This window comes from Paludibacterium purpuratum (assembly GCF_004363805.1).
Classification (GTDB): Bacteria; Pseudomonadota; Gammaproteobacteria; order Burkholderiales; family Chromobacteriaceae; genus Paludibacterium; species Paludibacterium purpuratum.
In genome coordinates, this window is record NZ_SNZP01000008.1 from 56,838 (window position 1) to 170,612 (window position 113,775).

Below are 113,775 nucleotides of genomic sequence, written 5' to 3' on the forward strand. Positions count from 1 at the left end.
AAGCCGAAGTGCTCGCGGCGCAGACGGGCCAACTCATCGGCGTCCAGCGTCGAAACGTCGATGCCATCCACGCGGTAGCAGCCTTCGCTCGGCCGATCCAGGCAGCCAAGCAGGTTCATCAACGTCGACTTGCCGGAACCGGAAGCACCGACGATGGCCACCATTTCGCCGGCCTGGATGTCCAAGCTGACGTCGTCGAGCACCGTCACGCCCCCCTCGCCCGACGCGAAGCGGCGCGATACCCGCTCGAGCACCAGCAATGGCTCAGCCATGCCCGTTATCCTCCTGATCCGGCGCCGCCAGCACCACCTTGTCGCCCTCGGCCAAGCCCGCCAGCACCTGGGCATGTGTGCGACCACGGAGTCCGATACGCACCTGCCGCTCGACCGTCGTACCATCCGGCAGTAGCAACCGTACCGACGTTCCACGCTCGTCGCCGACATCCAATGCCACCAACGGTACGGCCAGTACCTGGCGCGCCTCGGCCAGCACAACGGTCACCTGGGCAGTCATATCGCCACGTAATCGATGCTCTGGATTGGCCACACTGAACTGCACGCTGAAAAACATGGCGTTGTTGAGTTTTTCCGGCGTCGGCAGAATCTCTTCCACCTTGCCGTCATAGCGCGTCTCGGGCGACCCCAAAAGCGAGAACCAGGCCTTCTGCCCCACCCTGACTCGCATGATGTCGGCTTCGGAGACATGGGCACGCACCTTGATGCGCGACAAATCGCCCAATTTGAGGATGGTAGGCGCCTGCTGCACCGCGTTGACGGTTTGACCCTCGCCGTTATCGATCGACAGCACCTGACCGTCCATCGGCGCCACGATACGGGTATAGGCAAGCTTAGTGCGCTCCTGATCGACCACATGGCGCGCGCGCCGGATACGGGCGCGCAGCCCGGCCAGATCCGCGTCGAGCCGCGAACGCTCGGTATCCGCCTGCTCGCGCTCGCGCTGCGAAGAGACGCCGCCATCTTGTAGCGCACGCTGCCGCAGAGCCTCGCGTACAGCCTGGCGCCAGCGCACCGCCATACCGCGCGCCTCGGCGTCGAGTGCCGCCAGGTCCGCTTGGGCGATCAGCAAGTTGTCCATGGCCAGTTTCGGATCGATTTCGGCCAGCAATTGCCCCCGCCGCACCATCTGCCCGGGTGTCACATGCATATGCTTGATCTGCCCGCTGACCTGTGCGCCCACCGCCACCGTCAGCACCGGCTGCAACACTCCGCTGGCCAACACGAAGCTGGCGAGATCCTGCCGTACGATCGTTGCCGTCAACAGAGGCGGCGCCATGCGCTCCGAGCGACGCTCCAGCCCGTACCACAGGGCCACCGCGACCGCTGCGACGAGAAGAAAAAAGACGATCAAGCGGCGTTTTCCGACCCACAAATTGCGCATGGTAAAATTTACAATTTTAATGAACATGGCATGAGCCAAAGAAATCGCAACGGGACTCAGACCTGACAGAAGGATGGATAGTTCTATTACGATAAATCGCAGTAACCGACACGCTTTCGCACATTGATGCCGTGCAGAGCGATCGTGCAGCGCACGATGCGTTCTTATTGCTTTTCACCCTGCTTTCGACCACTATTTATTAAAAATAGATATGCTTGCATCACAAAAGCGACTGAGGGGATATTGTGTTCACCTGGTTGAAAACGCATTGGCACCGTACAGGCCTGACCGCCTACGTGACCCATCCGGATTGTCTGCAGCACAACATGGGGGTTGGCCACCCCGAATGCCCGGAACGACTGATCGCCATACGGGATCAGTTGATGGCTTCACAGATTTTCGATTCGCTCCAGGAGGTGGAAGCACCGGAAGTCACCGAGCAGCAATTGGCTCGCATTCACCCTCCTCGTTATGTCGAATACATCGAATCCAGCGTGCCATCGGTCGGCACCTTCCGTGTCGACCCGGATACCGCCATGTCGCCGGGCACGCTCAAAGCGGCGCGCCGAGCCGCCGGCGCTGTCATCAAGGCGGTCGAGCTGGTCTGCGAGGACAAAGTACCCAACGCCTTTTGCGCCGTCCGGCCACCCGGCCATCACGCCGAAAGCGCCAAATCGATGGGCTTCTGCTTTTTCAACAATGTCGCCATCGGTGTGGCGCATGCTCTGTCGAACTACAAGCTTGCGCGCGTTGCCGTGGTCGACTTCGATGTCCATCACGGCAACGGCACCGAGGAAATCTTTCATGACGACCCGCGCGTGATGATGGTGTCGATCTTCCAGCACCCGTTCTACCCTTATTGCGGCGATCATCCGCTCGGGCAGAACATGCACAATGTGCCACTGCGCGCCGGCAGCGGCGGCGCCGAGTTCCGCGAAGCGGTGGAACAGCACTGGTTGCCGCAGTTGCACGCGTTCCAACCGGAAATGATCTTTGTCTCGGCAGGTTTCGATGCGCATCGGGAAGATGATATGGGCTCGCTCGGACTGGTGGAGGCAGATTACGAATGGGTAACGCGCCACTTGGTGCAAATCGCCGATCTGTACTGCCAGGGACGCATTGTCTCGGTGCTAGAGGGGGGGTATGACCTGTCCGCGCTCGGCCGCAGCGTCACCGCGCATATCCGCGTACTGTCAGACGGCTAATCGACCGAACTGAGCGCCTGTTGCAGCAGCGCTGCGGCTCGCTCCAACTGCCGCCGGCTCACGGCGGCACCGAGTGCCAACCGTATCGCCGACACCGTCGGACGGCCCACCGCCAGATCGTCCCCATTTACCGCCTGCAGTCCGGCGCGGTGCAAACGCGCCACCATTGCGGCAGGCGACGTTCCTTCGCCCAGTCGAAGCCAGCGATGCGGGCAAGCAGAATGTTGCCCGCCATCCACGCCCAGCGCCCTATCCAGCAAACGGTTGCGCGCCAGCATTTCCTTCCGCTGCCAGGCAAGTCGGCGTTGCGCCTCGCCACTGCGAATCATGCGGCACCCTAGTGCCAGCATCAGTGGGCTCATGTGCCAACCGGTGTGGTGGATCGCATCGTCAGGCGGCGGCGCCAATGCTGGCGGCACCGCCAGCAAGCCAAAGCGCAGTCCCGGCGCCACGGTTTTCGACAAGGAGGTCACATACAGTGTCCGGGCGGGTAACAACGCCGCCAGAGGCGGCAACCGTTCTGCCGCCAGCAAACCGTAGACATCCTCTTCGATCAGCAGCAGATCGTGGCGCGCGGCCACCTCGGCCAGTGCCTGGCGGCGCGCTAGCCCCATGCACGCCCCCGTCGGATTCTGCAGATTCGGCGACACGACCGCCACGCGCACACCGCGTTGGGCCACGGCAGTCAGGCTGGCCGGCAGGACGCCCTCGCCATCCATCTGCAGACTGTGCAATTGTAGGCCGCGCAATGTCGCCAGCGCCTTGACGCCAGGGTAGGTATAGCATTCCACGGCCACATCGCGCCCGGCATGAGATAAGGCCAGTGCTTGATCCAGCGCGTGCTGCGCACCGGCGCACAACAACACGGAAAAGCGATCGGGAGCCAGACCGCAAAGCGTCAACCAATCGGCGCCATCGGCCAGAGCGGCCTGCCACTGAGCCGAGGAACGATAGCGCATCCAGGTCTCGACGCCCTGCTCTTGCAACATGGAGCCAAGCAAAACATCGAGCGCGCGATCGCGGGGATTCTGCGCCGGCACATTAGTCGACAGATCGATCAAATCCTCCTGCGGCTCGGGGGCGAACAGCCGAGCTGCATGCACTCGATCAAGTACCACCGTGCCGCAGCGGCGCTGACCGGCGATCAACCCATGCCTTTCGACCAGGCCATAGGCGCGCGTCACGGTACTCAGATGGACGCCCAACAGATCCGCTAGCAATCGCTGCGGCGGTAGGACGTCTCCCGGGCGCAATATCCCGGCGCGAACATCATGGATCATCGCCTCGGCGATTTGCTGGAACCAGGGCCCCTGCCCTGGCCGCAGCGTTGGCATCCAATTTGTCATGCAGACAATCCATACAAAAAAGAAGACATACTACGGGATCGGAACGAATGAAAGATAGACATGAAAACCATCGGACTGATTGGCGGTATGAGTTGGGAATCGTCGGCGCACTATTATCGGCTGATCAACCAGGCGGTCAGACAACGGCTAGGAGGTCAGCATAATGCGCGTAGCTTGCTGCTGAGCGTCGATTTTGCCGAGGTTGAAGCCTGGCAGGTACAAGGCGACTGGCACCGTCTTGCCGAATGTATGGCTCGGGCGGCGCAGCAACTGGAAGCCGCCGGTGCCGGCTGCATAGTGCTGTGCACGAACACCATGCACAAGGTCGCCGATACGCTGGGCGCCGCCAGCTCACTCCCCTTGCTGCATATCGCCGATGCCACGGGCGACGCCCTCCGCGCTGCCGGCCACCAGCGCATCGGCCTGTTGGGCACGCGCTACACCATGGAGCAGGATTTCTATCGCGGCAGACTGGAACAGCGGCATGGTCTACAAGTCCTGACGCCGGATGCCGCCGCACGCGTGCAATTGCACGACATCATCTATCGGGAGTTGTGCCAGGGCATCATCCGGGCGGCGTCGCGCAAAACCTTGCAGATAATGATCGACGAACTGCAACGAGAGGGGGCACAAGCGGTGGTGCTGGGCTGTACGGAAATCGGCCTGCTGATTGGGCAGGCCGACGTGGCATTACCGGTGTTCGATACCACGGCGCTGCACGCCGAGGCGGCAGTACGCTGGTACCTGGACGGCGCTTACTGAGTCGGGTCGGCCGGCGCCCGTGCTTTTTCGCCGATCTTCTTTTCCTGGCGGGTCAGCAATTTAATCAGGTTGTCGCGATGGCGGTAGAACACCAACAGACCGATCACCAGGGTAATACCCAACTGTGGTGTGCCGCGCGGCAGCAGGAAAGCGCCGAACAGCGGCGATAGACCGAGCGACAGCATGGCGGCCAGCGACGAATAGCGCCAAATAAAGGCCACCAGCAGCCACGTCAGCACGACGGCGAATCCCAGTAGCAGATTCAGTCCGAACATCACGCCCATCGCGGTGGCCACGCCCTTGCCGCCTTTGAAGTTGAAGAATATCGGCCACATATGGCCGGCGACCACCGCCAATGCCACCCAGGCAACCCCGGCGGCGTCGACGCCGAACTGCGGGCCGAACATCTTGGCGATCAATACCGCGGCCAAGCCCTTGAGGGCGTCGCCCAGCAGGGTCAGCACGGCGGCCGCCTTGTTGCCGCTACGCAGCACATTGGTCGCTCCCGGGTTCTTCGAACCGTAACTGCGCGGATCTTCGATCCCCATCAGCTTGCTGACAATGACGGCGAAGGACAGCGAGCCCAGCACATAGGCGGCACAGGTAAAGAAAAAATCGGGGGGGGTCATCAGGGCATGGGCTGTCGTAGACATCTTATATCCACTAGAATGCAAAGTCTCAGATTCTACGGTATCAGGCGGCATTCCCCAACAGCCGCAATCGGATGGACATCATTTTTTTGCGCGAAATGCGCGCCGAAACCATTATCGGCATCTACGAGTGGGAAAAAACCACGCCGCAAACCATTGAAATCGACATGGAAATCGGCATTCCCAGCGAGGCACCCTGCCACAGCGACGATATTCGCGACACCATCCATTACGGTGCGGTGGTCGAACGATTGCGCACCGCGCTGGCCGAACGCCACTTTCTGCTGATCGAAGCACTGGCCGAGTACATCGCCAAAGTCATCCGCGACGACTTCGGCTCCCCTTGGGTCATGGTCTCGGTCAGCAAGCTCGGCATACTTCCGGGCGTCAAGCGTGTCGGTGTTTCGATCGAGCGTGGCCACCGGCCACGCTGAGCGTCAACGACAGAAATCGAACTCGAACGGCAGCGTTCGGCCGGAGATCAACTCGGCCAACGCGCGCCCCGAGCCCGGCCCTTCGGTGAAACCCAGCGTACCATGCCCGGTATTCAAGTACAGGTTGGCTAAACGCGTGCGGCCGATCAGTGGCACGTTGCCTGGCGTACTGGGACGCAAACCGGTCCAGAAACTCGCCTGCGCCCAGTCGGCGCACGCTTCGTCCAGCAAGAGCCTGGTACGACTGAGCAACGCCTGACAGCGCGCTGCGTTCAAATGAGAAGAATAGCCGGCGAGCTCGGCAGTACCGGCGATCCGAATCGTCTCTCCCAGGCGGGTCACCACGATCTTGCAATCTTCGTCGGTAATGCTGACCTGCGGTGCCAGCCGAGCTTCACGCACCGGCACCGTGGCCGAATAACCTTTGGTCGGATAGACCGGTAACGTCAGACCGACCGTGCGCGCCAACAGCGGCGAAAAACTGCCCAATGCCAACACAAAGGCATCCGCCGCCACCGTTCGGTATTGACCATCGGCATCGGTCACCGAAACGCCATAGACTTTTCCGCCTGCGCTTTCCAGCGCATTCACCCGAGTATTGAAGCGAAAACGGACACCGCGCTGCGCCGCATGCTGCGCCAATTGCACGGTGAACTGGTGCACATCGCCCGACTCGTCGTCCGGACAGAAGGTCGCGCCGGCCAGTCGCGGCGCGACCGGCGCCAGCGCAGGCTCCAGTTCGAGCAGCTCGCTGCGCGAAATCACCCGCTTAGCCACACCGTAATCCTGCATCACCCGGCAGGTAGCCGCCGCCTCGTCGAGCTCCCTTTGCGTACCAACCAACGTCACGATCCCGCGCGACAGTTGGTCATAGCTCAGACCGAGCGACTGGCGCAATTCGGCAAAAGTATCGCGGCTGTATTTGCCCAGGGCCAACATCTGACGCATATTGCGGTCGAAGCGTCCGGGCAGGCATTCGCGCAGGAATCCCATGATCCAGCGCCACTGCGCGGGATCCAGCCCCGGTCTGAATAGCAAAGGCGAATCGTCCCGCCCCAACCAGCGCAGGATCTGCCATGGCGCGCCTGGATGCGCCCATGGCGTCGACTGACTGACCGATATCTGCCCGCCATTGGCAAAACTGGTTTCGCGCGCAGGTCCGCTGGCACGCTCGATCACTTCGACCTCATGACCGTCGCAAGCTAGAAACCAGGCTGTGCTGACCCCGACGACACCCGCGCCCAATACGACGACCTTCATCCGCGTCCCTTGGCTAATTCACTCGGTTTGTGTGCCGCGCCGTCTCGGGGCGCATGCTCGTACACGGTCTTGCCGCGCAGGCGAAAATAATCGGCCGCAAAATAGAAATTTTCCGAATGACCGACGAACAACAGACCATCCGGGCGCAGCAAGGGGGCAAAACGCTTGAGAATGGCGTACTGGGTATCGCGATCGAAATAGATCATCACGTTACGACAGAAAATGGCATCGAACTGCTTGTGCACCGACCATTGCGGTTCGATCAGATTCAAGCGCGAGAAGGTGATCATATTGCGCAATTGCGCCTTGGCCTGGTACATGCCGTCCGGCAGCTTGTCGAAATACTTAGCGGCATGCCCGGCAGGTAGGCGCGCAACCTTGTCCGCCGGATAAATGCCCTTGCGACCGGTTTCCAGCACCAGGGTATCCAGATCGGTAGCGACAATGCTGACCTTGGGACCCACGCCGTGGAACGTCTCCAACGCCGTCATGGCAAGCGAATACGGTTCCTCGCCAGTGGACGAGGCCGAGCACCAGATATGGAGTTCGGTCGCGCCAGCCGCCGCGCGCTTTTTCAAATGCTCCGCCAGCAACGGAAAATGATGTTCCTCGCGGAAGAAAAAAGTCAGATTGGTGGTCAGTGCATTGACGAACTGTTCGAACTCGCGCTTCCCCTGCACAGACCCCAGCAAATCGACATACTGGGAGAAACTCGCCAGCTTCAAATCGCGAATGCGGCGCACCAACCGCCCGTAAACCATGTCTTTCTTGGAGGCATTCAAGGAAATGCCGGCCTCCTTGTAAATCAGCTTGCGGATCCGTTCGAAGTCGGCATCGCTGAAATCAAATTCGCGGTTGAACTCAACCTTGGGCAACGTCAAAGGTGGCAGCTTGTCCATGTCATCCAGAATAAAAAAAAGCCTGGGATATCCCAGGCTTTTATCTTATCGCAAAAAAGCTTACACCGAGAACGAAGATCCGCAACCGCAGGTCGTCGTGGCGTTCGGGTTCTTGATGACGAACTGCGAGCCTTCCAGGCCTTCCTGATAGTCGATTTCCGCACCGACCAGGTATTGGTAGCTCATAGGATCGACCAGGAAGGTCACACCTTCGCGGGCGATCTGCGTATCGTCTTCATTCACCAGTTCGTCGAAGGTGAACCCATATTGGAAACCGGAACAGCCGCCGCCGGTAACGAATACCCGCAGCTTAAGATCAGGATTACCTTCTTCCGCGATCAGCTCACGCACCTTGCTGCAGGCGCTGTCGGTAAAGTTGATCGGGGACAGCATTTCAGTCGTTTCAGTCATGATAGGCCTCTAAAGCGTGGAGCCGGAGCGGCTTTCCTACTATTTTAGTAGGATATGGTGACCTCTGGCGAGAAAATCAAGGTCACGGCAACAGCGGCACCCCATCCAGCCCGGTCGACTCGGCCAGGCCGAACATCAGGTTCATATTTTGCACCGCCTGCCCCGCCGCGCCCTTGACCAGGTTGTCGATCACCGACAGCACCACCACCGTATCGCCCCCCTGTGGACGATACACTGCCAAACGACACAAATTGGCGCCGCGCACCGAGCGAGTCTCCGGCTGGCTGCCGGCCGGCATCACATCGACGAACGATTCGTCGCGGTAGTGTCTTTCGAACAGCGCTTGCAAATCGACCTCGGCGGTCAAGCGTGCATAGAGCGTGGCGTGAATGCCACGGATCATCGGGGTGAGATGCGGCACGAAGGTCAGACCGACCGGTGCCGAGCACATGCGCGCCAAGCCCTGGCTAATTTCCGGCAGATGGCGATGTCCACCCACGCCATACGCCTTGAACGAATCCCCCGCCTCGGCCAGCAAAGCGCCGACCTCGGCCTTACGACCGGCGCCGGACACACCGGACTTGCAATCGGCGATCAGCGTGGCGCTATCGACCACCCCCGCCGCCAGCAGCGGCTGAAACCCGAGCTGAACGGCTGTCGGATAACAGCCGGGGTTCGCGATCAACCGCGCACCGGCGATCTGTGCACGATTCATCTCCGGCAAACCATAGACGGCCTCTGCCACCAATTCAGGACTGGCGTGCGTCATGCCATACCATTTCTCCCATTCGGCCACGTCGCGAATGCGAAAATCGGCCGACAGATCGATCACGCGAACACCCGCATCCAGCAAGCGACGCGCGTCATGCATGGCAACACCGTTGGGGGTAGCGAAAAACACCACATCGCAGTCGGTCAGCGAGGCATCGTCGGGCGATGAAAAAGCCAAGTCGACACGGCCGCGCAAGCTTTGGAACATCTGATCGATGCGCATGCCCGCTTCTTTACGCGACGTCACGCTGACCACGCGTGCCGACGGATGCGCCGCCAGCAACCGCAACAACTCCACACCGGTATAACCGGTCCCGCCAACGATGCCAACCTTGATCATGCCGTCACCCAAACGAAAAAAAATGTCGCAAAAGCGACATTATCTCGTTCAAACACAGTGCGGCGCAATATAAAAACCGATGTCGGACAAAGAAAAAGCCGCCCGAGGGCGGCTTTCCATAAAACAGATATTCCGAGCGGATTAACGCTTGGAGAACTGCTTAGCGCGACGGGCCTTGCGCAGACCGACCTTCTTACGTTCCACTTCACGGGCATCGCGGGTAACGAAGCCAGCGTTGGACAGGGCGGACTTTAGATCGGCGTTGTAGTCGATCAAAGCGCGGGTGATGCCGTGACGGATAGCGCCGGCTTGGCCGGTTTCGCCGCCACCGACAACATTGACCTTGATGTCGAAGGATTCGAGGTTCTCGGTCAGCGCCAGCGGCTGACGGATCACCATGCGGCCGGTTTCACGGGCAAAGTATTCGTCAACCGGCTTGCCGTTGACGATGATTTGACCGTTGCCCTTTTGCATGAACACGCGCGCAACCGAACTCTTGCGACGGCCGGTACCGTAGTAGTATTTACCGTTCATCTCTTAGCCTCAAAAACTGATTTCCAGCACTTTCGGCTGTTGTGCCGTGTGCGGGTGCTCGCTACCAGCGTATACCTTGAGCTTCTTGATCATCGCGTAGCCCAGCGGACCCTTCGGCAGCATACCCTTGACGGCTTTCTCCAGAACGCGCTCCGGGAACTGATTTTGCAGTTCGGTGAAGGTACGCTCACGGATACCGCCCGGGTAGGTGGTATGACGGTAGTAAATCTTATCCTGTGCCTTGGCACCGGTAACGCGGAGTTTGTCGACGTTGACGACGACGATGTAATCGCCGGTATCTACGTGCGGGGTGTATTCCGGCTTATGCTTGCCACGCAGAAGATGCGCGATTTCGGCAGCCAGACGACCCAGCACCTTGTCGGAGGCGTCGACCACGAACCACTCGCGCTTTACCTCATGCGGCTTGGCAGAAAAGGTCTTCATGGAACTCTTCTCATCGTAATTCTTGAAAGTTACGGATTCTATTACATGCACGATTACCCTGTCAAACCATTGTGAGACAAGAAGAAATCAGACGGGAGGAAAGCCTGTTTTTGCGCACAAAAAAAAGCGCAACCAGGTTGCGATCGCGCCAAGTTCCACCTTGAAAGGAGGATGGAGGAGACAACACCAAAACGCACGGAAAGCGCCTGATGTGAAACCATTATTGGCAGACGAAAATCAATTTGCAAGATTTTTTTGTGCACTGCACTATGCGCTGTGCATGAATGCCACAAACAAAAACGCCCGGCAACGGCCGGGCGTCCGTCAAACAGGTAGTTTACAGTGCCAGCGCGGTTTCCAGAGCGATTTCCACCATATCGCCGAAGCTCTTCTGACGCTCGTCGGAGGTGGTTGCCTCGCCGGTGGGAATCACATCCGACACGGTAAGAATACCCAGCGCACGCGCGCCGTATTGCGCCGCAACACCGTAAATGCCGGCCAGTTCCATCTCGATGGCCTGGACGTTCATCGCGGCCAGGCGCGACAGCATATCCGGTTGCACCGAATAGAACAGATCGGCCGAGAACACGTTACCGACGTGTACCGGCTTATTGAGGCGCTTGGCGGTATCCACGGCCGTGCGCAGCACGTCGTAGTCGGCGATGGCGGCGTAGTCGTGATCCATCAGCCGCATACGGTTGACCTTGCTGTCGGTCGACGCGCCCATGGCGATCACCAGGTCGCGCAACTTCAGCTTATCGGTCGTGGCGCCGCAAGAACCGACGCGGATAATGGTTTTGACGCCGTAATCCTTGATCAATTCGGTGGCATAGATGCTGCACGACGGAATGCCCATACCGTGCGCCATCACCGACAACCGGCGGCCCTTGTAGGTACCGGTATAGCCGTACATGTTGCGCACCGCGGTCACTTGGCGGGCATTTTCGAGATAAGTTTCGGCAATCATCTGGGCGCGCAGCGGATCGCCCGGCATCAAAACGATGTCGGCGAAATCACCGGCCTGGGCGCTGATATGCGGAGTTGGCATGACAGTCCTTAAGCGAACGGGTTAAGCAAGAAAAGAGGTACCGTAATCCATCGGCGGCAGGCCGAGATGGCTCGCCACCGACTGACCGATGTCGGCGAAAGTGTCGCGGCCGCCGAGCGAACCCGCGGGCACCTTCTTACCGTAGCACAGCACGGGAATGTGCTCGCGAGTATGGTCGGTGCCGGTCCAGGTCGGATCGCAACCATGGTCGGCCGACAGAATCAGAATGTCGTCATCCGACAATAAGGCCAGGATCTCCGGAATGCGGCGGTCGAAGGCCTCCAGCGCGGCGGCATAACCGGCGGTGTCGCGGCGATGGCCGTAGCTGGAGTCGAAATCGACGAAATTGGTCATGACGATGCTGCGATCCGGCGCCTGACGAACTTCGTCCAGCGTGACATCCCACAACTGATCCAGTCCGGTCGCCTTGACCGCGCGGGTAATGCCGACATGGGCGTAGATGTCGGCGATCTTGCCGACGGACACCACGGCACCGCCTGCGTCGGCCAGCTTCTTCAGCACGGTTGGCGCCGGCGGCTCCACCGCCAGATCCTTGCGGTTGCCGGTGCGGGCGAACTGGCCGCGACCGGTGCCGACGAATGGCCGGGCAATCACCCGGCCGATGTTGTACGGTTCGAGCAGTTCGCGGGTGATCTTGCACAGCTGATACAGCCGTTCAAGCCCGAAAGTCTCTTCATGGCAGGCGATCTGGAACACCGAATCGGCCGAGGTATAGAAGATCGGTTTGCCGGTCTTCATGTGCTCCTCGCCCAGGCGGTCGAGAATCTCGGTGCCCGAGGCATGGCAATTGCCCAGGAAACCCGGCAGACCGGCGCGTTCTACGATGGCATCCAGTAGTTCGGCCGGAAACGAGTTGTCTCGGTCGGTGAAATATCCCCAATCGAACAACACCGGTACGCCGGCGATCTCCCAGTGGCCCGACGGCGTGTCCTTGCCGGAAGACAGCTCCTTGGCATAGCCGTAGGCGCCGATCGGTTCCAGTCGCGTGACACCGGCGGGAAACTCGCCGCACGACAACTCGCAGGCATGGGCCAGGCCCAACCGGGTCAGATTCGGCAACTGCAATGGACCGCTGCGCCCGCCGCGATCCAGCAAACCGGCGGCGGCATCGCGCGCGATGTGCCCCAGCGTATTGCTGCCGACATCGCCAAAATGCTCGGCGTCGGCGGCGGCGCCAATGCCCAGCGAATCCAGAATCAAAATAATGGCACGTTTCATCACGCTCTCCTGGCTCAGTTCTTCAGGTCGCCTTCGCGCAGAATGCAATGCACCTGCGTAGGCCGGGCAACCGGCGCCGCACCGATGCCGACGGCTTGCAGTACGCGGCGGCGCGCCTCTTCGAAGCCGTCTTCAGTGGCGGCATGCACCACCGCCAGCGGTGTCTGGCTGTCGACCTTCTGCCCCAACTCGACCAGCTCGGTCAGACCAACGCGGTAATCCAGCACATCGGCAGCCTGACGACGACCGCCGCCCAAGGCGCATACGGCCATACCCAGGCCGCGCGTGTCGGTGCCGGTCACGAAGCCGGCCTGCGGCGCGAACACCGGGCGTACCAGCGGCGCCGGTTCGAAGTATTTGCCATAGTGCTCGATGAAGTCGCTCGGCCCGCCCATGGTGGCCACCATCCGGCCGAAAATCTCGGCGGCACGGCCGCTATCGAGCGCCTGTTGCAGGCGCGCCTCGGCATCGGCCGTATCGCTGGCCAAGCCGCCGGCGATCAGCATCTCGGCGCACAGCGCCATGGTGACCTCGTGCAAACGGTCCGAACGCACTTCGCCGGTCAGATAACGCACCGCCTCGGCGGTCTCGATGGCATTGCCGGCACACGTCGCCAGCGATTGATTCATGTCGGTGACCAGCGCACTGGTCTTGACGCCGGCGCCATTGCCGACACGGACGATGCGCTCGGCCAACGCCTTGGACAACTCAAAGGTCGGCATGAACGCGCCGGAGCCGGTCTTGACGTCCATGACCAGCACATCGAGGCCTGCGGCCAACTTTTTCGACAGGATCGACGCGGTAATCAGCGCAATCGACTCGACGGTGCCGGTCACGTCGCGCGTGGCATAGAAACGGCGGTCGGCCGGCGCCAGATCGTTGGTTTGCCCAATGATCGAAACGCCCACTTCCTTGACGATACGACGGAAATTGTCGGCGGTCGGGAAGGGATCGTAGCCGGGAATGGCCGACAATTTGTCCAACGTGCCGCCGGTGTGCCCCAGGCCACGGCCGGAAATCATCGGCACAAACCCGCCGCAGGCGGCGATCATCGGCCCGAGCATCAGCGACACCACGTCGCCCACGCCACCGGTGGAGTGCTTATCCAGCACCGGGCCCGGCAATTGCAGATCGTCCCAACGCATACGCCGACCGGAGTCGCGCATGGCCATGGTCAATCCCACGTTCTCATCCAGCGTCAGATCGTTGAAAAACACCGCCATGGCAAAGGCCGAAATCTGGCTATCGGCCACCGAGCCATCGGTGATGCCCTGAACGAACTGCTGAATCTCGTCGATCGTAAGCGCTTGCTTGTCGCGCTTTTTGACAATGAATTCCTGCGGCAGAAACATTCCCTGCTCCTTACAAGCCAAAAACGCCCCGCGAGGGGCGCTTGTCATCAATATGCTGCGTTGTTGTTTTGTTGCGCGCTACCGAAGCCTAGCGTGGCTTCCAGGCTGGCGAGCAGGCTGGAGGCACCGAAGCGGAAGCGCGTCGAATTCACCCAATCGGCCCCCATGATGCTTTCGGCCAGCTTCAGGTATTCTTCGGCTTCGGCTGCGGTTCTGACGCCGCCGGCGGCCTTGAAGCCACACGGACGGCCGCTGTCCTTGATCGCCTGCAGCATGATCTTCGCGGCTTCCAGCGTGGCGTTGACCGGCACCTTGCCGGTCGAGGTTTTGATGAAGTCGGCGCCGGCCTCGATCGAAATCAGGCTGGCCTGGCGGATCAGCGCCGGATCTTTCAGCTCGCCGCTTTCGATAATCACCTTCAATTGCGCCTTGTCGCCGCAAGCCTGCTTGCAGGCCGCCACCAAGCGTGCGCCCAATTCGGTATTACCTTCCATCAGCGCGCGGTACGGAAACACGACATCGACCTCGTCGGCCCCGAAGGACACCGCCTCGCGGGTCTCATCCACCGCCACAGCCACGTCGGGGTTGCCATGCGGGAAATTGGTCACCGTGGCGACCAGCACCTCCGGCGTACCTTGGTCGCGCAAGGTCTTCTTGGCGACATGCACGAAACGCGGGAACACGCACACCGCCGCGACCTTACCTGCCGGGCCGGCCGCCTTGCGGCACAGATCGGCGACTTTGGCATCGGTATCGTCGTCGTTCAGGGTCGTCAAATCCATCAGAGACAAGGCGCGCTCGGCGGCCAAAACCAAATCGGACATTTCGTCCCTCTCTTTTCTAAGCGGAAAATGGATACTTGCTATGAGTAAAGCAGGAAGAAGAAATTATGGACTTTATCTTCACGTAAAATCAATTGCTATTTGAATAACGGGGACGCCCCGCGTCCCCGCCGCCGAATCAGCGTCGTCGCGCCTCGATCACGCCCTGCACATCCATGACATGCGACAACACCCGGCTGATCTCGCTCACCTGACGCACCTCGACGGTGAACAACATGCGCGCGCGCAAATCGCGCGACTGCGTGTGCACGCCGATCACATTGAGCTTTTCGCGCGACAGCACGTCCGAGATATCGCGCAACAGTCCGTGGCGATCCTGTGCCAACACTTCGATATCGATCGGAAAAATGCTGTTCTTCTGTTCACCCCAGTCCGCGGCGATCAAACGCTCCGGTGCCGCCTCGGACAAACGCTTGAGTGTCTGGCAGCCGGCGCGATGAATCGAAATGCCGCGCCCCTTGGTGACGAAACCCATGACAGGATCGGGCGGCGCCGGCTTGCAGCACCCGGCCAACACCGTCATCAGGTTGTCGACGCCCTCGATCAGGATGCCGCCGGCGTCGTGGCCGCCCTTGCTGGCCTTGACCAGATCCTCCGGCGCCACTTCGCGCGGCGGAGCCGGTGGCGCAAAACTCTCCAGTGCTTGCGACACCAGCCGCAACGTCAATTCGCCATGCCCCAGCGCGGCATAAAGTTCGTCAAGCTTCTCGAAGCCAAGCTTCTCGGCCAACGCCGCCAAATTCGGCCGCGCATGCGCATGGCGCGCCAACTCCTTTTCGAACAACTGGCGGCCTGTTTCGCGCACGACGTCGGCGTTCTGCAAGCGGATGTACTGGCGGATCTTGGCAATGGCGCGGTGACTCTTGACCCAGCCTTCGTGCAACCAGTTGACGCTCGGCCCGCCCTCTTTCGCCGTCAGGATCTCGACGCGCTGGCCATTGGCCAGCGGCGTCGACAGCGGCACGATCTGGCCATCGACCTTGGCACCCCGGCAACGGTCGCCGACATTACTATGCACGGCGTAAGCGAAATCGATCGGCGTCGCACCGGTCGGCAGCGCCAACACGCGGCCAGCCGGCGTCAATACGTAGATCGTGTCCGCGAACAATTCGGTCTTGAAGGCGTCGGCCAGGCCGGAGCGGTCGGAAATCTCTTCGCGCCAGTCGAGCAGTTGGCGCAGCCAGGAGATCTTCTCCTCGTACTGCGCATCGCCCTTGCCGCCCTCCTTGTAGCGCCAGTGCGCCGCCACGCCGAACTCGGCGTGCTCGTGCATCTCGAAGGTGCGGATCTGTACCTCGATCCCGCGGTCGTCCGGGCCGATGACCGCCGTATGCAGGCTGCGGTAATCGTTGGCTTTGGGGTGCGAGATATAGTCGTCGAACTCGCCGGGGATCGGCTGCCACATGCTGTGAATCAGCCCCAACACGGTGTAGCAGTCCTGCACGGTATCCACCAGCACGCGCACCGCGCGGATATCGTACAGCTCGTTGAAGTCCAGGCTCTTTTTGCGCATCTTGCGCCAGATGCTATAGATATGCTTCGGCCGCCCCGCCACGTCGCCGTGGATACCGGCCTTCTTCAATTCATCGCGCAGCGTCTCCAGCACACGCTCGATATAGTCGATGCGCTCCAGACGACGCTCGTCCAGCAAACGGGCGATTTTTTTATAGTTTTCCGGATCTTGATGACGGAAGCCCAGATCCTCCAGCTCCCACTTGATCTGCCAAACGCCGAGGCGATTGGCCAGCGGCGCGAAGACGTCCATGGTCTCCAGCGCAATGCGCCGACGCACCGGCTCGTCGCAATGCACCAGGTAGTGCATGGTCTGCGTTCGCCAGGCCAGTTTGATCAGCACCACGCGGATATCGGCCACCATCGCCAGCAGCATCTTGCGCATGGTCTCGGCCTGCCGAGCCCGCTCTTCCGGCGTGTCCAGGTGATCGATGTGGGCCAGCTCGGTCAGGCGGCGCACCCGGCTCGCCCCATCGACCAACATCGTCACGGTCGGGTTGAAATGCTGATCCATCCAGGCTGCCCAGTCGGGCAGGATGTCCGGCACGCAAAACAGCAGCGTGGCGACGATCGCGTCCGGCAGCAGATTCAGATCGGCCACGATGGCGGCCGCGGACACGGCATGGCTGAACATGTCCTCCCCGGTGGCGGGCAGGCGCCGGTCGGCGTACAGCTCGCGCGCTTCGGCGAAAGCCCGCGCCAGCATCTCCCGGTCGGCATCGGTCAGAGAAGAAGACAACTGAGCCAACCACCGCTCTGGATTGGCGGCATCGGCTAGCGTATCGGCGACAGAACGGACGACGGATACCATAGACTTTTTACTTTCAGTTCACCCCGGCCAACCACTGCCCGAGCAGTTTGCCGACCGGCGTCGGCACGCCCGCCGCGATGGCCTGGTCGATCGGCAGCCAGTTGGCATCGGCTTGCTGGGAAACCGCCGGCGAAAGACGCGACAACAAAATCGGTTGCGGCGTGATCACCAGGCGAAAATGGGTAAAAACATGCGTGAGCTCCGGCCAGGACGGCAGCAGGTCACCCTCCCCGTGGCGCATGAGCCACGCTTCGGCCTCCTGGCTATCGGCACACTCGGGCAACGACAGCAACCCGCCCCAGATACCGTGGTTCGGCCGGCGTTGCAGCAACACTTGGCCCCGCCACACCGCCAATAGCATCATCACGTGGCGCACCGGTTGCGCCTTCTTCGGCTTACGTGTCGGCAGTTCGGCCTGACGCTCCTCGAGGCGTGCAACGCACTCTACGGTCATCGGGCAGTCGGCGCATTTCGGTTTGGCACGCAAGCACACCGTCGCGCCGAGATCCATCAGCCCCTGGGTATAAGCCGTCATATCGGCCGGCGGCAGGAGGCTCTCGGCCAGCGTCCACAGGCGGTTCTCGACCGGTTTATCGCCTGGGTGGCCCTCGATGCCGAATACCCGCGTCAACACGCGTTTGACGTTACCGTCCAGAATCGCCTCGCGCTGTCCGAAGGCAAACGCGGCAATCGCCGCGGCGGTCGAGCGGCCGACACCCGGCAAGCGCTCGATCTCGCTGCGCGTGGTCGGGAAAACGCCATTGAAATCGTCCACCACCATCCGTGCCGCGCGATGCAAATTACGCGCGCGACTGTAATAGCCTAAGCCGCTCCACAGCGCCAACACCTCGTCTTGGCTGGCCGCGGCCAAGGCGGCGACCGTGGGGAACGACTGCAGGAAGCGAGCGTAATACGCCAGTACCGATGCGACTTGCGTTTGTTGCAGCATGATTTCGGACAACCAGACCCGGTAGGGGTCGCGCACTTGCCAAGGCAAGTCGTGGCGCCCGTGAATCCGCTGCCAGGCAATCAGTCGCTCGGCAAACGCCGTTTCTCTCATCCCTCTTCTGCCTATTCAAAATCGCTTATCGAGCATCGCATTTTAACGCAAAGCCCTATTGGCTCCAAAAAATGAATGACCGGGCACACGACTGCGCTTTAGGAAATTCCCCATTACCACACGGCCGCCAGACGCATAAATTGACTTCCCGTCAGCCAAGCAACCTCGCACGTTGCATGGGATATGGCAATTAATTTCAACAACGGCAAACCACTATGGCGCTCATCGACATCGACCGGCTACTCGCCCCCTGCAGCGATACGGCCCCTTGCGGCGACGATCTGGAATACAGCTCCGGGTTCATCGAACTGATGCAGTTGGCTGCCGGCACGCCCGAAGTGCAATACGGCGCGATGCGCCAAGATGCCGCCGAGCCGGATTGGCAGAACATCATCGCGCAAGCAGAAGCGCTGATGACACAGAGCCACGATCTGCGCCTGGCACTGCTGTTGACACGCGCTCTGCTGGCGCGGCACGGCTTGGACGGATTGGCCGACGGGATGCGGCTCATCCTGGGGCTCCTCGCGCAGAATTGGGCGCGGCTCTATCCACGCCTCGACCCGGACGACGATCACGACCCGACCGAGCGCAACAATATCCTCTTGGCGCTATGCGACACCGAGCCCTACGGCATCCTCGGCCGCCTGCGGACGCTGCCGTTCATCGAGGCGCCTGGTCTCGATCCGATCACGCTGCGCATGCTGGAGCTCGCCAGCGACCCCATGCAGGCACAGCACTACGACGGCCCGGCGCTCGATGGTATCGCCGCCGCGTGCCGGGACAACAAACTCGCCGCACTCGAATACACCGCCGACCGCCTCGGCCGCTGTCTCGAGGCCGCCGCGAGCATCGAACAGCGCGTTGGCGCGGAAGTCGGCACCGAGCTCGGCGTGGATCTGGCACCACTGACCAGGCTCATGCAGCTCGGCCTGCGCTTCCTTGAACAACAACTGCCGCACCACCCGGAGCAAGGCCGAAGCAGCGAAGCCCCCAGCGACGCCAGCGCATGGTGCGATCCGGCACCCTCCGCGCCCGATCGAGGCGGTGGCGGCATCGACGGCGAAATCCACAACAGCGGAGACGTGGCCCGGCTACTCGAACAACTGTGCCAGTACTACGCGCGCGCCGAGCCATCGAGTCCTATCCCGATTTTATTGACGCGGGCACGCAAGCTCGTCGACCTGAATTTCATGGACATCATGAATGAGCTCTCGCCCAGTGGCGTAGCGGAGATCCAGTACCTGAGCGGCATCCGGCCGGACATATCGGCGGCCGACGGCAACGGATATCAGTAACCTCAACCAAGGAGAAGGCTCCATGGCCAAGCAAAGCAGCCAAAAATTCATCGGGCGCAATCGCCCGCCACGCGTACAGATCGAGTACGACGTCGAAGTGTACGGCGCCGACAAGAAAGTCCAACTACCGTTCGTCACCGGGGTCATGGCCGATCTGTCCGGTCAACCGACCGACGAGCCTCCGCCGGTGGCCGAACGCGAATTTCTCGAATTCGACGTCGACAACTTCGACGACCGCATGAAGGCCATCAAACCCCGCGTCGCTACCCGAGTGAAAAACACGCTATCCGGCGACGGCCGCCTCGGTGTCGAGCTGACCTTCGGGTCGATGGACGACTTCGCACCCGATGCCATCGCGCGCCAAGTGGAGCCGCTACGCAAGCTGCTGGAAGCGCGCCAGCAATTGAACAACCTGTTGAGCTACATCGACGGCAAGACCGGCGCCGAGGAGTTGATCGCCCAGTTGCTGAACGATCCGACGCTGTTGAAAAGCCTAAGCCAACTGCCGGCGACCGCCGAAGAACCCGCTGCCTCGGCACAGGAGAACGACCATGAGTGAACAAGCCTTGCAGACGGCCGATAGCGCCGTCGTCGAAGCCAGCCTGACCGGCGACGATTTTCAGCGCTTATTGCAGCAGCAGATCAAACCCGCCAACGATCTCGCACAACAAGCGGTAGACAGTGCGGTTCAGGCGCTGGCCGAGCAGGCGTTGGCGCAGGCGGTGCTGGTCTCCGACGACGTGCTTTCCACCATCGAGGCGATGATCGCCGCCATCGACGGCAAATTGACCGAGCAGATCAACGAGATCCTGCACGACGACGCGTTCCAGCAAGTGGAAAGCGCCTGGCGCGGTCTGCACTTCCTGGTCAGCCAAGCCGAAACCGACGAAATGCAAAAGGTCCGCGTGCTCAACATTAAAAAGGACGAATTGCGCAAATCGCTGAAGAAATACAAGGGCACCGCATGGGATCAAAGCCCGCTCTTCAAAAAGATTTACGAACAAGAATATGGTCAGTTCGGCGGCGAACCGTTCGGCCTGTTGGTCGGCGACTATTACTTCGACCATAGCGGCCCGGACGTCGAGCTTTTGACGCAATTGGCGCAAATCGGCGCCGCCGCGCACACGCCGTTCATCGCCGCCGCGGCGCCGTCGGTGATGCTGATGGATTCTTGGCGCGAGCTGGCCAACCCGCGCGATCTCTCCAAACTGTTCCAAACGCCGGAACACGGCGCCTGGCGCAAGCTGCGCGAATCGGAAGATGCACGCTACCTGGCGCTGGCCATGCCGCGTTTTCTGGCGCGCGCCCCTTATGGCGCCAACACCAATCCGGTGGACGGCTTCGCCTTCGAGGAAGACACCCAGGGCAACAGCGCCAACTATTGCTGGAGCAACGCCGCCTATGCCATGGCCCTCAATATGAACCGATCGTTCTCGCTCTACGGCTGGTGCTCGCGTATCCGCGGCATCGAGTCCGGCGGCGCGCTCGAAGGACTGCCGACCCACAGCTTTCCGTCCGACGACGGCGGCTTCGACAACCAATGCCCGACCGAGGTGGCCATCAGCGATAGGCGCGAGGCAGAGCTGTCGAAAAACGGCTTCCTACCGCTGGTGCACCAGAAAAATACCGACTTTGCCGCCTTCATCGGTGCCCAATCGCTACACAAGCCGGTGGAATACGACGACGCCGATGCCACCGCCAACGCCAACTTGGCGGCACGGTTGCCCTACATGATGGCCTGCAATCGCTTCGCCCATTATTTGAAGTGCATCGTGCGCGACAAAATCGGCGCGTTCAAAACGCGGGATGCCATGAAGCTCTGGTTGCATAACTGGCTGATGAATTATGTGGATTCCACTCCGGAAATCTCATCGGACACCATGAAGGCGCGAGCGCCGCTTGCCGCCGCGGAAATTATCGTGGAAGAAAATGAATTCAATCCAGGCTATTACGACGCAAAGTTTTTCCTTCAACCGCACTTTCAACTCGAAGGATTAACGGTATCGCTGCGTTTGGTTGCCAAACTGCCATCGGCAAAAAAATAAAAACATCAATTATAAATCTTGAAATTAATGTGGTTTTCATGACCACACTTTCGAAGCGGAAGCTTCTTTATTACTCACTAAGCCAAGGAGCAACACATGAGTGACGGTGTTCTGATTTATTTGAAGTGCAATGGCCTCAACGGCCAATGTGGCCATGACAATCACAGCAATGAATTTTTGCTGGACTGGCATGACGCGGACGCCATTGGCACCGTGATGAATAGCGCGCGCGAAGCCTCTGGCCATTACAAGGCATTCCCGTTTAGCGTCGTTCTATCTACCGTCGCGGGCAAAGACGCCGCCAATGTCGAATCCGAAACGCTTAAATCCGCTGGGGCAATGAGAAAAATCATTGATGAAGCAACGATTAAGCATTTCGAAATTGTAAATGGGGCGCAAGCGCTCACCCATACTTACACGCTGAACAACGTGACTTTTTCTCCGACAGGTAATCCATATGAATTCCAGGTGAATTTCACCAAATACAAATCGAAGAAACAAGGCTACAACTCGGATGGCACCGTCATCCCCAGCAATGAAGTATGGTATGACACGAAAACCAATACCTCTAGCTTTATTTCCTAAAAAGGCAACGCCTCAAAAACAGAGCGCATATTAAATTACGTAAGCAAACGCAAATAAAACCGATATTTGCGGCGCCTGTTTTGGGTAAGAAAGTTGCGCGCACTCGCGCGCAACTTTTCCGACCTTCCCGATAAACAGATTGCATTGGCCCGTTCGTGTAAGGAGGCCTTCCAATGCCCGAACTCACCCCTCAGGATCGCCTGCAGCCGGCGCTGCTCGACCGCTTGACCGATCTTGCGCCGCACATCCAGCGCGAAGCGCGTAGTGCCCGCGTGGTCTCGCGTGCGCAATTGCGCCAAAGCGTCTTGCGCGATTTGGGCTGGCTGCTCAATAGCGTGCGTCCCCGAGGGTTTATCGATGCCGCGCGTTATCCTTTCGCGGCCGATTCGGTACTCAACTATGGCCTGCCGAGTCTGACCGGTCAGGCGATCATGGGCCTGCCGCCGGCAGCGCTGGCCGAAGACATCGCCCTGAATATCCTCCGCTTCGAGCCGCGCATTCTGGCCGACACCTTGCGGGTAACGCCATTAAAGGATGCCAGACCAAGCCCGCACCCGACGCTGTCGTTTCACATTGAAGGCGTGTTGTGGGCGCAACCCTATCCGGAACAGCTCTTCTATCGCGCCGACCTCGACCTGGAAGACAGCATCTTCTACCTGCGCGAAACCACGAAGGAGTGAGCGCATGCACCCTCGGTTACTCGACTATTACAACCGCGAGCTACAGCATTTGCGCGAGATGGGCGGCGAGTTCGCCGCGGATCACCCAAAAATCGCCGCGCGGCTGGGACTGGAACAGTTCGAGTGCGCCGACCCGTATGTCGAGCGCCTGCTCGAAGGCTTCGCTTTTCTTACCGCGCGCATTCAACTGCAGCACGACGGTCAATTTCCGCAATTCAGCCAGCAAATGCTGGACATGCTCTATCCGCACTATCTGGCGCCGACACCGTCGATGGCTGTGTTGCAGTTGCAGCCCGATCTGACGCATCCGCGTCTTGCCGCCGGCGTCACCGTGCCGCGCGACAGCGTGTTCCATAGCGGCCTTGGCCCGCACGGCGACACACGCTGCACCTATCGCAACGCACACGAGGTCACCCTATGGCCACTCGCACTGGTCGAAGCGCAATACCTGCGCTACAGCACCTTGGCAAGCGACATGCCAGCGCCGCGCGCCGAGCGTCCGGCGCGCGCATTTCTGCGCCTGCGCTTTCAGGTTCAAGGCGGGCTCGCGGCCAGTGCACTCGCGCTCGACAAGCTGCCGCTGTATTTACAAGGCGCCGACAGCATGCCGTTCCAGCTCTACGAACATCTCTTGGGCGCGCAATGCGGCGCGAGTCTACGTTGGGGCACGCGCGCCGACGAACACGCCGTATTGCCGCCGCTCGCCGCGCTAGGCTACGACGAACGCGAAGCGTTGCTGCCGGTGCCAACGCGGGCATTGCCGGGCTTCCGCCTACTGCAGGAATACTTTGCCTTTCCCCAGCGCTACCTGTTCGTCGAGCAAACCGGGCTCGCCGCGGCACTGAGCGCCTGCCGGCGCGACCAATTCGAATTACTGTGGTTCTTCGAGCGCCATGAACCGTCGTTCGAGCAGATGATCGATCGCAACCATTTCGCACTGTTCGCCACGCCGGCCATCAATCTGTTCCCGTTGCGCGCGGCGCGCATCGAACTGACCGACACGCGTTTCGAGCATCGCATTGTGCCCGACCCGACCCGACCGTTGGATTACGAAGTCTGCCAAGTCACCGGCGTACAGGGCTACAACAGGGACAACGTCAAACTTCAGCGCTTTCAACCGTTCTATCACGCCTGCGATCTACCCGCCGCCGTGCCCACGCGCGCCTACTATCAGTTGCGGCGCGAAACATGCCAACCTTCGACGCGGCAACTACGCGAAGGCACGCGCACGCGCTACCCGGGCAGCGAAACCTATATCGCGCTAGTCGACGGCGAGCAGGCGCCGTACCGTTCGGATCTGCAGCACCTCGGGCTGGAGCTGCTATGCAGCAACCGTGATCTCCCCCTGGCGATGCCGCTCTCCGGCGCCAGCGATTTCGTCGCAGAAGATGCGCTGCCGCTGAAGGCCATCCGGTGCCTCTCCGGGCCCTGCCCGCCGCGGCCGATGTTGGCCGACAGTCATATCGCCTGGCGCGCTTTGAACCATCTGACCATCAACCATCTGTCGTTGGCGATGAGCGAGCCGGCCAACGGACTGACTTCACTGCAAAATCTGCTCGCCTTGTATTGTCCGCGTCACGACCTTGCCGGACGACAGCGGATCGAAGGCATTCGGGCCATCTCGGCACGTACCGTCACCCGGCGCCTGAGCCAAGCCGGCCCCATCGCTTTCGGCCGCGGCGTGGAACTCACATTGACGTTCGACGACATGGCGTTCGCCGATGGCGGCGCGTTTCTGCTTGCCAGTGTGCTGCGGCACTTTTTCAGTCACGGCGCCAGCATCAACAGCTTCGTCGAGACGGTGGCGCGCGCGCCCTCGCGCGGCGAGTTCATGCGCTGGCGCGCGGAGGCGGGATCATGCTGGACGATCTAGATCTGGCACGCCGTGCGCCGCACTACCAGCTCCGGGCCTTGCTGCGCGCCATCGAATGCCGGGCGGCTGGCCTGCCTCGGCTGGGGACGGCGCGGCGGCTGCGCGACGAGGCCATCCGTTTGGGCCAAGACCCGGACATGGCTTTCACCGCGTCGCCCCTGGCACGCATGACGCCAGGCAAAAACGGCCGCCCGGCGCGACTCGCGATCAATCTTTTGGGGCTCGCCGGGCCGCAGGGACCGTTGCCGCTCGCCATCAGCGAATACGTGAGCAATCGCGTGACGCAAGCAGGGGATACCGGCTGGCGCGCCTTTCTCGATCTGTTCCACCACCGGCTGCATACCTTGCACTACCGCGCCTGGGCCGCGGCGCAACCGGCGGTGGCCGCCGAGCGCCCGGACGACGACGCCTTCGCCGACCATCTGGCCAGCGTCGCCGGTCTTGTGCGGCCGGCGCTGGTCGCGGGGCCCGTTCCCTGGGCGGCGCAACTCCACTTCGCCGCGCTGTTGGCCGACCGACGCCGTCCGGCCAGCGGCCTGGCGCGTCTGTTGCACAGCTATTTTCAACTGCCGGTGCGCATCGAACCGTTCGCTGGCGAATATCTGTCGCTCGCGTCGCATGAGTGCACGCGCTTGGGCAGTTCGCGCACGCCACTCGGTTTCGGGCTCGCACTCGGTACCCGGGTGTGGAGCGTTCAACACCGTTTCCGCGTGATATTCGGGCCGCTGACAAGTACCGATTGCATGCGCCTCGCACCGGGGGGCGCGAGCTTCGACGCGCTCCAGTACTGGGTGAGGCGCTACAGCACAGGTCATGACTGGCAGCTTGAGCTCCAACTCTCACCGGAGGCTTGGCAAGCGGCGCGGCTGGGCCAAACCCGTCTGGCGCGCGCCGCCTGGCTCGGTCGACCGCGCTCTCCGCACCTGCGCTTCAATCCATCCCATTATCAGCACCAGGAGGCTCCTCATGGCTGAAATCACTCGTGCTTCTCTGTTTGGCAAACTCACGCCATTGGGCTTTCGTACGCTGGAAAGCGCCACGGTATTTTGCAAACTGCGCGGCAATCCGCGCGTGGAAATCACGCACTGGCTGCACCAAATTCTGCAAGAGACGGATTCCGATCTACTGCGCATCGTGCGCCACTTCGCACTCGACCCGGCGCTGCTCGCCGCGGATTTGACCCAGGCGCTGGAGAAGTTGCCGCGCGGTAACGGCGGCAGCGTCGAACTGGCGTCCGAGCTCGACTTGGCCATGGAGCGCGCCTGGCTCTATACCTCGCTGCTGTTCGGCTCCCCCCAAGTGCGCAGCGGATATCTGCTCGTCGGCTTGCTCAAAACCCCCGAGCTTCGACGCCGCTTGGCCACGCTATCGCGCCAATTCGAACGCATCGCGCCGGATACGCTGGCCGAAGTCCTGGCCGACATCGGCAAGGGTTCGCCTGAGGACTCGGGCGAGCCGCTGCCCGGTAGCGAGGCACAGCCGGGCGAGGCCAGCAATGCGCTCGGCATGGCGCCGCAAGCGCATCAGGCGCTCGCCCGCTACACCGTCGACCTGACCGAGGAGGCCCGCCAGGGCAAGCTCGACCCGGTCACGGGCCGCGATGCCGAAATCCGCCAAGTGATCGACATCCTGATGCGCAGAAGGCAGAACAACCCCATCCTGACCGGCGAGGCCGGCGTCGGCAAAACCGCGGTGGTCGAGGGCTTCGCACTGCGCATCGCCCAGGGCGACGTGCCGCCTGCGCTCGCCCGCGTCCGCGTGCGCGTGCTGGATATCGGGCTGTTGACGGCAGGTGCCAGCATGAAGGGGGAATTCGAGCAGCGCTTGCGTCAGGTAATCGACGAGGTGCATAACGCCCATGAGCCCATCATCCTATTCATCGACGAAGCTCACACGCTGATGGGCGCCGGCGGCAACGCCGGCACCGGGGACGCCGCCAATCTGCTCAAACCCGCGCTCGCGCGCGGCAAGCTGCGCACCATCGCCGCCACCACCTGGGCCGAATACAAAAAGTACATCGAGAAAGATCCGGCACTGACACGACGTTTTCAACCCGTGGCGGTGGCCGAACCGGCCGAACAGCAAGCGATCCGCATGCTGCGCGGCTTGGCGCCGCATCTCGAACGCCATCACGGCGTGCGGATCCTGGAAGAAGCACTCGCCGCCGCGGTGCAGTTAAGCCAGCGCTATATTCCGGATCGCCAACTACCGGATAAAGCGATCAGCCTGCTCGACACCGTCTGCGCACGCGTGGCGGTCAGCCAGCACGCCACGCCCTCCGCGTTGGAAGATCAGCGCAGCTTGATCGAGGCACTCGAAGCCGAACAGACGGCACTCGCGCGCGAGGCCGAGACGGCCAGCGCCGAACACGCGCAGAGGCTGACACAACGCATCGACGACGCTCGCACCGCGTGCCGGACGCTGGATGCGCGTTGGCAAGAAGAACGCGCACTGGTCGAGGACATTCGCCGGCAGTGCGCCGCGCTCGACAATGCCGAATCGGCGGATGGCGCGCGCGAAACCATCGTGCGTCAGCGCCAGACCTTGTCCGCCCTGCAAGGCGAAGCGCCGCTGGTGCTAGACCAGGTCGATGCCGCGACCGTGGCGCGCGTGGTGCAAGACTGGACTGGCATCCCGGTCGGGCGCATGGTCAAGCGTGAAATCGACCTGCTGCTCAGCCTCGACACGGCGCTTAGCGCGCGTATTGTCGGCCAGGATCACGCGCTCGCGGCGATCGCGCGCCGCATTCAGACCGCGCGCGCCGGTATCGACCTGCCCAACCGCCCCGTCGGCGTCTTTTTGCTGGCGGGACCATCCGGCGTCGGCAAAACCGAAACGGCCAAGGCCCTTGCCGACATCCTCTATGGCGGCGAGCGCAACCTGATCACCGTCAACCTGAGCGAATACCAGGAAGCGCACACGGTCTCGACACTCAAAGGCGCCCCGCCAGGCTATGTCGGTTACGGCCAGGGCGGCGTACTGACCGAAGCGGTGCGGCGCCGCCCCTACAGCGTGCTACTGCTCGACGAAGTTGAAAAAGCCCACCCCGACGTGCACGAAATCTTCTACCAAGTCTTCGATCAAGGCTGGATGGAGGATGGCGAAGGCCGTGTCATCGATTTCAAAAACACCTTGATCTTGCTCACCAGCAACGTCGGCGCGGAGGCCATCGCCGCCGTAGCGCCCGACCCCGCAGCGATGCGTTCGGCGCTCGCAGCGCCCTTGGCGCGCGTATTCCCCGCGGCGCTCATCGGCCGCATGACAGCCATTGCCTACGCGCCGCTCGCGCACGACACCTTGTCGGACATCGCGCGTCTGCAACTGGCAAAGATCGCAGATCGTCTGCGGCAACAAGCGATCGAGCTCAGCTTCAGCGATGCCGTGGTAGACACGGTGCTGGCGCGCTGCAATCAGAGCGACAGCGGGGCACGCCAAATCCAATCGGTGCTGATGCAGGAGATCATGCCGGAGATCGGGCTGGCGGTTTTGCGCGGCAAACGCGATGGGCGGGGTATTCGCTCGGTACACGTGGCGGTCGAGGAGCATGGCTTCGGCTATCGCTTTGAATGACCTCCCTGCTCCCACATTAAATTAAGGGAACCCCCATGTCTCTCATGGTCGCCAATGGGGCGCTGCTGACCTGCAGCTTCAGCATGCCGCCGCTTCCGACGCCGCTCAAGGTATTACCGCTGCATCGCGTGTTGGTCGAAAACCAACCCGCCGCCAATATCAGGGACCATGTGCCGGAGGTCAACATCACCTCCTTCGGCATGTGCATGGCGCCGGCCAACCCCGCGGTGATCGCCGCCACGGCCGCGGCCATGGGCGTGCCGACGCCGGTGCCGTGCGTGCCGGTCACGCCGGCGCCATGGCTACCCGGCGTGCCGACCGTGCTTGTGGATAAAGCGCCCGCACTCGACATGCGTTGCAGATGCCTGTGCCAGTGGGCCGGCGTCATCAGCATCGTGTTCCCGCGGGTAACGCGCACCATGGTTCCCTGAGTGCCTATGAAAAAGCGAATGCCGACATGACGAAACCTTCTCAAGACAAGCGCAATATGATCCTGGCGATCAACGGCCGCGAGGATTGGCTGTTGATGCGCAAGCTGGATGGCGAAGAAGCTATCGGAGAGCCTTTTCTCTATACGCTTTCGCTCTTGAGCAGCGATACGCAGGTCGATGCCAAGCAGGTGTTGGGTCGCCCGGCGCAAATACGCTGTTCGCTCACTTATGGCGCCAAGCGCCAGATCAACGGCATCATCAGCCAATTTTGCCGGCTCGACGACGGCCTGACGGATGAAGGCCTGTACTTGCACCGCTATCAGGCCGAGCTGCGGCCACAGCTATGGCTGTTGACGTTATCCAGTCACTGTCGCTTTTTCCATCGAAAAAGCGTGCTGGAAATCGCCACGTCGTTGTTGGACGAGCGGCAGGTACTGTGGGAAAAACGGATTCAAAACGAGCAAGACTATCCGCGGCTGGAACATTGCGCGCAATACAACGAGACGGATTTCAATTTCTTGAGCCGCCTATTGGAACGCGAGGGTATTCATTATTTCTTCGAGCACAAGAATGGCCAGGATTATGTCGTGCTGGCCGATCATCCCGGCGCGCATCGCCCGCTCTCTGAGCAAGTGCCGCAAGCAAAGCTACGCTATCAATCGCAGGCCTGGCTCGTGGACACGCCCGGCGCAACGATGCACACGGTCTTTCCCTGGACCACCAGCCAAGGCTTGGCACCCAATATCTGCGAGCTAAATGGCTACGATTTCGAAAAACCCGTCGACAGCTTGCATCGCGGGCTGGTGACGCGCGCCAGCGCGACCGATGACGGCTTGCCGGGATTTAAACAACAGCACGACCACGATGGCTATCAAGACACCGGCGTTGGCAGGCACTACGCCCGCACGCGCTTGGAAGCCTGGCAAGCGCAACAGCAGTCGGTATCGGCGCGTTGCCACGCGCTCGGTATCGTGCCGGGCGGTTGCGTGCAACTGATCGATCACCCCATCGCCGGCTATAACCGGGAATATCTGGCCACCCGGGCGCAATATCACTTGGAGAACGATGTCTACGCCTCGACGTCCGAGAAAATAGAAGCCCCATGGTGCCACTTCCAAGCCATGCCAAGCGACCGGGCATTTCGCATGCCGCTTGCCACCCCGCGGCCGATGGCGGTCGGCCCGCAAACCGCCGTGGTGGTATCGGAAAAGCTCGACAACGGCGAAATCCACGTCGACCGCTTCGGTCGCGTCCAAGTGCAATTCAATTGGGAACAGTTCGCCCCGCCCCAGGACGGCGCCGAACGCACGCACCGTTGCTGGGTGCGCGTATCGCAGCACTGGGCGGGGAAAGGCTGGGGTGCGATGTTCTTGCCGCGCGTCGGCCACGAAGTCATCGTCGATTTCATCGATGGCGACATCGACCGCCCCCTCATCGTCGGTCGCGTCTACAACGGCGCAAACAACGTCCCCTACGAACTTCCCAAGCACAGCGCGGTATCCACCCTGATGAGCCGCTCGACCGGAGAGGGCAGCACCGGCTTCAACGAACTGCGCTTCAATGACGCCCAAGGCAAGGAGCAGGTTTATCTGCACGCGGAAAAAGACTGGAAGAACTACGTCAAGCACGACATGTTGACCTGGGTCGGCCGCGACCAGCACCACGAAATCGCCGGAGAGCAGCGGTTACGGGTTCGCAAAGACCAACATATAAGCATCGACGGCACGCTACAGCAAAAAATCGCCGGCAAGGTCGCGCTGCAGGGCGCCCAAGCGGTCGAACTCAAGGCCGGCAGCAAGCTGGTGGCGCAGGGCACCCAACTGTATCTGACCGGTACCGCCTCGCTGGTGATCCAAGCGCCGCTGATTAGCCTGAAGGCGGGCGGCAGCTTCATCACACTCGATGCGAGCGGCGTGTGCGTGTCCGGCCCGTTGGTACGCATCAACAGCGGCGGTTCTGCCCGCGCCGGTCAGGAAAGCACGCCAGCCTCGCCCAAGGCGCCGTTGAATAGCACACAAGACGAAGGCAAGACCCCGGAATAAGGAGCAAACCCATGCGCTGGTTCGACCACACCCCGTTATCGTTCGAGCTGACGGCACAGCCGGACATCCCCCTGCCCGCGCCCAGCCTCGGACCGAAAACCCTGCCCGAGCCGCTCGCGGGGCCATGCGAAGTGCCGCGAAACACCCAGGCACCCTTATTGACCGATGACCCGCTCGCGCCATGGCCCCACACCACACTCGACCGTTTCGCGCGCCTACCGGACGCCATCGATCGCATCGCGCTGGCGGAGGTGCCATGCGAGCCTGTTTGAGATCTTTTTGCCTGCTGTTCGCGTTGGCGGGCTGCGCGACGCCACCGCCCGAGCCGAGCGTCGTGCGCATCGCCATCCAGGCGGGCGACGCGCTCAATCCGGATAGCGACGGCAGGCCGTCGCCGGTCGAGATTTGGCTCTACGAGCTCAAGTCGAAGAGCCATTTCGAGGCGGTCTCCTTTTTCGAGCTATACACCCATCCGGACAACACACTGGACAATAGCGTGCAAGCCCACACCCAGCTGACCGTCACGCCGGGCGAGCGACTCGTTTTCAACCATCCGCTGACCCCGGGGACGCATCACTTGGCGGTGCTGGTCGCTTTCCACGATATCGAGCATAGCCGTTGGCGCGCGCTCGTCGACACCGAGCCTGGCGGCGCGGTATCCATCAAGCTGGATGCACAGCATATCGCCATGACCGGCGAGCACGCCCAAGTGGAGGTGGGTGCGCTCTCCCGGCTGGTCGCCCCGATTTGGCAGACATTCAAACCTAGCGCGCCGCCCCTGCCCTTCGACTAAGAGGCTTATAAAGACGTGCTACAGGCGAACCCCCGCACCAGACCGCGGTTAAACGGGTTGTCGACACTCTGCGCATTCAACAATAACTTCGCATGTCGATTTTGCGCACCCAGCTCGATCTGATATTGATCGACGCGCATGGTGCGTACCTTGGCCTGATCAAACAGGCGCCATAAACCCCACAAGCCTGGAAACGCCATCTCCACGACATTACCGCCGTCGGCCGGTATGAAATCGACGCGCACGCCGCTCGTCTGGCCGGGCCACCGGAAGGAACCCGTCAGCGACGGGCCATGCGCATAGGAAAACGCTTGGCCATTGAGGTTCAAGGCTACGCGCGCGACACCGGCATCCAAAGACGTGACCTGTAAATCGAAACCGGCCGACGGCGTCGACCCGCCATCCGGAAAAAACGCATCGCGGATTTCGGCGGCGCGTTGAAACATGATCAAGGCTGGCGCCGTAAGCTGCAGCGATGTCGGGTCATATACACGCCAGGGCGTGCGGCTCGTATCGACCTGCTCGGCAAGATTCTTTTGGAAAAACGTATCGATCAAGCCATTGGGACGGAACAACTTGCTGAAATCCTCGCGGCTGACATCGACCGCGCTTTGCGAATCGAACGGATAGCGCCCCGTAAGCGCCAAGCGGCAAAAGCCGGCGACCTGATTTTGCCACTGCTGATTCAATTGCCGCCGTACCTGGGCCAAGTTCAACGAGACCTTGCTCGTCACCAATCCCTGCAGCATTCGGCCCAACGCGCCGGACTGAGCATCGGCCGACCGTTGCAGTTGCCGCATTGCGTCTTGCTTCGGCGGCGGCAGGCCGTAAGCGCGCGCGCTCTTGACGGCGTCGAGGTATACCGCCGCTTCGGCCAGTTGCCCTTGCAAGATATTGAGCGGGGAGGTTTTGCCATCAGGTGCAGCACGGGTCAACTCGTGCAATTCGGCAAAATGCGCATCGACCGGATTGCCTACGCCGAGGGTCGTCTGCTTGGCTGCCGACAACAACAATAGACTCAATGGCGAGTTGGCGCCGGAGAGTAATTTCAGACTGGCGCCGCCATCGTTCAGGTCGCGGGCGGACTTAAGCGACACATCGGCCAACAGCGCGTCCCAACGCTTGATGTATTGGGAGAAATACAGTGCGTCTAGCGCCTCTTTATTGGCCACAATGTCTTCAGGGCGCAGTCGATCCGCCAAGACCCAGTGCAACTTGTCACCACGCGCCAATAGCGCATCGCGTAGCGCCAGATAACGCTGATAGCCCGCCAGCGTATAGGCATTCGGCACACCTTCGCTCAACGGCAGACCGCTGGCGCGCGTCAGCACCAGGGCCGTTCCCGGGCCAGCGAGTTCGCTTAACGACAACTGTCCCGACATGTCGCGAGCCAAATCGGACTGTAAACGCTGAAACAAGCGCGTAGCCAGCGGCATCGCTAATAACGCGTCACGCGTGCGTTGGATCAAAGCCTGGTCGAGCTCGGCATTGCCCATGCGCTGTTCGTGAATCAGCCAGCTGCGACTATGCGCCAGTAGCGAGGAGCGCGCCGCATCGCTCGCGTGCGAACGGATCAGATCTTTGTCGAGCCAGGCCAACACGGCGTCTGGCGCGAGTCGCCGATGGTCGCCCAACATCAGGTACACGCTCAATGCCCGGAAACGCTCGCCAAAGTCCTGGCGGTCATCGTCCATCGCGCCGCCCAGCCGACGTAGCATATAGGGCAGTAAGGTACGGTGCAGCATCTGTCGATATTGATCGCCGGCCTGTGCGTTCAAGCGCACCGCTTGCGCGCGCCAGGTCAACGCCAGCGGCCAGGGGGGCGCTTCGGCGTGCAATGATATCGCCCGCGCGGCATCGAGCAACGGCAGCATGCCGGCGGGATCGTCGGCCTGGATACCTCTCGCCGCCAGCTCGGCCAATTGATCGACCGCGCGAATGCTCTGCGTCAGCGCCGCCCGCTGCTGTTGATAACGGCTCATGACACCCGTCGCGCACCACAAACCGATCAGAACAGGAATACCAACCACGGCAAAACCGAGCAGACGGCGTTGCGCTGGCGTCAAACGCGACCTGGGCGCCAAATGCGCCTCGGCAAAGACCACTTGTCGCAATAGACTGGCAATGAAGTAAGCGCGCCGCGCCTCGGGAATCCGTAACTCGACAGGGGCCAGTGTGGGGGCGAGTTCGCCGCACCATTGGCGCGTAGCCGTGCCATGTTGTTCCGCACTGGTGAAGTAGACCCCGCGCAACACCCGATCCGGCCGATAACGGGAGTAGCAGAACAACTGGCGCAAGAAGCTTTCCAACCGCGGCTGCAACGCAGCGAATTGCAGCGGAAAGTTCATAGCCTGCGCACGTTCGTCGACGGAGGGCAGCGCATAGAGCCGATCGGCGACCTGGCGATAGAGTTGCGTCACCAAAACGCTAAACTCGGCCGAAAACCCGTCCAGTACCGTTCGGGTACGATCGGAGGACGGCAAAGGCAAGGTCATGCCCCACACCTGGCGGCGCTGTTCTTCGGTCATGCCGGCGAAAAACGCGTTAAACCCGGCCAAATGGTCGCACTGGGTGATTAACACATACACCGGCACGCCATATCCGAATCGTCGCTGCAGGCGATCCAGCCGCTCGTGCAGCCCATTCGCCTCGGCGGCCAGCGCATCCGCGGATAAGGTCGTCAGCCTCGGCAGGTCGAGCGCAACGAGTACGCCATTGAGCGGACGGCTGCGACGAGCACGCGCCAACTGCCGCATCAACAGTTGCCACGCAGCGGGGACGAGTGCGCACGATGCCTCGATCAGGACGGCTTGCTCGCCCAGCAGCCAGCTGCAGTTCGCATCGCCGTGGCTGTGCTCGATGCGCAAACCGGACTGTTGCAGCAATGCGGTTTTGCCGCTTGCCGCGGCCCCCAGCAGCAAATAACGCGGCAACGCGCGCACCGATCCGCGTTTGAGTAAACGGCGGATCGGCTGGTAGCCGAGTTTGAGCGCTTCGAGCTGCTGTGCCTCGAGCCCCTCGGGTGTCGACGCATCCTGATTCGGAGTGTCGCGGCGCTCGACACGGATATTGATGCGACCGATCAGCCATCGACCGCCCCAAAACAACAACCAGGCAACCAGGACCAGCACGATCACCCAGACGCGCTGTTGCGGCGTGGCCAGCAGTGGCCGCCCATCTATCGCGATACGTTCGCCCCAGAACCAGATCGCCGTGGCCAGCGCCAGCACGGGCAATGCCGACCAGAGCAAAGAGCGGGCGCGGTTAAAAATCAAAGACTCAAACATAGGCCCTCCCATCCGCCATGGCACACCAAACGCCGGACGTCATAGGCTGCCCGCCGGCGCCAAGATGGCGATTTCCACACGGCGGTTCTTCGCTCGTCCGGCCGGGGTGTGATTGTCCGCCAAAGGCTGCATCGCGCCGCGCCCCTGGGCCGCGTAACGTTCAGGCTGGCCGGAACCGGCCGCCAACAATGCCACGACGGCATCGGCGCGCATATTGGACAAACGCCAGTTATCCGGCGCGCCCGAGATCGTCGGCTGATTATCCGAGTGGCCGGTCACCACGATCCTGCCTGGCACGTTGGCCAGCGCCTGCCCGATGTGCCGCACCAGAGGGAGATAATCTGCGGAGGGCTGCGCACTGCCCGAAGCGAACAGACCGTCGACATGCAAAGTCAGCAAAGTGCGGTCAGCCTGCGTATCCACACTCAAAAAACCGCGCTGGATCTCCGCGGCCAAGCGCTCGACCAGCCTCGATGAGCGTCCATCCGACGCGACGGCCGGACGCGGCGCCATCACGGGCCAGGACGGAATATGCTCAAAAGCGTCCGATGTCTGCCGAGCCGTCAACCCCAAGCGATAGTCGAGACCGATAAACATCGCCAACAACGCCGCCACCACGGCAGGCGTGCACCAAACCGCCGAGCGATAGCGCCTTGCACGCCGTGCATGAGGCTCTGCCACGCCTTGCCAGCTCGGAGAGAGCGACGGATCGGCACTGCCGCGCGTGGCTCTGAGCAGCAGATACAAGCGCTCGCGCAAACGGGCGAGCGCCCCCTGCCCACCTTCGATCAAACGGTAGCGACCCTCCATGCCGAGCGCCAGCAAGGCATGCATGAACTCCAACTCATCCAGGTGCGCTTCCGGCGCCTGTGCCAGCCATTGAAGAATGCGGAAGAAGCGTTCCCCGCCGGAGACCTCGTGATAAAACGTCACAAGCAGGCTGCGCCGCCCCCATACATCGCCCCCCCAAGCGGTACTGGCGATGGTCTCATCCAGTAGCGTGCACAGGCAGTAACGCGCCATCGCCACCGCCTCTTCCGACACGCCCTCGCGGCTGGCCTGATCGGAAAAGGCCTTCACCATGGCCATCAAGCGATCGCGCAGCGGCAGCAGATCGTCCATTGGCCGAGCCGTTTTCAGCAACGGTATGCACTCGAGCAGCGGCAGTGCGGCTCGCAGCAACGGGTTGGTGCTCGCAAGCGCGGCCTGGGGCGCCACCGGACCATCGGCGCGAGCCACGACGTCGAAAGTTTCGCCGGCATCTTGCAACGCCATGGGCATCATAACGGGTGCTCCGACTTATGCCGGATCGCCCACAACTCCAGCTCCAGGCCGGGGAAATCGCCGGCGACGTGCAACGCGAGCGCGGCAGCCGACGGCAGTTGTGCCCAAAGCGCATGCGAGCGCTCCAACGCAAAATAGCGGTAGCCGGCATGCAACGGAATCTGATACGGCACGCTCGCGAGCGCACGCACGCCGATAGCGGGCAATTGCAGATTGACCAGATCGCTGATCTTCTCCACCGGCCCCATCTTGAGTTGAGTCGGCAGGTGGCCGGTCAACACGTCATCCGGCAGCGCCGCTTTGGCCGCCAGCACGAAGTCGGCTTGCTCGTACAGCTCACCGGGCACCACCGCGACATAAAGGCCATTGGCGCGCACTTGCAGCGGGATGGCCACGGCACTCGGATCGGTCACCAGGCTCAACTGCTGACGCAGCTCGACAATCAGCGGGCCGAAGCTTTGATCCAGTGCGTGGTGGCGATAAGGCGGGAACGCAGACGGGCGCTTCCCGCGTTGGAAACTGGCAAGCTCGCCCGCCAGCTGCACCAGCTCGGCAAAAAGGCGTTCAGGATGAATGCCCGCCGCCTGCTGCAAATGTGCGAACAAAGGTTCACAGCGGTTAACAAGCTGTAGCAGTAAAAAATCGGCGATCTTGGCAGCATTGCCTGCTTGAGTTTGCGTCAAGCGCGCCGCCAGCGCATCGCCGCGCTGATGCAGGCGGCCGACCAGTTCGGCCACGAAACGGGCGAGTAGCGGCGCCGCGCGGTAATCGATACACGGCGGCACATACTCTTCGTCCAGCACCACCCTGTTATCGGCGCGCCGTTCCAAGACGCGCGCCACCCCGATGTAGCTATACGCATCGGCAACATCGGCCTTGGCCGCCAAACGCAAGCGCAACTTGCCGACTTGCAGCGTGGCGGGCTCGGCGCCGCCGACATGGCTATCGGCGACCTCGCACTCCTCGACGCGGTAACGGGCATATTGATGCTCCCCGCTCTCCACGGTGCCTGGGCGTGCCAACGGCAGTGCCAGCACGATTTCGCAATCGCGCATATCGGCATCGATGGCGAGCGGCAACGGCAGATCGTCCTGTTGCGGCAGACTAAGCGGCGTGCCGTCCGGCAGCACCGCCTCGCATTCGAGTAGCGCGATTCGGCCTTGCCGCAGCTGGCTCTCATCGATGGCGAGCCGCGCCACCCCCCAGGTATCGCAACGCTGAACGCCCCCCCACATCTCGAGCAGGCGGTGCAAATAGCGATCATGCTGCTGCAAATGCTGTTGCTGCAGCAGCATGCCTTCCGACCATACGACTTTATTCGCCCAGAGCATACCGGCATCGAATCCTAAGCAAATTGCTGAGGCGATCAGTCTATTTCCTTCTACATTAGTATTTTTATAGGTAGAGTCTTAATCGCCGCCGGCAGCGGGCCATCGAATAGAAACGATAGGTATAAAATTCAGATACAATTGAGGATTTAACTGGATTCGGAGACTGTTTCATGGCGACATTTCGCTCGCGTCAACGCACTAGCCAACGCCACGTTGGCAGGCGTGCCCCCCAAGCCGACCAAAGCGACGAGAGCGTGCGCCCGGAAAACACTCAAGCTCAAGCAGACAGTCGACAAACGCCCAAACCAGCCGCAGCCGCGCCGACCAGCATGCGCCGCGGCGCCCCCAGCGTCGGCCTGCCGCCGGCCGAACGCCCCGCGTTCGAGCGGCGTAGCGCTCAAAACGCGCGCGCGGAGGGTGCGCAGCTCGCACTATTCGCCTCCTGCCCACGCGGGCTGGAGGCGGCGCTCGTCCAGGAACTGATGCGGCTCGGCGCATCGGACCCGCAAGCGGTGGATGGCGGGGTCGGCTTTACCGGATCCATGGCCATCTTGATGCGCGCCAACCTGGAAAGCCGGGTCGCCAGCCGCGTGCTCATGCGCCTGGCGCACGGAGAGTATCGGACGGAACGCGACATCAACGCGCTCGCCATGCAGGTCGACTGGCCACGGCATTTCGACGTTTCCCAGCGCATCAAGGTCAAAACCGAAGCCGCGGGCAGCCGGGTAAAAAGCCTGGATTACGTCTCGCTGACGGTCAAGGATGCCGTGTGCGACCGCTTCCGCCAGGCCGAACTCGGCCGACCCAGCGTCGACACGCGCACTCCCGACGTGCGCATCCAGGTTTTCTTGACCGCCGACCAGGCGTCGATCTACCTCGACAGCAGCGGGGACGCCTTGTTCAAACGCGGCTGGCGTATGGAAAGCGGCGATGCGCCGCTGCGCGAGAACCTGGCGGCGGGCATTCTGCTCTTAGCCGGCTACGACGGCTCGCAGCCGCTGCTCGACCCCATGTGCGGTAGCGGCACCTTTTTGGTCGAAGCCGCCGATATCGCACTCAACCGCGCGCCCGGACGCACACGTACTTTTGCGTTCGAAAAATGGAAAACCTTCGACTCCGTACTCTGGCAACAGCTGCAGACGGCCGCACGCGCGGCGGAACGGGCGCCGACACCGCTGCCGATACGCGGCAGCGATCATGATCGTCGCATGACGGCCATGGCGCACGCCAATTTGGAACGGGCCGGGCTTGCCGGGCTCATCGAGGTCGAGGTCATGGACGTGTTCGATACGCGGCCGCACGCGCCCGCGGGACTGATCGTCACCAACCCGCCTTACGGCGTGCGCCTGGAAGAGTTGGATACGCTCGCCGCCCTGTATCCGCGTCTGGGCGACTGGCTGAAACAGCACTTCGCCGGTTGGACCGCTCAGCTGTTCACCGGCGACCTGCGCCTGGCCAAGCTGATTCGACTGACCATTAAGCGCCGCATACCGCTTTATAACGGTGCGCTCGAGTGCCGACTATTCACGCTGCCGCTCATCGCCGGCAGCGCGCGTAAAGCTTAGGAACCGGCATTGCCTGCGGCGAATGCACGCTTCTATGGGTGTAGAAGCGTGCATTCGCCAAGCAAGGCACGATTGACCGCCAGCACCCCGGCCAATCCGATCACCCCGCCCAGCACGACATCGATCAAGCGCTCGGCCGCCACGTCGGCCGGCGCGTTCAACACCGTCAACGCGACAGCGGCACAGGCGCAGCGCACGGCAAAGCCGATCGGATAACGTCGAAACGACACCAAGCTCGTCACCGCCCCCAGGGCGATCAGCGCAGACACCGCCGGGTGGTGCGGCAGCAGACTGCCGATGCCAATGCCCATCGGCACCCCTACCGCAGCACCCCACGCCCGATCGCGCAGCTTACGTTTGGCAGATAGGACATCGCCGGTCACCACACTTGCAGCCGACCAGATCACCCACTGGCCATGCCCAAAATGGCGCCACGCCACCAACGCCGCTGCGCATGCGACCGCCAAACCACCGGCCAGCATGGCTTCGCGCACCGCCATCGTGGTGCCGGCATCGTCGAGATAGCGCAGCCGCGTATGATGGCGCCACCATGGCATCGCATCGAGGCGGCGATGGTGCTCGACCAGCGACAGCAGCCACACCGGCAGCATGCACAGCGCGATATACGGCAGCAAGTGCGCCCCCTGTGCAGCGTATTGCGCCGGTGCGCTACCGTCGGCGGCTTCGCAGGCCAGATACAGCGCGGGAATGAAAACAAAGTTGCCGAGCGAACGCAGCTTACGACCATAAGCCGACAAACCGATGGCTCCGGCAGCCATGAGTGCACAGCCGGCCACGAACAATGGCGGCACCACGAGCGACCGCAACAGCAACAGGAAAGCCGCCATGATCGCCAACGTTTGCAGCAGCACGCCCAGCGGCGCCAGATGCGCCCGCTCGACGCCGATGTAGAGCGCAACGGCCACGATGGCCGCGCGCAGCCACAGCAGATCCGCGCTCGCCCACCACACCAGCAGCACCGGCATCAGCACGACCAGGCAGCGGCCCAACTGACGCAAATCGACGATATCGTCGATATTCACAGCGTCGCGGCCTCATCGGCCCGGATAATCTTGGCGATGCGCGCGAGCATGGCCATCGAGGCTTGATGCTCCTCCTCGTTCCCCGCCGCACAGGCATCTTCCACCACCACCACCTGATAGTCGCGGTCGTGGGCATCGCGCGCCGCCGCTTGCACCGCCCAAGTACTGCTCACGCCGGCGATCACCACACGCTCTATGCGCCGCGCACGCAGCGCGGCATCCAGATTCGTGCAATAGAAAGCACTGACGCGCGGTTTAACGATCACCATATCCGCCTGCTCCGCATGTAGCGCCGGATGGAACGCCATGCCGTCAGAGCCCTGCACCAATGCGCCGAACTCATGCACGCGACCGAACATGGCCGAATGCTTGGGTTGATCGACATAGCCGGCGCTAAACCCCACCTTGACCAACACGGACAGCCAGCCCTTATCGCGAGCGCTATCCAGCAGTTGGTTCGCTTTGCCGATCACGTCGCGCGCAGCGGCATGGGCAGCCGAACCGGCGATCTTGCCGCTCGGATGCATGATGTCGACGATATAGTCCAGTCCGATAAATGCAGTATTCATAGTGGCTCCTTGGGTTATTTTTATTATTTTAACATAACTATGTTTACATTATTATATGTCGTCAGAAGCTCTCCTGCCGCGCCTGGAAATACGTCAGCAGAAAATCGACCAGCACCCGCACCTTGCCCGGTACATGGCGCCGAACCGGATAAACCGCATGAAGCGCGAGTTGCGGCAGATCGAAACCATGTAGGATCTCCACCAACTCGCCGCTTGCCAGAGCCCGCTCCAACAGAAAACGCGGCTGGCGGGTAATCCCCAGGCCATTGATCGCAGCATCCAGCAGCAAGTCGCCGTTGTTCGCCCGCAGACTTCCCTGCACTTTGACGCGCTGTTCGCTGCCATCGGCATCGACAAAGGGCCAAAACCCGGTGTGATCGGTCAGGGTATAAACAAGACAGTTGTGCTGCGCCAGTTCGTCCGGATGCACGGGAGTGCCATGCGCCTGCAAATATGCCGGCGCAGCGCATACGGCACCGCGCACCGGCAGCAGTCGACGCGCGATCAGACTGGAATCGCCCAACTGGGTGATGCGCAATGCCAGGTCATAGCCTTCTTCCACCAAGTCCACCCGCCGATCGTTCAGCGACAAATCGATGTCGATCTCCGGATATTGCCGGCAGAACTCGGTCAGTGCCGCGCCCAGGAAGCGCTCGCCAAGCGACACCGGCGCCGTCAAGCGCAACCGGCCGGCCGGGCGCGCTGCGCCCTGCGACAATCGGTTTTCCAGCGCATCCAGTTCTCCCAACAGCGGCCCCGCGTCAGACAGGTAGCTTTCGCCCTCGGCCGTCAGCGACAGGCGTCGCGTCGTACGATGCATCAACCGCACCCCCAAACGGGCCTCGAGCGCGGACACCAGTTTGGTCACCATGGCGCGCGACAGTCCCATGCGCTCGGATGCCGCCACAAAACTACCCTGCTCAGCCACCGTGACAAACGCTTTGATCTCGGAAAAACGATCCATAATTTCCTCTCGGAAAACAATTTCTTTATTCAAATACTATTTATTGAACAATGCAATCGCGATTTAATGGCCCCAACAGCACGGCAGCCGAGTGCTTCCCTTTAAATGCTATTGAGGTATGAGTCATGACCCCCAATCCAAAACTAGCCAGCCTGAGCCTGCGTCTCGCGCTCGGCCTGATGTATCTGGCGCACGGCGCCACCAAGCTGTTCGTCTTCACGCCGGCCGGCACCGCCAAGTTCTTCAGCAGCCTTGGCTTGCCCGGCTTCATCGGCTACTTCGCCATCGTGGCGGAGCTTGCGGCCTCTGCCATGCTACTCTCCGGCTTCAAATCGCGCTGGGCAGCGATCGCCCTAGTGCCGCTGTTGGCCGGTACGATCGTATTGGTGCACGGCGCTAACGGTTGGATGTTCACCAACCCGGGCGGCGGCTGGGAATACCCGGCATTCATGATCGCCGCCTCACTGTCGCTATTTTTCATGGACGACGGCAAACGCCCCGCCAGCGCCTGACAACACCGTTTGGCCCACACAAATGCCCGGCTCGTCCGGGCATTTGTCATGCATCAATTCCGCAACGCAACATTTCCTGATATCTGCCAGCGGCCTACTACACTTATCCCATGGGATTAACAAAGGAGGGCAGGCATGCACAGCGAAGTACGAGCACCGCAGGAAGACATCAAGCCGCCGCTGGCCGAAGAGCTGTACCGCGCCATCGACCCGTTCGAGTTCGGACCGATCATCGGCAAAGCAAACTGGGCATGGCTGATGCACCCCAAGGAACTGGCCGGCGCCTTCGGCAACTGGCATAGCGATGCCGTGCGCTGGCAGGCGCAAAGCTTGCGTCGCCTGCTTGGCGACAACGATCGCGACGAGTTCCCGGCCAATCCAAGCGACGATCGCTTCGCCGACAGCGCCTGGCAGGAGAACCCTGGCTGGGACATGATCAAAGAGTGGTACCTGTTCAATACCCGCTGGCTGCAGGACACCCTGTACGCCACGCCCGATCTGAGCGACAAGGAGCGCAGCCTGAGCGCATTCTGGTTGCGTCAGTGGCTCAATGCCCTAGCGCCCACCAATTACCTGCCGTTCAATCCACGGGCGCTGGCGAAGGCCAAGGAGACGGGGGGCGAGAGCCTGATCAACGGCGTGCGCAATTTCCTGCGCGACATGGAGCATGGCGAAATCGCCATGACCGATCGCGATGCCTTCCAAGTCGGCGTCAACCTGGCGACCACACCCGGCGCGGTGGTCTATCGCGGCCACCTGCTGGAAGTGTTGCACTATCAGGCGACCACCGAGAACGTGCATGAAGTGCCTATCGTCATCGTCTCGCCCTGGATCAACAAATACTACGTGCTGGATCTGGATGCGAAAAAGAGCATGGTCCGCTGGCTGGTCGACCAGGGATTTTCGGTATACATCACCAGTTGGAAGAATCCGCGCGACGATGCGCGCGACCTGACCTTCGACGACTACCTGCACGATGGTATCGATCGCATCGTCGAGGTCGCGTCCAAGATCAGCGGCAGCCCGAGCGTCCATCTGGTCGGCTACTGCATCGGCGGCACCCTGAGCGCCACCTATCTGGCCTGGCTCGCCGCCCGCAAGCAAGCGGACAAGATCGCCAGCGCCACCCTATTGACCACGCTGACCGATTTTTCGCGCCCAGGCGACATCGAGGTATTCCTCGGCGAGGAGGGATTGGACTTCGTCGAGCGCAAGATGGCGCAGCACGGCTACCTGGACGGCAAAGACATGGCATCCAGTTTCCGTATGCTGCGCTCGAACAGCCTGGTCTGGAACTATTGGGTCGGCAACTATCTACTGGGCGAAACGCCACGCGCCTTCGACATCCTGTACTGGAACATGGACACCACGCGCATGCCGCAGCACATGCACAGCTTCTACCTGCGCGAATTCTACTACCACAACAACCTGTGCAAGCCGGATGCCCTGGTGGTGGCAGGCGAACCGATCGACCTCGCGCGCATTCAGACGCCGCTGTTCATGGTATCGACCGAGGAGGATCACATCGCCCCCTGGAAGCAAACTTGGAAATTGACCCAGCACGTCAGCGGCCCGGTCACCTACACCTTGTCGTCGTCCGGCCATATTCTGGGCATCGTCAATCCGCCCTCGCCCACCTCAAAGCGGCAATACTGGCAAGGCACGCCGCAAAAGGGGCAAAGCAGCGACTACTGGCTGGGCCACCACGAGCCCCATCCCGGTTCGTGGTGGCCGAGTTGGGTGGAGTGGCTCGCGCCGAAGAGCGGCGAAAAGGTGCCGTTCAAACTCGACAGCAAGCATTACCCGAAACTCGGCGACGCACCGGGGACGTATGTACTGGAATAATGTAGAGAAGTGAAATCGCGGCTCAAGCCGCTCCTACAGAAAGTATCGTAGGAGCGGCTTGAGCCGCGAACGCGTCAGACGAGGGGAAACCCCTTACCCCCAAACCACCAGGCAGTGATTCTTCTTGCCGCGACGCAGCAGCGTGTAACGGCCGAAACGTTGGTCCGATGCCTGCGGCACATAGGCAAGTTCGGAGACCTTGGCGCCGTTGAGCGCCACGGCGCCGCTCTCGATAAAACCGCGAGCCTGGCTCTTGGAGGCGGCCAAACCGCCTGCGACCAGCGTATCGATCAGGTTCTGTTCGCCGAGTTTGAGCGTCACCGTCGGCAGCCCATCGAGCGCCAGCTGTCCAAAATCGTCCTCGGTCAGCGATTGCTGATCTTCGGAGAACAGGCATTGGCTGATGCGCTGGGCCGCCTCGACGGCTGCCGCGCCATGCACCAGCGCCGTCACTTGTTCGGCCAGCAGTCGCTGCGCCTGCGGCGCACCCTCGCGCGCCTTGTCCGCCGCCTCGATCTCTTGGATTTCGGACATCGGCAGGAAGGTGTAGAACGCCAGGAAGCGGTATACGTCGGCATCGGCGGCGCCAAGCCAGAATTGGTAGAACTTGTACGGCGAGGTCTTTTTCGGATCGAGCCACACCGCGCCGCTTTCCGTTTTGCCGAACTTGGTGCCGTCCGACTTGGTAATCAACGGCAGCGTCAGACCGAACACCTGCTCGCGATTCATCCGCCGCGTCAGATCGATACCCGAGGCAATATTGCCCCACTGATCCGAACCGCCGATCTGCAGCTTGCACTGCAACTGGCGGTTAAGTTCGACAAAGTCGTAGCCCTGCAGCAGGCTGTACGCAAACTCGGTAAAGGAAATACCGGCCTCGTCGCGATCGATGCGCTGCTTGACCGAGTCCTTGTTGATCATGGCGTTGACCGAGAAGTGCTTGCCGATATCGCGCAGGAAATCGAGCACATTCATGTTGCCGAACCAGTTGAAGTTGTTGCTGACCACGGCGCTGTTGGCTCCGCGGTCGAAATCGAGGAACGGCGAGACCTGTTGGCGGATACGTTCGCTCCAGCCCGCGGTAATGTCCGGCGTATTGAGCTTGCGCTCGGCGGCCTTGAAGCTCGGGTCGCCGATCATGCCGGTCGCCCCGCCCACCAGCGCCACCGGCCGATGACCGGCCAATTGGAATCGCTTCAAGGTCAACAGCGGCACCAAATGACCGATATGCAGACTGTCCGCCGTCGGGTCGAAGCCGCAATACAAGGTCACCATGCCCTCGGACAACTGCGCTTCCAGCGCTTCGCGGTCGGATACCAGGGCGAGAAGGCCCCGCTCTTCGAGTTGGCTGATCAGAGTCTGCTGAGACATGAAACAAATCCTTACTTTAAAGTCATCTTGCTATGGATTGACCATTCTAGCGGATAACCCGTCTGCTTCGCACCTCCACCAAAGCCGCGCAACGAGGCTATAGTGAAACGAGCCATCTACCTTACTAAGGGGATTTGCGCATGAACCGCTTCATCGACACCGCCACATGCGACATTCTCGATCTGCACGAATTGGTGGAAACCTGGGTTCGAGGCGCGCCCGGGGCGCCACCGGTCGATATGGAAAAATTTCTCGCCCACTTCCACCCCGAGTTCGTGATGATCTCGCCGGCGGGGCGGCGCCAGGGGCGCGAGGTCTTGGCGCACACCATCGTCGACGCCATCAACCAGCGCAGCGAATTGGACATCGACATCGTCGATCTGGAGTTGGTGCATGCCACCGCCGACGTGGCGATCTTCACCTACGAGGAACAACGCCGCACGCAGCATCAATTCAGGCGCCGCATCTCGACCGCCACTTTCATCCGCGACGGCGAGGGCAAACCGCTACTGCGGCACCTGCAAGAGACCTGGATCGAAGATTAACTCAGTGCGAGCCCTGCTCGATCGGCGCAGACGGCTGTGCCTGAGTGGGATCGAGCTTCTTTTTCAAGGCATCCACCCCTTCGACCACGCCATCGCCCACCGCTTTGGCGCCTTCCACAATCGCGTGCCCGGCGGTTTGAGCGCCGCTCGCTACCACATGCCCTGCCTTCTTGGCGCCATGGGACACCGAATGGCCGACCGAGCTGGCTCCCTGCGAAACCGCATGGCCAACGTGTTTGGCTCCGGTCGCCACATCGCTCCCGACCGTCTCGGCATCTTGCTTAATCGTCGACACCGCCCCGGATGTCTCGGCGGCCATGACGTTGCCGGCAGCCAGGGTCAACAGAGCGGAGATAAGAACAAGCGTTTTACGCTTCATCGAACCTACCTATAGGAAATGGAGTACGCCAATATCTTAGCACGCTCCTATCGGCGTCAGGTGGCGAGCACTTTCAAGGCATCCACACGCTTCTGGCGCAACTCAGGCAGACACAGCGACAACAACGGGCCGGTCATGAACGTGGTGGTAATGGCCATGACTACCATCATCGCAAAAATCTGCGGCGACAGGATACCGATGTCGTAGCCGATATTCAGCACGACCAATTCCATCAAGCCTCGGGTATTCATCAGAATCCCAAGCGCCCACGATTCGGACCATTTCACCCCAGTAGCGCGCGCGGCAAAGGCGGCGCCCAGCATTTTACCCACCGTCGCGACGATGATGATGACAGCGCAAGCCAGCCAAGCTTGCCAGCTGTCGAGCAGGCTGACCTGGGCACGGATGCCGGTATAGGCGAAGAAGATCGGCAACAGCACCACCGTGGTCAAGTCTTCGATCTTGGCGCTCAGGCTGGTACGGAACGATACGTGGTGCGGCATGATCGCCCCGGCCAGAAAGGCGCCGAACAAGGCATGGATACCGATGACTTCGGACAACAACGCCGACCCCAGGCCGACACAGAAAATGAAAGCCAACTGGGCACTGGAAAACTTGCCTTCCACCGTGGCCGGACGCAAGACGCTAAGCGCCAGCGGCCGCACCACTTTGAGCATGAAGAGCACATAAATCGCGGCCACGCTCAACACGACCAGTGCCGAATGCATGGACCCGGCCTTGACGATGCCCAGCACCGCGGCGAGCAGGCACCAGGCCGTCACGTCGTCCACCGCGGCGCAGGCAATGGCCATCGAACCGAGCGCCGTGCCGCCCAATTGTTTGTCCTGGATAATCCTGGCAAGCACGGGGAAGGCCGTGATGCTCATGGCAATGCCCATAAACAGGGCAAACGAGGAGAACGCGACGTGTGCCGAGCCGAAGTGGGCGTAAAGCCCAAGCGAAAGCAGCGCGCCGAGCAGAAAAGGCAGCAGAATACTCGAGTGCGATATCGCAATCGCGGCGGCGGCGCGATCCTTCAGATTGGAGAGACGAAGATCCAGCCCCACCAGAAACATGAAAAAGATCAGCCCGATCTGGCTGAAGAAGTACAACTGCGGCATCGAGCGGTCGGGGAAGATGAACGAAAAACCGGCAGGCCACAGCAAGGCGAACACCGACTTGCCGAGCAGCAAACCGGCGATCATTTCGCCCACCACCGGCGGTTGACCAAAAAATTTCAGCACGCCGGCGCAAGCGCGCGACAACGTCAGGATGACCAGCATCTGGATCAACAAGCCGACTAGCGGCAGACTGGCGTTTTTGGCCAACACCTGCTGCGCGATCGACGACCAATCGGCCGCACCGGCGCCGCCGCCTTGCAAAAAAGTGGGAATACCTTCCGGACCCTGACTGAGTATCCAGGCGAGCAACGACAACGCCAGCGTCAATACCGCGCCATAGGTCAGGACATGCAAGATCGCTTTTTTCACATCGGCCCCTTCGACACGGTGCATCGCCAGCGCGCGCAGTGCGTTCGTTTTGTGATGGCTGGCATCGTAGCACCGCCCCCGCGCCAGGGGATGGCCAGGGTGAACTTCCGCAAGAACAGGTCGCACTTTCACTGCTTTTTCAACCGAAGAGAAGAATGGAATGCGACACACTTCCGGCGCGAGGACGACGGCGGGCGTGCCCGCCCACTGTCAGAAAGATACGTTGGCATACCGACAGGCGGTTCTTAGGATGCCCTTGCCAAACGCCCACAGCATGCGAGGTCGGTTCACGTCCAGTCCCCGAAAGAATGGCACGTTCAACCAGCGGAGACTTGGCGCAAGGCGCTTTTCTGTGCCCGCAGCACGGGATGAACGCTTATGACGCGGCTAACGCGAGCAACGAGATCACGCCATGAGATCGAAAAGGATACCTGACAATGTCGGTCAAATTGAGCGTATCGAGATGGTTGGGCATTGACTCGCTCGGCCCGCCGTTGTGGCACTTCCAATTCAGCTTTTTCATCCTGACAGTGGGCGGGCGCTGCACTCAGCTAGCGGTCGCTTGGTGGGCATTGGCGGCGACCCATTCCGCAACGGTGTTCTCCTACATGGTCGCCTGCGCAATCGCCGCGGAGGTTCTGGCAAAACCCTTGCTCGGATGGGTGGGAGATCGACACGATAAAATCCGTGTCTTGCTCATTTGCAATGTCGTCAACGTTATCGGCGCTTTTGCACTCTGGCTGTTAGCCGCTATCGGCTGGTTCCAACCGGTGCTGGTCGGCGCATTGATGGTTGTCGGCAGTTTGGCGGTCGGGCTACGCGACCCACTCCAGTCGAGCATCATCCCGGCGCTGGTCGACAAGGAGCGGGTCGCCCTCGCCTTCCGATCCAAGAGCATCATGTCCTCGCTGGCCCTGCTGATTGGCCCGGGTCTAGCCGGCGCGCTGGTTTCGATATGGGGTGTCGGAACCGCCCTGGCGCTCGAGGTTGCGGCGGCCACCATCGCCGCCGCTCTGGCATGGAAACTTCTCGCCATTCCGCAACGCTTTGCCAATCGATCCAGCGTGCCGCATATGGGATGGCTATCGATGATCGTGTCCGGCTTCAAGACCGTCTATCGGGTCAGAACCGAGTTCTTTTTGGCACTATTGGCAATGGTGGTCAATTTCGCGCTCTACCCGTTTTTCAGCATTTTGGTGCCGCTGTTCGTCAAAAACAGCTTATCGATGCCGGCCTGGTATGTTGGCGTGCTGGACGCGAGTTTTGGTCTGGGCATTCTGTTCGGCAGCTATCTCGGTATCGGCTGGCTGAGTAAGTGGCTGCCGCGCGATGCCAGCATTGCGCTTGGCTTTGCCCTACTGGGAGGCAATCTGTTCGTCACCGGCCGATTGCTGCCGCCATGGCTGATCCCGGCTGCATTTGCCGCCGGCGGCATGGGACTGATGCTCATCAATGTCCATGCCGCCACGGTTAGAACGTTGGCTACGCCTGCATCGCACCGCAACCGCATGGCGGCCACCGTGGCGTTTTTTTCGTCGGCCGCAAGTCCGGTTGGCAGCATGACGATCGGCATGCTACTTGGCTCGTTTAGCCTGTCGGGGATCATGATGGTCCTGGGGGGGATGGTCTGTGTCCTCGCGATGACGGTCTTCTTCATCCCTTACTTCAAGCAGGTAATGTGGATGCCGGACGATCGGCTCGATGGGGTCTACGCCGAGATCTATCCCAACGCATTCGAGGACCCGGCTCAGGGGCGGCGTAAGACGTGAACGCCCAAATGGGCGCCAGCCCTATCGAAAGAGCAGGACTATCCTTTGGATCCATAACGTTTTTCCATCCCTGTTCGATACTTCCGGCACAACGCGGTACGGCATGCCGATCATCCGGCGGCCCCGCTTGATAGACCAGGCGCAACTGCCTGTATTTTGGAACGTGATCGATCAGGAAAAACACGATGAAGCGACAATTCCCGGGACGCATCCCCGCTGTCCTATGCACAACGCTATTGATGATGAGCCAAGCATGGGGCGGCTCCACGATATGGACCCCACCGAGCGCATGCACAACACTCAATTGCGACGCCACGATCGTACACGCCAACATCACCAGCAGTTCGACCAACCCTGGCGGCAGTGTCGAACCTTTTGTACTGCAGGTGCACAGCTCGCCACAATATTGCATGCGCCTGGATGTATTTAATCAAAGCGCATGGATGCACATCGCGGTGGTCGCCCCGGATGGGACGGTATGGCGCAATTTCGGACGCGCGCCGAACGATTATCGACCGCTGGTGGTGGTGCCGAGCGGAGTGCAAGGGTGGTATACGGTACAGATCTCCTTGGTAGGTGGACGCACCGCCACACCGGGCGTGCACTACAATGCCGACCTGGCCTACGGCCGCTACACCAGCGTAGCCAACCCCAACTGCGCCAACCCGACGCCGCCGTCCCTGAAGGCGAAGGACGCCGACCAGATTGCCGGCCCCTCGAACCAAACGAGCAAGTAAGGCAGGCACCTATTGCAGGTACGCACCACGCAAAAAAGCCAACCCGTATGGGTTGGCTTTTTTACTAATTCTGGTGGCCAATCTCGGAATCGAACCAAGGACACGCGGATTTTCAATCCGCTGCTCTACCAACTGAGCTAATTGGCCAACTTTTCTGCGGCTGTGAGCCGTTCAGAGGTCGCCATTTAACCAGAGCCACCCAGGCCCGTCAAGCATTTTGGCGTAAATTTTCCTTCCCGTTTATCGGAAAAATAAAACCTACAGAAGAAACAGCCACTTGTCCTGCCACACCTTTTTGTTGCATCGAACACCCCGCCCGCAGCAGACGGGGTGCGGCAAAGAGGAAACGGCGATCAGGCAGTCAATACGCCGCGGCGCACCTGATCCTCCTCCATCGATTCGAACAATGCTTTGAAGTTACCTTCGCCGAAACCATCGTTGTGCTTGCGCTGGATGATTTCGAAGAACACCGGTCCGATCACGGTTTCGGTAAAGATCTGTAGCAAGGTGCCGCCGCCTTCGGTCGGTGCGCCATCGATCAGGATACGATTGCGCTGCATTCTCGCCAGATCTTCGCCATGGCCCGGCACGCGCCGATCGACACGTTCGTAATAGGTATCCGGCGTATCGAGGAACTTCACACCGCCGGCGCGCAATTGCTCCACCGTGGCATAGATATCCTCGGTCGCCAAGGCAATGTGCTGAATCCCCTCCCCGCTGTAGAGACGCAAGAACTCCTCGATCTGGCTCTTGTCATCGGCCGACTGGTTGATCGGGATGCGGATTTTGCCGCATGGGCTGACCATGGCGCGCGAGGTCAAACCGGTCAGCTTGCCTTCGATGTCGAAGTAGCGAATTTCGCGGAAGTTGGCGATGGCGGTATAGAAGCCGGCCCAAACGTCCATATTGCCGCGCGCGACATTGTGCGTCAGGTGGTCGATTTCCAGCAGACCGGCGCCCTTGACTTGCCAGTCGGCCCCCGGCAACGGCTCGAAGTCCACATCGTAGATATGGCGGTCGCCATAACGATCGACCAGATAAATCGCCGAGCCGCCGATTCCCTGGATGGCGGGAATATTCAGCTCCATGGCGCCGACCGGGTGCTCATAGGGCTTGGCACCGTGTGCCAGCGCGTACTCGTAGGCGAGAGCGGCATCTTTGACACGCCAGGCCATGGCGCAGACCGAGGGGCCGTGTGTCTTGGCAAAATCCACAAAGGGCGCCACCGGCTCGCCATTGATGATGAAGTTGATGTCGCCCTGACGGTACAAGGTCACATTGCGATGACGGTGGCGAGCCACGGCGGCAAAGCCGAGCGACTTGAACAGCTCGCCGAGTCTGGCAACGCCGTCGGCATCTGCCGCGGTATATTCGACAAACTCGAAGCCGTCGGTGGCCAGCGGATTGATCGGGTTCATGCAGTTTCTCCGTTGTTTTCTTCTGATGTGAGCCATCCTCTGAGGGATCTCGGCCCAAAGGGTCTTAGAACAACTTATCCGCCCAGCGGGCGAACTCGTCCTCCAATTGATCGAAGCTGTCGATAACGAACAGCTTTTGTTGCATGTGCCAAATATCGTATGTCTCGGCACTGACCACTTCGATATCGAAGGATCGTTTTTCCGTCTGATCCGACAAACTGAACAGCACCTCGTCCGGCGAGGACAAGATGCCCGAGCCATAGATGCGATGCTGGCCATGCTCGCGGATCAGACCGAATTCGACGGTGTACCAGTAAATGCGCGGCAGCCATTGTTTGGCGGGATGATCCAATTCGAAAGCGCGCACACCCACTTGCCCGAAACGCTCGAAAAAGGCGCAGAAGCGCCGGTCCGTCAACAACGGCACATGCCCCATCAGGTCGTGGAACATGTCGGGGGCCGGGGTATACCCCAACTCCTCCGGCTTGCGGATAAAATCGGTCGAGGGAAAATGGCGCGATGCCAACAACGCAAAAAATTCTTCGTCCGGCACAATGCCGTCGACCCGCACCAAACGCCAACCGGTCGTTGCTTCGATGCGATCGCTGATGTCGGCCAAGCGCGGAATGTGATCCCGCGGGAAATCGACCATCTCCAAACCTGCCAGGAATTCCCGGCAGGCCCTCCCCGGTAAAACGCGCTGCTGATTGGCCAGTAATGTCGCCCAGGTTTGATGCTCGATATCGCTGTAGGCCGGCACGGCGACGCGATGAATATCGCGCTCGTGGACTAATGCCATCTTCATGTCCTGCCGGATCAAACCCGCTTCAGTGGTATACATTGCATCTTTCCCTTACTTATTGATTCCGAAGAGATAACTTCCGCGTGTAAAATAAGCTTGTTAGGCATTTTATTCTAGAGAAGTCGCTCGCCAATTTCATGGCTAATATGCCTTATAATGCGAATACAAAAGAACAATATTTCAACATAACCAAACAAAAGGACAAGAGATGCCAAGTCTTACATTAGATAAGACCGACTTGAGGATTCTGGCGGAACTGCAACTCAACGGGAGATTGACCAACGTTGAACTGGCGGAACGAGTGGCCTTGTCCCCGTCCCCCTGCCTGCGTCGGCTGAAACAGCTCGAAGAATCGGGGGTCATCAGCCAATATGTTGCGCTTTTGGATCCCGCCAAGATCGGTCTTGGGCTACAAGCGTTCGTGCGCGTCACCCTGGAGAAACGCGGCAATGCCCACAACGAGACGTTCGTCAAAGCGGTGCAGGGCTGGAGCGAGGTCATCAACTGTTTCGCCATGACCGGGGAAATGGACTATTTGCTTCAGGTGTACTTCGAGGACATGGAGCACTTTTCGCGCTTTGTGATGAACGAGTTGCTGCAGCAAGCAGGGGTCGAGGACGTCAAGTCCAGCTTTGTGCTCAAGGAATTCAAACGCACAACCTCGCTGCCGCTCAATCACCTGCGCTAACCATTCCGGCCGGAACGGAACGGCACCGTTCCGGCCCCCTCGCCCCGCCCGACGACAAGGGCTCCGCCCCAAGGGAGACTGATGCGTTTCAAACCGTTGGCGCTACAGGTTTTGCAGCAGATTCTGCTGTATGCCGTCCTGTTCTGGTTGCTGGTCAGCGCCGTACGCGCCGGCCTACTGTTCTCGCAAGGGCAAAAACACCTGGCCGAGATTCCCGATACCGTCAACACGCTGTATATGCCGCTATTGGCACAAAGTGTTTGGGACGTCGAACTTGCGACGACTCAAAAAGAGCTGGCCAGTATCAGCGCGATCAACGGCGTGGAGTCGGTTTTGCTGGAAACTCGTCTAGGACAGCGGTTGCGCTATGTACGCCCGCACTCAGACGGCGAACACCACAATATTTATCGTCTGGACGTCCACCTCAACCATGGCAACCGCGAATCGCTCGGCACACTAACGCTGTACGTCTCAAACACGCTGGTCCAGCGCGAAATCGCCAACGACCTGATCAGCAGCATGGCGCAACGCGTACTGGACTTCATGGCGCTGGCGCTGCTGATCGTCTTCATCCTGCGCCGTCGTTTCGTCGTCCCGGTCCAGCAACTCGCCCAGGCAGCACGAGCGTTCGTCCCGGGCGAGCCGGCGCCAGCCTTCCGTCTGCAGTATCCTGCCGGCGTAGAAGATGAAATGACCCAATTGCTGGCTTCCTTCAATGCCATGCGAGCCAGCATCAACAACCACCTGGCCGAACGCAAGCGCTATGAAACCGCGCTGAAACAGGCGCGCGACGAGTTGGCCAGCCGGGTGGAGGAACGTACCGCCCGGCTAGACCGACTGCTGAATTTTCAGCAACTGATCTCCGCGGTGTCATCGCGTTTCATCAACATTCCGCTCGACGAAATCGACGGCGCCATGGAGCAAACGCTGGCGCAGATCGGCACCTTCATGGAGGTAGACCGCTGCTACTTGATCGGCGTCGACCAACTGCAGGTAGTCAGCATGGTGCACGAATGGCAGGCCGCGGGGATTGCGCCGGGCGCAGAAGGACTGGACTTTGCACCGCTGTCATCCCGCCCGGCCCTGTTCGCCACCCTATTACGCGAAGGTGTGCTGAACATTCCAAACTGCCGCCAGATACCGTCGTTCGGGCACACGCAAACGCAGTGCGACATCCAGAGCCTGCTGATGATCCGCATCGACTACCTCGACCAACCGGTGGGGGTCTTCGGTTGCGACATGGTGCACAGTCCGCGGCAGTGGCAAGACGAGGAACAGCTTTTGGTGCGCTTGCTGGGGGATATGTTCGCCAACATGATCATTCGCCGGCAGCAACTGCACGCGCTGTCCGACACCCAGCAACAACTAGAGGAAGCCAACGCCCACTTAGCGCGTATGGCGCTCTCCGACAGCTTGACGGGACTCGCCAACCGACGCCATTTTGACGAAGAAAAGCGCCAAGCATTCGACAAAGCGCGTCGCAAGGGCGCCCCCTTCGCGCTGATCATGCTGGATATCGATTTTTTCAAGGAGTACAACGACCACTACGGCCACCAGGCAGGCGATCAGTGTCTGCAGCGTCTAGCCGCGCTATTGACCTCGCTCTTCACCTACCCCGGCGAATTGCCGGCCCGCATCGGCGGCGAGGAGTTTGCCGTTTTACTGCCCGGCATCGATTACCAAGGGGCACTGAAACGGGCAGAGGCCCTGCGCCAGGCCGTCTGGGACTTGAACATGCCGCATGCCAACTCGCGTATCGCCGACCGCGTTACCGTCAGCCTCGGCGCCATTGCCATGGATCCGGGTCTACACAGTGGTGTCGAACAGATGATCGCCGATGCCGATGCCGCGCTCTATCGAGCCAAAGCCTCGGGCCGCAACTGCATCGGATAAGCTCAACGAGCGCCCTGCAGACGCATAATCCGGAATTCCCCTATTTTCCGTAATGATATTGAATTCGGCTCTAAAAATGAAAACGGGCGACATGACAGTCGCCCGTTTTCATTTTTCAGCCAATGGCTTAGCGTGCATAGCGACGGCCTTGACGGTGGTAAACACTCCAAGCCAGACGCAATTGGGTCAACAGGTTCAACATGGTACTCTCCTTTAATTTAGCAATCCGGATACCGCCTTATATGGCATTTATGTTATCCGAGCCCCAAAGATACCCACACCACCTAACCCGGTCAATGACATAACATATCTTTTCAGATAGTTCTTATTATTATTAAATTATTATAAAACACCCAAAACCAAGAAATTAGCCGCCCCACAGCGAGATAAGCCCATGATTCATCTGTGGCATATCCGCGACGTCGACAAGTAAAAGCAAAACAGCTCCGCCTGATTGCGCGGAGCTGTTTGCATCAACGAAGCGCTGTGCGACTAAAGACCCAGGCGCTGCCAGATGGTCGACACCGTCCCCGCCTGGTTCAAGGTATAGAAGTGCAAGCCAGGCGCCCCGGCCTGCAGCAACCGGTCGCACAGCTCGGTCACGACGTCCAGGCCCAAAGCACGCACCGAGGCCACATCATCGCCATAGGCTTGCATGCGCAGGCGCAGCCAACGCGGCACCTCGGTACCGCAAGCATCCGAAAAACGGCACATCTGACTGAAATTGGCGATAGGCATGATGCCCGGCACGATGGGCGCCGTCACGCCGCGAGCGCGAATTTCGTCGACGAAGCGAAAGTAGCTGTCGGCATTGAAAAAATACTGCGTAATCGCCGAATCGGCTCCAGCACCCATTTTACGAACAAAGTTGTTCAGATCATCCTCCGCCGAACGTGCCTGAGGATGGAACTCGGGATAGGCCGCCACTTCGATATGAAAGTGATCGCCGTGTTCGGCGCGGATGAATTCGACCAGCTCGTTGGCGTAGCGAAACTCGCCCGCCTCCACCATCCCCGACGGCATATCGCCGCGCAGAGCCACGATATGACGCACCCCGTGCGCGCGGTACTCGTCGAGCATGGCGCGGATATTGGCACGGGTGGAGCCGATACACGATAAATGCGGCGCCACCGCCAGCCCGTGCGAGCGGATTTCCTGCACCGTGGCCAAGGTGCCTTCGCGTGTACTCCCCCCGGCGCCGAAGGTCACCGAAAAGAATTCAGGCTTGAGCGGTGCCAGTTGCCGCAGCGTATTCTTGAGCCGGGTCATGCCTTCCGGCGTCTTCGGCGGAAAAAATTCGAAACTGAAATTGGATGTCCGTTCAGCCATGCTCTCCCCTGGTTTCTCTATTTTTCGATGCCCGCCACAGCGGGCGGGAGGCTCTGATTCTAGCCCGCGGCCTCCCTGCCCGCCGAGTCATCCATCAATAACGATAGTGCTCCGCCTTATAAGGCCCAGCCACCGGTACACCGATATAAGCGGACTGTTCGGTACTCAATTCGGTCAACTCGGCGCCAATGCGCGTCAGATGCAAGCGCGCCACTTTCTCGTCCAGGTGCTTGGGCAACACGTAGACCTGCTTCTGGTACTGCCCGCCGCGCTGGAACAACTCCATCTGCGCCAGCACCTGGTTGGTGAAGGAGTTGGACATCACAAAGCTCGGATGGCCGGTCGCGCAGCCCAAGTTCACCAGCCGTCCTTCGGCCAGCAGGATGATGCGCTTGCCGTCCGGGAACACGATGTGGTCGACCTGCGGCTTGATGTTCTCCCAGCGATACTGGCGCAGACTGGAGACCTCGATTTCCGAGTCGAAGTGACCGATATTGCAGACGATGGCCTGATTGCGCATGGCTTTCATGTGCGCATGATTGATCACGTTCACGTTGCCGGTTGCCGTGACGAAGATATCGGCCTTGTCGGCGACCCGATCCATCTGCACCACGCGATAACCTTCCATGGCCGCCTGCAACGCGCAGATCGGATCGATTTCGGTTACCCACACAGTGGCGCCCAGGCCGCGCAGGCTCTGCGCGCACCCTTTGCCCACGTCGCCATAGCCGGCCACCACCGCCACCTTGCCGGCGATCATCACGTCGGTTGCGCGCTTGATGCCGTCCACCAGCGATTCACGGCAGCCATACAGGTTGTCGAACTTCGATTTGGTAACGGAATCGTTGACGTTGAATGCAGGGAACGGCAGGTGGCCATCCTTCTGCAATTGATACAGTCGATGCACGCCGGTCGTGGTCTCTTCGGTCACCCCCTTGATCAAGGCCAGACGCTTGGAGTACCACTGGCCGTCAAGCGCCAGATGGCGCTGAATGGCGGCGTATAGCGCTGTCTCTTCGGGGTTGCCTGGGTTGGCGAGCACCTTCCGGTCGGCCTCGGCGCGCGCGCCCAGCATCAACAGCAGCGTCGCATCGCCACCGTCGTCGAGAATCATGTTGGCGGCTTGTCCGGCCGGCCATTCGAAAATGCGGTGGGTGTATTCCCAGTATTCGTCCAGGCTCTCTCCCTTGAAGGCGAACACGGGGATGCCGGCGGCGGCGATGGCAGCGGCGGCGTGGTCCTGAGTGGAGAAAATGTTGCACGATGCCCAGCGAACCTCGGCGCCCAGCGCCACCAGCGTCTCGATCAGTACACCGGTTTGAATGGTCATGTGCAGCGAGCCGGCGATGCGCGCGCCAGCCAGCGGCCGCGAATGGCCATACTCGGCTCGCAAAGCCATCAACCCGGGCATTTCGGTCTCGGCAATACTGAGTTCCTTGCGGCCCCAGTCGGCCTGCTTGATGTCGGCAACCAGATAATCGGTGAAGTCAGCCATCGTGTCTTCCTTTACACGCGGCCGAGGGGGAAGGAGGCAAAAGCGCTTACCTGTCCTCCCGCACCTCGGCACGGATTGTCAGGTAAGCGCCGTTTTGAACCGGGCCTGGGACGCTTAGCGTCTCGCAGCGCTTCCCGGATGCAATCGATTTACAGCCCGGCGTCGGCTTTCAATGCCTCGGCCTTGTCGGTACGTTCCCAGCTGAATTCCGGTTCCTCGCGGCCGAAGTGGCCATAGGCGGCGGTCTTGCCGTAGATCGGGCGCAGCAAGTCCAGCATCTGGACGATGCCCTTCGGACGCAGGTCGAAATGGCGCTTGACCAGCTCGACGATTTTTTCGTTCGGGATGCGGTTAGTACCAAAAGTGTCCACGGCGATCGACGTCGGCTGAGAGACGCCGATGGCATACGACACTTGGATTTGACACTGACGTGCCAATCCGGCGGCAACGATATTCTTCGCCACGTAGCGGCCGGCATAAGCAGCGGAACGGTCGACCTTGGACGGATCCTTGCCGGAGAAGGCGCCACCGCCATGCGGTGCGGCACCGCCATAGGTATCGACGATGATTTTTCGGCCGGTCAGGCCGCAATCGCCCATCGGGCCGCCAATCACGAATCGGCCGGTCGGGTTGATCAGGAATTTGGTTTCGGCCGTCAGCATCTCCGGCGGCAGCACCGGCTTGATGATGTCTTCGATCACCGCTTCGCTCAGTGCAATGTGGTCGATATCCGGGCTGTGCTGGGTCGACAGCACCACGGTGTCGATGCGTTTGGGCAGACCGGTTGCGCTATCGTAGACGCAAGTGATCTGGCTCTTGGCATCCGGACGCAGCCACGGCAAACGGCCATCTTTGCGCAATTCGGCCTGGCGCTGCATCAGTCGGTGCGAATAGTAGATCGGGAACGGCATCAAGGTCGGGGTTTCGTCGCAGGCGTAGCCGAACATCAATCCCTGGTCGCCGGCACCCTGATCGAGATCCAGCCCTTGGCCTTCGTTCACGCCCTGCGCGATATCCGGCGATTGACGGTCGTAGCACATCATGACCGCGCAACCATGGTAGTCGAAACCCAACTCGGAATTGTCGTAGCCGATACGCTTGATGGTTTCGCGCGCCACCTGGATATAGTCGATGTTGGCATGAGTGGTGATTTCGCCCGCCAGGACCACCAGCCCGGTGTTCACCAGGGTCTCGGCCGCCACGCGGCCGAATTTATCTTCGCGCAGAATAGCATCGAGGATGGCGTCGGAAATCTGGTCGGCCACCTTGTCCGGATGCCCTTCGGACACCGATTCCGACGTAAACAAATATTCACTCATTTTGATGTGCTTTCCGAATAATCTACATTCGTAATGATAAAATACGCGACTTTAACGCGACTTGAATCCCTTGCCCATGGCTTCGCTGGTCAAACTGCTACTCTCCATGCTCGCCCGTCTGCCGCTAGGCTGGCTACAGATGCTCGGGGCCTTGCTCGGCCGACTCACCTTGAGTCTGTCAGCGTCCTACCGTGCCCGCATGGAGGAAAACCTCAAACATAGCAAAATTCTTCAAAATTATCAGCTTTTTCCCAAGGCGGTCAAACAATGCGCGGCGGAAACCGGCAAGGGTGCGCTCGAGCTGGCCATCGCCTGGTGCCGCGCGCCGCGGGATATCGCGCGCATGGTACAGGCTTGCGACGGCTGGGAGCATGTCGAGGCAGCCATCGCCGCCGGCCACGGCATCGTCTTCGTCACCCCGCATCTGGGTAGTTACGACATCGCGGGACGCTACATCAGCCATCGTCTGCCGTTTCCGCTAACCGCCATGTACCGTCCGCCAAAACTTGCCTGGCTGGAGCCGGTGATGAACGCAGGTCGTGCCCGCGGCAAGGGCAAAACCGCACCGGCCACCGGCGCGGGAGTGCGCGTGCTCATGAAAGCGCTTAAATCGGGCGAAGCCACCATCATTTTGCCCGATCAGGTACCGGGCAACGGCGAAGGGGTTTGGGCACCGTTTTTCGGCCGCCCCGCCTACACCATGACCCTGGTGCCGCGCCTGGCGATGGTGCAGGGAGTGGAAACGCTGCTGTTCTATGGCGAGCGTCTGGCGGGCGGCAAGGGCTTCAAAGTGCATATCCGCCCGCTGCCGGAACCATTTAGCGGCGACAAGATGGCCGATGCGGCCGTACTCAATCGCGCCGTCGAGTCGCTGATCGCCGAGAATCCGCTGCAATACCTGTGGAGTTACAACCGCTATAAATGCCCGGCGGGCGTGGAACCGCCGGCGGCAAGACAAGGATGACGATGAAAATTTTATTTGCGCTGCTGTGGCTAATCCGACTACTGCCCATGCCACTGATCGGCGCGCTGGCCTGGGGACTTGGCAACATCGCGTGGGCTTTAGCCGCCGACCGGCGTCGCGTCGGTCTGATCAACCTGCGACGCTGTTTCCCCGAAATGACCGATGCCGAGCGCCATCGGCTGCTACGACGCAACTTCCGCTACATGATGCGGCTGATGCTGGAGTACGGCGTGGTCTGGTGGAGTTCGGCCAAGCGCCTGGATCGGCTGGTCACCATCAAGAACCTGCACTATGTGACAGATCTGCGAAACCAGGGCCGCGATGTGATCCTGTTCTACCCGCACTTCGTCGGTTTCGAAATGTGCGTGTTCGCACTCAATCAACATCTACCGCTTGTCAGCGTCTACTCGGCACAGAAAAACGATACGCTCGACGCGCAGATTTACCGGGGCAGACAGCGTTATAACAACGCCTACATCGTCTCGCGCCAGGAAGGCTTGCGTCCGATCATCAAGGCCATGCGCAAGGATCACGCGCCGTTCCTCTATCTGCCGGATCAGGACTACGGCGCTCGCGATTCGATCTTCGTCAAGTTCTTCGGTATCGACACCGCCACCATCACCGGCTTGTCGCGCATTAGCCAACTGGCTCGCGCCGCGGTGGTGCCGGCCATTGCCCGCCGCGTGGGCAACCGCTGCGAATTGGAGTTCTACCCGCCGTGGGACGACTTCCCCAGCGACGATGTCGTCGCCGACACGCAGCGCATGAACAGCTTCCTGGAAGAGCGCATCCGCGAACAGCCCGATCAATACTTCTGGCTACACAAGCGTTTCAAGACGCGCCCGCAAGGCGAAGAGAGCTTTTACTAACGTATCCGCCCCCTTATCGCCAACCGGGTGGAGGCGGCGGCATCACGTACGCCGGTCGTCGAGGCGGCGGAGCAGGAGCGGCCTCGGCACGCGCGAAGCCGCCGTACATCGGTACGCGCTCGCCTTTGGCATACATGCACTGGACATACGCCTGATCATAGCGTTGCTGTGTCATGCGCGCCGAAGCATTGGCGGCATCCGTGCCGGCCAGCGCGCCCCCCAACAAGCCGACGCCAGCGCCGACACCGGCGCCTTGATGATTTCCGCCGATCAGCGCCCCGGCCGCCGCACCGACTACCGTACCCACGGCGGCCGATGTCAGTGCGCTATGGCCGGCGTTTTGCTCTGCGCTCACGCCGTCCCCCTGGTATTGGGCATACTGGCGGCAACTCGCGTCATCCGCCTGAAACTGCTCGAACGTTTTGTCGGCCCCCGGCATGACCATCACCGATGGACCGGTCGGATAGCTTGCGCAGGCCGTCAGCGTCAGCAATCCGGACAGACGGCACAGCGAAATGACCGTCAGCCTCATGGCGCATCCTCCCCTTCTGGCGGGGAGGCCGGGACAGGCAGCCAAGGCCCCTTGCATTTCTGTACGTACGGGTAATAGCCCTTGGGTTTATTGCAGTAATACCAAGTATTCCCCGATGTCGGCGCGGTCGACACCTCGTTGGCCGGCATCTGCTGTACATAAACCGGCGGCGCACTCGGCACCACCACGGCCGGCGGCGGATAAGCATACACTGGCGCCGGCACCACGTAGACGGGCTGATGCCAGTAAGGGCCGAAGCCGAAGCCCACGCCAACCACGACATGCGCGGCCATCGCGTTGGCGGCTATCGACCCGACAAAGAGCGCCGGGACGATCTTGCCGATCCATTTCATAATGAACTCCTCATGCGGCTATCCATTGTGCAAGCAGGCCATCCCGTGTGCATTGAGCTTCATGGACGCGCCGGCACCATTTCCCAGTGACGGCATTCGGGCACATAGGGGTAATAGCCGGCCGGATGACGGCAGTAATACCAAACCTGAGCGGGTGCGGGCGGTGCGGCGACAACGACCGGCGGCGTGTAGGGATCCGGGTACGGATACACCGGTGCCACATAGGAATACCAAATACCGCCGACGATCCACCACCAGCCGTCGCGACCGTCATGATGGCCGTGGTACCAGTTGCCGCCGCGCCATACCGTGACGTCGCGCTCGTGGAAGCGATGAATATCGCCGGACCATCCGTCATGTCGGCGCCAATTCTGGTCGCCGTCATGATGATCGTGATCGGCCAAGGCCGGTTGTCCCAAGCAGGCAGCGCTGATGCCCAGTAAAGCCAGAATGAATTTGATGTTCATGAATCGTATTTCCTTCAGGGGGATGGTATGAAACCGCCAGCCCGCTGGCGCCTTCGGCGGGGTTTGCAACCCAACCGGCACGCTACGCGTTCATGCCCGGGGAATGGAGTTGATCTCGTTGTTATCGACGAGGTCGCGCATGGCGCGTCGACTTCGTCTTTTGGATTTGCTTACTTTATGCCGCAAAAACATGTCTTATCTGTTTAGCGACAATTAACAAATATGTCAGCGAGGCGAAATTGCTGCATGCCATAAGACAAAGCCCCCGGACAATGCCGGGGGCCTTGCAATGCGACTGTCGTCCTCGAATTCAGTCCGTGCCGTATTTCGGCGAGCGCGGCCCATACAGGATGCCGTTGAAGCGCCCGGCTTCCAGTAGCCGCTGATCGGCGACGCCGGCCACCGGATACGCCGCATCGCTCACCTTGTTGACCACTTGCTTGATCGCGGCCGCGATCAACTGCACCAGCAGGCCATTATTATTGTTGTTATCGTTCTCCGCGCTGGAGGCGTAGCCGGTACCAGTCCACAGCTCGGTATTGTTACGCAAGTCCACCAATCTGGCGGTCACGCTCACCGTCGCCACGCTATCGAAGACCTGGTAGCTGACCCCATACTTGTTGATATCGATGTACAGGGCGGCATCCGCGCCGAAGATCTGCCGCAACTTGGCCGGCGCAACCGCGTGAATGTCGTTGGCGGTCGTCAGGCCGTTCTGCTTAAACGTCTCGGAGACCAGGCTGACGGGAAGCACATAGTAACCGGCCTCTGCCAGTGGGTAGGTGACCTGTGCCAACACGCCGTTGCCGGCGTTCACATCGGTCGCTTCGCTCACCGGCGGCAAGACCAGAATTGAATGCGGTTTGCTGTTCTTGAAAGCGGTGTAATCCACTTGCTTGGGCGGTTGTACAGCACAGGCGGCCAGCAACGAGACAAGGCCGACTGCGAACAGCGATTTACTCATGTATTTCAACATGTCGATCTCTATTTTTTCAGATTGGACAGCAGATAGTTCATGTAAGGCGCCGATTCGGGAAATAGCTTTTGCTCGGCCTGAAAATTCTGCAGCATCATGCTGTTGTTGCCGATACTGGCATAGAGCATGCCCAGATGGGCGTAGTAGCCCGGCGGCGGCGTGTTGCCCTTGGCGCGGATTTTCTGCAAATCCTCTTCCATTTCTGCGATCTGCTTATCCGGCCCGCTTTTCTGGTCGCCGCGCAGATAGCTATATACATGCGGCTGGTAACCTTCCCATTGATACATGGTCTGCGGCTGCGATGCACAGGCGCCGAGTCCGGCACATGCAGCCAGCATCAACACCAGGCCGCCCCGTTTCTGCATTGTCGATTTCATTTTCGTTCTGTCCGTCGATTATTGTTGCTTTGGATGCCACGCGCCCGACTCGATGCCTTCGACCAGATGATCGACGGCTTCGCGAATCGCCAGGTCAAGCACCTTACCGTTCAACGTGGAGTCATAGCTGGCCGTGCCGCCAAAACCGAGGATTTCGCGATTCGACAACTTGTACTCGCCGGCACCCATGCTGGAATACACGACTTCGGAAGTGTGGGTATTGACAACGTTCAGGCTGACCTTGGCGTAGGCGATCTGTTGTTTGCCACTGCCCAGGAGGCCGAACAACTGGTCGTCACCGACTTCCTTACGGCCAAATTCGCTCACGTCGCCGGTAATGACGAAGTCCGCCCCCTTCAGCGATTGGGTCTTTTTCTGCAGTCCGGCCTCTTGCTGGATCTCCGCCATGTTGTCGCGATCGAGCACATTAAAGCGATTGGTCTGCTGCAGATGGGTAATCAAGATGGTTTTGGCCTGCGAGCCGACATGATCGATGCCATCGGAGAAAACGCCACGCATATAGTTAGAACGGTTGTCGAACTTGCCGACGGCGATCGGCGCGCGCAGTCCGTTATAAGGCCGAGCGGCACTGCTCACTTGCTGAACGGCCAATGACTGGGACGTCTCGGTCGCACAGCCGGTCAACAGGGCGACAAGTGCGGCTAAAGCCAGCAAAGGCTTCGCGGGTTGGTTGAACATGAGCTTTCTCTCCACCTCGAAGGCAAACAATTTACAAAAAGATAAACATTATAAAGACATCAATGATGATGTGTATAAGTAACAACTTAAATATTCATTTCAGATAGTCATTGTTGCGCCATCGGCAACATTTGCACAAGTCTAAGCGGGTTTCGTCACGAATTGTCAAACAATCGAAAAAGGAAAACCGCGGGGTCAGAGGCAGGAACGGAACAGGGTAAATGCGATGCCGGGGACAAAGTCCCCGGCCAGGATCAGGAGCGCGGATGCCAGAAGTAGCGCCAGGTAAAGCCGGGGAACGCGAAGACGACGAACAAGGCGAAGGTGCTGGCATAGAACTGCCAGTTCTGCTCATGCACCGGCATCAATCGGGCTTCCAGCAAGCGGGCAAACACTCCCACCAGCAGATACAGCACGACGAACTCCAGCAAGCGCCAGGCAAAACGCTTGTGGGCCGTCGCCACCACCCCGCCGATGCGCGAGAGCAAAAACGGCAGGTTGGCGGCGATCAGCGCCACAATCAGCAGGACGGTCACACTGGCTTGCATGGCGGCGCTCAGAGAGAGGTCAACGATTGCTTGACGGCGGTCATGCACAGTGCCACGAGTTGCTGCGGCAGCACGCCCAGCGCCAGAAGTGCCAAGCCGTTCAGCGACAGCACCAAACGCATGTCCGCACGCACTTCGATGGCGGCATCTTCTTCGGCATCGTCGAAATACATCGCCTTGACCACGCGCAGATAGTAGAAAGCGCCGATCAGCGACATCAGCACGGCAAAGACCGCCAGCGGAACCATCCCGGCATTGGCCGCCGCGCGAATCACCGCGAACTTGGCGTAGAAACCGGCCAGCGGCGGGATACCGGCCATCGAGAACATGGCCAGCAGCATCAGAAACGCATACCAGCTGTTGCGTTGGTTCAGCCCCTTGAGATCGGCGACCTTCTCGCATTCGAAGCCGGCGCGCGATAGCGCCAACAGCACACCGAACGCCGCAAGCGACATCAGCACGTAGATGATGGCGTAGTACATGGCGGACGACATCCCCTCGGCGTTGCCGGTCAGGAAACCGACCAGCAGGAACCCCATGTGCGAGATGGTCGAGTAGGCCAGCATGCGCTTGATGTTGGTCTGTACGATCGCGGTGAGGTTGCCCAGCGCCATCGACAGTACGGCGACGATCATCAGCATGCCCTGCCACTGCGACAGCAGTGCTTCCATCCCCTGCCCCAGAATGCGCGTGAGGAACACGAAGGCCGCGAGCTTGGGCGCGGAACCGATCATCAGCGTGATGGCGGTCGGCGCGCCTTGATAGACGTCAGGCACCCACATGTGGAACGGCACGGCACCCAGCTTGAAGCACAGCCCGGCAACCAGGAACACCAGACCGAAGACCAACAGCACGGTATTGCCGTTGCCGGAGGCGATGACGCGGGCGATGGTGGCGATGTCCAGCGAACCCGTCGCGCCATACACCATCGACATGCCATACAGCAGCAGACCGGAGGCCAGCGCACCGAGCACAAAGTACTTCATCGCGGCCTCGGTTGCCGGCACCGAGTCGCGACGCAGCGCGATCAGGGCGTAGAGCGCCAACGACAACAGTTCGAGGCCGATGTACAACGTCATGAAGTGGCTAGCCGAGACCATGACGTTCATACCGAGCAGGGCGAACAGCGTCAACGTGAAGTACTCGCCCTTGAACATCTGGCGATCCGCCACGTATTGCCGGGTATAGATCAGCACGGCGGCGGTCACGCCGTACAGGAAGAACTTGATAACGCCGGACAGCGGGTCGGCCACGAACATCTTCTGAAAGGTTTCGACCGGTACCGGTGTCCAGGCCAGGTACTGCATCGCAGCACAGCCCGCCAACGTCGCCAGCGACAACCCGTAGAGGACACCGCGCCGCTCGTCGTCGAGCAACATGTCGATCACAAGCAAGACCAGCACCGCCGAGAGCAGGAACAGCTCGGGCAAGGCCGGCATCAGGTTCAAAGTAGCCCAGTTCATTGTGTTTTCCTTGCCTTACAGCTTGCTTTGCGCCACGTGGGCAATCAGATCGTTCACCGCCGGGTGCATCTTGTCGATGAAAGCCTGCGGATACAGCCCCATGCCAAGCACGGTCAACGCCAACAGCGCCAGCACCAGGAACTCGCGCTTGTTGATGTCCTTGAGCTCGGCCACGTGGTCGTTGGCCACTTCGCCGAAGATCACGCGCTTGAACATCCACAGCGTATAGGCCGCGCCGAAGATCAACGTCGTGGCGGCGAGCGCCGCATACCAGAAGTTCACCTGCACCGCGCCGAGGATCACCATGAACTCGCCGACGAAGCCCGAGGTCGCCGGCAAACCGGCATTGGCCATGGCAAACAACATCATGAAGGCGGCGAACATCGGCATCTTGTTGGCCACGCCGCCATAATCGCCGATGTTGCGGCTATGCATGCGGTCGTACATGACGCCGATCGACATAAACATCGCAGCCGATACGAAGCCGTGCGACACCATCTGGATCAGTGCGCCTTCGACGGCGTAAACGTTCTGGGTGTTGCCGGCAAACATGAAGATGCCGAGCGTCACGAAGCCCATGTGCGAAATCGACGAGTAGGCCACCAGTTTCTTCATATCGGTCTGCACCAGCGCCACCAGGCCGATGTACACCACCGCGATCAGCGACAGCGTCACCATGAAGCCGGACAGATAACGCGAAGCGTCCGGTGCGATCGGCAGCGCAAAGCGCAGGAAGCCGTAAGCGCCGATCTTCAGCGTGATCGCCGCCAGCACCATCGAACCGCCGGTCGGCGCCTCGACGTGCGCGTCCGGCAACCAGGTGTGCACCGGCCACATCGGCACCTTGACGGCGAACGACAGGAAGAAGGCGATGAAGAGCATGATTTGCACGTCGAAGGCGATCTTCAGATCCTGGAAGGCCGAAATCTCGAAGGTGTTGCCCGCCTTGTTGTACAGGTAGATGAAGGCCACCAGCATCAGCAGCGAGCCCAACAACGTGTACAGGAAGAACTTGATCGACGCATACACCCGGCGCGGCCCGCCCCAGACACCGATGATCAGGTACATCGGGATCAGCATGCCCTCGAAGAACACGTAGAACAGAATCGCGTCGAGCGCGGCGAAGGCGCCGTTGATCAAACCGGACATGATCAGGAAGGCCGCCATGTATTGCGCGGTACGCTTCTGGATCACTTCCCAACCGGTGATCACCACCAAAAGCGTGGTGAAGCTGTTGAGAACCACGAACAGCATCGAAATGCCATCAACGCCAAGGTGGTAGTTGATGTTGAGCGCTTCGATCCAGGGATGCATTTCTTCGAACTGCATGCCGCCATGCAGTTCGGCAAAGCCGGTAAACAGCGGCAGCGAAAGCAGGAAGCCCGCCAACGCCCCCACCACGGCGATCCAGCGCGCGAGGCGGGCATGGGCATCGCTGCCGGTTGCCAGGACCAAGAGGCCGAACAGAATCGGCACCCAGATCACCAGACTTAGAACATTAGTCAACATAGTCGAAACCTTGTGTTTTCAATCCCGGTTTTTCGTGGCTCAGCGCAAGATCAGCGGTGCGAACCAATAGGTCATCAAAGCCAGCACGCCAAGAATCATGGTGGCGGCATAGCTGTAGATGAAGCCGGTCTGCAAGCGACGGGTCAGGCGCGAGATCGAGGCCACCATGGCCGCGGATCCATTCACCAACAGACCGTCGATCAGCAGCATGTCGCCGATCTTCCAGAAAGCATTGCCCAGCCAGCGAGAGCCCTTGGCAAAGACCGCAAAGTACAGCTCATCCAGGTAGTACTTGTTGACGAGCAGGACATAGACGCCATTGATGCGGCGACGAATCGCGTCCGGCAATTGCGGCGCCTTCATGTAGCCGATCCAGGCTGCCAGCACGCCGGCAGCGGCCAACCACAGCGGCAACGAGCGCAGAGATTCGAGCGCCATGGCTGTGGCACCGTGGAACTCCTCGCCCAAATGCAGCAGGGCCGGATGCTTGATGGCGTCGATCACGACCGCGCCATTGAAGAAGTCGCCGTAGACCAGCGGGCCGACCGCCAGGTAGCCGATGACCACCGACGGGATCGCCAGCAGCACCAGCGGCAGGGTTACCACCCATGGCGATTCGTGCGGATTGTCGTTGGGCCCCAGGCCATGATGATGTTCGTCTTCGTCATGCGCGTCGGCCTCGTGCTCGTGCACGTTCAGCTTCCAGCGCTCCTTGCCGTGGAACACCATGAAGTACATACGGAACGAATAGAGCGCGGTGACGAACACGCTGGCCGTCAGCGCGAAGCTGGCAAAGCCGGCTGCCGGCAGCTGCGATTGGTTGACCGCCTCGATGATCGAATCTTTGGAGTAGAAGCCGGCGAAGAACGGCGTACCGATCAGCGCCAGCGACCCGACCAGCGAGGTCAGCCAGGTAATCGGCATGTACTTGCGCAGGCCGCCCATGTTGCGCATGTCCTGATCGTGATGCATGCCCATGATCACCGAACCTGCGGCCAAGAACAGCAGCGCCTTGAAGAAGGCGTGGGTCATGACGTGGAACACCGCCACCGAGTAGGCCGAAGCGCCGAGCGCCACGGTCATGTACCCCAGTTGCGACAGCGTCGAGTAGGCAACCACACGCTTGATGTCGTTTTGCACCACGCCGAGGAAGCCCATGAACAACGCGGTGATCGAGCCGATGATCATGATGAAGTTGAGCGCGGTATCCGACAACTCGAACAGCGGGCTCATGCGCGCCACCATGAAGATACCGGCCGTCACCATGGTAGCCGCGTGGATCAGCGCCGAGATCGGCGTCGGACCTTCCATCGAGTCAGGCAGCCACACATGCAACGGGAATTGCGCCGACTTGCCCATGGCACCGACGAACAGCAGGACGCAGGTGACGCTCATCAGCGACCAGGCGTGCCCCGGGATCAGTTCGATGGTCTTTGCGGCAAGCTGCGGCGCCATGGCGAAGACGTCGCGGTATTCGAGCGAGCCGCCGAAATAGGCCAGTATCAGGCCGATACCCAGGAGGAAGCCGAAGTCGCCCACCCGGTTAACCAGAAAGGCCTTCAGGTTGGCGAAGATCGCGGTCGGTCGCTTGAACCAGAAACCGATGAGCAGGTAGGACACCAGGCCCACCGCTTCCCAGCCGAAGAACAACTGGATGAAGTTGTTGCTCATCACCAGCATCAGCATCGAGAAGGTGAATAGCGAGATGTAGCTGAAGAAGCGCTGGTAGCCCGGGTCTTCCTGCATATAGCCGATGGTGTAGATATGCACCATCAGCGACACGCTGGTCACCACGGCCATCATCAACGCCGAGAGCGCGTCGATCTGGAAACCGACCGAATAGGTGTTGCCGTTCACTGTCAGCCAGGTATACACCGGCTCGTTGAACACCGGCGCATGCCCGAATACGAAGCCGGAAAGCACCTTGAGCGACAGGATGGCGGACACGGCCACGCCGGCGATGGTGACCACGTGCGCAGCACGCCGGCCGATCGCCCAGCCAAACAGGCCTGCAACGATCGATCCGGCAAGCGGAGCCAGCGCGATCAGCAGTAGTAGGGTTTTCATATCCATGTTGTCTGCTTTGTATTTTGGTTATGCATCAGCCCTTGAGGCTCCCCAGGTCTTCGACATTGATGGTGCGCAGATTGCGGAACAGCACCACCAGGATGGCCAGGCCGATGGCCGACTCGGCCGCCGCCACGGTCAGGATGAAGAAGACGAAGATCTGCCCTGCGGTATCCGACAGGTAATGCGAGAACGCGATGAAGTTGCAATTCACCGCCAGCAACATCAACTCGATCGACATCAACAGCACAATGATGTTTTTACGGTTGAGGAAAATCCCTAGCACGCTGATGGCAAACAGGATCGCGGCCAGCACCAGGAAGTGTGTGAGTGTCAGCACGATGCCTCCTTTTTCGTGGGTGGCCGTCAGGCCTGGGGTTGATCTTCGTCGGTCGCGGCGGTATCCACCGGTGCGGCCGCCATCTTGACGATGCGAACGCGATCGACGGCGCGCACAGCGACTTGCTCGCTGACATTCATGGCCTTGCTGTCCTTACGTTGACGCTGGGTCAGCGCGATGGCAGCGACAATGGCCAACAGCAGCACCACCGAGGCAAGCTCGGTCGCGTACATATAGCGGGTGTACATCAGCACGCCCAGCTCGCGCACGTTGCTGAAGTCGGCCGACAACGGCGCGCGCGCCGGATAGGTGTGGAGACCGGCTTCGGGGCTGCCGAGGATCAGCGCCATTTCGCCGGCCATGATGATGGCGATGGTGCCGGCCAGCGGAAAGTTCTTCCAAAAACCTTCGCGCAGCTTCTCGATGTCGATGTCGAGCATCATCACCACGAACAGGAACAGCACCATGACCGCGCCGACGTAGACCAGCACCAGCGAAATCGCCAGGAACTCCGACTCGAGCAGCATCCACAAGCCAGAGGCCGTGAAGAACGACAACACCAGGAACAAGGCGGCATGCACCGGGTTCTTGGCGGTGATCACGCGGAAAGCCGCGAGCAGCAGGATCGCCGACAATATGTAGAAAACAACGGTTGTAAAGCTCATGTCTCCCCCTTAGCGGTACTTGGCGTCGGCCGCCTTGTTGGCGGCGATTTCGGCCTCGTACTTGTCGCCGATCGCCAGCAGCATCGGTTTGGTGTAGTAGAGGTCGCCACGCTTCTCGCCGTGGAATTCAAGGATGTGGGTTTCCACGATGGCGTCCACCGGACAAGCCTCTTCGCAGAAGCCGCAGTAGATGCACTTGATCAAATCGATGTCGTAGCGCGTGGTTCGGCGGGTGCCGTCGGCGCGCTCATCCGACTCGATGGTGATCGCCAGCGCAGGACAGACTGCCTCGCACAGCTTGCAGGCAATACAGCGTTCTTCGCCGTTGGGATAGCGCCGCAGGGCGTGCAGGCCGCGGAACCGCGGCGATTGCGGCGTCTTTTCTTCCGGATACTGGACGGTGATCTTGCGCGCGAACAAATGGCGCCCGGTCAGCATCAGGCCCTGTACCAGCTCGACCAGCAGGAAGGTTTTGAAAAACTTGCGAATCGATTCCATGCTCTTTGCCTAAAGTATCAGTTCCAGAGGGAAACCGGGCTCATCATCCAGGCGCCCAGTACCACCACCCATACCAGCGTAACCGGAATGAACACCTTCCAGCCCAGACGCATGATCTGGTCATAGCGATAACGCGGGAAGGTGGCCCGGAACCACAGGAAGCAGAACAGCACGAACGACATCTTCGCCGCCATCCAGAAAAAGCTGCCCGCCCCGAGCCAACCCCAGCTCGCAGGGAACGGCGACAGCCAACCGCCGAGGAACATCAGCGAAGTCATGGCGGAGACCAAAATCATGTTGGCGTACTCGGCCAGGAAGAAGATCGCGAATGCCATGCCGGAGTATTCCACATGGAAACCGGCGACGATTTCCGACTCCCCCTCGGCCACGTCGAACGGTGCGCGGTTGGTTTCCGCCACGCCGGAGATGAGATACACCAGGAACAGCGGGAACAGCGGCAACCAGTTCCACGACAAGATCGAACCGCCGGCAAAACCGTGCCCCTGCTGCTTGACGATTTCGACCAAGTTGAGGCTGCCCGACACCATCAGTACGCCAACCAGCGCGAAGCCCATGGCGATTTCATAGGACACGATCTGCGCCGCCGAGCGCATCCCCCCCAGGAACGAGTACTTGGAGTTGCCCGCCCAGCCGGCGATGATCACGCCGTACACGCCCATCGAGGTGATGGCCATGATGTACAGCAACGAGGCGTTGGTGTTGGCCAGCACCAGGTGGTCGGTAAACGGCACCACCGCCCAGGCGGCCAGGGCCGGCATGATCGACAGGATCGGCGCCAGCAGGAACAGACCCTTGCTCGACTTGGCCGGCAGGATGATTTCCTTCATCAACAGCTTGATGCCGTCGGCGATCGGCTGCAACAGGCCGAGCGGGCCGACGCGGTTCGGTCCGATGCGCACCTGCATGTAGCCGATGACCTTACGCTCGGCGTAGGTCAGGTAGGCCACGGCAAGCATCATCGGGGCGACGATGACGACGATTTTCAGCAGGGTCCAGATCACGTACCCAAGCTGAGTGCCCAAATAGGATTGCAATAGCTCCATGGCTTACCCCTGAGTAATCTGGATCGGGTCGAACATGCCGCCGAGCGCCAGCGTATCCGAGTGCGCGGTCGCCAAACGCAAGGCATCGGGCGGCAAGCTGTCGTCGGCATCGATACGCACCCGGACAGCGCCCTCGCCCTGGCGGACGATCGCTTCGCTACCGGCGTTCACCCCGGCGGCGGCCAGCACGCTGCTATGCGCGCTGGCGTGCGGCGCGGCGGCCCAAACGGTTTGCTGCAGCGATGCCGCGCGGCGGCAGATCGGATCGGCCTGATACATCGGCACTTCGCCGACACGGGTCAAGCCGGCCTTGATCGAGGCATCGATGGCGGGCATCGGCGCGACGGCATTGTCGAGCAATGCGGCGATCTCGCCCATCCCCTGCCATTCGGCGCGAACTTCCTCCACCGAGGTATATTCGAAGCCCGGCAAGCCGAGCATCGTCCCCAGCACGCGCAACACCTTCCAGGCCGGACGTGCTTCGCCCAGTGGGCGCACCGCGCCGTTAAAGGTCTGCAGACGGCCTTCCATGTTGATGAACGAGCCGGCCGTCTCCGAGAACGGCGCGACCGGCAGCAATACATCGGCATAATCGAGCAAACCATCCGCCTTATAGGCCGTCAACGCGATCACGGTGGCGGCGGCCTTCATCGCTGCCACGGCGGCTTGCGGGTTATAGCTATCGAACTCGACTTCGGTATGGAGCAGCACGTAAGCCTTGCGCGGCTCGGCAATCATCTGCGCGGCATTGGCGCCGGCAGTCGCCTTGCTGCCCATGGCGCCGCGATGCGGCAGTACGCCCATCAGCTCGGCGCCAACACTGTTGGCAGCCTCGGCGGTCAGACCGAAACGCGCACCGCTGATGCGGCCAATCTCCTGTGCCAAAGCCCACAGTTGGCCAAAGGCCGGGTGATGCTGCGCCACGTTGCCCAACAGCAGCGCTGCGCTCTCGGCGCGGCACAGGCTCTCGGCCATGCGCTCGGCTTCGGCACCGACCTGCACCAGGGCCAAGTCGGCGCCGGCCGTTTCGCCCTTGATGGCGGCAACCGCCTTAAGCACCTGGGCCAGGCCGTTGACCAGCGCGTTCGGCGCGACGGTCAGACGAGCGAAGAGCGGCGTCAGCAGATCTTCCGCCACCGCATGCAATACCGAAAGCTCCGTCCCCTTCTTCACCGCTTGGCGCAAACGGGTTGCCAATAGCGGCTGCTCCTGGCGCTGGGTACTGCCCACCACCAGGATGGCGTTGGCGCTACTGAGATCGGCCACGGCGCCACCGAGCCAATGCGCGCCGCTTTGGGCGGCGTCCAGGCTGAAATCGCTGCGGCGCAGACGATAGTCGATGTTGTCGACACCGAAGGCGCGTGCCAGCTTCTGCGCGAGGAACAGTTCCTCGGTCGTGGCGTGAGGGCTCGCCAGGAAGCCGATGGCGTCCTTGCCGTGGTCGTTCGCCACGCCCTTCAAGCCCTTGACCACGTATTCCAGCGCCGTCTGCCAATCCGTCTCATGCCATTGGCCGCCGTGCTTGATCATCGGCTTTTGCAGCCGGCTGTCGGCGTTGAGACCTTCATAGGCGAAGCGGTCGCGATCGGCGAGCCAGCATTCGTTAAGACTTTCGTTCTCCAGCGGCAGAACGCGCATCACTTGGTTGTGCTTGACTTGCACCACAAGATTGCTGCCCAAGCCATCGTGCGGGCTCACCGAACGGCGGCGAGACAGCTCCCAGGCACGGGTGCTATAGCGGAACGGCTTGGAGGTCAGCGCGCCGACCGGGCACAGGTCGATCACGTTGCCGGAGATTTCCGAATTCACGGTCTTGCCCAGGAACGGCAAGATCTCCGAGTGCTCGCCCCGATTGGCCATGCCGATTTCCTGCAGGCCGCCGATTTCCTCGGTAAAGCGCACACAGCGGGTGCAGTGGATGCAACGCGCCATTTCCTCTGCGCTGACCAGCGGCCCCATGTCCTTGGCTTCGACCACGCGCTTGGCTTCCTGGTAGCGCGACTGACCGTTGCCGTAGCCCACCGCCAGATCCTGCAGTTGGCATTCGCCGCCCTGATCGCAGATCGGGCAGTCGAGCGGGTGGTTGATCAGCAGGAATTCCATGACGCCTTGTTGCGCGGCCTTGGCCATCGGCGAATGGGTCATCACCTTCATACCGTCGGTCACCGGCGTGGCACAGGCCGGCAGCGGTTTGGGCGCTTTTTCCACTTCGACCAGACACATGCGGCAGTTGGCCGCGATGGACAGCTTCTTGTGGTAGCAAAAGTGCGGGATATAGGTACCGGCCGAGTGGGCCGCATCCATGACGGTGCTGCCTTGCGGCACCGTCAGTTTCTTTCCGTCGATTTCGATTTCAAGCATAGCGGTCAGCTACCTGAATTAAGGGCACCCTAACAGGGCGCCGGATCAACACCATTGATGCTCGACCAGGCACTTCTTGTGTTCGATGTGATATTCGAACTCATGGCGGAAGTGCTTGGTAAAGCTGCGTACCGGGAATACCGCGGCATCGGCTAGCGCACAAATGGTGCGCCCGGCCATGTTGTTGCCGATCGATGCCAGAAGATCCAGATCCTCCGGACGCCCTTCTCCATTTTCGATGCGATGGATGATGCGGTAGAGCCAGCCGGTGCCTTCGCGGCACGGCGTGCACTGCCCGCAGGACTCTTCGTGGTAGAAGTAGGCCAGGCGCTCCAGCGCCTTCACCATGCAGACGTTCTCGTTCATGACGATCACCGCGCCGGAGCCGAGCATGGAGCCGGCTTTGGCGATGGCGTCGTAATCCATGGTGAGATCCATCATGATCTCGGCAGGCAGCACAGGCGCACTGGAACCGCCCGGGATCACCGCCTTGAGCTTCTTGCCGTCCTTCATGCCGCCAGCCATCTCCAACAGCGTGGCAAACGGCGTGCCCAGCGGCACCTCGTAATTGCCCGGACGATTGACGTGGCCGGAGATCGAGAACAGCTTGGTGCCGCCGTTGTTCGGCTTACCCAGATCCATGAACTTCTGCGCGCCGTCGCGCATGATGAACGGCACGGATGCGAAGGTTTCGGTATTGTTGATGGTGGTCGGCTTGCCATACAGACCGAAGCTGGCCGGAAACGGCGGCTTGAAGCGCGGCTGGCCCTTTTTGCCTTCCAGCGACTCGAGCAGCGCGGTTTCCTCGCCGCAGATGTAGGCGCCGTAGCCATGGTGGGCGAACAGGTCGTAATCGAAGCCGCTGCCGAGGATGTTCTGTCCCAAGAGACCCGCGGCGCGCGCCTCAGCCAAGGCCGCTTCGAAACGTTGGTACTCTTCGAAGATCTCGCCGTGGATGTAGTTGTAGCCCGCTTTGGTGCCCATCGCGTAACCGGCGATGATCATGCCTTCGATCAGCGAATGCGGGTTGTAGCGCAGAATGTCGCGGTCTTTGAATGTGCCCGGCTCGCCCTCGTCGCTGTTGCAGACGACGTACTTGTCGCCCGGAAAGCTGCGCGGCATGAAGCTCCATTTGAGCCCGGACGGAAAGCCCGCGCCGCCGCGACCGCGCAATCCGGAGGCCTTGACCTCGGCCACGACGTCGTCTTGGGCCATCTTGTCCTGCAAGATCCGCTCGAGCGCCTTGTAGCCGCCGCGCGCGCGGTAGGCGTCCAGGGTCCAGCAGTTCGGATCGGAGGTATCCACCCCCTCGAAAATCACGCCAGAGACGAAGATAGTCATTATTCCAGCTCCGCCAGTTTCTTATCGATGGCGTCGGGAGACATCTTCGAGCACATCTTGTGGTTGTTGACCAGCATGACCGGGGCATCGCCACAGGCGCCCATGCACTCCCCTTCCATCAGCGTGAACTTGCCGTCCGGCGTCGTTTCGCCGAATTTGATGCCAAGCTTCCGCTGCAGGTATTCGGCAGCGTTGACGCTGCCTTGCAAGGCACAGGGCAGATTGGTGCACATGGTCAGTTTGTATTTGCCGACCGGGCGCAGGTCATACATGTTGTAGAAGGTGGCGACTTCGTAGGCCTGCACCGGGGGCAAGCCCAGGTAGTCGGCGACGAACTCGATGGTTTCGGTGGCGAGCCAGCCCTTTTCCTGCTGGGCGATGCGCAAGGCACCCATCACCGCCGACCGTTTTTGGTCGGCAGGATACTTGGCCACCTCGAAATCAATTTTGGCAAGCGATTCTGCGGACAGCATCAGCGGTCGATCTCCCCAAATACGATATCCTGCGTGCCGATGATCGCGACGGCATCGGCGATCATGTGGCCACGCGCCATTTCGTCCAGCGCGGCAAGGTGGGCATAGCCCGGCGCGCGGATCTTGAGCCGGTAGGGCTTGTTGGCGCCGTCGGACACCAGGTAGATGCCGAATTCGCCTTTGGGATGTTCCGTGGCGGCGTAGACTTCGCTTTCCGGCACGTGCATCCCCTCGGTGAAGAGCTTGAAGTGGTGGATCAGCTCTTCCATATTGCTCTTCATGGCTTCGCGCGACGGCGGCGCCACCTTGTGGTTACCGGTAATCACCGGGCCAGGGTTCTTTTTCAGCCACTCGACGCACTGAGCGATGATGCGGTTGGCTTGGCGCATCTCTTCCACACGCACCAGGTAACGGTCGTAGCAGTCGCCGTTCGCGCCGACCGGGATATCGAAATCGACTTCGCGGTAAACGTCGTACGGCTGTTTCTTGCGCAAATCCCATTCGATGCCGGAACCGCGCAACATCGGGCCGGTCAAGCCCAGGTTCAACGCGCGCTCGGGCGACACCACACCGATGCCGACGGTACGCTGCTTCCAGATGCGGTTGTCGGTCAGCAAGGTTTCATACTCGTCGACACAGGTCGGGAAGCGGCGGGTGAAATCCTCGATGAAGTCGAGCATGGTGCCGGCTCGACGCTCGTTGAGGCGAGCCAGCTCGCGAGCATTCTTGATCTTGGAAACCGTGTACTGCGGCATGCTGTCCGGCAGATCGCGATAAACGCCGCCGGGACGGAAGTAAGCCGCATGCAATCGCGCGCCCGATACCGCCTCGTAGCAATCCATCAGATCCTCGCGCTCGCGGAAGGCGTACAGGAACATGGTCATGGCGCCGATATCCAGCGCATGCGCGCCGATCCACAGCAGGTGGTTCAGGATGCGGGTGATCTCGGCGAACATCACGCGGATGTACTGGGCGCGGATCGGCACGTCCACGCCGGTCATCTTCTCGATGGCCAGGCAATAGGCATGCTCGTTACACATCATCGACACATAGTCCAGCCGATCCATGTACGGCAGCGACTGGATGAAGGTCTTGTGCTCGGCCAGCTTCTCGGTACCGCGATGCAACAAGCCGATGTGCGGGTCGGCGCGTTCGATCACTTCGCCGTCGAGCTCCAACACCAGGCGCAGCACACCGTGCGCCGCCGGGTGCTGCGGACCGAAGTTGAGGGTGAAATTGCGGATCTCAGCCACCGTAGTTCTCCTCGCGAATGATGCGCGGTGTGATTTCGCGCGGCTCGATCGTCACCGGTTGGTAGATGACGCGCTGCTGAGTCGGGTCGTAACGCATTTCCACGTGGCCGGACAGCGGGAAGTCCTTGCGGAACGGGTGGCCGATGAAGCCATAGTCGGTCAGCAGCCGGCGTAAGTCCGGATGTCCCTCGAAGACGATGCCGAACAGATCGAAGGCTTCGCGTTCGTACCAGTTGGCGGCATTCCAGACATTGACCACGGAGGGCAACACCGGGAAATCGTCATCCTCGGCGAACGCGCGCAAGCGCAAACGCGCATTGTGCTTGATCGACAGCAAATGATAGACGGCGGCGAAACGCGCACCATCCCAAGCAGAGTCTTTATACGTGAGATAGTCCACGCCGCATAAGTCGACGCATTGCTCAAAAGCGAGCGACGGGTGGTCGCGCAGGGTCTGCGCCACATCCACCAGATCCGCTGCCTTACAGACGATGCTCAATTCATCCAGCGAGAGCGAAGCAGACACGAGCTTATCGCCCATCACCTGCTCGACGGTCGCCTTGAGCGCTTCCAGTTTGGAGGCCATAGTTTCTACCTTAGCGGGCTATGGTATGAGTGCGTTTAATTTTGTTTTGTAGCTGGATAATGCCGTACAGCAGCGCCTCGGCGGTCGGAGGACAGCCGGGGACATACACGTCGACCGGAACGATCCGGTCGCAGCCACGCACGACAGAGTACGAATAGTGATAGTAACCGCCCCCGTTGGCACAGGATCCCATAGAGATCACCCAGCGCGGCTCGGCCATCTGGTCGTAGACCTTGCGCAGCGCCGGTGCCATCTTGTTGCACAGCGTGCCGGCCACGATCATCAGATCGGATTGGCGCGGACTGGGACGGAATACGATGCCGAAACGGTCGAGGTCGTAACGTGCGGCCCCGGCATGCATCATTTCAACTGCGCAACAGGCCAGGCCGAAGGTCATCGGCCAAAGTGAACCTGTGCGAGTGTAATTGATCAGCGTATCGGCGGTGGTAGTGATGAAGCCCTTTTCCAGAACGCCTTCTATTCCCATTCCAATGCCCCTTTTTTCCAGACGTAAACGAAGCCAATCGTGAGAATAGCCAGGAATACAAACATTGCGGACAAGCCGAACATACCCAGTTCCTTGAGCACAACGGCCCACGGAAACATGAACGCAATTTCAAGATCAAATAGGATGAAAAGAATGGCAACGAGATAGAAACGCACGTCGAACTTCATGCGAGCGTCTTCGAAGGCTTCGAAACCGCACTCGTACGGAGACAGTTTTTCGTCATCTGGTCGGTTTGGTGCCAGCAGACGGCCCAACAACAAGGGACCGGCACCGACCAACAATCCGACGATGATAAACAACAGAATAGGAAAGTAGTTTTGCAGCATTTCCCCTATACCCCATTTTTATGGAAAGGTGCGACCCTTCCCGGCTCCAAGCAAAACAGGCCACCGGAATCCCGGTGGCCTGCTTTAATGGTGGTGCCGACAGTGAGACTCGAACTCACACAGCTTTCGCCACTACCCCCTCAAGATAGCGTGTCTACCAATTTCACCATGTCGGCACAGTCAATTTTATCAATCGGGTATCTTTGGACCCGAAGCATTATTTTTGTTAACAGCGCCACTCGGGATTTGCGGCACTGTTTTTTGTACAACCGGACCACTCATAACGCCTAATTCGTTTTTACTGCCCCCAGACAGATAAACGAGCGTCAGACTAGTCGAGAAGAAAACGATGGCGAGAACAGCCGTCGTTCTGCTCAGAAAATTTGCAGAACCAGACGCGCCAAAAAGGCTTCCGGAAGAACCGCTACCGAAAGCGGCACCCATATCCGCGCCTTTGCCATGTTGCATCAACACCAGCACCACGACGGATACGGCAGAGACGAGATTTACGATCCAGATTAACGTCTTAAGAAGTTCCATACTATACCAATTTATCCGCGGCCTGGCAAATCATTCCAAATGAATCGACATCCAGCGAAGCACCGCCAACTAAGGCGCCATCCACACTCGATATCGACAGAATAGCTTCGGCATTATCAGCCTTTACGCTGCCGCCGTAGAGAACGCGCATACTAGCAGAGCCACTTTGCCTTTGCAAGCCGGTTGCCTTGATGCACTCATGCATTTCGGCGATCTGCGCGAGGCTTGCCACCTTGCCGGTACCGATCGCCCAGACCGGCTCGTAAGCCACGATCACTTGCTCCGACGGAAAATCCGCCACGATATCCAGCTGGTGGCGAATGACATCCAGGTGCTCGCCGGCCTCCCGCTGCGCCAGCGTTTCCCCTACGCAGAGCACTGGCGCCAGACGGGCCGCCAGGGCATTTTCCATCTTCTTCGACAGCACCTCGTTGGCCTCCGCCAAATATTGACGGCGCTCCGAGTGACCGATCAGCACATAGCGACAGCCGACGTTGGCCAGCATCGATGCCGACACCTCGCCGGTAAAGGCGCCATCGCGACCGAACTGGCTGACATCTTGCGCGCCGAGATCCATCGGACTCAGTTGCAACAAGTCAGCCAGCTGCAGCAGATAGACATAAGGTGAAGCCAGCGCCACGCCCGGGCGGTTGATGCGACGATCCTCCAGCATGCCTTTGACCAACTTTCGGTTGGACGCAAGACTACCGTTCATCTTCCAATTTCCCACCACCAACTTGGCCGTCATACACATTACTCCCGCTTGAGACAGGGCGGATTATATCCTCCGGTTACATCGGCTGAGAAGGACTGATATTTCTTCATACAAAGACAATTGCGAGCGAACTAGAAATTGGAACTGTAATATTTCTGAAAAAAATACACGCCACAATGCCCCCCAACACCTACCCTGCACCTCAACTTCTGGAGCTTGTTCGTAATGAAAACCACGCTTCGCTTGGCACTGGCCGTCAGTGCCTTTGCATCGGTCTCCGCCTTCGCCACCGATATCACCGGTGCAGGCGCCACCTTCCCGTATCCGTTGTACGCCAAGTGGGCTGCCACCTATCAAACCGAAACCGGCAGCAAGATGAACTACCAATCGATCGGCTCCGGCGGCGGCATCAAGCAGATTACCGCCAAGACGGTCGATTTCGGCGCCTCCGACATGCCGCTCAAGCCGGAAGACCTGGCCAAGACCGGCCTGACCCAGTTCCCGACCGTGATCGGCGGCGTGGTGCCGGTGGTCAACATTCCCGGCATCAAGGCCGGCCAACTGAAATTCACCGGCCCGCTGTTGGCCGACATCTATCTGGGCAAGGTCAAGACCTGGAACGATCCGGCCATCGTCAAGTTGAACCCGGGCGTGAAGCTGCCGAAGGACACCATCTTCCCGGTACGCCGCGCCGATGGTTCGGGCACCACCTTCATCTTCACCAATTATCTGTCCAAGGTATCGCCGGAATGGGCCGGCAAAGTCGGCAGCAATACCTCCGTCAATTGGCCGGCCGGTCAAGGCGGCAAGGGTAACGAAGGGGTGGCGAACTTCGTCAACCGCATCAAGGGTTCGATCGGTTACGTCGAGTACGTCTACGCCAAGCAAAACAACATGGCCTATGGCCAGATGAAGAACGCAGACGGCAAGTTCGTGCAACCAAGCCAGGAGACCTTCAAGGCCGCCGCCGGTCATGCCGACTGGAAGAAAGCCCCGGGCTACTATCTGCTGCTGACCAACCAACCCGGCGCCGACACCTGGCCGATCGCCGGCGCGACCTTCATCCTGATGCACAAGAAGCAGGACAAGCCGGTTCAAGCCACCGCCGCCCTGAAGTTCTTCGACTGGGCATACAAGAGCGGCGACGGCGCAGCCACCGGTATGGACTATATTCCGCTGCCGGAAAGCGTGAAGGGTATGATCCGCGACAGCTGGAAGCAAATCACCGACGCCAGCGGCCAGCCGGTCTGGAAGTAATACCGGATTGGCGGTTTGCACAGTCCGAAAACGGCCGGGGAGCCTCTCCCCGGCTTTTTGTCTCAGACAACATCGAGTCAATGTATGGAAAAGTTCAGCAACGATCAGGTAATGCGGCGTCAGATGCTATTTGATCAGGTCTTCAAGGTCGTTACCCGCGGCTTCGCATTCCTGGTGCTGGCTCTATTGCTCGGCATCCTGATATCCCTGATGATCGGCGCGATGCCCAGCATCAAGGCTTTCGGATTCGGTTTTCTGACCTCGGGCGAATGGGATCCGGTCGCGGGTCGCTTCGGCGCGGCCGTGCCGATCTTCGGCACATTGATCACCTCGTGCATCGCGCTGTTGATCGGCGTACCGATCAGTTTCGGCATCGCATTGTTCCTGACCGAGCTGTGCCCGGCCGGGCTCAAGCGCCCATTGGGCATCGCCGTCGAACTATTGGCCGGCATCCCTTCCATCATTTACGGCATGTGGGGCCTGTTCGTGTTCGCCCCCTATTTTTCCGAAAACATCCAACCGTGGCTGATCGATAACCTCGGCACGGTGCCGTTCGTCGGCTGGGTGTTCCAAGGCGCACCGATGGGGATCGGCATTTTCACCGCCGGCCTGATCCTGGCGATCATGGTGATTCCGTTCATCGCCTCGGTCATGCGCGACGTCTTCGAAGTCGTGCCCACACTGCTGAAGGAGTCGGCCTACGGCCTGGGCTCCACCACTTGGGAAGTGGTGCGCTACGTGGTACTGCCCTACACCAAAACCGGCGTGGTCGGCGGCATCATGCTCGGCCTCGGCCGCGCATTGGGCGAGACCATGGCGGTGACCTTCGTCATCGGCAACTCCTCGCACTTCGCACCCGGGCTGTTCCAACCCGGCAATTCGATCGCCTCGTCGCTGGCCAACGAGTTCGCCGAAGCCAACGGCGATCTGTACATCGCCTCGCTGATCCAGTTGGGTCTGATCCTGTTCTTCATCACCTTCGTGGTACTGGCCTGCTCGAAAATTCTGCTCCTGCGTCTCAAGCGCCAGGAAGGCAAAGCATCCTGACCGGAGAGTGCGATACCATGAGCGACACCCTGCTGGCTTCCCCGGCGAAGCAAAAAACGGAATCCTACTCGATGAATCAATCGATCTATCGCCGTCGGCGCATGATCAACGGCCTCACCATGGGCATCTCGATATTCGCCATGGCGTTCGGCTTGTTCTGGCTGTGCTGGATCCTGTTCACGTTGTTGCAGAACGGCCTGAGCGGCATCCATCTGTCGGTCTTCACCCAAAGCACCCCGCCTCCCGGCGAAAGCGGCGGCCTGGGTAACGCCATTGTCGGCAGCTTGCTGATGACGATGTCCGGCACGCTGATCGGCACGCCGGTCGGCATTCTGGCCGGCATCTACCTGGCCGAATACGGCCAGCGCGGTTGGCTATCGCCGGCCACGCGCTTCATCAATGACATTTTGCTGTCGGCTCCGTCCATCGTGATCGGGCTGTTCGTCTATGAAGTTTTCGTGGTGACGCAGGGCCATTTCTCCGGCTGGGCCGGTTCGCTGGCGCTGTCGCTCCTGGTGATCCCGGTGGTGGTGCGTACCACGGAGAACATGTTGCGGCTGGTGCCCAACAGCCTGCGCGAAGCAGCCATCGCACTCGGCACGCCGCAGTGGAAGGTCACGATGCACGTCACATTGCGCGCAGCCAAGTCGGGGGTGCTCACCGGCGTGCTGCTGGCCGTGGCCCGCATTTCGGGCGAAACCGCGCCGCTTTTGTTCACCGCGCTGAACAACCAGTTCTGGAACAGCAATATGAATCAGCCGATGGCGAACTTGCCGATCGTGATCTTTCAGTTCGCCATGAGCCCATACAACGACTGGCACACACTGGCCTGGGCCGGCTCGCTGCTAATCACCTTCAGCGTCCTGGCATTGAATATTTTCGCCCGCTGGCTGGGCAGTCAAAAACACCAATCTCACTAAGGCTTGCATACCATGGCTGAAACTGGCACCAAGCTCCAGGTCAAAGACCTGAACTTCTTCTACGGCAACTTTCACGCGCTCAAGGGCATTTCGCTCGGTATCGCCGCCAACAAAGTGACGGCCTTCATCGGCCCGTCCGGCTGCGGCAAGTCGACGTTGTTGCGCACGTTCAACCGGATGTTCGAGCTCTACCCCGGCCTACGCGCCGAAGGCGAGATCTGGCTAGACAAGCGCAACATCCTCGGTCGAGACATCGACGTCAACTTGCTGCGCGCCAAGGTCGGCATGGTGTTCCAAAAGCCGACCCCGTTCCCGATGTCGATCTACGACAACATCACCTTCGGTGTGAAGCTGTACGAAAAGCTAAGCAAGACCGAAATGGACGACCGGGTCGAATGGGCTTTGCGCAAAGCCGCGCTGTGGGAGGAGGTCAAGGACAAACTCAAGCAATCCGGCCACTCGCTCTCCGGCGGTCAGCAGCAACGTCTGTGCATCGCACGCGCGGTCGCTTCGAAGCCGGAAGTGCTATTGCTGGACGAACCGACCTCGGCGCTCGACCCGATCTCGACCGCGCACATCGAGGAGCTGATCCACGAACTGAAAGAGGATTACACCATCGCCATCGTCACCCACAACATGCAGCAGGCTGCGCGGGTTTCCGACTACACCGCCTACATGTACCTGGGTGAAATGATCGAGTTCGGCGAAACCGACACCATCTTCACCACGCCCAAACAGCGCGCAACGGAAGATTACATTACCGGCAAGTTCGGTTAATGACAAAGAAGTAATTAGCAAGGCGAAGCCTCTGAAAACAGGGGCTTTTTTATAGCAAAAACCAAATTCCAGACCTCCGCGGACCACGAGATGTCAAGAAGATTCTTACATCCTGTTGAACAGGAAGCGACACCATCGCTTCCCTTTGTCTTGCAGGCTTGACGGAATACCTCTACCCCACAACAATCCACCCTCAGACTCAACTAGTGTAAGAATCATGCTGGCACTCTTTTCCGGGCTCGACCTCAAACTGGCGGTCACCCTGTTCCTTTCGCTCGGCTTCGTGCTGACCTTCGAATTCATCAATGGCTTCCACGACACGGCCAATGCGGTCGCCACGGTCATTTACACCCAGTCGATGAAGCCGCGCCTGGCCGTCTTCGCCTCGGGCGTCTGCAACTTCCTCGGCGTATTGTCCGGCGGCCTGGCGGTCGCCTACGCCATCGTGCACCTGCTGCCGGTCGACCTGCTGGTCTCGGTCAACACCGCGCACGGCATGTCGATGGTATTCGCATTGTTGGCCGCGGCCATCCTGTGGAACCTCGGCACCTGGTATCTCGGGCTGCCCGCCTCCAGCTCGCACACCTTGATCGGCGCCATTCTCGGCGTCGGCCTGGCCAATGCCTTGGTCAACCACACGCCGCTGTCGCAGGGCATCAACTGGGCCAAGGCCATCGATGTCGGCATGTCGCTATTGCTGTCGCCGATAGTCGGCTTCGTTCTGTCCGGCATCATCGTCGTGTTGCTGCGCCGTTACCGCGGTCGCAGCAACATGCACAAAACGCCGTATCAGCGCCAACAGGTCGAAGGCCGCAAGCATCCGCCGTTCTGGACCCGTTTCATGCTGATTCTCTCCGCCATGGGCGTCAGCTTCGCCCACGGCTCCAACGACGGTCAAAAAGGCGTCGGCCTGATCATGTTGGTCCTGATCGGCATCGTACCGGCAAACTACGTGCTCAACATGGACTCCAACCCGTACCAGATCGAGCGCACGCGTGACGCCGCCTTGCACCTGCAGCAGTTCTATGCCGAGCACAATCCCGCCCTGCAAGTTCTACTCGCCAAGAGCAACCACAGCGTCACCCACGGCTGCAATCCGTTGGTCACCGCCAAGACCGCCGACGACCTCAATCAGGCGCTGTTGAACGGCAACGACTACCACAATCTGTCGCCGGAACAACGCTGGGACGTACGCACCCGCCTGCTCTGCCTGGACGATGCCGCCAAACTGGCCAGCCAACTGCCGCATCTGTCCGATGGCGACAAGCGCAATTTGCAGGCGCTGCGCAGCGACCTGACGCAAACCACGGAATACGCGCCGGCCTGGGTCATCATGTCGGTGGCTTTGGCTCTGGGGGTCGGCACCATGATCGGCTGGCGCCGCGTGGTCAAGACGGTCGGCGAAGGCATCGGCAAAAAGGATATGACCTACGCGCAAGGGATGGCCGCACAAATCACCGCGGCGATCTCCATCGGTTTGGCCAGCCTGTTCGGCATGCCGGTCTCCACCACGCATGTGCTATCAAGCGGTGTTGCCGGCTCGATGGTCGCCGACAAATCGGGACTGCAGTTCGGCACCATCCGCGCCATCCTGCTCGCGTGGCTATTCACCCTGCCGGTCTCCATGGCGCTGTCGGCCGGCTTGTACTATCTCGCATCGCTGTGGATCGGATAAGACAAACCCACAAACCGGGCTAACTACCCGGCTTGTGGGTTTGGCATCTAATCTATCGGCGTCCAGTGGTAACGATCGAACGCCTCCGGCGTCCAGATGACGGCAGTCAGTCCCGCTTGGGGCCATATGGTCCCATCCGCGGCACCAGGGGCGCTGGGAAACTCTAGCCCGACATGCTGCATACCGGGCGCCAAGCAAAAAAACTTACCGGCGTTCTGCTCCAAGCCCGGTTTGCACACCGCCTTTTGGGAATCGGGATAAAAATCGGCAAATCGCCTTCCCGGGGAAAACCCGGATCGCCGCATGATCTCCGGCATTCTCACGACAATCCTGCCGATGTAACTTTTTTTACTGCCTGGCCGGTCTCCCGGCAGAACCTCCATGGCGACCTGCCTACCGCGGGTGACGCTCAATAGCGGTACCACTCTATCTTCGGACGCGACGGTCGTTTGGCGGATAGTGAATCCGGGCAACGCCCGCTTGAGCGATGACGCGGTCGCCTCCGTCTGCGCGCCAAGCGGCCCGACGCCGGCATCGGTCACTTTCAATATGGGTACATCGGCAGCCCAGACGGCGGCACAGATGCCAACCATCAGTGCCGCCGTTGCGCCCCATCGGCATCCGCGGCTCATGCCTTGTCTTCGAGCAAACAGCGATAAATCAACCCGCCGACAATGGCGCCCAGAATCGGCGCAAGCCAGAAAAGCCAAAGCTGCTGAAGTGCCCAGGTACCCTGAAACAACGCTACAGCGGTGCTGCGTGCGGGATTGACCGAGGTATTGGTTACCGGAATGCTGATCAGGTGAATCAAGGTCAGTGCCAAACCGATAGCGATGGGGGCGAAACCCGCCGGCGCACGCGCATCGGTCGCCCCATGGATCACAATCAGGAAAAAGGCCGTCAGCACGAACTCGGCGACAAAAGCTGCCGGTAAGGCATAGCCGCCGGGCGAATGCTCGCCGAAACCGTTCGAGGCAAAGCCGCCGACCGGATCGAAGCCCGCCTTGCCGCTAGCGATCAAATACAGCACAGCCGCCGCGACGACCCCGCCGACCACTTGCGCAACGATGTAGCCCGCCGCGTCTTTTGCCTCGAAGCGCCCACCCGCGCACAAGCCGACCGTCACCGCAGGGTTAAAGTGCCCGCCCGAGATATGGCCGACGGCATAAGCCATCGTCAAGACGGTCAGACCGAAAGCGAGCGAGACTCCGACGAAGCCAATGCCCAACTGAGGAAATGCCGCAGCCAACACCGCACTGCCGCAGCCGCCGAACACCAGCCAGAACGTGCCGAAGAACTCGGCGAAAAGTCGCTTGATCATGGTTTCTCCTCCTATCACAACAGTTGTGATTTTTATAAAACTATATAGGAAAAGAAAATCATTCTTAGCAAGCGCTTTTTTGTCAGAGCCCATGCTGCCGCCATCTTTTTTTTCGTGTTGTGGGGCCATGGGCGCTGACTGAACGGAACTTGACGCACATCAAGTGTAGCGCCGGGATTACAATTGATCAGAAGTTCATATCTTGCTAATATACACATGCTTCATCATGGTTTCTCCTTTGTTGTTTGCAGCAATCCCATTTATGCCTTGGCCCCCCAGCCAAGGCATTTTTTTTGCCCTGAACACGGATGGCGGGTTTTGACGCAAAACAAAGCTACCTACCACTTAGGCTTTGAGGAAGTGTTCGCGGCCTGCCAACCAGCGCGCCAGATGCGCCTGGGCGCACTCGGGCGCATCGCTCAGCATGCGCGGCGCCAATTCACGCGCCTGAGCCAACAACTCGGCATCCTGCTCCAAATCGGCGAAGCGCAGCATCGGCATACCGCTTTGCCTGGCGCCCAGCAACTCACCCGGGCCGCGGATCTGCAGATCCTGGCGCGCGATCTCGAAGCCATCGGTGTATTGGTAAATCACCTTCAGCCTAGCCTTGGCCAACGCCGACAGCGGCGTCTCGAACATCAACACGCAAATCCCCCCAGCGCTGCCTCGCCCAACACGCCCGCGCAGCTGATGCAACTGAGACAACCCCATGCGCTCGCTATGCTCGATGATCATCAACGTGGCATTCGGCACATCCACCCCCACTTCGATCACCGTGGTGGCAACCAGCAATTGAATCTCATTGGCGGCGAATGCCGCCATGACCTCGGCCTTCTCTGCCGGCTTCATGCGCCCGTGCACCAAACCAACCCGCCACTCTGGCAGCTCGGCCGTCAACGCCTCGAAGGTGTCCACTGCCGTCTGTAGTTGCAGGGCCTCGGATTCCTCGATCAACGGGCACACCCAATAGGCCTGTTGCCCTTTGGCACAGATGCGGGCGACGTGGGCCACCATCTCGTCGCGCCGGTCGCTGTTGACCAATTTGGTCACGATCGGGGATCGCCCCGGCGGCAACTGGTCGATGATCGACACATCCAGATCGGCGTAATAGCTCATTGCCAAGGTACGCGGAATCGGTGTCGCCGACATCATCAACTGATGCGGTTCGCCCCCCTTGTCTTTCAATGCCAAACGCTGACCGACACCGAAGCGATGCTGCTCGTCGACAATCGCCAGTCCCAGACGCTGAAACGACACGTCGTCCTGAAACAGCGCATGCGTTCCCACCGTTAGGCGCACGGCGCCGTCGGCGATCCGCGCCAATGTCTCGGTTTTCTGTTTCTTGCGCAGCGATCCGGACAGCCAGGCCACATCGATCCCCAGCGGCGCGAGCCAGGCGGACAACTTCAAATAATGCTGTTCCGCCAAGATTTCAGTCGGCGCCATCAGGGCCACCTGATAACCCGCCTCGATCGCCGCCAGCGCCGCCATGGCGGCCACCACGGTCTTACCGCTGCCGACATCCCCTTGCAGCAGGCGCTGCATCGGATGCGGCTCCCGCATGTCGGCCAGGATCTCCACCAGCACCTTTTGCTGTGCCTCGGTCAAGGTAAACGGCAAATTCGCGCCGAGCGCGTGGCGCAGCGAACCGTCGCCTAAGAGACGCGGCGCATTGCCGGTACGGCGCTGCCGATAGGAAAGCCGCATCGACAACTGCTGTGCCAGCAATTCATCGAACTTCAGCCGTTGCCAGGCCGGCAGCAGCGGATCGTTCAACTGCTGCAGCGAGTAATCCGGCGTCGGCGCATGCAGTAGTTGCACAGCCTCGGCAAAGGTACAAAGCCCGAGCTGCTCGCGCCACCCCGGCGGCAGCGTCTCTGCCATCGGCTGCGCGCGAAGCTCGGCATGAATCAACTTACGCAGCGGCGGCTGCGTCAACCCCGACAAGGTCGGGTACACCGGCGTCATCCGATCGGCCAGCGGCTCGCCCGGTGTGACCGGCCGACATTTGGGATGCACCATTTCATCGCCGAAAAACCCGCGGCGCACTTCGCCCAACACGCGCAGGCGCACCCCCTGGGCCATTTGCTTTTGTTGACTGGGATAGAAATGAATGAAGCGCAGCAACAGCTGGCCGCTGTCGTCCTCGATACGCACCAACAATTGTCGGCGCGGACGGAACTGCACCTCCTGCGCCACCACCAGCCCCTCTACCAGCGCCGGCTGGCCATAGGGGGCATGCTTGATCGGAAACAGGTGGCTCTCGTCTTCGTAACGCAACGGCAGATGCAGCACCAGATCGAAACGGCGGCGGATGCCGAGTTTCTCCAGCTTCTTGGCGAGCGCGGGCGCCGCGGTGATCGGCTGATTGGCGAGGTCGGGGGCGATAATCATGGCCATCGATTGTAACGCAATCGGCGGCCGAGACGACAAACGGGCCGACGCCCGTAAGGGTCGGCCCGTCGATATTCGGTTCAAAAACTTACTGACGTTCCCAGACTTGCGAACGGCCCAGCAAGGAAATACCTAAGAAGCCACGCACCTCCAGCTTTTTGCCGCCCTCGAGCACGGTCATCTTGGCGCTATAGACCTTGCCCGATTTCGGGTCGAGGATACGGCCGCCGCTCCAGGTCTTGCCGTCTTGCTTCAGCCCCCACAGAATGGTCATGCCCAAGTCGGGCTTACCTTTCAGTGCGCCTTCGCAGTTATCGCACACGGCATCCGGGTGTTGCAGCAGCTTGACGATCTTGCCGGTCAACTCGCCACTGGCGGTCTGGGAGATTTCAATCAGCGCCTTGGCTTGATGAGTTTGATCGTCGATGTTTTTCCATACGCCGACCGGTGTGTCTTCGGCCAAGGCAAAAGTAGACAGCAAACCCAATACAACCGCCAACAGCACGGCTTTGCAGCGAATCATCATGGAATTTCTCTCCGTTGTAATATTAAAACGCAAGTTTGGAGTCCGGGCTCTAGAATGCCAATATGGTACTCAAACGTCAAGCTTGATTCTGTGACAGCACCGTGCGTCGATTCAATCGTCTTTGAGGAACAGGGTCAGCAGGTCGTTCAGAAAACGCTGCCCATGCAATGTCGGGCGCACGTGCGTCGGCGAACGTTCGATCAGTCCACGCGACTCGGCCTGAGCCAGCTCGCGCTGAATAGCGGCCAACGACAAACCGGTACGTTCGGCGAACAACGCAAGCTCAAACCCCTCGGTCAGCCGTAGCAGATTCATCATGAATTCGAACGGCAGCGCCGAACGCGCCACGCGCTGCCGTGTTTGAACGGCATCGCCGGCGGCCAACGCCTGCAGATAGGCGGTCGGCTGCTTATGGCGCATTTCGCGCACGATGCCTTCGGCCGAACTGATCTTGGCGTGCGCGCCGGCGCCGATGCCCAGATAATCGCCGAAACGCCAATAATTCAGGTTATGTTGGCATTGCCGCTCGGGCCGGGCAAAGGCCGACGTTTCGTAATGCATGAAGCCGGCCTCGGCCAAACGGGCTTCCAGCGCCTCCTGCATATCGGCGGCCCGATCCTCGTCCGGCAAGCCGGCCGGCTCGTAGCGGGAAAACAGCGTGTTGGGCTCGATGGTCAGATGATAGGCAGACAAGTGCGTGACGCCATGCGCGAGCCCTTGCGACAAATCGTCGAGCGCCAAAGCGAGCGTTTGCTGTGGCAACGCATACATCAGATCGAGGTTGACGTTGTCGAAGTGATGAAGGGCGATGTCCAACGCGACATGTGCTTGGCGGCTGTCATGGATACGGCCCAGCCGACGCAACGCTTCGTCGTCGAAGCTTTGGATGCCCACCGACAACCGGTTGACGCCGGCGGCACGGAAAGCTTTGAATTTCTCGGCTTCGAAGGTTCCCGGGTTGGCCTCCATGGTGATCTCCGCCGCCGGTGCCAAACGCACGCGAGCGCGAATACCGTCGAGCAGCATCTCCATCGCCGCCGGGGACATTAGGCTGGGCGTACCGCCACCGATGAACACGGTATGTACCGCCCGGCCCCAAACCGCCGGCAATGCCAACTCCAAATCGCGCAAGAGCGCTGCGACATAGGCCAGATCGTCGAAGCCGGCCCGCGCTTCGTGCGAATTGAAGTCGCAGTACGGGCACTTGCGCACGCACCAGGGGAAATGAACGTACAGCGACAGCGGCGGCAGCTGCGTCAGTCCGGTATGCGGCGTAAACACGACCTGTGTCATGCCAAAGTCCGCAATTTTTCGAGCATCTGGCGCATCGCCTGCCCGCGGTGGCTGTCGCGATTTTTCTCCTCGGGCGGCAGCTCGGCCACGGTGCAGCCGCGTCCCGGCAGATGGAAGTACGGGTCGTAACCGAAGCCCCCCTCGCCGGCCGGCCGATCCTGGATTTCGCCGAGCCAGACACCATCCGCCACCAGCGGGTGCGGATCATCCGCATGACGAACAAAGACCAGTACACAGACGTACCAAGCGCGACGATCCGCCACGCCGCGCAGCCGCTCGACCAACAAGCGGTTATTGCGCTCATCGGACTTGGGCTCGCCGGCGAAGCGCGCCGACAACACGCCGGGTTGCCCGTCAAGCGCCGTCACGCACAAGCCGGAATCGTCGGCCAGCGCGGGCAGACCGGTAACCTGGCTGGCGTGGCGCGCCTTGGCCAGCGCGTTTTCGAGAAACGTGCCATACGGTTCAGGACACTCCGGCACATTCAATTCACGCTGAGCCAGCACCTGGATGCCCAGCGGCGCCAGCAAATCGGAAAACTCGCGCAACTTGCCGGCATTGTTGCTGGCAAGCACCAATTTTTCGAACATTATTTTTCCCTTTTGTGCGACACACCCGACACCGTATCGACCGCATGATCGATACGCATGTCGTGCCACATGCGACGCAAATGGCGCAGCCGTTTAGGCGGCATTTCGCGTAACACGGTCCACTTCCGCAGTGCCGCCGGATCGGGATTGATGACCGGGTGGTATTTGATGTCGTCGTGGAAGAACGGCGCAGCAGTCAGCACCGGGGTGGTTGCGCCGTTGACGTTGCCGAGCTCGGCGGCATTCTTGCCCGCCAACAAAAAATTGACGAAGCGCTGCGCCAGCTCAGGGTGCGGCGCGGACACTGGAATGGCCATACTATCGATCGCCAGTTGGTTGCCCTCGCGCTGCAGCACATAGCCGATGGTATACGGTCGGTGTTCGCGCTTGGCCGCCTCGCGTGCCTGATAGAACTCGGAAGAGAATCCCAACTGCACCCAGGCTTCGCCCGAGACCAGATCCTTCCAATAGTAGTTGCCGCCATAACCCGACCAGTATGGACGCGCGGCGGCGATCACCTCGCGCGCACGTTGATAGTCGTCGTCATTGGCGCTGTTCGGATCCAATCCAAGGTACATCAACGCCGCGGCAAACACGGTGCGCGGATTGTCCACGACGTTGACGTGCCCCTTGAGCTTGGCCAACACCTTCGGATCGAATACCGCCGACCAGCTATAAGGGTCGATATTCAGCTCGCGTAGCTTCTCGATGTTGTAGCCGACGACCGCCAACGACAGCGAGGCAGGCAAGGTATAGGTGCTGCCGAGGTCGTAGGCCGGATTGGCCAGGATCGGATTCAGATCGGCGGCATTGGGTAAACGGCTCTTGTCGAAAGGCTGCACCAGCTTGCGGCGCAGCAGCTCCGGCACGGTGAAGCTAGACGGGAAAACCACATCGACCGCCGGACCGCCACTGCTCAAGCGGGCCAACATCTCGTCGCCGTCTTCGTAAAAATCTTGATCGACCTGACAGTGGCAACGCTGCTCGAAGCGCTCGATAAGCACATCCGGCAGGAAGTCGTGCCGGCTGTATAGATGCAGTACCGGCTGGGCCAGCGCCGACGCGCAGGACAGGAAAAGCAAGCAGGCGAGAGATCTCATGGACTTATTCGTCATGTGCCTCGGACAAGGTTCTGGAAACGCCGATTTCCGCCAATGCGCGCAGCAGCAAACCCGCATCGGCGCCTTCCAGGCATGCGGCGTCGGATAACATGCGTCGCCAGCGGCGCGCGCCTGGCATACCCTGGAACAGCCCGAGAATATGGCGGGCCAGGTTACGCAACTTATGCCCTTCGGCCAGCATGCGCTCGGCGTAAGGCACCAGCGCTTCGACCACCTCGGTGCGAGACAGCGGCGGCGCGGACTCGCCATAATAGCGCGTATCCCATGACGCCATCAGATAAGGATTATGATAGCCCTCGCGACCGACCATCACGCCATCTACATGGCGCAACTGCTCGTCGATCTGCGTCAGCGTCTGCACGCCGCCATTGAGCAAAATCTCCAACTGAGGGAACTCGGCCTTGAGACGATGCACATAGTGATACTTCAGCGGCGGAACCTCGCGGTTTTCCTTCGGCGACAACCCCTTGAGAATGGCATTGCGCGCATGCACGATGAACGTGCCGCAGCCGGCCTCGGCCACCGTGGCGACGAAATCGCGCACAAAGCCATATTCCTCGACGGCATCGATGCCGATACGATGCTTGACCGTCACATCGATGCCCACCGCGTCGCGCATGGCCTTGACGCAATCCGCCACCAACGCCGACTCGGCCATCAGGCAGGCGCCGAACGCCCCCTTCTGCACCCGCTCCGACGGACAACCGACATTCAGGTTCACCTCGTCGTAGCCCCAGGATTCGGCCAGGCGCGCGCAATGCGCCAAATCTTGCGGCTCGCTGCCGCCCAGTTGCAAGGCCAACGGGTGCTCGGCCTCATCGAAGCGCAAATGGCGCTCGACATCGCCATGCAGTAAAGCGCCGGTGGTGACCATCTCGGTATAAAGCCAAGTATGGCGGCTGATCAATCGGGCAAAGAAGCGATAATGGCGGTCGGTCCAGTCCAGCATCGGGGCGACGGACAGACGGCGGGAAGGCAATTTCACGGGACTTCCTTGACTGGCGCGGCTTTCAGCGCCATTGACTGCAATCTTATTACAATTCATTCCGGCTGATTTCCGCCCATTTTCGTCACTTTGGCACGACAAAGACTGCCACATTTTAGGGATCTCACGCTCATCCGGACTCTTTGCGGAACGGCCCCGCCACCTGGATGGCCATGATGACTAAGCATTTGAAAAAACGCAGAATTATCCTATTTCGCCCATACGCGGGTCAAGCGAAAGGGCAAGATAATCTTCCGCAAAGCCCGTCATCAGCCTTTCAAACCCCGCTGCACCTGCCACGCCAATGGCAGGGTAAGCAGCAAAACGGCGGCCAGAGCCATCACCGCAACAGGCGCACCGGCCATATCGCCCAGGCGGCCGAACAACACGGGGGACAACGCGCCGCCGCCGATGGTACCGGTATAGAACAGCGCGAAGGCATGATCTCGCTTGCTTCCCGCGCCGGCGAGCTCCGGCACCGTGCCATACAGCACCGAAGAGGTACCGTTCAAAGCTAAGCCGAGCAGCGGCAGCATGACCATCGTCCCAGTCAAGGACAACCATAGCGCCAACAGGATCAGCAAGGAGGTAGCCGACTCCGTCAGCCATACCGTTTTCATCATGCCGATGCGCGCGCCCAGATAGCCGCAAAACAGCTTACCGAAAGCCCCGCCGACAAATAATAGCGAGAGCGCCAAGCCGATGCCGGCCGTGCCCGCTCCCTTACTTTTCAACAGGAAGGGCAGAAAGGTGAGAAACCCCATCCGCACCGCGCTGTCCAGCGCGCCGGTCAGCAGCAGCGCACGCATCCCACTGGCCGAGCCCGGCCCTCCCGCGGCCTTCGCCGCCTTGGCCAGGCCAGGGCCGGTATCGCTGCGAACCGGAATGAGCCACCACAGCAAGCCTGCCGCGGCCAGGCCCAGCAAGCCCATCAAACTGACAGTGGTCCGCCAACTGGCCACCGTCAGCAACAGCCCCACCAGCGCCGGAATCAGCGTCTTGCCGATATCGCCGGCAAAATTATACTGCGCCAGCGCCTGTTTCCCCCCGCCCCCACCCTCATGGGCATCGGCGACCAGGGAAGCGGCTAGCGGATGCTGGACGCTGGCGCCCAGGCCGCCCAGCAACAGGGCGACCAGCAGAACCGCCATACCGCCGGCCTGGCCGGCGATCAAATAGGCGATGCCGGCCAGCGCCGTCCCCGCCACCAACATGCGCGCCCGTCCCCAGTGTCTCGCCGCTCGGCTGGCCAACAACTGAAAGCCGGCCATCATCCCCGAATAGCTGCCGCGTAGCAGGCCAATCTGTGCGTAGCCGATGCCGAATTGCGCCTGCCAGATCGGCAACAGCACATAGATCAAATCGGTCAGTCCATCATGCACCGCATGGGCGCCTGAGGCCGCCAGCAAGGAACGGGAACGACGAGATGCCTCGGCGGCAGCCGATTCGGGGGCGAATGCAGCACTTCTCGGATCGTTCATTGGCGTGTATCACATTCCGGCGCCGCCGGCTGTCAAAATGGCTATTTTTTATAAAATGCAATGACAACAAGTTGGCATTTTATAATGATTGCGGATCTTAATGGCCGATTGCCGTCGATTTTTCAAACAAAGGGCCAGACGTTTTATCAACGTCCGGCCCTGGTGTGGCGCTGGAGAGGCGGCGGAGATCAGACGACGACGAGCCCACCCATGGCGTGCGGCTGGCCATCGAGCGCCATCATCACCGACAACGCGGTAATGGTGATGATGGAAAAGAAGAACACCTTGCGCGCCCAGACCCGTTCATCCACGCTTTGGCGGTAACCCGCGAGCGCCATCTTCAGCCACCACAGACTGGTGGCGCAAGCCACCGCCAGATAGCCGTAGCCGGCATACCCGCCAACCGCCAGCATAACGGTGGCCACGGCGAACGCCAGGATGTAGAGCACGATCTGCTGTTTGGCCCGATCGATGCCCTTCACCACCGGTAACACCGGGATGCGCGCCGCCTGGTAATCCTGCAGGCGGAAGATGGCAATAGCATAGGAATGCGGCATCTGCCATAAGCTGAACATGCACAGCAGAATCAGCGCTCCGCTATCGAAACGGCCAGTCACCGCACAATAGCCGGCCACCGGCGGCACGGCACCGGACAAGCTTCCGACTAGCGTGCCGTAAACCGAGCGGCGCTTCATATACAGGCTATAGACGCCGACATAGACCGCGAAACCGAACAGCGCACAGGCAAAAGCCAGCGGATTGGCGCCAAACCACAGCAGTGCGAAACCGGCGATGCCTAACACGCCGCCATGCGCCAGCGCGGCCTTGCGGCTCATGACGCCGGTGACCAGCACGCGCGTGCGGGTGCGTGCCATCCTGGCGTCGATATCGCTGTCGATGCAGTTGTTGAAAGCGCAACCGGAGGCCACCACCAGCGATAACCCCGCCAGGGTGGCCAGCATCAGCGCCCAGTCGATGCGCCCCTGCGCCGCCAGCAGAAACCCGCCGGCAGCCGAAATCAGGTTGCCGAACAGGATGCCGGGTTTGACGACCAGCCAATAGCGTTTGAGCTTCAACGCCGGCCTCACTCGACCGCACGCATCATCAGCACGTCGGCGGAGGTGATGATCCACACCGACAGGCCGACCAGCATCACGATGATCATGGCCGTGAAGATGAAAGAGAACGTGTTGAGCTTGCCTTGGGCATCGCGCAAATGGAGGTGCAGGAAATACTTCAGATGCACCAGAATCTGCACCACCGCCAACACGAAGATGCCCACCGTCGCCGCCTGGCGGGTAAAGTTGCCGCTCATCACCATCCAGAATGGGATCGCCGTCAGCACCACCGACAGGGCAAACCCCACCAGATAGCTTTTGACGCTGCCGTGGTCGGCGGCGTGTTCATGTGCGTGACTCATCACAGGACTCCCTTCAAGTACACCACAGTGAAGACGCAGATCCAGACGATGTCGAGGAAGTGCCAGAACAGGCTCAGGCAGTTCAGCCGGGTCAATGCGCGGCCGGTCAAGCCCGTCTTGATCACTTCGAACATCATCACCGCCATCCACAGCAGACCGGCGGTCACGTGCAGGCCGTGCAGGCCGACCAAACCGAAGAACGACGACAGGAAGGCACTGACGTTCGGGCCGTTACCCTCGGCGATCAGGTGATGGAATTCGTTGACTTCCATGCCGATAAAGGCGGCGCCGAACAGGAAGGTCACCGCCAGCCACGCCAATACGCCGCGCTTGTGGCCCTGATGGCCGGCTATCATGGCGAAGCCGTAGGTGATACTGGACAGCAACAACGCCGCGGTCTCCAACAGCACGTAAGGCAGCTCGAAGATGTCCTTACCCGACACGCCGCCGGCGGTATTGCGATACAACACCGCATAGGAAGCAAAGGCGGTAGCGAACAAGATGCAGTCGGTCATCAGGTAGAACCAGAAACCGAGTACTTTCTGCTCGCCGCTATCGTGGTGCGCGTGGCCGTCATGGCCGAGCGCTTGATTTAAACTAGTCATGGTTACTCCTAGCCCTTACACCAAGGTGGCCGGTTCGACGTCGCTGCTGCGCTTAGGCTCAGGGACGCGTTCGCTATAGGCATCCACGTCGATACCGATGCGTTCGAAGCGCTCGCGCTCGATGGCCTCGATTTCATCCGGTTGCACGTAGTAGTCCAGGTTGTCGTCGAAAGCGCGAACCAGCATGCTGCCGACGATGCCGACCAGGCCGGCGGCCGCCAGCCACCAGATATGCCAGATCAACGCAAACCCTAGAATCGTGGTGAAGCCGCCGATGGCCACACCGACGCCGGTATTCCTCGGCATATGGATCGGTTCGTAGGACGTCGGCACCTGGTAGGCGATCCCCTTTTCCTTCATGTCGGTGAAGGCGTCGATATCATGCACGACCGGCAACTTGGCGAAGTTGTAGAACGGCGGCGGCGATGAAGTCGACCATTCCAGCGTATGGCCGTTCCATGGGTCGCCATTCACGTCGAGCGCCTTCTTGCGATCGCGCAGGCTGACGGCGATCTGCAGCAACTGGCAGGCAATGCCGCACGCGACCAACACCGCGCCGACGCAGGCCAAGTACAGCCATGGCGTCCAAGCCGGATTGTCGGTGTGGTTCAGACGACGGGTCATGCCGAGGAAGCCCAGCACGTACAACGGCATGAAGGCGAAGTAGAAACCGGACTGCCAGAACCAGAATGCGGCCTTGCCCAACCGTTCGTTCAGCTTGAAGCCGAACACCTTGGGGAACCAGAAGGTGAAGCCGGCCAGGTAACCGAACACGGCGCCGCCGATGATGGTGTTATGGAAATGGGCGATCAGGAACAGGCTGTTGTGCAGCATGAAATCGGCGCCCGGCACCGCCATCAGCACACCGGTCATACCGCCGATGGAAAAGGTCACCATGAAACCCAGCGTCCAGAAGATCGGCGTTTCGAAGCGCAGCCGGCCGCGGTAAATGGTGAACAGCCAATTGAACAACTTCACCCCGGTCGGCACCGAGATCACCATGGTCGCAATGCCGAAGAAGGCGTTGACGTTGGCACCCGAGCCCATGGTGAAGAAGTGGTGCAGCCAGACCATGAAGCCCAACACCGAAATCACGCCGCTGGCGATGATCATCGAGGTATGGCCGAACAAGCGCTTACCGGTGAAGGTGGACACCACTTCGGAGAAGATGCCGAAGGCCGGCAGCACCAGGATGTAGACCTCGGGGTGGCCCCAGGCCCAGAACAGGTTCAGATACATCATGGCGTTGCCGCCCGCTTCCGAGGTAAAGAAGTGGAAGCCGAGGTAGCGGTCGAGCGACAGCATCGCCAGTGCACCGGTCAGGATCGGGAACGAGGCGACGATCAGCACGTTGGCCCAAGTGCAGGTCCAGGTGAAGATCGGCATCTGCATCAGCTTCATGCCCGGCGCTCGCATCTTGATCACGGTGACCAGGAAGTTGATCGCCGTGAGCGTGGTGCCGATGCCGGAAATCTGCAGCGCCCAGGTATAGTAGTCGACCCCGACGTCGGGGCTGAAGCCCAACTCCGACAGCGGCGGATAGGCAACCCAGCCGGTGCGAGCGAAGTTACCCACGCCAAGCGATAGGTTGACCAGAATCACCGCCGAGGTCAGCAGCCAGAAGCTCAGCGAGTTCAAGAACGGAAAGGCCACGTCGCGCGCACCGATCTGCAGCGGCAGCACGATGTTCATCAGCCCGGTCATGAACGGCATCGCCATGAAGATGATCATGATCACACCGTGGGCGGTGAAGATCTGGTCATAGTGTTCAGGGGGGAAAACGCCGAGGTGGCCACCGGTGGCCATGGCCAGTTGGGCGCGCATCATCAGTGCGTCGGCAAAGCCGCGCAGCAACATGATCATCGCCACAATGATGTACATCACGCCGATTTTCTTGTGGTCGACCGAGGTGAGCCACTCTTTCCACAAGTAGCCCCACTTGCCGTACTTGGTGATTAGCGCCATCAGCGCCAGCCCGACGAGGCCGGCGCCGGAAAGCGCGCCCATGATGATGGGCTCGTGATAGGGAATGGCGTCGAGAGTCAGTTTACCGAGCAACATCAATTCACACTCCTTGCTGCCGCCGGGGCGCATAGACGCTTGGTCAGCGCGGCCAGCTTGATATCATCGTCAGACAGGGCGAGCGAGGTTCGGCCCGCCATGTACTTATGCACGACGGCATCGAACAATTGCGGGGTCGGGGCGACATAGTACGCCACGGCATGGTTCTCGCTGGGCACGGCCAATCTGCGGTAAGCGTCGACGTCCAGAGGCTTGGCGTTGGCGCGAACTTGCGCGACCCACTTGTCGAAATCGGCCGGGGTCGAGGTGGCGACGGCATCGAATTTCATACCGGAAAAACCGGCGCCGCTGTAATTGGCCGAAAACCCCTTGTACGTCCCCGCCTCGTCGGCGATCAGGTGCAGTTGGGTCTGCATGCCGGCCATGGCGTAGATCTGCCCGCCCAATTGCGGGATAAAGAACGAGTTCATCACCGTGTCGGAGGTAATGCGGAAATCCACCGGCACATCCTTGGGGAAAGCGATCTGATTGACAGTGGCGATATTCAGCTCGGGATAGATGAACAGCCATTTCCAGTTCAGCGCCACCACCTCGATCTTCACCGGCTTTTTGTCGGAAGAGAGCGGACGGTACGGATCGAGTTGGTGCGTGGTGCGCCAAGTCAGTACGGCCAGGAAAGAAACGATGACGATCGGAATCAGCCAGACCACCACTTCAAGCTTGGTGGAATGCGCCCACTTCGGGGTGTAGGTGGCGTTGGCGTTGCTGGCGCGATACTTCCAGGCAAACACCAGGGTCAGGACGATGACCGGCACCACGACCAACAGCATCAGCAGGGTTGCCGTAATGATCAGGGACTTCTCGTCGGCCGCGATCCGGCCCTTCGGGTCAAGGATACCGCCTTGACAACCAGAGAGCAGGGCAAGCGCAAAGGGCGAGAGCCACCGCAACAGGCGGGGGGGGCTACAGTTTCTCATCTTGCGACTTCACAGGTTAAAAAAAACTTTTGACGCGGGGCACAGAGCCCAGCGCGCCAGAACCTGGCCGGACCGCGGGCTTTGTCGTTTGCTTCCCAGGGGACTCAGCGGTGGCGTGACTCCTAATCGAACCCGCCGCCGCGCTATTCTTGTTATCCGGTTCCCGGCGTTGTGTGGACGCCTGGTGATGTTGGATCGGAACGTGTCTCCGACGTTCTCGAAATGATGACGTGACAGCAGAAAATTCACTGCTCGGCGCGAGCGGTGACGTAACAATTTGCTACAGGCATTTCGGCAAACACGAACATCCCGCGACAGCCGTCCGGCTTGCTAGCAAGCCACTTTCCCCATTTGACACTGTCGTGATATAAACACCGGTTTGTCGCGTATTAACTCAGTTCTAACTAGTCGGATCAAGAGCACGCTGTCTGTCGATTAGGGAAAAATCCGCATTTCCAGCAAGAATATTGATGCGCGTCAACGACAAAATCCCCACAAAATCGTAGCAGCCCCAAGCCTTTGGCGCACTTGTCGGACAAAAAATTCCGGCCGTTGCAATTTGTTACATTTCCATTGAACACTTTTGTTGCGTCGCCGCACCTAGCGGCTGTCGACGGCTTTTTACGGATCGCGCCGACCCGCCAAATGGCGCGACGAATGCCCTGCCTTCGCCCGGCTGAGCGAATATTCCGTAGGCATTTATCTTCCGCAACGGTTGAGCCGATACGTCACACGCGCGATACTTGCAGGGTTTGCAATGCCTGGAGCAAGAAATGGCCCACCGCGTGGTGTTTGTCGAAGACGATCCGGAACTGGCCGGCCTGATCGGCGACTTCCTGTCCCGCCATGAAATGGATGTGGTGGTGGACTCGCGCGGCGATACCGCGATGGACACCATCGCGCGCGAAAACCCGGATCTGGTGCTGCTCGATATCATGCTGCCCGGCAAAGATGGTCTGACCATTTGCCGCGAACTGCGCCCGCAATTCCACGGCCCGATCGTAATGCTGACCTCGCTTGACAGCGACATGAATCAGATTCTCGGCCTCGAACTCGGTGCCAACGACTACATTCTCAAAACCACGCCGCCCTCGGTGTTGGTGGCCCGGCTACGCGCCCAGTTGCGCCATTCCGGTAGCGCGATGGCCGCACCGTCGGAGCCGGCGGCGACTTTGCCGCAAAAGCGCATCTTCGGCCAACTGACCATCGACCCGGTCAACCGCGACGTCTGGCTGACCGGCGAGCAAATCGTGCTATCGACCTCGGACTTCGACCTGTTATGGCTACTGGCGAGCCATGCCGGCGAAATCCAGAAACGCGAGACCCTACTGAAATCGCTGCGCGGCGTCAGCTACGACGGTCTGGATCGCAGTATCGACGTGGCGATTTCGCGTTTACGCAAGAAACTGGGCGACAACCCCAACGAACCGTTCCGTATCAAGACCGTACGCAACAAGGGTTACTTGTTCTCGTTGTCCGGCTGGGAGTGAGCGCACGATGCGCAAGTTGTTCATCCAGTTCTACCTACTGTTGATCGGCTGCTTCTTGGTGGCGGTGATCCTGGTCGGGGTCGTGTACAAGCAAGCGGTGGATAAAGTCGGCGAACGCTACCTGTCGGATCTGCTGCGCACCACCCTGTCGCTGATAGAAACCGAGTTGCGCGGCGTACCGCAGGAGCTATGGCTGGAGAAGCTCTCCCAGGACGATCACCGCTTCACCTTCCACGTCAAACTGGAACGCGAAAGTGCCTACGACCTGGACGATGCCTCGCGTGCCGCGTTGGCGCGCGGCGAAATTGTCATGCTGGAGAACAACTACCTATTCCTGCAGAAGATCGAAAACAGCGACTACGTGCTGGTTGCCGGCCCATTGCGCTACTTGTTCTTCCTGCACCAACTCAAGTGGTTCGATTATGCCCTGCTGGTGCTGATCGGGCTGTCGCTGGCGTTCCCGGTGTTGTTGTGGATGCGGCCCCATTGGCGCGACCTGATGACGCTGGAGCAGACCGCCACCCGGTTGGCTCACGGACATTTCACCGCCCGGGCACGGCTGCCGGAGAGTTCCGGCGTACGCCGGGTCGGGCAGGCCTTCAATCGCATGGCCGACAGCATCGCCGAACTGCTCGCCAGTAAAAAAGCGCTGACCAATGCCGTGGCGCACGAACTACGCACACCGTTGGCTCGGCTGCGCTATCGGCTGGAACTGACGGAGGACGCGGACTCGCCGGCCCATCAGGCGATGGCGCGCGACCTGGACGAAATCGACAAGCTGATCGAGGAGCTGCTGCTGCATGCCAAACTCGACCGGCCCGAGGCGCCGCTGACGCCCAGTACCTTCAACGCCGCGGGCTGGCTGGACGACCGCATTGCCGGCCAGGTGTCGTTGGCGCCCGAATTGAATTGGGTTCGACTGCCGCTGGAGGCCGATGCCGAGGCCATCACCGCCGACCATCACTTGCTGACCCGCGTGCTGGATAATTTGCTCTCCAATGCTCGTCGCTACACCAACACACTGGTACGGGTCTCGTTACGGTTGGAAAAGGGCCAGCATGTGCTGATCGTCGACGACGACGGCCCCGGCATTCCACCCGAGGATCGCGACCGGGTATTCTCCCCCTTCGTCCGACTCGATAGCAGCCGCCACCGTAGTACCGGCGGCCATGGCCTGGGCCTGGCGATCGTCGAGCGCATTGCACGGGCGCATCGCGGCCAAGTACGCATCGACACGTCGCCGGAAGGTGGTGCGCGCTTTATCTTCAGTTGGCCGGAAGGGTTGCTTTTACATTCAGTTACACGGGGAAACAAACAGCGCCTAGACGCTCCTAAGGGCGATGATTAGCATGAATCCAACATGCCGAATACCCTGCGGGGGTGTCGGCAGACCTTCACAAGAGGATTCTGCCCGATGAAAAGACGACTTGCGCCGATCACCATGGTGCTGTTGACCTGCGTATCCCTATCCGCCATGGCGGAGGATGCCTCTGCCCCGGTTCCGATCCACCGCACCACTGCGAAGCATCGCGTCGTCAAGCAAGCCAAGACCGCGACCTTGCCTAGCAAAAAAGCGGTCACCGGCGCCGCATCCACCGCAAAATAAGTTTTCTGTGCAGGGCCTGCCCTGCTTGCTTCGGAGTTCTGCATGAATTTGCGTTTACTGGGCCTGGCGCTGGCAACCCTGACCTGCAGCCTGCCTGTCGCCGCCCATAAACTCACCCACGAGCAACTGACTCTGTTTTTCGGCAAGGACGACCGCGTGCCCGTCGGGCCATCCGGCATGCCGTGGCAAACCATCGGACGCCTGCAGACCATGGGGGGCTTGCAGTGTACCGCCACACTCGTCGCGCCCGATGTCGCTCTGACCGCCGGCCACTGCTTCGTCAACCCACGCGGCCAACTCGACCCGGCGCAGGATTTCACGATCGGCCTCAAAGGCGAGCGCTACGCCAAACGCGTGACCATCACCAAGGTGATGGTCAATCGCCAACTGCTGCGCGGCCTGATCCACAAGCGCGACGGCGTCTACGTCCCGGAAAGCGTGGCGCGCTACGACTACGCCTTCATCCGTCTGGCCGAGCCGCTGGGCAATACCTATGGCTTCCTGCCGGTGTTCAGCGGTAACCGCGCCGAATTGGGCAAGGCACTGGCCAAAATCCATAAGCGCATACTCCATGCCGGCTATCCGGAAGATACCCAAGGCATTCTGATGGCGCACAAAAACTGCCTGGCCACCGAGTTGCATCGCGACGGCCGGCTCGGTCATCGCTGCGACACCCTGCCGGGCGACAGCGGTTCGCCGATGCTGGCCACCATCGACGGCAAGACCGTGATCATCGCTATCCAAAGCTCGGCGCCGAATGCCATCGATCGTTACCGCGCCGACAATATGTCGCTGATGGCGCCGGCGTTCAACAACTCGCTGCAGCGTTTCATCCAGCAAAAATGAAAGACGGGCGCCTAGGCGCCCGTCCCCGCGAAATCCCACCCCCGTTCTATTCGCCTTGTGTCTCCGCGGCATGCACGTAGCCTGCGAACACCGCATTGCCCGCACGCTCGTTGACTGCGTACCAGGGCTGACCCAGCACGCGCATGCGCGAGTTTTCGGTCGGCCGATACATGCCCTGCACGCAGTAACGCGCACCGACGAACAGCCCCACCGTCCCGACCGGATAGGCGCCCGGTGCCGTCGGCACCGGCACGTCGCGCGGAATCAGTGCCCCCCACTTACCGGTGCGTTCGGTACGGGTGGTGACATTGGGCTCCCTCGGTTCGACATTGTTGGCGCATGTGCCGTAGTCGTATTCGTCGGCGAGTCCGAACGCGGTATGGCCGATCTCGTGCAAGGCGAGTTCGATCGCCTTCTCATGCATGCTCATGACCGCGATGCCGCCACCCGAGCCGCCATATCTGGGGGAATTGGCGACCACCACGATCAGGTCGCGCGCATCGGCCGCGGTGGCGGCGCCCACCGCCTGATAAACCCGCTGGTCGTCGGCGCACAACAAGCGGGCGATGCCATCGCAATTGAACGACGAGCCCAAGGCGGTACGCTTGTAGATCCCCTGATCCGGTTCGGAAACGCCCGAATCCTGGCTCTCCACGTCCACGCGCCAGATATTGAGTTTGAGCCGGTTGGCCTTGAACAACGAATCGGCCAACAGCCCCTGGGCAATCTTCTGCGCGTCAGCCTGCCATTTGCCCTGATCGGCGCGGGCATAGCCGTCGCCGATCAAAACGACATCCATGCGCCGCGATGGCGAACCGCTGTGATAGAGCGACACAGCGCGGTGCGCCTGGCTGGGGCTAGGCACGCTGCCAAGCAGCGTTTCGATTTGTGAACGATTGAAGCGCTTGCTGACGGTGTTCGTCCTGTCCCCCTGGCCAGAAATTGCTTTGGATACCACCTGCACATACGCCAGATCTTGGCGATCCGGCACGCGCACCTCGAAATAAGTTGTCGGCCGTAGCACATCGCGTGCCGACTCGATCCGATTGGTGTCCGGGTCGAAGGACTCGGCATGCAAAATGTCCTGATTGCGCACGCTGGCGCTAAACAGCGCCTTACCGTCACGGTCGTACCCTGTCAGGACAATGTACGAAGCGCCGGTTACGGCCGGGCCGATGGATGCGGCAAACTGGCCACGCTGGGCATAGACCAGTTCATAGTCGCTGGTACCGTTGGTATTGCTCTGCTTGACGCGCAACAGCAAATGATCGGCGGCATAAAGCATCGGGCTGGCCACAGCCAGCCACAGCAGCAAGAAAAAACACTTCATTGGCAATTCCCCATTCAGGGCATGAACGAAAATGCCATGCGTCCATGGCACCCGGTTCACTCACTATACGAGGCAAAAGCCACTGTCCTGCTGGCGTTTGGTTTGGTTGTTCTTCCTCGTCTACTGAACTATGCAACGACCGTTTTAATCACGCCGCTCAGGCGGCGGCCAGTGCCTGTTTCTGTAATACGATCAACTCGGCGATGCCCTGCCCGGCCAAGTCCAGCAACCGATTCATCTCGTCGCGACTGAACGGTTCCCCCTCCGCCGTACCCTGAATTTCGATAAAGCGTCCGCTTCCGGTCATAACGACATTCATGTCGGTCTCGCAGCCGGAATCCTCGATGTAGTCCAGATCCAGCAACGGGCGGCCGTCGACGATGCCGACCGACACGGCGGCCACATGCTCGCGCAAGGGGTTGTCGCTGAGCTTGCCCTCGCGCAGCAGGCAGCCAACGGCATCGGCCAACGCGACATAGGCGCCGGTAATGCTGGCGGTACGCGTGCCGCCATCCGCCTGAATCACATCGCAGTCGATCAGAATCTGGCGCTCGCCAAGCTTGGCCAAGTCGATGACGGCACGCAGCGAGCGGCCGATCAGCCGCTGGATTTCCTGGGTGCGGCCCGACTGTTTACCGGCGGCAGCCTCACGTCGCATGCGGCTACCGGTCGAACGTGGCAACATGCCATATTCGGCCGTCACCCAGCCCTGGCCCTTTCCCTTGAGAAAACCGGGTACGCCTTCTTCGATACTGGCGGTACAAATCACTTGGGTATCGCCGAACGCCACCAGTACCGAGCCTTCGGCATGGCGAGTGAAACGACGGGTTAAGCGCACAGGGCGCAAGGCGGCATCGGAACGGTCTTCGGCTCTCATGGAGGGTCTTCTCTAGTCAAAAAATCAAACGGATTATACCGCTGGCAACCAGTAAGCGGATTGAGTCGGCACGGGGGGCTTGCTATAGTGCTGTAGCCCGGATTGCTTCACGTTGCAAAAAGCCATTCGGGCCCGACTTCTATAAAACGCCTTGTGTGGGAGCCCTAAAATGATTTTGAGTATGACAGGCTTTGCCTCGACCAATCGCGAATTTCCGGGCGGCATGCTGAGCCTTGAGCTACGCGCGGTCAACCATCGCTATCTCGATATCCAGATGCGCCTTCCGGAAGAGCTACGCATCATCGAGCCGCAAATGCGCGAACTGATTTCCAGCAAAGTATCGCGCGGCAAATTGGAATGCCGCGTCGGACTGAATCAGCTCGATAGCGGTGCACCAACGCTGGAAATCAACACCGAGTATCTGCAAGCGCTGCTCACTGCGGCAGGCGAAGTGCAACGCCTGGCAAAGGAAGGCAAGAGCTTGTCGGTCGGCGAACTGATGCGCTGGCCGGGCGTGTTGAAATCCAACCAATTGGCACCCGAGGTGCTGCAACAATTGTGCCTGGAAGGGCTGGCGACGATATTGACCGATTTCAACGCCTCGCGGGCGCGCGAAGGCGACAAGCTCAAGACGCTGTTGCTGGAGCGCGTGGCAGGCATGGAGAGCATCGTCGCCTCGGTCAAACCTAAGCTTCCGCAAATTCTCGACGCGTATATGGCCAAGCTGTCCGGCCGACTGCGCGAAGCGCTGAGCAACATCGACGACGACCGCATCAAGCAAGAATTCGCTTTGTTCGCGCAGAAGATCGACGTGGACGAAGAGCTGACGCGCTTGACCACGCACCTGACCGAAGTACGCCGCATCCTCAAGGCCGACGGCCAGGCCGGCAAGCGGCTCGACTTCCTGATGCAGGAACTCAACCGCGAAGCCAACACACTGGGCTCCAAGTCGGTTTCGGCGGAAACCACCCAGGCTTCGGTCGAACTCAAAGTACTGATCGAACAGATGCGCGAGCAGATTCAAAACATCGAGTAACCCTAGGGTTCTTCACGCTCGCAGCGCCAAGCCCGCGTAACGACGCGGGCTTTTTGTCGTGAGTTCCCGGCTGCGGGCACCCATCCTTTAGTTCAGCAGAATCGCCAGTGTCCGAACCCCTTGCCATCGACGAAGTCAGACCCTGCATTTCAACCCGACCCGTATGGACACACGATGAATTCTCTTGCTCATTCTTCGGATCTCGCGGCGGTTATCCTAAGCGCCGCACTCGAAAGACTGGTACATGCAGACAGCCTGTTGGACGTCGCGGCCAAGTTGGGGCATAAGCCGGCCCGATTCAAAAACATCATCCAGCCACGGCAAGAACCCTACCGACCGATCATGCTGGCGGAAAACGAGGCCCGCAGCCTGGTCGGGTTACTGACGCGACTGCAAGCGTCCAACCCAACGCACCGCCAGGTATTCGAGTATCTGCAAGAAACCCAATCGCCGCTGATCGGGGAATATCACGCCGCCTGGCAGGCGCCGTTGTTGTCCGCTCGTAGCCTCAACGCCATCCGCGAGCGATGCGAACTAGCGTTGCCTTGTACCCAACTCGGCTGAGCGCTTATTTCAGACAACAGTCTCGCCACTCAGTGCCAGTTGCAATGCGGCCTCGGCATGCAGGGTGGCGGTGTCGAAAAGCGGCAGCGCGCAGTCGACTTGACGGATCAACAGCGGGATCTCTGTGCAGCCGAGAATCACGCCTTGCGCACCATCGGCAGCCAGTTGGTCGATGGTGCGCAGGTACACTTCGCGCGAAGCATCGCTCAGAATACCGCGTGTCAGCTCGGTAACGATGATGCGGTGCAGCTGCTGTTGGCCCTTTGTGTCGGGCACCAGGCAGGCGATGCCATGCCGTGCCAGACGATCCTTATAGAACGTCTCGGCCATGGTGAAGTGCGTACCGAGCAAGGCCACCTCGCGCAGGCCAGCGGCCTGGATAGCCGCCACGACCGGATCGAGGATGTGCAGCAAAGGCAGAGCCGTGCGCGCCTGCACCTCGTCGAACACCTTGTGCATGGTGTTGGTCGCGATCAAGCCTTGCTCGGCGCCTGCCGCCTGCAGGCGGTTGGCAATGCCAGCCAGTTCCTCGGCGATCAAATCCCAGCGACCGAGGTCGCGCCAGTCGTGGTATTTCTGCAGATCTACACTGTAGATCAGGATTTCCGGATAGCTGTCATCGCCGGCGAGCGCCACGTAGCGCCGGGTTAGATGCAGGTAGTAGCTGACGGTGGACTCGGGACTCAGTCCGCCAATGATGCCGATTCTGCGATGGCGCATGCCGGCGCCCCTTAATGCAATGAATTTATAATATTACCACTTCCAAGACCATGGGCATGGCAGTCTCGCGGGAGACGTCAATATTGGGCTGATGCCCCCCCTATGCGCTCAGAACTGCCAGCGCGCCCAAGTGAACAGGACGTTGCCGTTGCCCTTGGAGCCGGGTACGTAGGTGGTCTGCAGCGCGAAGTGTCCGTATTCGATAGACACCAGCGGCAGGATCAGCGGTAGCGGGTAGTACCCATAATCCTGACGTGCCGTCGCCGCCACGGTGAAGCCCGCGCCGAGACGCCAGCCTTCGGCCGGATGCCAGATTTTTTCATAGCCGTAGCCCGCAATCGGCTCGACCCGGTTATGGGAATCCAGAAAAGCCATGGCATAGAACGCATGCCAGTTTCCCTGGTCGTCGTAACGATATTTGCCGAACCCCAGACCCCAGGGGTTCTCGTTGTACTCGGCGATTTTCTCCGCAGTGTACATGCGGCGGTTATGCCAGGTGTGCAGCGGCAGATAGAGTTCGTAACGATCCGAATCCCAGGTCTGACTCGCCTCATTGCGCACCTGTTGCCACCAGCCACTGTCGGTCGACGACGTGGTGCCGGCAGAAGCGGGGGCAACGGAAACAGCAGTCGCTGGCGAGGAGGCGGCTGGCGAGGAAGCGTCGGCCTTGGCGACGAGTGGCGCCGTCAGTAGGCAGGCGGCACTCAACGCGACCATCGGCAAGGAAAAAGAAGAATGAAACATGACACCACTTGATATTCGATTTGTGCACAAAGGATGAGCCGGCGCGATGCCGAACCCAGTCGACCTAAAAACAGGGTAAGAGCATCAATTTCTCGAATAGTTCAATAAAAAATGTAATGTTATTCGTTATTCAAGCCAAAGACGTGGATTCTCGACATCCAACACGCCACTTTGCAGGCTGGTGCACAGCGGGAACAGCGTCGCGTACAAGTAACGCATACCCCGTTCCGGCGAGGGAAAGTCGGCATCGGGTTGCTCGCCGACGAACACGATGTCGCAAGTGCCATCTTGTAGGCCATAACCTTCCACCAGGTCACCGCCCAGGATCCGACAGGCCTGTTGTTGTCGGCCATCGCACCAGACCGGCGCAAGCTCGGCCAAGGGCCGAACGTCATCCGACTGAGCCAGTTCGAGGCTCAAACCGCCGTGCAGCGTTTGTAGCGCATACGCGCTGATCGGCGCCATCGCCAGCAAGGAGGCATAGCGATGCATATCGCTCAGCGGCAGAGATGGGGAAAAGCACTCGTTCATCACACAACGCAACAGATTCTCGAGGGCGCTTTGCTCGCGCCCGTTGCCCAGCCATTGGCGATGAAATGCCTGCCAGCGCATGATCAGCGACTCGACATGATCCGGATCGAGCACTGGCGGGATCACCTGAAAGAAACGCAGCACGTCGAGATCGATGGCTCGCGCGACGAGCACATGTACCTTGATGGAAGGAAGATGTTGATGCAATCCTTCGGCGAGAATCACTTTCATGCGATGCCCCTGGGAGCCGCTCAAACGTGAGCAGCCAGATGATTATTTTATAGTTGGTACATTTTCAATTTGTAGCAAAAATTAATGATAAGAAAACCGATTTTGTTCGAAAAAGACTATCCGTATCGCAATGATCGCCCCGAATCCAGGCGATCAGCCATTCTGGTAAACCTGCAGTCCCTGGTCGAAAATCACGCCCGACAGCTTGCCGTGCAATGCCAGCTTGCGAATCATCTGCGGCTCCTCGCCCGAGACATGGCTGAGGGTACCGCGAGCAAAACCGTTGATGGCGAGAAAATCATGCCGGCGCAGCCCGGCGCAAGCGCCTGCCACCGGTCCGAAGCCGAACGGCAGGCCGGCGACAAGGTCTTTGACATGAAAAGAGGGCGCCGGCTCGATCGACGCGCCGTTTTGCGCGTCGACGAACCCGATCGGCCAATGACCCACCAGGCCCAGATCGGGCCGTGCATTCAGGCAGTCGATCAGTTGACGATCGAACCCCGCGGGGAAGCCAACAATGTCGTCGTCGATTTCGATGATGAACTCGCCCCGCGCCTCGGCGAAAACCTGCTTGTAGAATTCGATGCCGATATTGCCCGCGCCGAATAGCACCCGATCGACCGGCTCCTCCTGCAACACCTGCCGCGTTTCCAGCAGATCGTCGTTCACCCCGACAATCACCTCGACATCCGTTTCGACAAGCGCTGCCCGCAAAGCGCGCAGGGTGTGGCGCAGCAGTGCCGGGCGGCGGTAGGTGAGCAGCACCACGGACAGACGGCATTCATCCCGGTAGTGTTCCAGCCGCCAACGATACGCCGCCAACTCCGCGGCCTCGGCGGCATAGCGCGGCGAGCCCGACTGTGCCAGAACTTGATCGCACTCCTTCGGCAAGCCGAGGTACAACAACATATCGAGCATTGCCGCCACTGCCGCCGGATCCTGCGGGTGTGCCTGATAGATCTGCAGCATCGGATCGATGGCGAAGCCGGCCAACTCGGCAATCGGCAGCCCCGCATTGAAGTACTTGAACACCGACGCCAGGATGGCGTAAACCGCCGCGATCTTGCTGGGGTCTCCCAGCGCGACTTGCGTCAACACCTCGCGCGCCTGCGGCAGGCGCTGAGCCGACAGCAGCAGCATGGCATACAGCAATAGCTCGTCGTTCAAATCGCCGTCGAGGCCGAACACCCGGCAGACAGCGGCGCGAGCGGCCAGAGGGTCCTCCCCGTGCCGCCGGGCATACTCGGTCAATGCCAGGACATGCTCAAGCTGATGGTTGCCTGGCGGGGTCGGCAGCTCATTCACACGGCGTCGTTTCGCTATTCAGAATGAAGCGAGCGATAGCCGCGGAATCCAACTCGCCATCGCCCTGCTCGACCAACCGCTTGATCAGGCCGGTAACGCGCTCGGCCTGCGGCAGCTCGATACCCAGCTCATGCGCGCAATCCAGCACGATCCCCATGTCCTTAAGGTGCAGGGAGGCTTTGAAACCCGGCGCATAATTGTCGTCGATCATCCGCTGACCATGTACGTCCAGTACCCGGCTGGCGGCGAAACCGCCCAGCAAGGCCTGCCGCACCGGAACCGGATCGACACCGCAAGCGCGTGCCAACTTCATCACCTCGGCCACCATCGCCACACCGACACCGACGGCGATCTGGTTACAAGCCTTGGCGACCTGCCCTGCCCCCGAATCGCCGATGCGAGTGATGGTCTGCCCCATGGCGGCCAACACGCTCCGGACGCGCTCCAGCGCGCTTTCCTTGCCTCCCACCATGATGGTGAGCGTGCCATTCACGGCGCCCACCTCACCCCCGGAGACCGGGCAATCGAGGAAATCCACGCCATGCGCGGCCAACTGCTCGGCGATACGCCGCGCACCGAACGGCGCGATCGTGCTCATATCGACGCACACCAACCCTGGTCGGGCACCCTGCACACACCCGTCTTCGCCCAACAGCACCTGCTCGACATCCGGCGTATCCGACAGATTGGTAATCAACACGTCCACTTCGCCGGCCAATTGGGCCGCACTGTCGCACCAGGTTGCCCCGGCATCCAGTACTTGGCGCGCGCGCTCGGGATGGCGCGCCCAGACTGCGACCGGAAACCCGGCACGCAACAAATTAAGGACACAGGGCCGCCCCATGATGCCCAGGCCGATGTAACCGACTTTCAACATGATGTATTCCAAAAAGAGGTGGAGATCATTATATCCAACAGAAGAATGATAGGCATTCAGGAGGAAGGCAAAATGGCGGGGCCGGGTGGCGCAAGCCAGGCATTCAACTCGAAGTTCTGCCCCGCTGCCTGTTTTTCCAGGTAATAGACAAAAGCCAGTACCTCGGCCACGGCCCGATACAGTTCAGGGGGAATCTGCTCGTCGAGGTCGACCTGCATCAGCAACGACACCAGCTCGGGTGAATCGTGCACGAACACGCCAGCTTGACGGGCGCGCTCGATGATACGCTCGGCCGTCTGGCCATATCCCTTGGCCACCACGCGCGGTGCTGGCGCGCCTTCTTTGTAGCTCAGGGCTATTGCCGAGAGACGCGCGGGATCAGCTTTCGGATTGGGTTTCTTCATTCTTGATCGACAGAGTGGCCAGATCCAGGCCGGCCGCAGATA

At 60.4% G+C, this 113,775-nt stretch carries 112 protein-coding genes, 2 tRNA genes and 1 riboswitch (2 of these 115 running past the window's edge); of the genes, 36 read left to right on the forward strand and 78 right to left on the reverse strand.

The window, feature by feature from the left end:
* On the reverse strand, positions 1-272 hold the 5' end (the start) of the coding sequence (locus DFP86_RS10785; RefSeq protein WP_133681049.1) for a MacB family efflux pump subunit. The gene continues 1,654 nt to the left of window position 1, outside the view; the window shows 272 of its 1,926 coding nt (coding positions 1-272); it begins with the start codon at positions 270-272; the stop codon falls past the left edge of the window.
* On the reverse strand, positions 265-1,398 hold the full coding sequence (locus DFP86_RS10790; RefSeq protein ID WP_166642230.1) for an efflux RND transporter periplasmic adaptor subunit: 1,134 nt from the start codon (positions 1,396-1,398) through the stop codon (positions 265-267). Before DFP86_RS10790 ends, DFP86_RS10785 begins: the two co-directional genes overlap by 8 nt.
* Before the next feature lie 245 nt (positions 1,399-1,643).
* Between DFP86_RS10790 and DFP86_RS10795 the strand changes: the two genes are divergently transcribed.
* A complete protein-coding gene (locus DFP86_RS10795) occupies positions 1,644-2,603 on the forward strand; it encodes a histone deacetylase family protein (protein ID WP_133681053.1) in 960 nt (319 codons plus the stop codon).
* Here DFP86_RS10795 and DFP86_RS10800 read toward each other — a convergent pair.
* Entirely contained in the window at positions 2,600-3,949 is a 1,350-nt protein-coding gene (locus DFP86_RS10800) for an aminotransferase-like domain-containing protein (RefSeq protein ID WP_133681055.1), read from the reverse strand. The two genes, DFP86_RS10795 and DFP86_RS10800, sit on opposite strands and share 4 nt — an antisense overlap.
* A 60-nt stretch (positions 3,950-4,009) precedes the next feature.
* Between DFP86_RS10800 and DFP86_RS10805 the strand changes: the two genes are divergently transcribed.
* Positions 4,010-4,711, forward strand: coding sequence for an aspartate/glutamate racemase family protein (locus DFP86_RS10805; RefSeq protein ID WP_133681057.1), 702 nt, complete (start codon positions 4,010-4,012; stop codon positions 4,709-4,711).
* Here DFP86_RS10805 and plsY read toward each other — a convergent pair.
* Positions 4,705-5,364, reverse strand: coding sequence for a glycerol-3-phosphate 1-O-acyltransferase PlsY (gene plsY, locus DFP86_RS10810; protein ID WP_243729366.1), 660 nt, complete (start codon positions 5,362-5,364; stop codon positions 4,705-4,707). The two genes, DFP86_RS10805 and plsY, sit on opposite strands and share 7 nt — an antisense overlap.
* A 71-nt stretch (positions 5,365-5,435) precedes the next feature.
* Here plsY and DFP86_RS10815 point away from each other — a divergent pair, with 71 nt between their 5' ends.
* Positions 5,436-5,795 carry a dihydroneopterin aldolase gene (locus DFP86_RS10815; RefSeq protein WP_133681059.1) on the forward strand — a complete coding sequence of 120 codons (360 nt, stop codon included), beginning with the start codon at positions 5,436-5,438 and terminating at the stop codon, positions 5,793-5,795.
* A gap of 3 nt (positions 5,796-5,798) precedes the next feature.
* Here DFP86_RS10815 and DFP86_RS10820 read toward each other — a convergent pair whose 3' ends face one another.
* The 12 genes from DFP86_RS10820 to mutY all read right to left on the reverse strand — a co-directional run bounded on the left by DFP86_RS10820 (position 5,799) and on the right by mutY (position 18,318).
* On the reverse strand, positions 5,799-7,055 hold the full coding sequence (locus tag DFP86_RS10820) for a D-amino acid dehydrogenase (RefSeq protein ID WP_133681061.1): 1,257 nt from the start codon (positions 7,053-7,055) through the stop codon (positions 5,799-5,801).
* On the reverse strand, positions 7,052-7,954 hold the full coding sequence (locus tag DFP86_RS10825; protein ID WP_133681063.1) for a CheR family methyltransferase: 903 nt from the start codon (positions 7,952-7,954) through the stop codon (positions 7,052-7,054). The genes DFP86_RS10820 and DFP86_RS10825 overlap by 4 nt, the downstream gene beginning before the upstream one ends.
* Before the next feature lie 60 nt (positions 7,955-8,014).
* Positions 8,015-8,365, reverse strand: coding sequence for an iron-sulfur cluster insertion protein ErpA (erpA, locus tag DFP86_RS10830; protein ID WP_133681065.1), 351 nt, complete (start codon positions 8,363-8,365; stop codon positions 8,015-8,017).
* Between the two features lie 82 nt (positions 8,366-8,447).
* The gene (argC, locus tag DFP86_RS10835; RefSeq protein WP_133681067.1) at positions 8,448-9,476 is read right to left on the reverse strand and encodes an N-acetyl-gamma-glutamyl-phosphate reductase; all 1,029 of its coding nucleotides are present in this window, start codon (positions 9,474-9,476) and stop codon (positions 8,448-8,450) included.
* A 141-nt stretch (positions 9,477-9,617) separates the two neighbouring features.
* Entirely contained in the window at positions 9,618-10,010 is a 393-nt protein-coding gene (gene rpsI, locus DFP86_RS10840; RefSeq protein ID WP_133681069.1) for a 30S ribosomal protein S9, read from the reverse strand.
* A gap of 9 nt (positions 10,011-10,019) precedes the next feature.
* Positions 10,020-10,454 (reverse strand): 50S ribosomal protein L13, encoded by a 435-nt coding sequence (gene rplM, locus DFP86_RS10845; RefSeq protein WP_133681071.1) that lies wholly within the window; start codon positions 10,452-10,454, stop codon positions 10,020-10,022.
* A gap of 337 nt (positions 10,455-10,791) precedes the next feature.
* Positions 10,792-11,502: a purine-nucleoside phosphorylase gene (gene deoD, locus DFP86_RS10850; RefSeq protein WP_133681073.1), complete on the reverse strand. Its 711-nt coding sequence runs from the start codon at positions 11,500-11,502 to the stop codon at positions 10,792-10,794.
* A gap of 21 nt (positions 11,503-11,523) precedes the next feature.
* Positions 11,524-12,741 (reverse strand): phosphopentomutase, encoded by a 1,218-nt coding sequence (locus tag DFP86_RS10855; RefSeq protein WP_133681075.1) that lies wholly within the window; start codon positions 12,739-12,741, stop codon positions 11,524-11,526.
* Between the two features lie 14 nt (positions 12,742-12,755).
* On the reverse strand, positions 12,756-14,093 hold the full coding sequence (deoA, locus tag DFP86_RS10860; protein ID WP_133681077.1) for a thymidine phosphorylase: 1,338 nt from the start codon (positions 14,091-14,093) through the stop codon (positions 12,756-12,758).
* A gap of 47 nt (positions 14,094-14,140) precedes the next feature.
* Positions 14,141-14,917 (reverse strand): deoxyribose-phosphate aldolase, encoded by a 777-nt coding sequence (gene deoC / locus DFP86_RS10865; protein WP_133681079.1) that lies wholly within the window; start codon positions 14,915-14,917, stop codon positions 14,141-14,143.
* A gap of 136 nt (positions 14,918-15,053) precedes the next feature.
* Entirely contained in the window at positions 15,054-17,258 is a 2,205-nt protein-coding gene (locus tag DFP86_RS10870; protein ID WP_133681081.1) for a RelA/SpoT family protein, read from the reverse strand.
* Positions 17,259-17,271: 13 nt separating this feature from the next.
* Positions 17,272-18,318, reverse strand: coding sequence for an A/G-specific adenine glycosylase (gene mutY, locus DFP86_RS10875; RefSeq protein WP_133681083.1), 1,047 nt, complete (start codon positions 18,316-18,318; stop codon positions 17,272-17,274).
* A gap of 215 nt (positions 18,319-18,533) precedes the next feature.
* Here mutY and tssA point away from each other — a divergent pair, with 215 nt between their 5' ends.
* The 12 genes from tssA (at position 18,534) to tssJ (ending at position 31,632) form a co-directional block, all read left to right on the forward strand.
* A complete protein-coding gene (gene tssA, locus DFP86_RS10880; RefSeq protein WP_133681085.1) occupies positions 18,534-19,613 on the forward strand; it encodes a type VI secretion system protein TssA in 1,080 nt (359 codons plus the stop codon).
* Positions 19,614-19,635: 22 nt separating this feature from the next.
* Positions 19,636-20,172 (forward strand): type VI secretion system contractile sheath small subunit, encoded by a 537-nt coding sequence (gene tssB, locus DFP86_RS10885; protein WP_133681087.1) that lies wholly within the window; start codon positions 19,636-19,638, stop codon positions 20,170-20,172.
* Entirely contained in the window at positions 20,165-21,658 is a 1,494-nt protein-coding gene (tssC, locus tag DFP86_RS10890; RefSeq protein WP_133681089.1) for a type VI secretion system contractile sheath large subunit, read from the forward strand. The genes tssB and tssC overlap by 8 nt, the downstream gene beginning before the upstream one ends.
* 96 nt (positions 21,659-21,754) lie before the next feature.
* On the forward strand, positions 21,755-22,243 hold the full coding sequence (locus tag DFP86_RS10895; RefSeq protein ID WP_133681091.1) for a hypothetical protein: 489 nt from the start codon (positions 21,755-21,757) through the stop codon (positions 22,241-22,243).
* A 173-nt stretch (positions 22,244-22,416) separates the two neighbouring features.
* The gene (gene tssE / locus DFP86_RS10900; RefSeq protein WP_133681093.1) at positions 22,417-22,923 is read left to right on the forward strand and encodes a type VI secretion system baseplate subunit TssE; all 507 of its coding nucleotides are present in this window, start codon (positions 22,417-22,419) and stop codon (positions 22,921-22,923) included.
* A 4-nt stretch (positions 22,924-22,927) separates the two neighbouring features.
* Entirely contained in the window at positions 22,928-24,796 is a 1,869-nt protein-coding gene (gene tssF / locus DFP86_RS10905; protein ID WP_133681095.1) for a type VI secretion system baseplate subunit TssF, read from the forward strand.
* Complete coding sequence (gene tssG / locus DFP86_RS10910) at positions 24,781-25,770, forward strand: type VI secretion system baseplate subunit TssG (RefSeq protein ID WP_133681097.1); 990 nt, start codon at positions 24,781-24,783, stop codon at positions 25,768-25,770. The genes tssF and tssG overlap by 16 nt, the downstream gene beginning before the upstream one ends.
* Positions 25,763-28,366, forward strand: coding sequence for a type VI secretion system ATPase TssH (tssH, locus tag DFP86_RS10915; protein ID WP_133681099.1), 2,604 nt, complete (start codon positions 25,763-25,765; stop codon positions 28,364-28,366). The genes tssG and tssH overlap by 8 nt, the downstream gene beginning before the upstream one ends.
* 35 nt (positions 28,367-28,401) lie before the next feature.
* Positions 28,402-28,797 (forward strand): DUF4280 domain-containing protein, encoded by a 396-nt coding sequence (locus tag DFP86_RS10920; RefSeq protein ID WP_133681101.1) that lies wholly within the window; start codon positions 28,402-28,404, stop codon positions 28,795-28,797.
* A 26-nt stretch (positions 28,798-28,823) separates the two neighbouring features.
* The gene (locus DFP86_RS10925) at positions 28,824-30,839 is read left to right on the forward strand and encodes a type VI secretion system Vgr family protein (RefSeq protein ID WP_166642231.1); all 2,016 of its coding nucleotides are present in this window, start codon (positions 28,824-28,826) and stop codon (positions 30,837-30,839) included.
* A gap of 11 nt (positions 30,840-30,850) precedes the next feature.
* Entirely contained in the window at positions 30,851-31,111 is a 261-nt protein-coding gene (locus tag DFP86_RS10930; RefSeq protein WP_133681106.1) for a hypothetical protein, read from the forward strand.
* Positions 31,108-31,632, forward strand: a complete 525-nt coding sequence (gene tssJ, locus DFP86_RS10935; RefSeq protein WP_166642232.1) for a type VI secretion system lipoprotein TssJ — start codon at positions 31,108-31,110, stop codon at positions 31,630-31,632. Before DFP86_RS10930 ends, tssJ begins: the two co-directional genes overlap by 4 nt.
* Before the next feature lie 5 nt (positions 31,633-31,637).
* Here the strand turns inward: tssJ and tssM are convergent, their stop codons facing one another.
* From tssM to tssK, 3 genes are read right to left on the reverse strand one after another with little or no spacing between them, the layout of a single operon-like run.
* Complete coding sequence (tssM, locus tag DFP86_RS10940; RefSeq protein WP_166642233.1) at positions 31,638-34,919, reverse strand: type VI secretion system membrane subunit TssM; 3,282 nt, start codon at positions 34,917-34,919, stop codon at positions 31,638-31,640.
* A 39-nt stretch (positions 34,920-34,958) separates the two neighbouring features.
* Positions 34,959-36,194 carry a type IVB secretion system protein IcmH/DotU gene (icmH, locus tag DFP86_RS10945; protein WP_208108308.1) on the reverse strand — a complete coding sequence of 412 codons (1,236 nt, stop codon included), beginning with the start codon at positions 36,192-36,194 and terminating at the stop codon, positions 34,959-34,961.
* A gap of 5 nt (positions 36,195-36,199) precedes the next feature.
* Positions 36,200-37,534: a type VI secretion system baseplate subunit TssK gene (tssK, locus tag DFP86_RS10950; protein WP_133681114.1), complete on the reverse strand. Its 1,335-nt coding sequence runs from the start codon at positions 37,532-37,534 to the stop codon at positions 36,200-36,202.
* Positions 37,535-37,704: 170 nt separating this feature from the next.
* Between tssK and DFP86_RS10955 the strand changes: the two genes are divergently transcribed.
* Entirely contained in the window at positions 37,705-39,099 is a 1,395-nt protein-coding gene (locus DFP86_RS10955) for a THUMP domain-containing class I SAM-dependent RNA methyltransferase (RefSeq protein WP_133681116.1), read from the forward strand.
* Positions 39,100-39,131: 32 nt separating this feature from the next.
* Here DFP86_RS10955 and DFP86_RS10960 read toward each other — a convergent pair whose 3' ends face one another.
* The 3 genes from DFP86_RS10960 to DFP86_RS10970 all read right to left on the reverse strand — a co-directional run bounded on the left by DFP86_RS10960 (position 39,132) and on the right by DFP86_RS10970 (position 41,675).
* Positions 39,132-40,142, reverse strand: coding sequence for an FUSC family protein (locus tag DFP86_RS10960; protein WP_208108309.1), 1,011 nt, complete (start codon positions 40,140-40,142; stop codon positions 39,132-39,134).
* Positions 40,139-40,711 carry a cysteine hydrolase family protein gene (locus DFP86_RS10965; RefSeq protein WP_133681118.1) on the reverse strand — a complete coding sequence of 191 codons (573 nt, stop codon included), beginning with the start codon at positions 40,709-40,711 and terminating at the stop codon, positions 40,139-40,141. The genes DFP86_RS10960 and DFP86_RS10965 overlap by 4 nt, the downstream gene beginning before the upstream one ends.
* A gap of 61 nt (positions 40,712-40,772) precedes the next feature.
* The gene (locus DFP86_RS10970) at positions 40,773-41,675 is read right to left on the reverse strand and encodes a LysR family transcriptional regulator (protein ID WP_133681120.1); all 903 of its coding nucleotides are present in this window, start codon (positions 41,673-41,675) and stop codon (positions 40,773-40,775) included.
* 125 nt (positions 41,676-41,800) lie between these two features.
* Here DFP86_RS10970 and DFP86_RS10975 point away from each other — a divergent pair, with 125 nt between their 5' ends.
* Positions 41,801-42,187, forward strand: a complete 387-nt coding sequence (locus DFP86_RS10975) for a DoxX family protein (protein ID WP_133681122.1) — start codon at positions 41,801-41,803, stop codon at positions 42,185-42,187.
* 135 nt (positions 42,188-42,322) lie between these two features.
* Entirely contained in the window at positions 42,323-44,032 is a 1,710-nt protein-coding gene (locus tag DFP86_RS10980; RefSeq protein WP_133681124.1) for a PHA/PHB synthase family protein, read from the forward strand.
* A 93-nt stretch (positions 44,033-44,125) separates the two neighbouring features.
* On the opposite strand, the gene tyrS is transcribed toward DFP86_RS10980, so the two are convergent.
* Positions 44,126-45,403: a tyrosine--tRNA ligase gene (gene tyrS, locus DFP86_RS10985; protein WP_133681126.1), complete on the reverse strand. Its 1,278-nt coding sequence runs from the start codon at positions 45,401-45,403 to the stop codon at positions 44,126-44,128.
* A 140-nt stretch (positions 45,404-45,543) separates the two neighbouring features.
* Between tyrS and DFP86_RS10990 the strand changes: the two genes are divergently transcribed.
* Positions 45,544-45,948 (forward strand): DUF4440 domain-containing protein, encoded by a 405-nt coding sequence (locus DFP86_RS10990; protein WP_133681128.1) that lies wholly within the window; start codon positions 45,544-45,546, stop codon positions 45,946-45,948.
* Between the two features lies 1 nt (position 45,949).
* Here DFP86_RS10990 and DFP86_RS10995 read toward each other — a convergent pair whose 3' ends face one another.
* A complete protein-coding gene (locus DFP86_RS10995; protein ID WP_133681130.1) occupies positions 45,950-46,327 on the reverse strand; it encodes a hypothetical protein in 378 nt (125 codons plus the stop codon).
* Positions 46,328-46,383: 56 nt separating this feature from the next.
* On the reverse strand, positions 46,384-47,817 hold the full coding sequence (locus DFP86_RS11000) for a cation:proton antiporter domain-containing protein (protein ID WP_166642234.1): 1,434 nt from the start codon (positions 47,815-47,817) through the stop codon (positions 46,384-46,386).
* Between the two features lie 437 nt (positions 47,818-48,254).
* Between DFP86_RS11000 and DFP86_RS11005 the strand changes: the two genes are divergently transcribed.
* Entirely contained in the window at positions 48,255-49,586 is a 1,332-nt protein-coding gene (locus DFP86_RS11005; protein WP_133681134.1) for an MFS transporter, read from the forward strand.
* Positions 49,587-49,771: 185 nt separating this feature from the next.
* On the forward strand, positions 49,772-50,323 hold the full coding sequence (locus DFP86_RS11010) for a hypothetical protein (protein WP_133681136.1): 552 nt from the start codon (positions 49,772-49,774) through the stop codon (positions 50,321-50,323).
* 71 nt (positions 50,324-50,394) lie between these two features.
* Here the strand turns inward: DFP86_RS11010 and DFP86_RS11015 are convergent.
* The 3 genes from DFP86_RS11015 to DFP86_RS11025 form a co-directional block, all read right to left on the reverse strand.
* Positions 50,395-50,470, reverse strand: a tRNA-Phe gene (locus DFP86_RS11015).
* A 206-nt stretch (positions 50,471-50,676) separates the two neighbouring features.
* On the reverse strand, positions 50,677-51,741 hold the full coding sequence (hppD, locus tag DFP86_RS11020; RefSeq protein ID WP_133681138.1) for a 4-hydroxyphenylpyruvate dioxygenase: 1,065 nt from the start codon (positions 51,739-51,741) through the stop codon (positions 50,677-50,679).
* Between the two features lie 64 nt (positions 51,742-51,805).
* Complete coding sequence (locus DFP86_RS11025) at positions 51,806-52,582, reverse strand: phenylalanine 4-monooxygenase (RefSeq protein WP_133681140.1); 777 nt, start codon at positions 52,580-52,582, stop codon at positions 51,806-51,808.
* A 169-nt stretch (positions 52,583-52,751) separates the two neighbouring features.
* Between DFP86_RS11025 and DFP86_RS11030 the strand changes: the two genes are divergently transcribed.
* Together DFP86_RS11030 and DFP86_RS11035 are read left to right on the forward strand one after the other, a co-directional pair.
* The gene (locus tag DFP86_RS11030; RefSeq protein ID WP_133681142.1) at positions 52,752-53,231 is read left to right on the forward strand and encodes an Lrp/AsnC family transcriptional regulator; all 480 of its coding nucleotides are present in this window, start codon (positions 52,752-52,754) and stop codon (positions 53,229-53,231) included.
* An 81-nt stretch (positions 53,232-53,312) separates the two neighbouring features.
* Positions 53,313-55,124: a diguanylate cyclase domain-containing protein gene (locus DFP86_RS11035; RefSeq protein WP_133681144.1), complete on the forward strand. Its 1,812-nt coding sequence runs from the start codon at positions 53,313-53,315 to the stop codon at positions 55,122-55,124.
* Positions 55,125-55,616: 492 nt separating this feature from the next.
* Here the strand turns inward: DFP86_RS11035 and metF are convergent, their stop codons facing one another.
* From metF to metK, 3 genes are all read right to left on the reverse strand, one after another.
* Positions 55,617-56,453 carry a methylenetetrahydrofolate reductase [NAD(P)H] gene (gene metF / locus DFP86_RS11040; protein WP_133681146.1) on the reverse strand — a complete coding sequence of 279 codons (837 nt, stop codon included), beginning with the start codon at positions 56,451-56,453 and terminating at the stop codon, positions 55,617-55,619.
* A 94-nt stretch (positions 56,454-56,547) separates the two neighbouring features.
* Positions 56,548-57,948, reverse strand: a complete 1,401-nt coding sequence (gene ahcY, locus DFP86_RS11045) for an adenosylhomocysteinase (protein ID WP_133681148.1) — start codon at positions 57,946-57,948, stop codon at positions 56,548-56,550.
* Positions 57,949-58,025: 77 nt separating this feature from the next.
* A riboswitch (S-adenosyl-L-homocysteine riboswitch) is annotated at positions 58,026-58,089 on the reverse strand.
* Positions 58,090-58,097: 8 nt separating this feature from the next.
* Positions 58,098-59,267: a methionine adenosyltransferase gene (gene metK / locus DFP86_RS11050; RefSeq protein WP_133681150.1), complete on the reverse strand. Its 1,170-nt coding sequence runs from the start codon at positions 59,265-59,267 to the stop codon at positions 58,098-58,100.
* 76 nt (positions 59,268-59,343) lie between these two features.
* Here metK and DFP86_RS11055 point away from each other — a divergent pair, with 76 nt between their 5' ends.
* On the forward strand, positions 59,344-60,231 hold the full coding sequence (locus tag DFP86_RS11055) for a lysophospholipid acyltransferase family protein (protein ID WP_133681152.1): 888 nt from the start codon (positions 59,344-59,346) through the stop codon (positions 60,229-60,231).
* A gap of 2 nt (positions 60,232-60,233) precedes the next feature.
* On the forward strand, positions 60,234-61,100 hold the full coding sequence (locus DFP86_RS11060; protein WP_133681154.1) for a lipid A biosynthesis lauroyl acyltransferase: 867 nt from the start codon (positions 60,234-60,236) through the stop codon (positions 61,098-61,100).
* A gap of 13 nt (positions 61,101-61,113) precedes the next feature.
* Here DFP86_RS11060 and DFP86_RS11065 read toward each other — a convergent pair whose 3' ends face one another.
* From DFP86_RS11065 to tpiA, 24 genes are all read right to left on the reverse strand, one after another.
* Complete coding sequence (locus DFP86_RS11065; RefSeq protein ID WP_133681156.1) at positions 61,114-61,632, reverse strand: YMGG-like glycine zipper-containing protein; 519 nt, start codon at positions 61,630-61,632, stop codon at positions 61,114-61,116.
* Positions 61,629-61,985, reverse strand: coding sequence for a hypothetical protein (locus DFP86_RS11070; protein WP_133681158.1), 357 nt, complete (start codon positions 61,983-61,985; stop codon positions 61,629-61,631). The genes DFP86_RS11065 and DFP86_RS11070 overlap by 4 nt, the downstream gene beginning before the upstream one ends.
* Before the next feature lie 59 nt (positions 61,986-62,044).
* The gene (locus tag DFP86_RS11075; RefSeq protein ID WP_133681160.1) at positions 62,045-62,452 is read right to left on the reverse strand and encodes a hypothetical protein; all 408 of its coding nucleotides are present in this window, start codon (positions 62,450-62,452) and stop codon (positions 62,045-62,047) included.
* Positions 62,453-62,762: 310 nt separating this feature from the next.
* On the reverse strand, positions 62,763-63,416 hold the full coding sequence (locus DFP86_RS11080; RefSeq protein WP_208108316.1) for a DUF799 domain-containing protein: 654 nt from the start codon (positions 63,414-63,416) through the stop codon (positions 62,763-62,765).
* Between the two features lie 20 nt (positions 63,417-63,436).
* Positions 63,437-63,805: a DUF4810 domain-containing protein gene (locus DFP86_RS11085; protein ID WP_208108310.1), complete on the reverse strand. Its 369-nt coding sequence runs from the start codon at positions 63,803-63,805 to the stop codon at positions 63,437-63,439.
* Positions 63,806-63,823: 18 nt separating this feature from the next.
* The gene (locus tag DFP86_RS11090; protein WP_133681164.1) at positions 63,824-64,504 is read right to left on the reverse strand and encodes a CsgG/HfaB family protein; all 681 of its coding nucleotides are present in this window, start codon (positions 64,502-64,504) and stop codon (positions 63,824-63,826) included.
* A 254-nt stretch (positions 64,505-64,758) separates the two neighbouring features.
* Positions 64,759-65,052, reverse strand: coding sequence for a DUF2818 family protein (locus DFP86_RS11095; protein ID WP_133681166.1), 294 nt, complete (start codon positions 65,050-65,052; stop codon positions 64,759-64,761).
* 8 nt (positions 65,053-65,060) lie between these two features.
* Complete coding sequence (gene nuoN / locus DFP86_RS11100; protein ID WP_133681168.1) at positions 65,061-66,515, reverse strand: NADH-quinone oxidoreductase subunit NuoN; 1,455 nt, start codon at positions 66,513-66,515, stop codon at positions 65,061-65,063.
* 15 nt (positions 66,516-66,530) lie between these two features.
* Positions 66,531-68,024, reverse strand: a complete 1,494-nt coding sequence (locus DFP86_RS11105; protein ID WP_133681170.1) for an NADH-quinone oxidoreductase subunit M — start codon at positions 68,022-68,024, stop codon at positions 66,531-66,533.
* A 39-nt stretch (positions 68,025-68,063) separates the two neighbouring features.
* Positions 68,064-70,097 (reverse strand): NADH-quinone oxidoreductase subunit L, encoded by a 2,034-nt coding sequence (nuoL, locus tag DFP86_RS11110; RefSeq protein WP_133681172.1) that lies wholly within the window; start codon positions 70,095-70,097, stop codon positions 68,064-68,066.
* A gap of 28 nt (positions 70,098-70,125) precedes the next feature.
* The gene (gene nuoK / locus DFP86_RS11115) at positions 70,126-70,431 is read right to left on the reverse strand and encodes an NADH-quinone oxidoreductase subunit NuoK (protein ID WP_243729367.1); all 306 of its coding nucleotides are present in this window, start codon (positions 70,429-70,431) and stop codon (positions 70,126-70,128) included.
* 26 nt (positions 70,432-70,457) lie between these two features.
* Positions 70,458-71,096 carry an NADH-quinone oxidoreductase subunit J gene (locus DFP86_RS11120; protein WP_133681176.1) on the reverse strand — a complete coding sequence of 213 codons (639 nt, stop codon included), beginning with the start codon at positions 71,094-71,096 and terminating at the stop codon, positions 70,458-70,460.
* A 9-nt stretch (positions 71,097-71,105) separates the two neighbouring features.
* Positions 71,106-71,594, reverse strand: a complete 489-nt coding sequence (gene nuoI / locus DFP86_RS11125; protein WP_133681178.1) for an NADH-quinone oxidoreductase subunit NuoI — start codon at positions 71,592-71,594, stop codon at positions 71,106-71,108.
* Positions 71,595-71,611: 17 nt separating this feature from the next.
* Positions 71,612-72,658 (reverse strand): NADH-quinone oxidoreductase subunit NuoH, encoded by a 1,047-nt coding sequence (gene nuoH / locus DFP86_RS11130; RefSeq protein WP_133681180.1) that lies wholly within the window; start codon positions 72,656-72,658, stop codon positions 71,612-71,614.
* Positions 72,659-72,661: 3 nt separating this feature from the next.
* Positions 72,662-75,019 carry an NADH-quinone oxidoreductase subunit NuoG gene (gene nuoG / locus DFP86_RS11135; RefSeq protein WP_133681182.1) on the reverse strand — a complete coding sequence of 786 codons (2,358 nt, stop codon included), beginning with the start codon at positions 75,017-75,019 and terminating at the stop codon, positions 72,662-72,664.
* Positions 75,020-75,064: 45 nt separating this feature from the next.
* Positions 75,065-76,360, reverse strand: coding sequence for an NADH-quinone oxidoreductase subunit NuoF (gene nuoF, locus DFP86_RS11140; RefSeq protein ID WP_133681184.1), 1,296 nt, complete (start codon positions 76,358-76,360; stop codon positions 75,065-75,067).
* Positions 76,360-76,833: an NADH-quinone oxidoreductase subunit NuoE gene (nuoE, locus tag DFP86_RS11145; RefSeq protein WP_133681185.1), complete on the reverse strand. Its 474-nt coding sequence runs from the start codon at positions 76,831-76,833 to the stop codon at positions 76,360-76,362. Before nuoE ends, nuoF begins: the two co-directional genes overlap by 1 nt.
* The gene (locus tag DFP86_RS11150; RefSeq protein WP_133681187.1) at positions 76,833-78,086 is read right to left on the reverse strand and encodes an NADH-quinone oxidoreductase subunit D; all 1,254 of its coding nucleotides are present in this window, start codon (positions 78,084-78,086) and stop codon (positions 76,833-76,835) included. The genes nuoE and DFP86_RS11150 overlap by 1 nt, the downstream gene beginning before the upstream one ends.
* Positions 78,079-78,672 carry an NADH-quinone oxidoreductase subunit C gene (locus DFP86_RS11155; protein WP_133681190.1) on the reverse strand — a complete coding sequence of 198 codons (594 nt, stop codon included), beginning with the start codon at positions 78,670-78,672 and terminating at the stop codon, positions 78,079-78,081. The genes DFP86_RS11150 and DFP86_RS11155 overlap by 8 nt, the downstream gene beginning before the upstream one ends.
* A 10-nt stretch (positions 78,673-78,682) precedes the next feature.
* Positions 78,683-79,159: a NuoB/complex I 20 kDa subunit family protein gene (locus tag DFP86_RS11160; RefSeq protein ID WP_133681192.1), complete on the reverse strand. Its 477-nt coding sequence runs from the start codon at positions 79,157-79,159 to the stop codon at positions 78,683-78,685.
* Positions 79,150-79,506, reverse strand: coding sequence for an NADH-quinone oxidoreductase subunit A (locus tag DFP86_RS11165; RefSeq protein WP_133681194.1), 357 nt, complete (start codon positions 79,504-79,506; stop codon positions 79,150-79,152). The genes DFP86_RS11160 and DFP86_RS11165 overlap by 10 nt, the downstream gene beginning before the upstream one ends.
* Positions 79,507-79,597: 91 nt before the next feature.
* A tRNA-Leu gene (locus DFP86_RS11170) sits at positions 79,598-79,682 on the reverse strand.
* A 13-nt stretch (positions 79,683-79,695) separates the two neighbouring features.
* Entirely contained in the window at positions 79,696-80,046 is a 351-nt protein-coding gene (gene secG, locus DFP86_RS11175) for a preprotein translocase subunit SecG (protein WP_133681196.1), read from the reverse strand.
* A gap of 1 nt (position 80,047) precedes the next feature.
* Positions 80,048-80,794: a triose-phosphate isomerase gene (gene tpiA, locus DFP86_RS11180; RefSeq protein WP_133681198.1), complete on the reverse strand. Its 747-nt coding sequence runs from the start codon at positions 80,792-80,794 to the stop codon at positions 80,048-80,050.
* 192 nt (positions 80,795-80,986) lie between these two features.
* Between tpiA and pstS the strand changes: the two genes are divergently transcribed.
* The 5 genes from pstS (at position 80,987) to DFP86_RS11205 (ending at position 86,437) form a co-directional block, all read left to right on the forward strand.
* Positions 80,987-82,018, forward strand: a complete 1,032-nt coding sequence (pstS, locus tag DFP86_RS11185) for a phosphate ABC transporter substrate-binding protein PstS (protein ID WP_133681200.1) — start codon at positions 80,987-80,989, stop codon at positions 82,016-82,018.
* An 84-nt stretch (positions 82,019-82,102) separates the two neighbouring features.
* A complete protein-coding gene (gene pstC / locus DFP86_RS11190) occupies positions 82,103-83,065 on the forward strand; it encodes a phosphate ABC transporter permease subunit PstC (RefSeq protein WP_133681202.1) in 963 nt (320 codons plus the stop codon).
* Between the two features lie 17 nt (positions 83,066-83,082).
* The gene (gene pstA / locus DFP86_RS11195) at positions 83,083-83,985 is read left to right on the forward strand and encodes a phosphate ABC transporter permease PstA (protein WP_133681204.1); all 903 of its coding nucleotides are present in this window, start codon (positions 83,083-83,085) and stop codon (positions 83,983-83,985) included.
* A 12-nt stretch (positions 83,986-83,997) separates the two neighbouring features.
* Positions 83,998-84,762: a phosphate ABC transporter ATP-binding protein PstB gene (gene pstB / locus DFP86_RS11200; RefSeq protein WP_133681206.1), complete on the forward strand. Its 765-nt coding sequence runs from the start codon at positions 83,998-84,000 to the stop codon at positions 84,760-84,762.
* A 217-nt stretch (positions 84,763-84,979) separates the two neighbouring features.
* The gene (locus DFP86_RS11205) at positions 84,980-86,437 is read left to right on the forward strand and encodes an inorganic phosphate transporter (protein ID WP_133681208.1); all 1,458 of its coding nucleotides are present in this window, start codon (positions 84,980-84,982) and stop codon (positions 86,435-86,437) included.
* Positions 86,438-86,484: 47 nt separating this feature from the next.
* Here DFP86_RS11205 and DFP86_RS11210 read toward each other — a convergent pair whose 3' ends face one another.
* From DFP86_RS11210 to cyoA, 14 genes are all read right to left on the reverse strand, one after another.
* Positions 86,485-87,030, reverse strand: coding sequence for a DUF1131 family protein (locus DFP86_RS11210; RefSeq protein WP_208108311.1), 546 nt, complete (start codon positions 87,028-87,030; stop codon positions 86,485-86,487).
* 35 nt (positions 87,031-87,065) lie between these two features.
* Positions 87,066-87,887 (reverse strand): aquaporin Z, encoded by an 822-nt coding sequence (gene aqpZ / locus DFP86_RS11215; RefSeq protein ID WP_279526897.1) that lies wholly within the window; start codon positions 87,885-87,887, stop codon positions 87,066-87,068.
* A gap of 216 nt (positions 87,888-88,103) precedes the next feature.
* Entirely contained in the window at positions 88,104-90,152 is a 2,049-nt protein-coding gene (gene recG, locus DFP86_RS11220; protein ID WP_133681357.1) for an ATP-dependent DNA helicase RecG, read from the reverse strand.
* 88 nt (positions 90,153-90,240) lie between these two features.
* A complete protein-coding gene (locus tag DFP86_RS11225) occupies positions 90,241-90,678 on the reverse strand; it encodes a DUF2147 domain-containing protein (protein ID WP_243729368.1) in 438 nt (145 codons plus the stop codon).
* A gap of 111 nt (positions 90,679-90,789) precedes the next feature.
* The gene (hemW, locus tag DFP86_RS11230) at positions 90,790-91,971 is read right to left on the reverse strand and encodes a radical SAM family heme chaperone HemW (protein WP_133681212.1); all 1,182 of its coding nucleotides are present in this window, start codon (positions 91,969-91,971) and stop codon (positions 90,790-90,792) included.
* Positions 91,968-92,561, reverse strand: a complete 594-nt coding sequence (gene rdgB, locus DFP86_RS11235; RefSeq protein WP_133681215.1) for an RdgB/HAM1 family non-canonical purine NTP pyrophosphatase — start codon at positions 92,559-92,561, stop codon at positions 91,968-91,970. Before rdgB ends, hemW begins: the two co-directional genes overlap by 4 nt.
* Positions 92,561-93,661: an ABC transporter substrate-binding protein gene (locus tag DFP86_RS11240; protein WP_166642236.1), complete on the reverse strand. Its 1,101-nt coding sequence runs from the start codon at positions 93,659-93,661 to the stop codon at positions 92,561-92,563. Before DFP86_RS11240 ends, rdgB begins: the two co-directional genes overlap by 1 nt.
* A 4-nt stretch (positions 93,662-93,665) precedes the next feature.
* Positions 93,666-94,667: a tRNA dihydrouridine(20/20a) synthase DusA gene (gene dusA / locus DFP86_RS11245; RefSeq protein WP_279526898.1), complete on the reverse strand. Its 1,002-nt coding sequence runs from the start codon at positions 94,665-94,667 to the stop codon at positions 93,666-93,668.
* 269 nt (positions 94,668-94,936) lie between these two features.
* A complete protein-coding gene (locus DFP86_RS11250; protein ID WP_133681221.1) occupies positions 94,937-96,148 on the reverse strand; it encodes an MFS transporter in 1,212 nt (403 codons plus the stop codon).
* 188 nt (positions 96,149-96,336) lie between these two features.
* Entirely contained in the window at positions 96,337-97,224 is an 888-nt protein-coding gene (gene cyoE / locus DFP86_RS11255) for a heme o synthase (protein ID WP_133681223.1), read from the reverse strand.
* Positions 97,225-97,232: 8 nt separating this feature from the next.
* On the reverse strand, positions 97,233-97,568 hold the full coding sequence (cyoD, locus tag DFP86_RS11260) for a cytochrome o ubiquinol oxidase subunit IV (RefSeq protein WP_133681225.1): 336 nt from the start codon (positions 97,566-97,568) through the stop codon (positions 97,233-97,235).
* Positions 97,568-98,173: a cytochrome o ubiquinol oxidase subunit III gene (cyoC, locus tag DFP86_RS11265; protein WP_133681227.1), complete on the reverse strand. Its 606-nt coding sequence runs from the start codon at positions 98,171-98,173 to the stop codon at positions 97,568-97,570. The genes cyoD and cyoC overlap by 1 nt, the downstream gene beginning before the upstream one ends.
* A 15-nt stretch (positions 98,174-98,188) precedes the next feature.
* Positions 98,189-100,234 carry a cytochrome o ubiquinol oxidase subunit I gene (gene cyoB / locus DFP86_RS11270; protein WP_133681229.1) on the reverse strand — a complete coding sequence of 682 codons (2,046 nt, stop codon included), beginning with the start codon at positions 100,232-100,234 and terminating at the stop codon, positions 98,189-98,191.
* The gene (cyoA, locus tag DFP86_RS11275) at positions 100,234-101,172 is read right to left on the reverse strand and encodes a ubiquinol oxidase subunit II (protein WP_133681230.1); all 939 of its coding nucleotides are present in this window, start codon (positions 101,170-101,172) and stop codon (positions 100,234-100,236) included. The genes cyoB and cyoA overlap by 1 nt, the downstream gene beginning before the upstream one ends.
* A gap of 773 nt (positions 101,173-101,945) precedes the next feature.
* On the opposite strand from cyoA, the gene rstA reads away from it, so the two are divergent.
* The 4 genes from rstA to DFP86_RS11295 all read left to right on the forward strand — a co-directional run bounded on the left by rstA (position 101,946) and on the right by DFP86_RS11295 (position 105,114).
* Entirely contained in the window at positions 101,946-102,662 is a 717-nt protein-coding gene (gene rstA, locus DFP86_RS11280) for a two-component system response regulator RstA (RefSeq protein ID WP_133681232.1), read from the forward strand.
* A gap of 7 nt (positions 102,663-102,669) precedes the next feature.
* Positions 102,670-104,010: a two-component system sensor histidine kinase RstB gene (rstB, locus tag DFP86_RS11285; RefSeq protein WP_133681234.1), complete on the forward strand. Its 1,341-nt coding sequence runs from the start codon at positions 102,670-102,672 to the stop codon at positions 104,008-104,010.
* A 66-nt stretch (positions 104,011-104,076) separates the two neighbouring features.
* Positions 104,077-104,268 (forward strand): hypothetical protein, encoded by a 192-nt coding sequence (locus tag DFP86_RS11290; RefSeq protein WP_133681236.1) that lies wholly within the window; start codon positions 104,077-104,079, stop codon positions 104,266-104,268.
* A 42-nt stretch (positions 104,269-104,310) separates the two neighbouring features.
* The gene (locus tag DFP86_RS11295; RefSeq protein ID WP_133681238.1) at positions 104,311-105,114 is read left to right on the forward strand and encodes a trypsin-like serine peptidase; all 804 of its coding nucleotides are present in this window, start codon (positions 104,311-104,313) and stop codon (positions 105,112-105,114) included.
* 46 nt (positions 105,115-105,160) lie between these two features.
* Here DFP86_RS11295 and DFP86_RS11300 read toward each other — a convergent pair whose 3' ends face one another.
* Positions 105,161-106,444: a M64 family metallopeptidase gene (locus DFP86_RS11300; protein ID WP_133681240.1), complete on the reverse strand. Its 1,284-nt coding sequence runs from the start codon at positions 106,442-106,444 to the stop codon at positions 105,161-105,163.
* A 157-nt stretch (positions 106,445-106,601) separates the two neighbouring features.
* Positions 106,602-107,321, reverse strand: coding sequence for a ribonuclease PH (rph, locus tag DFP86_RS11305; RefSeq protein ID WP_133681242.1), 720 nt, complete (start codon positions 107,319-107,321; stop codon positions 106,602-106,604).
* A gap of 169 nt (positions 107,322-107,490) precedes the next feature.
* On the opposite strand from rph, the gene DFP86_RS11310 reads away from it, so the two are divergent.
* Together DFP86_RS11310 and DFP86_RS11315 are read left to right on the forward strand one after the other, a co-directional pair.
* Positions 107,491-108,357 (forward strand): YicC/YloC family endoribonuclease, encoded by an 867-nt coding sequence (locus tag DFP86_RS11310; RefSeq protein WP_133681244.1) that lies wholly within the window; start codon positions 107,491-107,493, stop codon positions 108,355-108,357.
* Positions 108,358-108,531: 174 nt separating this feature from the next.
* Positions 108,532-108,921, forward strand: a complete 390-nt coding sequence (locus DFP86_RS11315; protein WP_133681246.1) for a hypothetical protein — start codon at positions 108,532-108,534, stop codon at positions 108,919-108,921.
* A gap of 9 nt (positions 108,922-108,930) precedes the next feature.
* Here the strand turns inward: DFP86_RS11315 and DFP86_RS11320 are convergent, their stop codons facing one another.
* The 7 genes from DFP86_RS11320 to fliK form a co-directional block, all read right to left on the reverse strand.
* Positions 108,931-109,641: an aspartate/glutamate racemase family protein gene (locus DFP86_RS11320; protein ID WP_133681248.1), complete on the reverse strand. Its 711-nt coding sequence runs from the start codon at positions 109,639-109,641 to the stop codon at positions 108,931-108,933.
* Between the two features lie 108 nt (positions 109,642-109,749).
* Positions 109,750-110,385 (reverse strand): lipid IV(A) palmitoyltransferase PagP, encoded by a 636-nt coding sequence (pagP, locus tag DFP86_RS11325; protein ID WP_133681250.1) that lies wholly within the window; start codon positions 110,383-110,385, stop codon positions 109,750-109,752.
* 126 nt (positions 110,386-110,511) lie between these two features.
* Positions 110,512-111,147 carry a hypothetical protein gene (locus tag DFP86_RS11330; protein ID WP_133681252.1) on the reverse strand — a complete coding sequence of 212 codons (636 nt, stop codon included), beginning with the start codon at positions 111,145-111,147 and terminating at the stop codon, positions 110,512-110,514.
* Positions 111,148-111,300: 153 nt separating this feature from the next.
* A complete protein-coding gene (locus DFP86_RS11335) occupies positions 111,301-112,452 on the reverse strand; it encodes a glycosyltransferase family 2 protein (RefSeq protein ID WP_133681254.1) in 1,152 nt (383 codons plus the stop codon).
* A complete protein-coding gene (locus DFP86_RS11340) occupies positions 112,445-113,329 on the reverse strand; it encodes an NAD(P)-dependent oxidoreductase (protein WP_243729369.1) in 885 nt (294 codons plus the stop codon). Before DFP86_RS11340 ends, DFP86_RS11335 begins: the two co-directional genes overlap by 8 nt.
* A 56-nt stretch (positions 113,330-113,385) precedes the next feature.
* Positions 113,386-113,733 carry an EscU/YscU/HrcU family type III secretion system export apparatus switch protein gene (locus tag DFP86_RS11345; protein WP_133681256.1) on the reverse strand — a complete coding sequence of 116 codons (348 nt, stop codon included), beginning with the start codon at positions 113,731-113,733 and terminating at the stop codon, positions 113,386-113,388.
* Positions 113,708-113,775: the 3' end of a flagellar hook-length control protein FliK gene (fliK, locus tag DFP86_RS11350; RefSeq protein WP_133681258.1), read on the reverse strand. Its footprint extends 1,111 nt past the window's final position; 68 of the gene's 1,179 nt are visible here — the last part of the coding sequence; its start codon lies beyond the right edge, outside the window; the stop codon is at positions 113,708-113,710. Before fliK ends, DFP86_RS11345 begins: the two co-directional genes overlap by 26 nt.

What these genes read in the sequence shown, in the direction of transcription:
- DFP86_RS10790 (WP_166642230.1), bottom strand. Translation starts at nt 1,398, where the DNA reads ATGCGCAATTTGTGGGTCGGAAAACGCCGCTTGATCGTCTTTTTTCTT.
- DFP86_RS10800 (WP_133681055.1), bottom strand. Translation starts at nt 3,949, where the DNA reads ATGACAAATTGGATGCCAACGCTGCGGCCAGGGCAGGGGCCCTGGTTC.
- DFP86_RS10805 (WP_133681057.1), top strand. Translation starts at nt 4,010, where the DNA reads ATGAAAACCATCGGACTGATTGGCGGTATGAGTTGGGAATCGTCGGCG.
- plsY (WP_243729366.1), bottom strand. Translation starts at nt 5,364, where the DNA reads ATGTCTACGACAGCCCATGCCCTGATGACCCCCCCCGATTTTTTCTTT.
- DFP86_RS10815 (WP_133681059.1), top strand. Translation starts at nt 5,436, where the DNA reads ATGGACATCATTTTTTTGCGCGAAATGCGCGCCGAAACCATTATCGGC.
- DFP86_RS10820 (WP_133681061.1), bottom strand. Translation starts at nt 7,055, where the DNA reads ATGAAGGTCGTCGTATTGGGCGCGGGTGTCGTCGGGGTCAGCACAGCC.
- DFP86_RS10825 (WP_133681063.1), bottom strand. Translation starts at nt 7,954, where the DNA reads ATGGACAAGCTGCCACCTTTGACGTTGCCCAAGGTTGAGTTCAACCGC.
- erpA (WP_133681065.1), bottom strand. Translation starts at nt 8,365, where the DNA reads ATGACTGAAACGACTGAAATGCTGTCCCCGATCAACTTTACCGACAGC.
- argC (WP_133681067.1), bottom strand. Translation starts at nt 9,476, where the DNA reads ATGATCAAGGTTGGCATCGTTGGCGGGACCGGTTATACCGGTGTGGAG.
- rpsI (WP_133681069.1), bottom strand. Translation starts at nt 10,010, where the DNA reads ATGAACGGTAAATACTACTACGGTACCGGCCGTCGCAAGAGTTCGGTT.
- rplM (WP_133681071.1), bottom strand. Translation starts at nt 10,454, where the DNA reads ATGAAGACCTTTTCTGCCAAGCCGCATGAGGTAAAGCGCGAGTGGTTC.
- deoD (WP_133681073.1), bottom strand. Translation starts at nt 11,502, where the DNA reads ATGCCAACTCCGCATATCAGCGCCCAGGCCGGTGATTTCGCCGACATC.
- DFP86_RS10855 (WP_133681075.1), bottom strand. Translation starts at nt 12,741, where the DNA reads ATGAAACGTGCCATTATTTTGATTCTGGATTCGCTGGGCATTGGCGCC.
- deoA (WP_133681077.1), bottom strand. Translation starts at nt 14,093, where the DNA reads ATGTTTCTGCCGCAGGAATTCATTGTCAAAAAGCGCGACAAGCAAGCG.
- deoC (WP_133681079.1), bottom strand. Translation starts at nt 14,917, where the DNA reads ATGTCCGATTTGGTTTTGGCCGCCGAGCGCGCCTTGTCTCTGATGGAT.
- DFP86_RS10870 (WP_133681081.1), bottom strand. Translation starts at nt 17,258, where the DNA reads ATGGTATCCGTCGTCCGTTCTGTCGCCGATACGCTAGCCGATGCCGCC.
- mutY (WP_133681083.1), bottom strand. Translation starts at nt 18,318, where the DNA reads ATGAGAGAAACGGCGTTTGCCGAGCGACTGATTGCCTGGCAGCGGATT.
- tssA (WP_133681085.1), top strand. Translation starts at nt 18,534, where the DNA reads ATGGCGCTCATCGACATCGACCGGCTACTCGCCCCCTGCAGCGATACG.
- tssB (WP_133681087.1), top strand. Translation starts at nt 19,636, where the DNA reads ATGGCCAAGCAAAGCAGCCAAAAATTCATCGGGCGCAATCGCCCGCCA.
- tssC (WP_133681089.1), top strand. Translation starts at nt 20,165, where the DNA reads ATGAGTGAACAAGCCTTGCAGACGGCCGATAGCGCCGTCGTCGAAGCC.
- DFP86_RS10895 (WP_133681091.1), top strand. Translation starts at nt 21,755, where the DNA reads ATGAGTGACGGTGTTCTGATTTATTTGAAGTGCAATGGCCTCAACGGC.
- tssE (WP_133681093.1), top strand. Translation starts at nt 22,417, where the DNA reads ATGCCCGAACTCACCCCTCAGGATCGCCTGCAGCCGGCGCTGCTCGAC.
- tssF (WP_133681095.1), top strand. Translation starts at nt 22,928, where the DNA reads ATGCACCCTCGGTTACTCGACTATTACAACCGCGAGCTACAGCATTTG.
- tssG (WP_133681097.1), top strand. Translation starts at nt 24,781, where the DNA reads ATGCTGGACGATCTAGATCTGGCACGCCGTGCGCCGCACTACCAGCTC.
- tssH (WP_133681099.1), top strand. Translation starts at nt 25,763, where the DNA reads ATGGCTGAAATCACTCGTGCTTCTCTGTTTGGCAAACTCACGCCATTG.
- DFP86_RS10920 (WP_133681101.1), top strand. Translation starts at nt 28,402, where the DNA reads ATGTCTCTCATGGTCGCCAATGGGGCGCTGCTGACCTGCAGCTTCAGC.
- DFP86_RS10925 (WP_166642231.1), top strand. Translation starts at nt 28,824, where the DNA reads ATGACGAAACCTTCTCAAGACAAGCGCAATATGATCCTGGCGATCAAC.
- DFP86_RS10930 (WP_133681106.1), top strand. Translation starts at nt 30,851, where the DNA reads ATGCGCTGGTTCGACCACACCCCGTTATCGTTCGAGCTGACGGCACAG.
- tssM (WP_166642233.1), bottom strand. Translation starts at nt 34,919, where the DNA reads ATGTTTGAGTCTTTGATTTTTAACCGCGCCCGCTCTTTGCTCTGGTCG.
- icmH (WP_208108308.1), bottom strand. Translation starts at nt 36,194, where the DNA reads ATGGCGTTGCAAGATGCCGGCGAAACTTTCGACGTCGTGGCTCGCGCC.
- tssK (WP_133681114.1), bottom strand. Translation starts at nt 37,534, where the DNA reads ATGCTCTGGGCGAATAAAGTCGTATGGTCGGAAGGCATGCTGCTGCAG.
- DFP86_RS10955 (WP_133681116.1), top strand. Translation starts at nt 37,705, where the DNA reads ATGGCGACATTTCGCTCGCGTCAACGCACTAGCCAACGCCACGTTGGC.
- DFP86_RS10965 (WP_133681118.1), bottom strand. Translation starts at nt 40,711, where the DNA reads ATGAATACTGCATTTATCGGACTGGACTATATCGTCGACATCATGCAT.
- DFP86_RS10970 (WP_133681120.1), bottom strand. Translation starts at nt 41,675, where the DNA reads ATGGATCGTTTTTCCGAGATCAAAGCGTTTGTCACGGTGGCTGAGCAG.
- DFP86_RS10975 (WP_133681122.1), top strand. Translation starts at nt 41,801, where the DNA reads ATGACCCCCAATCCAAAACTAGCCAGCCTGAGCCTGCGTCTCGCGCTC.
- DFP86_RS10980 (WP_133681124.1), top strand. Translation starts at nt 42,323, where the DNA reads ATGCACAGCGAAGTACGAGCACCGCAGGAAGACATCAAGCCGCCGCTG.
- tyrS (WP_133681126.1), bottom strand. Translation starts at nt 45,403, where the DNA reads ATGTCTCAGCAGACTCTGATCAGCCAACTCGAAGAGCGGGGCCTTCTC.
- DFP86_RS10990 (WP_133681128.1), top strand. Translation starts at nt 45,544, where the DNA reads ATGAACCGCTTCATCGACACCGCCACATGCGACATTCTCGATCTGCAC.
- DFP86_RS10995 (WP_133681130.1), bottom strand. Translation starts at nt 46,327, where the DNA reads ATGAAGCGTAAAACGCTTGTTCTTATCTCCGCTCTGTTGACCCTGGCT.
- DFP86_RS11005 (WP_133681134.1), top strand. Translation starts at nt 48,255, where the DNA reads ATGTCGGTCAAATTGAGCGTATCGAGATGGTTGGGCATTGACTCGCTC.
- DFP86_RS11010 (WP_133681136.1), top strand. Translation starts at nt 49,772, where the DNA reads ATGAAGCGACAATTCCCGGGACGCATCCCCGCTGTCCTATGCACAACG.
- hppD (WP_133681138.1), bottom strand. Translation starts at nt 51,741, where the DNA reads ATGAACCCGATCAATCCGCTGGCCACCGACGGCTTCGAGTTTGTCGAA.
- DFP86_RS11025 (WP_133681140.1), bottom strand. Translation starts at nt 52,582, where the DNA reads ATGTATACCACTGAAGCGGGTTTGATCCGGCAGGACATGAAGATGGCA.
- DFP86_RS11030 (WP_133681142.1), top strand. Translation starts at nt 52,752, where the DNA reads ATGCCAAGTCTTACATTAGATAAGACCGACTTGAGGATTCTGGCGGAA.
- DFP86_RS11035 (WP_133681144.1), top strand. Translation starts at nt 53,313, where the DNA reads ATGCGTTTCAAACCGTTGGCGCTACAGGTTTTGCAGCAGATTCTGCTG.
- metF (WP_133681146.1), bottom strand. Translation starts at nt 56,453, where the DNA reads ATGGCTGAACGGACATCCAATTTCAGTTTCGAATTTTTTCCGCCGAAG.
- ahcY (WP_133681148.1), bottom strand. Translation starts at nt 57,948, where the DNA reads ATGGCTGACTTCACCGATTATCTGGTTGCCGACATCAAGCAGGCCGAC.
- metK (WP_133681150.1), bottom strand. Translation starts at nt 59,267, where the DNA reads ATGAGTGAATATTTGTTTACGTCGGAATCGGTGTCCGAAGGGCATCCG.
- DFP86_RS11055 (WP_133681152.1), top strand. Translation starts at nt 59,344, where the DNA reads ATGGCTTCGCTGGTCAAACTGCTACTCTCCATGCTCGCCCGTCTGCCG.
- DFP86_RS11060 (WP_133681154.1), top strand. Translation starts at nt 60,234, where the DNA reads ATGAAAATTTTATTTGCGCTGCTGTGGCTAATCCGACTACTGCCCATG.
- DFP86_RS11065 (WP_133681156.1), bottom strand. Translation starts at nt 61,632, where the DNA reads ATGAGGCTGACGGTCATTTCGCTGTGCCGTCTGTCCGGATTGCTGACG.
- DFP86_RS11070 (WP_133681158.1), bottom strand. Translation starts at nt 61,985, where the DNA reads ATGAAATGGATCGGCAAGATCGTCCCGGCGCTCTTTGTCGGGTCGATA.
- DFP86_RS11075 (WP_133681160.1), bottom strand. Translation starts at nt 62,452, where the DNA reads ATGAACATCAAATTCATTCTGGCTTTACTGGGCATCAGCGCTGCCTGC.
- DFP86_RS11080 (WP_208108316.1), bottom strand. Translation starts at nt 63,416, where the DNA reads ATGAGTAAATCGCTGTTCGCAGTCGGCCTTGTCTCGTTGCTGGCCGCC.
- DFP86_RS11085 (WP_208108310.1), bottom strand. Translation starts at nt 63,805, where the DNA reads ATGAAATCGACAATGCAGAAACGGGGCGGCCTGGTGTTGATGCTGGCT.
- DFP86_RS11090 (WP_133681164.1), bottom strand. Translation starts at nt 64,504, where the DNA reads ATGTTCAACCAACCCGCGAAGCCTTTGCTGGCTTTAGCCGCACTTGTC.
- DFP86_RS11095 (WP_133681166.1), bottom strand. Translation starts at nt 65,052, where the DNA reads ATGCAAGCCAGTGTGACCGTCCTGCTGATTGTGGCGCTGATCGCCGCC.
- nuoN (WP_133681168.1), bottom strand. Translation starts at nt 66,515, where the DNA reads ATGAACTGGGCTACTTTGAACCTGATGCCGGCCTTGCCCGAGCTGTTC.
- DFP86_RS11105 (WP_133681170.1), bottom strand. Translation starts at nt 68,024, where the DNA reads ATGTTGACTAATGTTCTAAGTCTGGTGATCTGGGTGCCGATTCTGTTC.
- nuoL (WP_133681172.1), bottom strand. Translation starts at nt 70,097, where the DNA reads ATGGATATGAAAACCCTACTACTGCTGATCGCGCTGGCTCCGCTTGCC.
- DFP86_RS11120 (WP_133681176.1), bottom strand. Translation starts at nt 71,096, where the DNA reads ATGAGCTTTACAACCGTTGTTTTCTACATATTGTCGGCGATCCTGCTG.
- nuoI (WP_133681178.1), bottom strand. Translation starts at nt 71,594, where the DNA reads ATGGAATCGATTCGCAAGTTTTTCAAAACCTTCCTGCTGGTCGAGCTG.
- nuoH (WP_133681180.1), bottom strand. Translation starts at nt 72,658, where the DNA reads ATGGAGCTATTGCAATCCTATTTGGGCACTCAGCTTGGGTACGTGATC.
- nuoG (WP_133681182.1), bottom strand. Translation starts at nt 75,019, where the DNA reads ATGCTTGAAATCGAAATCGACGGAAAGAAACTGACGGTGCCGCAAGGC.
- nuoF (WP_133681184.1), bottom strand. Translation starts at nt 76,360, where the DNA reads ATGACTATCTTCGTCTCTGGCGTGATTTTCGAGGGGGTGGATACCTCC.
- nuoE (WP_133681185.1), bottom strand. Translation starts at nt 76,833, where the DNA reads ATGCTGTCCGCAGAATCGCTTGCCAAAATTGATTTCGAGGTGGCCAAG.
- DFP86_RS11155 (WP_133681190.1), bottom strand. Translation starts at nt 78,672, where the DNA reads ATGGCCTCCAAACTGGAAGCGCTCAAGGCGACCGTCGAGCAGGTGATG.
- DFP86_RS11160 (WP_133681192.1), bottom strand. Translation starts at nt 79,159, where the DNA reads ATGGGAATAGAAGGCGTTCTGGAAAAGGGCTTCATCACTACCACCGCC.
- DFP86_RS11165 (WP_133681194.1), bottom strand. Translation starts at nt 79,506, where the DNA reads ATGCTGCAAAACTACTTTCCTATTCTGTTGTTTATCATCGTCGGATTG.
- secG (WP_133681196.1), bottom strand. Translation starts at nt 80,046, where the DNA reads ATGGAACTTCTTAAGACGTTAATCTGGATCGTAAATCTCGTCTCTGCC.
- tpiA (WP_133681198.1), bottom strand. Translation starts at nt 80,794, where the DNA reads ATGACGGCCAAGTTGGTGGTGGGAAATTGGAAGATGAACGGTAGTCTT.
- pstS (WP_133681200.1), top strand. Translation starts at nt 80,987, where the DNA reads ATGAAAACCACGCTTCGCTTGGCACTGGCCGTCAGTGCCTTTGCATCG.
- pstC (WP_133681202.1), top strand. Translation starts at nt 82,103, where the DNA reads ATGGAAAAGTTCAGCAACGATCAGGTAATGCGGCGTCAGATGCTATTT.
- pstA (WP_133681204.1), top strand. Translation starts at nt 83,083, where the DNA reads ATGAGCGACACCCTGCTGGCTTCCCCGGCGAAGCAAAAAACGGAATCC.
- pstB (WP_133681206.1), top strand. Translation starts at nt 83,998, where the DNA reads ATGGCTGAAACTGGCACCAAGCTCCAGGTCAAAGACCTGAACTTCTTC.
- DFP86_RS11205 (WP_133681208.1), top strand. Translation starts at nt 84,980, where the DNA reads ATGCTGGCACTCTTTTCCGGGCTCGACCTCAAACTGGCGGTCACCCTG.
- DFP86_RS11210 (WP_208108311.1), bottom strand. Translation starts at nt 87,030, where the DNA reads ATGGTTGGCATCTGTGCCGCCGTCTGGGCTGCCGATGTACCCATATTG.
- aqpZ (WP_279526897.1), bottom strand. Translation starts at nt 87,887, where the DNA reads ATGGCCCCACAACACGAAAAAAAAGATGGCGGCAGCATGGGCTCTGAC.
- recG (WP_133681357.1), bottom strand. Translation starts at nt 90,152, where the DNA reads ATGATTATCGCCCCCGACCTCGCCAATCAGCCGATCACCGCGGCGCCC.
- DFP86_RS11225 (WP_243729368.1), bottom strand. Translation starts at nt 90,678, where the DNA reads ATGATGATTCGCTGCAAAGCCGTGCTGTTGGCGGTTGTATTGGGTTTG.
- hemW (WP_133681212.1), bottom strand. Translation starts at nt 91,971, where the DNA reads ATGACACAGGTCGTGTTTACGCCGCATACCGGACTGACGCAGCTGCCG.
- rdgB (WP_133681215.1), bottom strand. Translation starts at nt 92,561, where the DNA reads ATGTTCGAAAAATTGGTGCTTGCCAGCAACAATGCCGGCAAGTTGCGC.
- DFP86_RS11240 (WP_166642236.1), bottom strand. Translation starts at nt 93,661, where the DNA reads ATGAGATCTCTCGCCTGCTTGCTTTTCCTGTCCTGCGCGTCGGCGCTG.
- DFP86_RS11250 (WP_133681221.1), bottom strand. Translation starts at nt 96,148, where the DNA reads ATGAACGATCCGAGAAGTGCTGCATTCGCCCCCGAATCGGCTGCCGCC.
- cyoD (WP_133681225.1), bottom strand. Translation starts at nt 97,568, where the DNA reads ATGAGTCACGCACATGAACACGCCGCCGACCACGGCAGCGTCAAAAGC.
- cyoC (WP_133681227.1), bottom strand. Translation starts at nt 98,173, where the DNA reads ATGACTAGTTTAAATCAAGCGCTCGGCCATGACGGCCACGCGCACCAC.
- cyoB (WP_133681229.1), bottom strand. Translation starts at nt 100,234, where the DNA reads ATGTTGCTCGGTAAACTGACTCTCGACGCCATTCCCTATCACGAGCCC.
- cyoA (WP_133681230.1), bottom strand. Translation starts at nt 101,172, where the DNA reads ATGAGAAACTGTAGCCCCCCCCGCCTGTTGCGGTGGCTCTCGCCCTTT.
- rstA (WP_133681232.1), top strand. Translation starts at nt 101,946, where the DNA reads ATGGCCCACCGCGTGGTGTTTGTCGAAGACGATCCGGAACTGGCCGGC.
- rstB (WP_133681234.1), top strand. Translation starts at nt 102,670, where the DNA reads ATGCGCAAGTTGTTCATCCAGTTCTACCTACTGTTGATCGGCTGCTTC.
- DFP86_RS11290 (WP_133681236.1), top strand. Translation starts at nt 104,077, where the DNA reads ATGAAAAGACGACTTGCGCCGATCACCATGGTGCTGTTGACCTGCGTA.
- DFP86_RS11295 (WP_133681238.1), top strand. Translation starts at nt 104,311, where the DNA reads ATGAATTTGCGTTTACTGGGCCTGGCGCTGGCAACCCTGACCTGCAGC.
- DFP86_RS11300 (WP_133681240.1), bottom strand. Translation starts at nt 106,444, where the DNA reads ATGAAGTGTTTTTTCTTGCTGCTGTGGCTGGCTGTGGCCAGCCCGATG.
- rph (WP_133681242.1), bottom strand. Translation starts at nt 107,321, where the DNA reads ATGAGAGCCGAAGACCGTTCCGATGCCGCCTTGCGCCCTGTGCGCTTA.
- DFP86_RS11310 (WP_133681244.1), top strand. Translation starts at nt 107,491, where the DNA reads ATGATTTTGAGTATGACAGGCTTTGCCTCGACCAATCGCGAATTTCCG.
- DFP86_RS11315 (WP_133681246.1), top strand. Translation starts at nt 108,532, where the DNA reads ATGAATTCTCTTGCTCATTCTTCGGATCTCGCGGCGGTTATCCTAAGC.
- DFP86_RS11320 (WP_133681248.1), bottom strand. Translation starts at nt 109,641, where the DNA reads ATGCGCCATCGCAGAATCGGCATCATTGGCGGACTGAGTCCCGAGTCC.
- pagP (WP_133681250.1), bottom strand. Translation starts at nt 110,385, where the DNA reads ATGTTTCATTCTTCTTTTTCCTTGCCGATGGTCGCGTTGAGTGCCGCC.
- DFP86_RS11330 (WP_133681252.1), bottom strand. Translation starts at nt 111,147, where the DNA reads ATGAAAGTGATTCTCGCCGAAGGATTGCATCAACATCTTCCTTCCATC.
- DFP86_RS11340 (WP_243729369.1), bottom strand. Translation starts at nt 113,329, where the DNA reads ATGTTGAAAGTCGGTTACATCGGCCTGGGCATCATGGGGCGGCCCTGT.
- DFP86_RS11345 (WP_133681256.1), bottom strand. Translation starts at nt 113,733, where the DNA reads ATGAAGAAACCCAATCCGAAAGCTGATCCCGCGCGTCTCTCGGCAATA.